The organism is Syntrophotalea carbinolica DSM 2380 (assembly GCF_000012885.1).
In the GTDB taxonomy this organism is placed as follows: Bacteria; Desulfobacterota; Desulfuromonadia; order Desulfuromonadales; family Syntrophotaleaceae; genus Syntrophotalea; species Syntrophotalea carbinolica.
This window is the reverse complement of record NC_007498.2, coordinates 2,933,015-3,047,046: the sequence shown is the minus strand read 5'-3', so window position 1 is coordinate 3,047,046 and position 114,032 is coordinate 2,933,015. Positions and strand designations below refer to the sequence as shown.

106 protein-coding genes, 1 tRNA gene, 1 pseudogene and 1 riboswitch (1 of these 109 cut by a window edge) are annotated in these 114,032 nt (G+C 55.9%); of the genes and pseudogenes, 55 read left to right on the top strand and 53 right to left on the bottom strand.

The features are described 5' to 3' along the window. Positions 1–122: 122 nt before the first annotated feature. The 11 genes from rfbC to PCAR_RS14085 all read right to left on the bottom strand — a co-directional run bounded on the left by rfbC (position 123) and on the right by PCAR_RS14085 (position 10,984). On the bottom strand, positions 123–665 hold the full coding sequence (gene rfbC, locus PCAR_RS14140; RefSeq protein WP_011342372.1) for a dTDP-4-dehydrorhamnose 3,5-epimerase: 543 nt from the start codon (positions 663–665) through the stop codon (positions 123–125). Beyond that, positions 662–1,540, bottom strand: a complete 879-nt coding sequence (rfbA, locus tag PCAR_RS14135) for a glucose-1-phosphate thymidylyltransferase RfbA (RefSeq protein ID WP_011342371.1) — start codon at positions 1,538–1,540, stop codon at positions 662–664. Before rfbA ends, rfbC begins: the two co-directional genes overlap by 4 nt. An 88-nt stretch (positions 1,541–1,628) precedes the next feature. Further along, a complete protein-coding gene (gene rfbD / locus PCAR_RS14130) occupies positions 1,629–2,573 on the bottom strand; it encodes a dTDP-4-dehydrorhamnose reductase (protein WP_011342370.1) in 945 nt (314 codons plus the stop codon). A 36-nt stretch (positions 2,574–2,609) separates the two neighbouring features. Beyond that, positions 2,610–3,698: a dTDP-glucose 4,6-dehydratase gene (rfbB, locus tag PCAR_RS14125; protein WP_011342369.1), complete on the bottom strand. Its 1,089-nt coding sequence runs from the start codon at positions 3,696–3,698 to the stop codon at positions 2,610–2,612. Positions 3,699–3,732: 34 nt separating this feature from the next. Then, entirely contained in the window at positions 3,733–4,659 is a 927-nt protein-coding gene (locus PCAR_RS14120) for a glycosyltransferase (RefSeq protein WP_011342368.1), read from the bottom strand. A 160-nt stretch (positions 4,660–4,819) separates the two neighbouring features. Further along, positions 4,820–5,494, bottom strand: coding sequence for a hypothetical protein (locus tag PCAR_RS14115; protein WP_220431700.1), 675 nt, complete (start codon positions 5,492–5,494; stop codon positions 4,820–4,822). 110 nt (positions 5,495–5,604) lie between these two features. Then, entirely contained in the window at positions 5,605–6,696 is a 1,092-nt protein-coding gene (locus PCAR_RS14110; RefSeq protein WP_148204353.1) for a glycosyltransferase family 4 protein, read from the bottom strand. 357 nt (positions 6,697–7,053) lie between these two features. Continuing rightward, a complete protein-coding gene (locus PCAR_RS14105; RefSeq protein WP_041531395.1) occupies positions 7,054–8,325 on the bottom strand; it encodes an ammonium transporter in 1,272 nt (423 codons plus the stop codon). A 359-nt stretch (positions 8,326–8,684) separates the two neighbouring features. Next, positions 8,685–9,749 (bottom strand): branched-chain amino acid aminotransferase, encoded by a 1,065-nt coding sequence (locus PCAR_RS14095; protein WP_011342364.1) that lies wholly within the window; start codon positions 9,747–9,749, stop codon positions 8,685–8,687. 124 nt (positions 9,750–9,873) lie between these two features. Then, on the bottom strand, positions 9,874–10,224 hold the full coding sequence (locus PCAR_RS14090) for a DUF4870 domain-containing protein (RefSeq protein ID WP_011342363.1): 351 nt from the start codon (positions 10,222–10,224) through the stop codon (positions 9,874–9,876). 37 nt (positions 10,225–10,261) lie between these two features. Further along, a complete protein-coding gene (locus PCAR_RS14085; RefSeq protein ID WP_011342362.1) occupies positions 10,262–10,984 on the bottom strand; it encodes a phosphatase in 723 nt (240 codons plus the stop codon). A gap of 211 nt (positions 10,985–11,195) precedes the next feature. Here PCAR_RS14085 and PCAR_RS14080 point away from each other — a divergent pair, with 211 nt between their 5' ends. The 14 genes from PCAR_RS14080 (at position 11,196) to PCAR_RS14015 (ending at position 26,176) form a co-directional block, all read left to right on the top strand. Then, positions 11,196–13,706: a TIGR03960 family B12-binding radical SAM protein gene (locus PCAR_RS14080; RefSeq protein ID WP_011342361.1), complete on the top strand. Its 2,511-nt coding sequence runs from the start codon at positions 11,196–11,198 to the stop codon at positions 13,704–13,706. Positions 13,707–13,898: 192 nt separating this feature from the next. Next, entirely contained in the window at positions 13,899–15,410 is a 1,512-nt protein-coding gene (locus PCAR_RS14075; protein ID WP_011342360.1) for an Rne/Rng family ribonuclease, read from the top strand. A gap of 202 nt (positions 15,411–15,612) precedes the next feature. Further along, on the top strand, positions 15,613–15,921 hold the full coding sequence (gene rplU / locus PCAR_RS14070) for a 50S ribosomal protein L21 (protein WP_011342359.1): 309 nt from the start codon (positions 15,613–15,615) through the stop codon (positions 15,919–15,921). Between the two features lie 12 nt (positions 15,922–15,933). After that, positions 15,934–16,188 carry a 50S ribosomal protein L27 gene (gene rpmA / locus PCAR_RS14065; RefSeq protein WP_011342358.1) on the top strand — a complete coding sequence of 85 codons (255 nt, stop codon included), beginning with the start codon at positions 15,934–15,936 and terminating at the stop codon, positions 16,186–16,188. 203 nt (positions 16,189–16,391) lie between these two features. Beyond that, positions 16,392–17,462 (top strand): GTPase ObgE, encoded by a 1,071-nt coding sequence (gene obgE, locus PCAR_RS14060; RefSeq protein WP_011342357.1) that lies wholly within the window; start codon positions 16,392–16,394, stop codon positions 17,460–17,462. A gap of 152 nt (positions 17,463–17,614) precedes the next feature. Continuing rightward, the gene (proB, locus tag PCAR_RS14055; protein ID WP_011342356.1) at positions 17,615–18,736 is read left to right on the top strand and encodes a glutamate 5-kinase; all 1,122 of its coding nucleotides are present in this window, start codon (positions 17,615–17,617) and stop codon (positions 18,734–18,736) included. A 46-nt stretch (positions 18,737–18,782) separates the two neighbouring features. Next, positions 18,783–20,039 (top strand): glutamate-5-semialdehyde dehydrogenase, encoded by a 1,257-nt coding sequence (locus PCAR_RS14050; protein WP_011342355.1) that lies wholly within the window; start codon positions 18,783–18,785, stop codon positions 20,037–20,039. A gap of 223 nt (positions 20,040–20,262) precedes the next feature. Beyond that, positions 20,263–20,919: a nicotinate-nucleotide adenylyltransferase gene (gene nadD, locus PCAR_RS14045; protein WP_011342354.1), complete on the top strand. Its 657-nt coding sequence runs from the start codon at positions 20,263–20,265 to the stop codon at positions 20,917–20,919. 3 nt (positions 20,920–20,922) lie between these two features. Continuing rightward, positions 20,923–21,282: a ribosome silencing factor gene (gene rsfS, locus PCAR_RS14040; protein ID WP_011342353.1), complete on the top strand. Its 360-nt coding sequence runs from the start codon at positions 20,923–20,925 to the stop codon at positions 21,280–21,282. Then, on the top strand, positions 21,279–21,749 hold the full coding sequence (gene rlmH, locus PCAR_RS14035; protein ID WP_011342352.1) for a 23S rRNA (pseudouridine(1915)-N(3))-methyltransferase RlmH: 471 nt from the start codon (positions 21,279–21,281) through the stop codon (positions 21,747–21,749). The genes rsfS and rlmH overlap by 4 nt, the downstream gene beginning before the upstream one ends. A 55-nt stretch (positions 21,750–21,804) precedes the next feature. After that, on the top strand, positions 21,805–23,160 hold the full coding sequence (locus PCAR_RS14030) for a lipopolysaccharide assembly protein LapA domain-containing protein (RefSeq protein ID WP_011342351.1): 1,356 nt from the start codon (positions 21,805–21,807) through the stop codon (positions 23,158–23,160). Positions 23,161–23,168: 8 nt separating this feature from the next. Beyond that, positions 23,169–24,701 (top strand): 2,3-bisphosphoglycerate-independent phosphoglycerate mutase, encoded by a 1,533-nt coding sequence (gene gpmI, locus PCAR_RS14025; protein WP_041531929.1) that lies wholly within the window; start codon positions 23,169–23,171, stop codon positions 24,699–24,701. A 36-nt stretch (positions 24,702–24,737) separates the two neighbouring features. Next, the gene (locus PCAR_RS14020) at positions 24,738–25,481 is read left to right on the top strand and encodes a ComF family protein (RefSeq protein ID WP_011342349.1); all 744 of its coding nucleotides are present in this window, start codon (positions 24,738–24,740) and stop codon (positions 25,479–25,481) included. Then, positions 25,478–26,176: an endonuclease III domain-containing protein gene (locus PCAR_RS14015; RefSeq protein ID WP_011342348.1), complete on the top strand. Its 699-nt coding sequence runs from the start codon at positions 25,478–25,480 to the stop codon at positions 26,174–26,176. Before PCAR_RS14020 ends, PCAR_RS14015 begins: the two co-directional genes overlap by 4 nt. On the opposite strand, the gene PCAR_RS14010 is transcribed toward PCAR_RS14015, so the two are convergent. Continuing rightward, positions 26,147–27,247 (bottom strand): hypothetical protein, encoded by a 1,101-nt coding sequence (locus PCAR_RS14010; protein WP_011342347.1) that lies wholly within the window; start codon positions 27,245–27,247, stop codon positions 26,147–26,149. The genes PCAR_RS14015 and PCAR_RS14010 overlap by 30 nt on opposite strands. Next, entirely contained in the window at positions 27,244–28,536 is a 1,293-nt protein-coding gene (locus PCAR_RS14005; protein ID WP_011342346.1) for a cytochrome ubiquinol oxidase subunit I, read from the bottom strand. The genes PCAR_RS14010 and PCAR_RS14005 overlap by 4 nt, the downstream gene beginning before the upstream one ends. 338 nt (positions 28,537–28,874) lie before the next feature. Between PCAR_RS14005 and PCAR_RS14000 the strand changes: the two genes are divergently transcribed. From PCAR_RS14000 to PCAR_RS13970, 7 genes are all read left to right on the top strand, one after another. Beyond that, complete coding sequence (locus PCAR_RS14000; RefSeq protein WP_148204351.1) at positions 28,875–29,894, top strand: ABC transporter substrate-binding protein; 1,020 nt, start codon at positions 28,875–28,877, stop codon at positions 29,892–29,894. Between the two features lie 131 nt (positions 29,895–30,025). Next, the gene (locus PCAR_RS18050) at positions 30,026–30,943 is read left to right on the top strand and encodes an ABC transporter substrate-binding protein (protein ID WP_158447432.1); all 918 of its coding nucleotides are present in this window, start codon (positions 30,026–30,028) and stop codon (positions 30,941–30,943) included. A gap of 18 nt (positions 30,944–30,961) precedes the next feature. Next, entirely contained in the window at positions 30,962–32,542 is a 1,581-nt protein-coding gene (locus tag PCAR_RS18830) for an ATP-binding protein (RefSeq protein ID WP_011342343.1), read from the top strand. Between the two features lie 33 nt (positions 32,543–32,575). Beyond that, the gene (locus tag PCAR_RS13985; protein ID WP_011342342.1) at positions 32,576–33,031 is read left to right on the top strand and encodes a response regulator; all 456 of its coding nucleotides are present in this window, start codon (positions 32,576–32,578) and stop codon (positions 33,029–33,031) included. After that, complete coding sequence (locus PCAR_RS13980) at positions 33,028–35,139, top strand: putative bifunctional diguanylate cyclase/phosphodiesterase (RefSeq protein ID WP_011342341.1); 2,112 nt, start codon at positions 33,028–33,030, stop codon at positions 35,137–35,139. The genes PCAR_RS13985 and PCAR_RS13980 overlap by 4 nt, the downstream gene beginning before the upstream one ends. A 30-nt stretch (positions 35,140–35,169) precedes the next feature. After that, complete coding sequence (locus PCAR_RS13975; protein WP_011342340.1) at positions 35,170–36,321, top strand: alpha/beta hydrolase family protein; 1,152 nt, start codon at positions 35,170–35,172, stop codon at positions 36,319–36,321. A 223-nt stretch (positions 36,322–36,544) separates the two neighbouring features. Further along, the gene (locus PCAR_RS13970) at positions 36,545–37,258 is read left to right on the top strand and encodes a glutamine amidotransferase (RefSeq protein ID WP_011342339.1); all 714 of its coding nucleotides are present in this window, start codon (positions 36,545–36,547) and stop codon (positions 37,256–37,258) included. 31 nt (positions 37,259–37,289) lie between these two features. Here PCAR_RS13970 and PCAR_RS13965 read toward each other — a convergent pair whose 3' ends face one another. Continuing rightward, complete coding sequence (locus PCAR_RS13965) at positions 37,290–37,958, bottom strand: Crp/Fnr family transcriptional regulator (protein WP_011342338.1); 669 nt, start codon at positions 37,956–37,958, stop codon at positions 37,290–37,292. Positions 37,959–38,288: 330 nt separating this feature from the next. On the opposite strand from PCAR_RS13965, the gene PCAR_RS13960 reads away from it, so the two are divergent. Next, entirely contained in the window at positions 38,289–38,768 is a 480-nt protein-coding gene (locus PCAR_RS13960) for a GreA/GreB family elongation factor (RefSeq protein ID WP_011342337.1), read from the top strand. Between the two features lie 405 nt (positions 38,769–39,173). Further along, entirely contained in the window at positions 39,174–39,329 is a 156-nt protein-coding gene (locus PCAR_RS18910) for a hypothetical protein (protein WP_011342336.1), read from the top strand. A gap of 196 nt (positions 39,330–39,525) precedes the next feature. On the opposite strand, the gene PCAR_RS13955 is transcribed toward PCAR_RS18910, so the two are convergent. Then, the gene (locus tag PCAR_RS13955; protein WP_011342335.1) at positions 39,526–41,199 is read right to left on the bottom strand and encodes a Na/Pi cotransporter family protein; all 1,674 of its coding nucleotides are present in this window, start codon (positions 41,197–41,199) and stop codon (positions 39,526–39,528) included. Positions 41,200–41,580: 381 nt separating this feature from the next. On the opposite strand from PCAR_RS13955, the gene PCAR_RS13950 reads away from it, so the two are divergent. Continuing rightward, a complete protein-coding gene (locus PCAR_RS13950) occupies positions 41,581–41,829 on the top strand; it encodes a DUF6868 family protein (RefSeq protein ID WP_011342334.1) in 249 nt (82 codons plus the stop codon). Positions 41,830–41,833: 4 nt separating this feature from the next. On the opposite strand, the gene PCAR_RS18040 is transcribed toward PCAR_RS13950, so the two are convergent. Continuing rightward, complete coding sequence (locus PCAR_RS18040; protein ID WP_011342333.1) at positions 41,834–45,019, bottom strand: EAL domain-containing protein; 3,186 nt, start codon at positions 45,017–45,019, stop codon at positions 41,834–41,836. Between the two features lie 603 nt (positions 45,020–45,622). Between PCAR_RS18040 and mrcB the strand changes: the two genes are divergently transcribed. Next, a complete protein-coding gene (gene mrcB / locus PCAR_RS13940) occupies positions 45,623–47,923 on the top strand; it encodes a penicillin-binding protein 1B (RefSeq protein ID WP_041531392.1) in 2,301 nt (766 codons plus the stop codon). Then, on the top strand, positions 47,920–48,333 hold the full coding sequence (locus PCAR_RS13935; protein ID WP_011342330.1) for a tetratricopeptide repeat protein: 414 nt from the start codon (positions 47,920–47,922) through the stop codon (positions 48,331–48,333). Before mrcB ends, PCAR_RS13935 begins: the two co-directional genes overlap by 4 nt. 70 nt (positions 48,334–48,403) lie before the next feature. Here PCAR_RS13935 and PCAR_RS13930 read toward each other — a convergent pair whose 3' ends face one another. From PCAR_RS13930 to PCAR_RS18030, 9 genes are all read right to left on the bottom strand, one after another. Next, positions 48,404–48,928 carry a ferritin gene (locus PCAR_RS13930; RefSeq protein ID WP_011342329.1) on the bottom strand — a complete coding sequence of 175 codons (525 nt, stop codon included), beginning with the start codon at positions 48,926–48,928 and terminating at the stop codon, positions 48,404–48,406. Between the two features lie 197 nt (positions 48,929–49,125). Further along, a tRNA-Arg gene (locus PCAR_RS13925) sits at positions 49,126–49,202 on the bottom strand. A gap of 64 nt (positions 49,203–49,266) precedes the next feature. Then, entirely contained in the window at positions 49,267–50,307 is a 1,041-nt protein-coding gene (locus PCAR_RS13920; RefSeq protein WP_011342328.1) for a hypothetical protein, read from the bottom strand. Further along, positions 50,304–50,741, bottom strand: a complete 438-nt coding sequence (locus PCAR_RS18035) for a quinol:electron acceptor oxidoreductase subunit ActD (RefSeq protein ID WP_011342327.1) — start codon at positions 50,739–50,741, stop codon at positions 50,304–50,306. The genes PCAR_RS13920 and PCAR_RS18035 overlap by 4 nt, the downstream gene beginning before the upstream one ends. A 1-nt stretch (position 50,742) precedes the next feature. Further along, complete coding sequence (gene nrfD, locus PCAR_RS13910; protein WP_011342326.1) at positions 50,743–52,035, bottom strand: NrfD/PsrC family molybdoenzyme membrane anchor subunit; 1,293 nt, start codon at positions 52,033–52,035, stop codon at positions 50,743–50,745. A 34-nt stretch (positions 52,036–52,069) separates the two neighbouring features. Further along, positions 52,070–54,832, bottom strand: coding sequence for a molybdopterin-dependent oxidoreductase (locus tag PCAR_RS13905; RefSeq protein WP_011342325.1), 2,763 nt, complete (start codon positions 54,830–54,832; stop codon positions 52,070–52,072). A 12-nt stretch (positions 54,833–54,844) separates the two neighbouring features. Then, complete coding sequence (locus tag PCAR_RS13900) at positions 54,845–55,390, bottom strand: cytochrome c3 family protein (RefSeq protein ID WP_011342324.1); 546 nt, start codon at positions 55,388–55,390, stop codon at positions 54,845–54,847. Positions 55,391–55,397: 7 nt separating this feature from the next. Beyond that, positions 55,398–56,657 carry a c-type cytochrome gene (locus tag PCAR_RS13895; protein WP_011342323.1) on the bottom strand — a complete coding sequence of 420 codons (1,260 nt, stop codon included), beginning with the start codon at positions 56,655–56,657 and terminating at the stop codon, positions 55,398–55,400. Positions 56,658–56,945: 288 nt separating this feature from the next. Beyond that, positions 56,946–57,644: a DUF1573 domain-containing protein gene (locus tag PCAR_RS18030; protein WP_011342322.1), complete on the bottom strand. Its 699-nt coding sequence runs from the start codon at positions 57,642–57,644 to the stop codon at positions 56,946–56,948. Positions 57,645–57,925: 281 nt separating this feature from the next. Here PCAR_RS18030 and hpt point away from each other — a divergent pair, with 281 nt between their 5' ends. Both hpt and PCAR_RS13880 read left to right on the top strand, forming a co-directional pair. Next, positions 57,926–58,477, top strand: a complete 552-nt coding sequence (hpt, locus tag PCAR_RS13885) for a hypoxanthine phosphoribosyltransferase (protein ID WP_011342321.1) — start codon at positions 57,926–57,928, stop codon at positions 58,475–58,477. Next, entirely contained in the window at positions 58,474–59,727 is a 1,254-nt protein-coding gene (locus PCAR_RS13880; protein ID WP_011342320.1) for a DUF3426 domain-containing protein, read from the top strand. The genes hpt and PCAR_RS13880 overlap by 4 nt, the downstream gene beginning before the upstream one ends. Before the next feature lie 152 nt (positions 59,728–59,879). Here PCAR_RS13880 and PCAR_RS18475 read toward each other — a convergent pair whose 3' ends face one another. Both PCAR_RS18475 and PCAR_RS13870 read right to left on the bottom strand, forming a co-directional pair. After that, positions 59,880–60,062 (bottom strand): twin-arginine translocase TatA/TatE family subunit, encoded by a 183-nt coding sequence (locus tag PCAR_RS18475; protein WP_011342319.1) that lies wholly within the window; start codon positions 60,060–60,062, stop codon positions 59,880–59,882. Positions 60,063–60,162: 100 nt separating this feature from the next. After that, positions 60,163–60,333, bottom strand: a complete 171-nt coding sequence (locus PCAR_RS13870) for a DUF362 domain-containing protein (protein WP_041531389.1) — start codon at positions 60,331–60,333, stop codon at positions 60,163–60,165. Positions 60,334–60,597: 264 nt separating this feature from the next. On the opposite strand from PCAR_RS13870, the gene PCAR_RS13865 reads away from it, so the two are divergent. After that, complete coding sequence (locus PCAR_RS13865) at positions 60,598–61,863, top strand: acetate kinase (RefSeq protein ID WP_011342317.1); 1,266 nt, start codon at positions 60,598–60,600, stop codon at positions 61,861–61,863. A gap of 136 nt (positions 61,864–61,999) precedes the next feature. Here PCAR_RS13865 and pta read toward each other — a convergent pair whose 3' ends face one another. Further along, the gene (gene pta, locus PCAR_RS13860) at positions 62,000–63,001 is read right to left on the bottom strand and encodes a phosphate acetyltransferase (RefSeq protein ID WP_011342316.1); all 1,002 of its coding nucleotides are present in this window, start codon (positions 62,999–63,001) and stop codon (positions 62,000–62,002) included. A gap of 299 nt (positions 63,002–63,300) precedes the next feature. On the opposite strand from pta, the gene PCAR_RS13855 reads away from it, so the two are divergent. Beyond that, positions 63,301–64,119, top strand: coding sequence for an energy transducer TonB (locus PCAR_RS13855; RefSeq protein WP_011342315.1), 819 nt, complete (start codon positions 63,301–63,303; stop codon positions 64,117–64,119). A gap of 42 nt (positions 64,120–64,161) precedes the next feature. On the opposite strand, the gene PCAR_RS13850 is transcribed toward PCAR_RS13855, so the two are convergent. Together PCAR_RS13850 and PCAR_RS13845 are read right to left on the bottom strand one after the other, a co-directional pair. After that, positions 64,162–64,548 carry a glycine cleavage system protein H gene (locus tag PCAR_RS13850; RefSeq protein WP_041531388.1) on the bottom strand — a complete coding sequence of 129 codons (387 nt, stop codon included), beginning with the start codon at positions 64,546–64,548 and terminating at the stop codon, positions 64,162–64,164. 376 nt (positions 64,549–64,924) lie between these two features. Next, positions 64,925–65,182, bottom strand: coding sequence for an FmdB family zinc ribbon protein (locus PCAR_RS13845; protein ID WP_011342313.1), 258 nt, complete (start codon positions 65,180–65,182; stop codon positions 64,925–64,927). A gap of 406 nt (positions 65,183–65,588) precedes the next feature. Between PCAR_RS13845 and PCAR_RS18025 the strand changes: the two genes are divergently transcribed. Further along, positions 65,589–67,385, top strand: a complete 1,797-nt coding sequence (locus PCAR_RS18025) for a diguanylate cyclase (protein WP_158447431.1) — start codon at positions 65,589–65,591, stop codon at positions 67,383–67,385. 15 nt (positions 67,386–67,400) lie between these two features. Here the strand turns inward: PCAR_RS18025 and PCAR_RS13830 are convergent, their stop codons facing one another. The 5 genes from PCAR_RS13830 to PCAR_RS13810 form a co-directional block, all read right to left on the bottom strand. Continuing rightward, positions 67,401–68,201, bottom strand: coding sequence for a nucleoside phosphorylase (locus PCAR_RS13830; protein ID WP_041531386.1), 801 nt, complete (start codon positions 68,199–68,201; stop codon positions 67,401–67,403). A 52-nt stretch (positions 68,202–68,253) separates the two neighbouring features. Beyond that, entirely contained in the window at positions 68,254–68,664 is a 411-nt protein-coding gene (locus tag PCAR_RS13825; RefSeq protein WP_011342310.1) for a cytidine deaminase, read from the bottom strand. 72 nt (positions 68,665–68,736) lie between these two features. Beyond that, the gene (locus tag PCAR_RS13820; protein WP_011342309.1) at positions 68,737–70,263 is read right to left on the bottom strand and encodes a mercuric reductase; all 1,527 of its coding nucleotides are present in this window, start codon (positions 70,261–70,263) and stop codon (positions 68,737–68,739) included. A 117-nt stretch (positions 70,264–70,380) separates the two neighbouring features. Then, a complete protein-coding gene (def, locus tag PCAR_RS13815) occupies positions 70,381–70,884 on the bottom strand; it encodes a peptide deformylase (RefSeq protein WP_011342308.1) in 504 nt (167 codons plus the stop codon). A 4-nt stretch (positions 70,885–70,888) separates the two neighbouring features. After that, entirely contained in the window at positions 70,889–71,428 is a 540-nt protein-coding gene (locus tag PCAR_RS13810) for a glycine cleavage system protein R (RefSeq protein WP_011342307.1), read from the bottom strand. A gap of 84 nt (positions 71,429–71,512) precedes the next feature. Between PCAR_RS13810 and PCAR_RS13805 the strand changes: the two genes are divergently transcribed. Then, positions 71,513–71,836, top strand: coding sequence for a peptide chain release factor family protein (locus PCAR_RS13805; protein ID WP_011342306.1), 324 nt, complete (start codon positions 71,513–71,515; stop codon positions 71,834–71,836). Between the two features lie 272 nt (positions 71,837–72,108). On the opposite strand, the gene PCAR_RS13800 is transcribed toward PCAR_RS13805, so the two are convergent. Genes PCAR_RS13800 through PCAR_RS13770 form a run of 7 tightly spaced genes read right to left on the bottom strand, consistent with a single transcriptional unit; the run spans position 72,109 to position 78,144 of the window. After that, positions 72,109–72,939, bottom strand: a complete 831-nt coding sequence (locus PCAR_RS13800) for a potassium channel family protein (RefSeq protein ID WP_011342305.1) — start codon at positions 72,937–72,939, stop codon at positions 72,109–72,111. Between the two features lie 28 nt (positions 72,940–72,967). Then, the gene (locus PCAR_RS13795) at positions 72,968–73,798 is read right to left on the bottom strand and encodes a UbiA family prenyltransferase (RefSeq protein ID WP_011342304.1); all 831 of its coding nucleotides are present in this window, start codon (positions 73,796–73,798) and stop codon (positions 72,968–72,970) included. Next, positions 73,795–74,751 carry a cytochrome c oxidase subunit II gene (gene coxB / locus PCAR_RS13790; RefSeq protein ID WP_011342303.1) on the bottom strand — a complete coding sequence of 319 codons (957 nt, stop codon included), beginning with the start codon at positions 74,749–74,751 and terminating at the stop codon, positions 73,795–73,797. Before coxB ends, PCAR_RS13795 begins: the two co-directional genes overlap by 4 nt. A 9-nt stretch (positions 74,752–74,760) precedes the next feature. Then, positions 74,761–75,045 (bottom strand): cytochrome C oxidase subunit IV family protein, encoded by a 285-nt coding sequence (locus tag PCAR_RS13785; protein ID WP_011342302.1) that lies wholly within the window; start codon positions 75,043–75,045, stop codon positions 74,761–74,763. An 11-nt stretch (positions 75,046–75,056) separates the two neighbouring features. Next, positions 75,057–75,662, bottom strand: a complete 606-nt coding sequence (locus PCAR_RS13780; protein WP_011342301.1) for a cytochrome c oxidase subunit 3 — start codon at positions 75,660–75,662, stop codon at positions 75,057–75,059. Beyond that, complete coding sequence (ctaD, locus tag PCAR_RS13775; protein WP_011342300.1) at positions 75,659–77,290, bottom strand: cytochrome c oxidase subunit I; 1,632 nt, start codon at positions 77,288–77,290, stop codon at positions 75,659–75,661. The genes PCAR_RS13780 and ctaD overlap by 4 nt, the downstream gene beginning before the upstream one ends. Positions 77,291–77,298: 8 nt before the next feature. Beyond that, positions 77,299–78,144 (bottom strand): SCO family protein, encoded by an 846-nt coding sequence (locus PCAR_RS13770; RefSeq protein WP_041531911.1) that lies wholly within the window; start codon positions 78,142–78,144, stop codon positions 77,299–77,301. Between the two features lie 165 nt (positions 78,145–78,309). Here PCAR_RS13770 and PCAR_RS18825 point away from each other — a divergent pair, with 165 nt between their 5' ends. The 5 genes from PCAR_RS18825 to PCAR_RS13745 all read left to right on the top strand — a co-directional run bounded on the left by PCAR_RS18825 (position 78,310) and on the right by PCAR_RS13745 (position 82,188). Next, on the top strand, positions 78,310–78,525 hold the full coding sequence (locus PCAR_RS18825; protein ID WP_158447430.1) for a SlyX family protein: 216 nt from the start codon (positions 78,310–78,312) through the stop codon (positions 78,523–78,525). Beyond that, positions 78,518–79,030: a rhodanese-like domain-containing protein gene (locus PCAR_RS13760; protein WP_011342297.1), complete on the top strand. Its 513-nt coding sequence runs from the start codon at positions 78,518–78,520 to the stop codon at positions 79,028–79,030. Before PCAR_RS18825 ends, PCAR_RS13760 begins: the two co-directional genes overlap by 8 nt. Further along, on the top strand, positions 79,027–79,449 hold the full coding sequence (locus PCAR_RS13755; RefSeq protein WP_011342296.1) for a MauE/DoxX family redox-associated membrane protein: 423 nt from the start codon (positions 79,027–79,029) through the stop codon (positions 79,447–79,449). Before PCAR_RS13760 ends, PCAR_RS13755 begins: the two co-directional genes overlap by 4 nt. Positions 79,450–79,452: 3 nt before the next feature. Continuing rightward, a complete protein-coding gene (locus tag PCAR_RS13750; protein WP_011342295.1) occupies positions 79,453–81,048 on the top strand; it encodes a B12-binding domain-containing radical SAM protein in 1,596 nt (531 codons plus the stop codon). A gap of 96 nt (positions 81,049–81,144) precedes the next feature. After that, on the top strand, positions 81,145–82,188 hold the full coding sequence (locus PCAR_RS13745) for a KamA family radical SAM protein (protein ID WP_011342294.1): 1,044 nt from the start codon (positions 81,145–81,147) through the stop codon (positions 82,186–82,188). Between the two features lie 209 nt (positions 82,189–82,397). On the opposite strand, the gene ilvY is transcribed toward PCAR_RS13745, so the two are convergent. After that, complete coding sequence (gene ilvY / locus PCAR_RS13740) at positions 82,398–83,297, bottom strand: HTH-type transcriptional activator IlvY (protein WP_011342293.1); 900 nt, start codon at positions 83,295–83,297, stop codon at positions 82,398–82,400. A 124-nt stretch (positions 83,298–83,421) separates the two neighbouring features. Between ilvY and ilvC the strand changes: the two genes are divergently transcribed. Both ilvC and PCAR_RS13730 read left to right on the top strand, forming a co-directional pair. Continuing rightward, the gene (gene ilvC, locus PCAR_RS13735) at positions 83,422–84,894 is read left to right on the top strand and encodes a ketol-acid reductoisomerase (protein WP_011342292.1); all 1,473 of its coding nucleotides are present in this window, start codon (positions 83,422–83,424) and stop codon (positions 84,892–84,894) included. Between the two features lie 115 nt (positions 84,895–85,009). After that, positions 85,010–85,801, top strand: coding sequence for a DUF362 domain-containing protein (locus tag PCAR_RS13730; protein WP_011342291.1), 792 nt, complete (start codon positions 85,010–85,012; stop codon positions 85,799–85,801). A gap of 38 nt (positions 85,802–85,839) precedes the next feature. Here PCAR_RS13730 and PCAR_RS13725 read toward each other — a convergent pair whose 3' ends face one another. After that, positions 85,840–86,316 carry an acyl-CoA thioesterase gene (locus PCAR_RS13725; RefSeq protein WP_011342290.1) on the bottom strand — a complete coding sequence of 159 codons (477 nt, stop codon included), beginning with the start codon at positions 86,314–86,316 and terminating at the stop codon, positions 85,840–85,842. Between the two features lie 245 nt (positions 86,317–86,561). Here PCAR_RS13725 and PCAR_RS13720 point away from each other — a divergent pair, with 245 nt between their 5' ends. The 4 genes from PCAR_RS13720 to thiF all read left to right on the top strand — a co-directional run bounded on the left by PCAR_RS13720 (position 86,562) and on the right by thiF (position 91,758). Further along, positions 86,562–87,977, top strand: coding sequence for a radical SAM/SPASM family putative metalloenzyme maturase (locus PCAR_RS13720; protein ID WP_011342289.1), 1,416 nt, complete (start codon positions 86,562–86,564; stop codon positions 87,975–87,977). Positions 87,978–88,249: 272 nt separating this feature from the next. Next, positions 88,250–88,369: riboswitch (molybdenum cofactor riboswitch) on the top strand. Between the two features lie 30 nt (positions 88,370–88,399). Next, positions 88,400–90,286: an aldehyde ferredoxin oxidoreductase family protein gene (locus PCAR_RS13710; protein ID WP_011342288.1), complete on the top strand. Its 1,887-nt coding sequence runs from the start codon at positions 88,400–88,402 to the stop codon at positions 90,284–90,286. Positions 90,287–90,408: 122 nt separating this feature from the next. Further along, the gene (locus PCAR_RS13705; RefSeq protein WP_011342287.1) at positions 90,409–90,612 is read left to right on the top strand and encodes a sulfur carrier protein ThiS; all 204 of its coding nucleotides are present in this window, start codon (positions 90,409–90,411) and stop codon (positions 90,610–90,612) included. Between the two features lie 486 nt (positions 90,613–91,098). Continuing rightward, on the top strand, positions 91,099–91,758 hold the full coding sequence (thiF, locus tag PCAR_RS13700) for a sulfur carrier protein ThiS adenylyltransferase ThiF (protein ID WP_011342284.1): 660 nt from the start codon (positions 91,099–91,101) through the stop codon (positions 91,756–91,758). A gap of 470 nt (positions 91,759–92,228) precedes the next feature. Here thiF and PCAR_RS13695 read toward each other — a convergent pair whose 3' ends face one another. After that, positions 92,229–93,470 carry a histidine kinase gene (locus PCAR_RS13695; protein ID WP_011342282.1) on the bottom strand — a complete coding sequence of 414 codons (1,242 nt, stop codon included), beginning with the start codon at positions 93,468–93,470 and terminating at the stop codon, positions 92,229–92,231. A 770-nt stretch (positions 93,471–94,240) separates the two neighbouring features. On the opposite strand from PCAR_RS13695, the gene PCAR_RS13690 reads away from it, so the two are divergent. The 11 genes and pseudogenes from PCAR_RS13690 to PCAR_RS19290 form a co-directional block, all read left to right on the top strand. Continuing rightward, positions 94,241–95,392: an iron-containing alcohol dehydrogenase gene (locus tag PCAR_RS13690; RefSeq protein WP_011342280.1), complete on the top strand. Its 1,152-nt coding sequence runs from the start codon at positions 94,241–94,243 to the stop codon at positions 95,390–95,392. A gap of 248 nt (positions 95,393–95,640) precedes the next feature. Further along, on the top strand, positions 95,641–95,790 hold the full coding sequence (locus PCAR_RS18820; protein ID WP_158447429.1) for a hypothetical protein: 150 nt from the start codon (positions 95,641–95,643) through the stop codon (positions 95,788–95,790). A gap of 157 nt (positions 95,791–95,947) precedes the next feature. After that, on the top strand, positions 95,948–96,937 hold the full coding sequence (locus tag PCAR_RS13680) for a hypothetical protein (RefSeq protein WP_011342278.1): 990 nt from the start codon (positions 95,948–95,950) through the stop codon (positions 96,935–96,937). A gap of 112 nt (positions 96,938–97,049) precedes the next feature. Beyond that, on the top strand, positions 97,050–97,391 hold the full coding sequence (locus tag PCAR_RS13675) for a DUF190 domain-containing protein (protein WP_011342277.1): 342 nt from the start codon (positions 97,050–97,052) through the stop codon (positions 97,389–97,391). 131 nt (positions 97,392–97,522) lie between these two features. Continuing rightward, positions 97,523–97,846, top strand: a complete 324-nt coding sequence (locus PCAR_RS13670; RefSeq protein ID WP_011342276.1) for a carboxymuconolactone decarboxylase family protein — start codon at positions 97,523–97,525, stop codon at positions 97,844–97,846. Positions 97,847–98,192: 346 nt separating this feature from the next. After that, entirely contained in the window at positions 98,193–99,356 is a 1,164-nt protein-coding gene (locus PCAR_RS13665) for an iron-containing alcohol dehydrogenase (protein WP_011342275.1), read from the top strand. Between the two features lie 137 nt (positions 99,357–99,493). Further along, positions 99,494–101,041: a CoA-acylating methylmalonate-semialdehyde dehydrogenase gene (locus PCAR_RS13660; RefSeq protein ID WP_011342274.1), complete on the top strand. Its 1,548-nt coding sequence runs from the start codon at positions 99,494–99,496 to the stop codon at positions 101,039–101,041. Positions 101,042–101,124: 83 nt separating this feature from the next. Beyond that, the gene (locus PCAR_RS13655; RefSeq protein WP_041531383.1) at positions 101,125–101,601 is read left to right on the top strand and encodes a transposase; all 477 of its coding nucleotides are present in this window, start codon (positions 101,125–101,127) and stop codon (positions 101,599–101,601) included. A gap of 180 nt (positions 101,602–101,781) precedes the next feature. Next, positions 101,782–103,773 (top strand): FAD-dependent oxidoreductase, encoded by a 1,992-nt coding sequence (locus PCAR_RS13650; RefSeq protein ID WP_011342273.1) that lies wholly within the window; start codon positions 101,782–101,784, stop codon positions 103,771–103,773. Positions 103,774–103,891: 118 nt separating this feature from the next. Continuing rightward, complete coding sequence (locus PCAR_RS13645; protein ID WP_011342272.1) at positions 103,892–105,688, top strand: 2Fe-2S iron-sulfur cluster binding domain-containing protein; 1,797 nt, start codon at positions 103,892–103,894, stop codon at positions 105,686–105,688. 723 nt (positions 105,689–106,411) lie between these two features. Beyond that, positions 106,412–106,525 (top strand): annotated as a pseudogene (locus PCAR_RS19290) (transposase); the annotation flags it as partial. A 289-nt stretch (positions 106,526–106,814) separates the two neighbouring features. Here PCAR_RS19290 and PCAR_RS13635 read toward each other — a convergent pair. The 8 genes from PCAR_RS13635 to PCAR_RS13600 form a co-directional block, all read right to left on the bottom strand. Further along, complete coding sequence (locus PCAR_RS13635; RefSeq protein ID WP_200858971.1) at positions 106,815–107,519, bottom strand: FadR/GntR family transcriptional regulator; 705 nt, start codon at positions 107,517–107,519, stop codon at positions 106,815–106,817. Positions 107,520–108,010: 491 nt separating this feature from the next. Beyond that, a complete protein-coding gene (locus PCAR_RS18020; protein ID WP_052643446.1) occupies positions 108,011–109,102 on the bottom strand; it encodes a sensor domain-containing diguanylate cyclase in 1,092 nt (363 codons plus the stop codon). Between the two features lie 219 nt (positions 109,103–109,321). After that, positions 109,322–109,645 carry an RNA recognition motif domain-containing protein gene (locus tag PCAR_RS13625; RefSeq protein WP_011342267.1) on the bottom strand — a complete coding sequence of 108 codons (324 nt, stop codon included), beginning with the start codon at positions 109,643–109,645 and terminating at the stop codon, positions 109,322–109,324. A gap of 76 nt (positions 109,646–109,721) precedes the next feature. After that, on the bottom strand, positions 109,722–109,928 hold the full coding sequence (locus PCAR_RS13620; RefSeq protein ID WP_011342266.1) for a YwbE family protein: 207 nt from the start codon (positions 109,926–109,928) through the stop codon (positions 109,722–109,724). A 4-nt stretch (positions 109,929–109,932) separates the two neighbouring features. Then, positions 109,933–110,295, bottom strand: coding sequence for a hypothetical protein (locus PCAR_RS19075; protein ID WP_011342265.1), 363 nt, complete (start codon positions 110,293–110,295; stop codon positions 109,933–109,935). Between the two features lie 153 nt (positions 110,296–110,448). Next, a complete protein-coding gene (rtcA, locus tag PCAR_RS13610; RefSeq protein ID WP_011342264.1) occupies positions 110,449–111,474 on the bottom strand; it encodes an RNA 3'-terminal phosphate cyclase in 1,026 nt (341 codons plus the stop codon). A 379-nt stretch (positions 111,475–111,853) separates the two neighbouring features. Next, positions 111,854–112,303: a hypothetical protein gene (locus tag PCAR_RS13605; protein WP_011342263.1), complete on the bottom strand. Its 450-nt coding sequence runs from the start codon at positions 112,301–112,303 to the stop codon at positions 111,854–111,856. Between the two features lie 830 nt (positions 112,304–113,133). Next, on the bottom strand, positions 113,134–113,457 hold the full coding sequence (locus tag PCAR_RS13600) for a DUF190 domain-containing protein (protein ID WP_011342261.1): 324 nt from the start codon (positions 113,455–113,457) through the stop codon (positions 113,134–113,136). A 332-nt stretch (positions 113,458–113,789) separates the two neighbouring features. On the opposite strand from PCAR_RS13600, the gene PCAR_RS13595 reads away from it, so the two are divergent. Then, positions 113,790–114,032 carry the 5' portion of an IS481-like element ISPca3 family transposase gene (locus PCAR_RS13595; RefSeq protein ID WP_011342260.1) on the top strand. The gene runs 735 nt beyond the window's last position, so the window shows 243 of its 978 coding nt (coding positions 1–243); the start codon lies at positions 113,790–113,792; its stop codon lies beyond the right edge, outside the window.

Here is a 114,032-nt window from a genome sequence, read left to right as displayed (position 1 = left end):
AAACACAACAATGGGGGGGCAGCGGAAAAATCAATGTGTGCCAGTTGCTCCTGTTCGAATTGCGGTGAAGGCCAGCGGGGATATTGTCCCCCCGGTTTCGCGGCGTCTGGGGGTTTTCAGGGCTAAAAAAGCTCGGCCTCGTTTAAAGGTAAAGCCCTTTTGTCTTTCTCCGACAGCGTCGGTTCTTCGTCGGTGGGCCAGTGAATGGCAAGATCCGGATCGTTCCAGATAATGGCTCTTTCATGTTCGGGGGCATAATAATCCGTGGTCTTGTACAGGAACTCCGCCACCTCGGACAGCACGAGAAAACCATGCGCAAAGCCTTCAGGAATCCACAGCTGGCGTTTGTTTTCGGCGGATAGGCGGACTCCGACCCATTTGCCGAACGTTGGGGAGTGTCGCCGGATGTCCACGGCAACATCGAAGACCTCGCCGACGATGACGCGTACCAATTTGGCCTGAACCTGCTCGATCTGGTAATGCAGCCCCCTTAACACGCCCCTGGCGGATCGGGAATGATTGTCCTGGACGAACCGGGTGCTCAGGCCCGTCGTGTTTTGCCACTGTTTCTGGTTGAAGCTTTCGAAGAAGAAACCCCTCTGATCGCCGAAGATTTTCGGTTCGATCATAAAAACCTCAGAAAGTTCCGTTTCAATCTTGTTCATAACTCGTCTCTCAGTACTTGCTCGAGATAATCGCGGTAGCTTGATTGCGGGATGTCGCGAAGGATGGTCGTCATCCGGCTTTTGTCGATAAATCCTTTGCGCAGGGCAATTTCTTCGAGGCAGGCGATTTTGGTCCCTTGTCGAGCTTCAATGGTACCGATGAAATGGCTGGCTTCCAGCAGGCTCATGTGCGTTCCGGTATCGAGCCACGCAATGCCCCGGCCGAGTTTCTCCACCTGGAGTTCCCCCCGTCGAAGATACTCCAGATTGAGATCGGTGATCTCCAGTTCGCCGCGGCCGGAGGGCCGCAGGCTCTTCGCCATGGCGACAACCTTGTTATCGTAAAGGTACAGTCCCGGGATGGCGTACTGGGATTTGGGGTTTGACGGTTTTTCCTCGAGTCCGATGGCTTTGCCCGCGGAGTCGAACTGCACCACTCCGTAGCGTTCCGGGTCGCTGACCGGATAGCCGAAAACCGTTGCGCCTCCGGCAAAGTTGTCAATGATCGTATCCAGTCCCACCTTGCCGTAAAAAAGGTTGTCGCCAAGGATCAGGCAGACGGATTCGCCGGCGATGAATTCTTCCCCGATCAGAAATGCCTGGGCGATGCCTTTGGGCTCGGGCTGGACGGCATAGGACAGTTTGATTCCCCATCGGCTGCCATTTCCCAATAATGCCCGGAAGCGGGGGATGTCCTGCGGTGTTGAAATAATCAGGATATCATGGATACCGGCAAGCATGAGGGTTGCCAGGGGATAATAAATCATCGGCTTGTCGTAGACCGGCTGCAACTGTTTGCTCGCCACCAGGGTCAAGGGGTAGAGTCTGTTGCCGGCGCCACCCGCCAGAACGATGCCTTTTTTAATTGCAGCCATTACGAATACGTTCCTTTCAAAATGCTCTTTCTTGAAGCCCGAGGAGTTATGAGTTGTCAAGCCAGGGATGTTTTCGCTTTGTTCTGTCTTAAGGGCTTCCGCCTTGGGGGTGGCTTTGAGAATTCAGCCGGTTTGCCATATACCGAGCCAGTGCCTGGCGCCAGTTGGGGACGATGGCGCCGGTAGTCTTTCGGTACTTTGCTTTGGATAACACGGAATAGGATGGGCGGGGTGCCGGCAAGGGGTATGCCGTTGTGGGAATAGGGAGAATGAGCTTCGCTTTAATGGTTTCTCCGTTGGTTTTCAGCAGCGATACGATCTCTTCCGCAAACCGGTGCCAACTGCATTGCCCCTCGTTGGCGTAATGGTAAATGCCATAAAGGGGATCTGGGGTGCGCTTTTTCCTGGTGTCCGTTGTTTCCTCGGCAAGGAGGTTTAGCGCAGCCTGCGTCAAGTCGGCTGTGTAGGTGGGCGAACCGAACTGGTCTGCCACGATACGCAATTCTTCGCGTTGTTGCGCCAACCGGATCATGGATTCGACAAAATTTTTCCCGCCGGGACCATACAGCCAGCTGGTGCGGACGATAAAGAATCGCTCCAGGCCGCTGTCCTGTATCAGCTGTTCGCCCTGGAGCTTCGATTTGCCGTAAATCGACCGGGGGTCCGGACAGTCGGTCTCGCGGTAAGGGGCTGTTTTGTCGCCGCCGAAAACATAGTCGGAAGAGAAGTGCACCAGGGTTGCGTTGAGCTCTTTGGCGACCTGTGCCAGATTTCCAGGGCCAACGGCATTTACCGAAAAAGCAAGAGCTTCGTTTGATTCCGCACCATCCACGTCGGTGTAGGCCGCGCAGTTGATGATGACATCAGGCTGAAAGGCACTCAGCCCCATCCTGGCGGAGGCCCGGTCGGTCAAGTCGAATTGGGGGTGGCTAAGGGCGACAATGTCCCACTCGGACGGCGCCGATCGCAGCACCATGCGGGCGAGCATTCCTCTGGCACCGACAATGGCCACCCGGCGTTTTTGATTCGGCATGTTGCTGTTCTCTCCAAAGGTCAGGGGAAAAAGAACTCAGGGGGCGACGGTCTCAAGCTTCACGCCATACATTTTTTGATAATACTCCCGGTAAGAGCCGTCCAGGATGGCGGCGGACCAATCCGGGTTGTCCAGATACCAATCGATGGTTCGGCGAATGCCTTCCTCAAAGGTAACCGCTGGTTGCCAGCCGGGATCGTTGCCGATCTTGGAGGCGTCGATAGCATAGCGCCGATCGTGTCCGGCGCGGTCCTTGACGAAAGAGATCAGTTCCCGCCGGGGTTTACCCGAAGCTAACAACCCTACTTTCTCATCCAGAATATCGCAAATCGTGTGCACGACCTCTATGTTCTGTCTCTCGTTGTTGCCGCCGATATTGTAGGTTTCCCCGATTCTGCCGCGCGCCAGCACCTGGAGGATGGCATGGCAGTGATCTGCGACAAAGAGCCAGTCGCGCACGTTTTTGCCATCTCCATAGACCGGCAACGGTTTGCCGTTCAGCGCATTGTTGATGATCAGCGGGATCAGTTTTTCAGGAAACTGATACGGTCCGTAATTGTTTGAGCAGTTGGTGATGAGGGTGGGCAAGCCGTAGGTGTGAAAATAGGCGCTGACCAGGTGGTCGGAAGAGGCCTTGCTCGCAGAGTAGGGCGAGCGCGGATCGTAGGGCGTGGTTTCGGTGAAAAACCCGGTAGCTCCCAGCGACCCGTAAACCTCATCGGTGCTGACGTGCAGGAAGCGCTTATCGCGGTTCTCGTCTGCGGGTTGCGCCAGCCAGGTTTTGCGAGCTGCTTCGAGTAGATTGAATGTGCCGACAATATTGGTCTGGATGAACTCGGCGGGCCCCTCGATGCTGCGGTCGACGTGGGATTCGGCGGCGAAATGCACCACGGTGTCAATCTTCTCTTCCGTGAAAATCCGGGACACGAGGTCGATGTCGCAGATATCGCCGGCCACAAAACGGTATCCGGATCCCTGTTCCAGTCCGCGGAGGTTGGATGGGTTGCCGGCATAGGTCAGCTTGTCGAGGTTGATGATGGCAATGTCCGGGAGAAATTGCCGGGCCACATGGATAAAATTGGATCCTATGAATCCGCATCCGCCGGTTACTAATATTTTTTTCATGGCCGTCCCTTTGTATTCAATCAAGCTTGTTCGTTTATCTTAAAAACTTTAAACGCAAGATGTTTTTCACGAATTTGTAAAACGGTCTCAGCATGATAAATGTAAAAAAAGAAAAATCGTGATTAATAATTCTTTTCATGTCATAAAAGTTTATCCGACCATTTTTGTATAATTTGAACGCCTTTTCTCCGAATTTTATCAAAATCAATGTCTTTATGAGTCTTCCAAATCGTATATAAGGTTTGTGGCAATAATCATTTAGTAAAAGTGGAACATCACTGAAATAAACTAAGCCGTTTTTGTTTTTTTGTGTCGTTTGTTCTTCATGTATTCGGAAGCCAACCAGTTTATCTTTTATATAGTAAAGATCACCATTTTCAAGTAAGTGAAACCACATTTCCAGGTCAAGGACTTGCCTATAGTTATCTTTGAATCCTCTTTTTAGAGCATCTCTTCTGAAAATGACAGAAGTTGGTTCTCCGATTTTATTTTTAAAATATAAAAGACAATCCTTGATAATTTCTTTTCCAGGAGAATATACACCTTCAGCATAACTGACAGCCTCACCAATCACATTTGATTGGGAGTCGATGAGTTGCCTGCCTGAACTGACGAGCGAAACGTTCGGATGACTTTCTAGAGCATCTACAAAGCGTCCCAGGCAGTCTGGGGTGAGGAAGAGGTCGTCAGCAAGGAGATATTTTATGTACTTTCCTTTACAAAGACTCAAACATTTATTGAAATTGCCGACGATACCTAAGTTTGAATCGTTAGTATAAAATTTGATAGATTTATTTTCTATTGCATAATTGGAAATTATTTCTCTTGTATTGTCAGATGATTTGTCATCGACAATTATAATTTCATAATTCTTGTAGAGTTGGCAGAGAACAGAGTCTATGGTTTGGTTTATATACTTTTCACTATTATATGACGGTATGCAAATGCTAACGTTTTTCATGTTAATCCAAAATTAAAGTTTAATTTATACATTTAAAATGTTTAAAATTGCATTGAACCCAGAAACTTAGAGTGAAAAGCAAGTATTCAAGTTTATTGTCATATCTTTAGCATTGCAGAAGGACCATTGTTCGGCGGCTTTGATAGCCATTCATTTTTGTTCAGGATGCAGGTTGTTTGAATTTTTGTAAAATTCTTTCAATGAAGGAGTCTGTGGACCACTGTCTGTGTCCAATGAATTTATGTTGTTTGTTGTCGAGCTGGCATAAACGGTAGCCAAGGGCGCGGATGCTGCGGGAAAAGCCGATTTCAGCCGCTATCGCCTCCTCGTAATTGCAGGTGTGTTTGTAGCCGTCGATGGAAGAAAGGATGTCGCTGGAGGTGAAATGAACCACCGATGTCAAGTGCGAGGCGGTCTCTCCGGGATCGATTCCCCAGTTGCAGATTTTACCATAATAAAAATCGGCGCGTTGGCGTTTTGCTTCAGAGATGGTTTTTGTGCCTTTCTTCAGGCCTCTAAGCGTGTCCCAGGAATGAATCCATCCTTTGTTCAGATTTTCGCCGATGAGTCCACATTTTTCGGCGGCCTGAAATCGCTGGTAAAAAGCAAGCAGCCAATTTTTTCTTTCTATAAAGCAATCATCCTGCAAAAACAGGAAATAACGGTAATTGGACAGTCGGCGCCATGCATAATCCCATGCGCCAAGGTTGAATCCGCTGTTTTCGCGAATGAAGATCTTTTTGAAGGAGGCCTGCAGATTTGCGGGAAGTTTGTAGGTTTCGCCATTGGCGCAAAGGAATAAGTCGTAATCCATGCCGGCGCTATGGGTATTCATGGAGTCCATTAAGCGAAGCAGGTAGTCGTCCGGGTTGCCGATCCATGTTGATATAACTACGGCTATCCTCCCGTTGGCAGGCAAGCAGTTTGTCGAGGGGCTGAAAAGTTTCACGGTTGTCCGGCTTCCTTTAAGTGGCGGATCATTTGTTTGGCATGGATCGCAAGGGAATAGGTGTCCTCCACCTTTTTTCTACCACGTTTCGCCATGGTATCACGAAGCTCCCTGTCTTCTATGATGGCGGAAAGCTTCTCTGTCCACTCCTTTTGGGAACTCGCCCAGAAACCATCCACCCCGTCCGTGACGATGTCCCGGTTCATCCCTACGGGGGAACAAATGACGGGAACGCCAACAGCCATGCATTGCAGCAGTTTAAAGCCGCATTTTCCCCTGGCCCATGGGTCGTCGGTCAGTGGCATGATGCCGACATCAAAGGAATGCAGATCTTCTATTTCTCTTTCCTCGGACCACGGTTGTTTGATGACCTGCATGCCCTCTACGTCAAAAAAATCATCGGCGACGATTTTTAATTGAATCTCCGGGTGTCTTTTGGCGAGTGCTGACAACGCCGGCGAGATGTCCTTCAGATATTTTAGGGTTACTTTGCTGCCGATCCAACCAATGGTGAAGGGGGTGCCTTGGTTTCGGGTTGGATCTTTCACCATGTAGCGGTGCATGTCGATGGGCGTTGGCAGAATCCGGATGTCGGAGCTATGTTTTGATGTTTTTTCTTGCAGGTATCGGTTGCCGCAAATGATCAGATCGGCATGTCGGGCCATCGAGGCGAAACGTTTGGACTGCCGGCGTTGCGCGAGGCGATTGCCGGGAGCATCTTTGAACATGATCGCATCGTCAAGGTCGAAGATGATCCTATGGGCGATGCGCCGGATGAAGGATATTTCGATAAAAGAGAAGAGTTTTTTCTGTATAAAAACGACATCCGCTTCATGGATGTCCCTGGCCAGGTGAAGCCAGTGACGTTTTTTTTTGGAAAGCTCTTTTATGGAGTATCCGATGCCTTTGGTTTCGAGAAAGGGCAGATACTGGAGAACCCGGTATCTTGTGCTTGCTTTATCTATTCTTGGTACAAGGAAGAGTACATTCATTTTGTGTCGTCGAATTCGGAAACCGGGATCGTTGGTAATTGCCAAGTTTAATCTTGGGCTGTCTGCCTTGAATCGGATCAGATTTATGGGCGTCAATATGTTTAAGGCATTTCAATATTTTATGCAATTAATCCGGTAAATCAATGGATGCGTTGTACAGGCATGGGCATTGTCATGTTTTTTACCACGGTTTTATTAGCAAGGATTGCACCGAAAGGTGAGTGGGGCAGGTATACGTTTGGGCAGGGGGGGGAGGGGCAGGTTGTGTCGCCGCGGGGGCGTGGTGGCGCGGGCAGGGCGTCCGCAAGGTGTTCTTGTCTGTTTGCTGGCGGGGCGGTTGGTTCGCGCACAAGCGGTGACGTTCTGTGCGGCTTGTCGTGCACAAAGGTTTGCCGGAAAAATTGCCTGGCGCCCCCGGGAGCAGGGGCGCCAGGCCATGAACCCGAGGCTGGGTTATAAGTCGTATCCGCTTTCGGAATGCAGGGTCTGATCGAGGCCAATGATCTCCTCGTCGTGGTTGACGCGCAGGCCGATGGTTTTCTTGAGGATCCACAGTAGGGCGATGGTGACAATGACGGCGTAGGCCCCCGCTGCCAGTACGCCAACGATCTGAATCCAGAGCTGGTGCAGGTCGCCGGTAAGCAGGCTGGTGGCGCCCACGGTGGCGAAGATACCTGTGGCGACGGCGCCGAAAGCACCGCCGATGCCGTGTACGCCGAAGGCATCCAGAGAGTCGTCATAGCCGAGTTTGTGTTTGAGCATGACGCCGCCGTAGCAGACGGCGCCCGCCATGAGGCCCATGACCAGAGCCCATCCGGGAGTGACAAAGCCGGCGGCAGGAGTAACCACGACCAGGCCGGCCACGATCCCAGAAGCTGCGCCCAGTGCGCTGGGCTTGCCAGCCAGCCGCCATTCGAGCAGCAGCCAGGAGAGGGCACCGGCCGCAGCTGCGGTCTGGGTGGTGGCGAAAGCGAGACCGGCGTTAGCCCCAGCAGACAGGGCACTGCCGGCATTGAAGCCGAACCAGCCGAACCATAGCAAGCCCGCCCCAAGCAGGGTCATGGGCAGGTTATGGGGAGCCATGCGTTCATGGGGAAAGCCGTGTCGTTTGCCCAGAAATATTGCCAGCAGTAACGCTGAAAGGCCGGATGAAAGATGGACAACAGTACCGCCGGCGAAATCGAGGGCCCCCATTTCAAGCAACCAGCCGCCTGATCCCCAAACCCAGTGCGCCAGCGGATCGTAAACCAGAGTGGACCACAGAAGAATGAAAATGCAGTAACTGGAAAACTTCATGCGGCCGGCCACGGCTCCGGAAATGAGCGCAGCCGTAATGATGGCGAACATGCCCTGGAACATGACAAACACATAGGTGGGGATGGTGCCTTCTAAGCTGCCTGGGGTGATGCCGTTTAAAAACATGTTGCCGAATCCGCCGATCAGAGGACCTTCGCCTCCGAATGCCAGGCTGTAGCCGATGACCACCCATTGCACACCGATAATCGCCAGTGCGGCAAAGGTGTGCATGCTGGTGGAAAGGACATTTTTGGCGCGTACCATGCCGGCGTAAAACAGGGCCAGGCCGGGCATCATAAGAAAAACCAGTGCGGTGGAAATAAGCATCCAGGCGGTATCGCCCGGGTTGGCGCTTTCTGCAGCCTGAGCCATGGCTGGCAGCGCTGTTAGGGAGAGTGCGGTGGCTAGGATAAAGGGAATGCGAAACATCTGTTTTCCTCCATTGCGTCTTTGCGTCGTTACGCCTGTCGGGGCTGACATTGTCCCGGTTGTTGATATGTTCGTCGGGGCTGACATTGTCCCGGCTTTGATGCTGGGTATCGGGGCCGACATTGTCCCGATTATCGATACCAGTATAGCAAGCCTCGAACCAATTTCATTTGTACTGTAAAATCAGTGGTTTGGGCGATGCGCGGGTGCGCATTAGGGAAAAATTGCTTCCAAAATAGGCACGTGTGCCCATAATGGAGGCATTGATCGGGTGGGGGCGTGGGGGACGTCTGACAAAAAGCCCCCGCATGGGCGGGGGCTCGGAGTGTGCTTTCGGAGTGTGTTTGTTGGCCGGCGGATCAGATCTCGACGACCCAGTCGTGGGTGTCGGGCTGCTGACCGTATTGAATGCCGGTCAGGGCTTTGTAAAGCTTCAGGGTGAGTTCGCCCATCTGGCCGTTTCCGATCGTTACGGTGCGGTCTTTGTACGTCAGTTGGCCTACCGGGCTGACCACGGCAGCTGTGCCGGTGCCGAAGGCTTCGGTCAGTCGACCCGATTCGGCGCCTTCGAGAAGCTCGTTGACGCTCATTGCGCGTTCCTCGATATCGTAGCCCATTTCGGTGGCAAGTTGCAGGATGGAACGACGTGTGACGCCGTTGAGAATGGTGCCGTGCAGAGGCGAGGTTACAATTTTGCCGTCGTAGAGAAAGCAGATGTTCATACTGCCGACCTCTTCGACATATTTGCGTTCCACCGCATCGAGCCAAAGTACCTGGTCAAACCCTCGGGCTGCGGCTTCTTTGGCGGCGAGCAGGCTGGCGGCGTAGTTGCCGCCGCACTTGACTTCGCCGGTGCCGCCCGGAGCGCTGCGAATAAATTCATCGGCGATCCAGATCTTTACCGGTTTGAAGCCGCCTTTGTAGTACGCGCCGACCGGCGAAAGGATGATGTAGCACAGGTATTTATTCGAGGGCTTGACGCCCAGTACCGCCTCGGTGGCGATCATGGTGGGGCGGATATAGAGACTGGTGCCTTCGCTGTGGGGCACCCAGTCGGATTCCAGGCGGATCAGTTCCTTGAGTGCCTTGAGGAAGAACTCTTCGTCGACGGGCGGCATGCACAGGCGGCTGGCGCTTTGATTGAAGCGGCGGATGTTGTCTTTGGGGCGAAACAGGGCAATGGATCCATCCTGCCGGCGGAAAGCTTTCAGGCCTTCGAAGATTTCCTGGGCGTAATGCAGCACCAGGGCTGCCGGATCGAGGGTGAAGGGGGCGTAGGGCTGGATGCGCGCCGAATGCCATCCTTTGCCGCTATCGTATTCCATGACGAACATGCGGTCGGTGAATTGGCGACCGAATACCAGCTTGGTTTCATCTTCTATGTGAGCCTTCGGTTGGGTGACAGGCTGAATTTCAATCTCCATGGGGCATGCCTCCGATCCTTGAAAAGTAATGCCAAAACATTCTCGAGGTTTAGCATATCCAAACAGCCGCTGGCAAGGAGTTTCATGTCCTCAAAACTCGGTTGAGGGGGTGCCGGGTATGATGTCAAGTGAGGAAGCGAATCGTCAGCGGATAGTGAACGGGTTCTCCGTTTTTGCAGCGTACCGCCGCCACGATGATCATGATGAAGTCGAATGCGGCCAATAAAAGGAGCAGGGGCAGGCCGATGAGCAGGAATGCCAGCGGAGTGACGGCGAGGCTGTAGATCATCATGCTGATTTGAAAGTTGAGCGCTTCCTTGCCGTGGCGATCGACCTCGGCATCATCGTTGCGCTTGACCAGCCAGATGATCAATGGTCCCAGGATAAAGACCAGGGGGGTGAACAAGAATCCGGCCATGCCTGACAGATGGCAGAGGGTGGCCCAGTTGCGATGGGTGGTCTGCGGTTGCTCCATCCTGTATGTCCTTTGCGGCTCCTGCTGGGCGTTGTCCTCAGGTGTTCATGCCCAGGAAGTCCAGAGTCGTTTCCAGGGTGCGGTTGACGATTTGTTCCGGTGCGATGCCGGCTGCGTTCAGGGCGTCGAGGGCATGGCCGAAGCTGGCTACGCTCTGGGCGATATGCGCATCACTGCCGAGGGATACGGGGCTGTGGAAGCGGGCGCAGAGTTTGGCGATCAGACGGCAATTGTCGGCGCTGCCGACGCGACTTGTGACGAAAGAAGAGTTGTTCAACTCCAGGGCGGTGCCGGTAGCTGCCGCTTGGCGTGCGACCGCTTCGTAGTCGAGGGGGTACTCGGGGTTGCCGGGATGACATATGATGTGAATGCGCGGGTTTTCCATCAGTTCCAGTACGGCACGTGTGTTGGCCTGGAGCTCGCTGGGGCCGTAGCCGCAATGACGGTGGAATCCCGCCAGTACCAGATCCATTTTTTCCAGCAGGCGGTCTTCGAGGTCGACCTGACCCGGTCCGATAATGTTGGTTTCCGCGCCCTTGAAGATACGCACGCCGCACAGGTGGTCGGGGATCATGTACAGGCATTCGAAATGATAGGGGTGAGGAGCGGCGGGCATGTTGGGGCCATGGTCGGTCATGGCGACGCCGCGCAACCCGCGCCGGGCCGCCTCGGCCGCGATCTCGTTGATGGTGCTGTAGGCATGCCCCGAAGCCAGGCTGTGGACGTGCAGGTCGACTTCGGCCTTAAGTGTGGATGTCATAGGTGGTCCTTTCCGGTGAGCCCCCGCGATGAGGCGGGGGGTGTTGCTTTGGACAAGACCGGCATTTTAGCATGGCAGCGTGAAGGACACAATTCCGGGAGTGTCATCCGGAAGTGGCCCTTATGTTGTTTCCGGGAGGACTATCGTGCTATAACAATCCATTCTTTTCCCGACAACAGCTCCTTACATTCCCGACAGGGTTGAATATTATATGAATCTAGACGAATTTTTGCATCAGGTCAGCCGGCCGGCCCGTTACCTGGGCGACGAACTCGGCAGTGTGCGAAAGGATTGGCAGTCGATTGACGTAACCCTCGCGCTGGCTTTTCCGGATGTTTACGAGGTGGGTATGAGTCACATCGGCCTGCCTCTGCTCTATCATGCGGTCAACGACCTCGACTGGGCGTTGGCCGAACGCGTTTATGCCCCCTGGCCCGACCTTGAGGCGGATCTGCGCAAAGGCGGCCTGCCCCTGACCTCGCTGGAGTCGCGTCGCGCCCTGGCCGATTTTCAGATTCTCGGCTTCACCTTGCAGTACGAACTGTCCTACAGCAACGTGCTGAATATGCTTGAAATGGGTGGCATCCCGCTGCGCCGCGATCAGAGGGGCGAAGGGGATCCGTTGATCGTGGCGGGCGGTCCCGGGGCGCTTAATCCCGAGCCGCTGGCGGATTTTATCGATTGTGCGGTGGTCGGCGACGGTGAAGAGGCGATTGTCGAGCTTTGCCAAGCGGTACGCGCCTCACGTCTCGCCGGGGAGGAGCGTGCCGCCCTGCTGCGCCGCCTGGCCGCCATCGAAGGGGTTTATGTCCCCTCTTTGTTTGACGTGACCTACCATGCCGACGGCACCGTGGCTGCTATTCGCCCCCTTGATGCTGCCCGTGATCGGGTACGGCGCAGGGTGATTGCCGACCTTAACCGTACCTGTTCATCAAACCGGCCGCTGGTGCCTTTTATGAATACGGTACACGATCGTGTGGCGGTCGAGATTACGCGCGGTTGTACCCGCGGCTGCCGGTTTTGTCAGGCCGGGTTCGTCACCCGCCCGGTGCGGGAGCGCGATCCCCAGGCGATTGCCGACAATATTGCAGCCGCCTTGGCCTGTTCCGGCTATGAGGAGGTGTCGCTGTTGTCCCTGTCGACGGGGGATTACAGTCAAATCGGGCCTTTGCTCAAAGGGCTGATGGATCGCTATCGGCAGGAGCGGGTTGCGCTATCCTTGCCCAGTCTGCGGGTCGGATCCCTGACCGAAGAGCTGATGGAGGAAGTGCGCAAGGTGCGTAAGACCGGCTTTACCCTGGCGCCGGAAGCCGGCAGCGAGCGGATGCGCCAGGTTATCAATAAGGGCATCACCGAGGAGGACCTGCTGGAAACGGCGCGCGCCGCCTTCGGACTGGGCTGGCGGGTGATCAAGCTCTATTTCATGATGGGGCTGCCGACCGAAACCGAGGAGGATCTCGCGGCCATCGTCGATCTGGCGGCTCGGGTCAAGCGTGCCGGCAAGGGTACGGAGGGCGGTGCCGACGTCAATGTTTCGGTGTCGACGTTTGTGCCGAAACCGCATACGCCTTTTCAGTGGGAGGCCCAGCTGGGGGTGGAGGAAACCCTTTCCCGTCAGGCCTATCTGCGTGACGCCCTGCGGAGTAAAAAGCTGCGTTTGAAATGGCACGAAGCCCAGATGTCTTTTATGGAGGGGGTCTTTGCCCGAGGGGATCGCCGGTTGGGTAAGGTGCTGCAACGGGCCGTGGCTTTGGGCTGCCGGTTTGACGGCTGGCGGGAACATTTTCGCTTCGATCTCTGGCAGCAGGCTTTTGCCGAATGCGGTATCGATCCGCAATGGTATCTGCGGGAGCGCGGCGAGGATGAGGTTTTGCCCTGGTCTCATATCGACTGCGGCTTTGCCGAGGATTTTCTGCTGACTGAGCGGCGGCGGGCGCTGCGTTGCGACTATACGCCGGATTGCCGCTCGGGAGACTGCTCCGGCTGCGGGGTGTGTGACTTTTCGCGTTTGCGGCCACGTCTCGCCGCGCCGGGTATCCACCTCGAGCGGCCGGCGACCGATGGGGCGGAGACGCCCGAGCAGCTTTGCAGGATTCGCCTGCGGGTGCGCAAACAGGGGCGGGTGCGTTTTGTCGGCCACCTCGATTTCATGGCGCTGTTTCATCGTGCCGCGCGGCGCGCCAATCTTCCGGTGCGTTTCTCCGGAGGCTTTCACCCTCAGCCGCAGATATCGTTCCCTGACGCACTGCCCACCGGTGTCGAAAGCGATGCCGAAATTATCGATGTGAAACTTTATCGGTATTGTGAGCCCGAAGCGGTAATGGCGGCTTTTAACGCCCAGCTTCCCAAGGGTGTGGAGGTGCTGGGCGCCCAAAGCGTGCCGTGGAAAGCTCCCGCGCCGGCGGTGGCTATCCGCAACTCCGTTTATCGGGTTGAAGTTCCGGCCGGGCGCCTGGAGGCTTTATCGGAGCGCGTCGAAAGGCTGCACGGGCTGGATGAATTGCTGGTGACCCGCTTGAAAAAGGGGCGGGAGAAGACCTTGGATCTGCGACCGGCGATCGAAGGGGCGCATATTGAAGATGGGGCGTTATGGCTGACGCTGACCAAAGGCAGCCCGATGCCGTTGCTGGGCTGGTTGTTCGAGCTGCCCGTCGAAGAAGCGGCCAGACTGCCGGTGCGCAAGGTCTCGGTGACGGTGGACCGGGAACCTTCATCCGAATAACAGGTATAATGATCGATATGCGCCGGATTAAATGGTCCGCATGCATGTCGATTCGCCATGGAAAGGTTCTGCATCTGATCCGATTGTGATTTCGATAACATCAAATTTCAGCAAATAAGTTCAGAAGCCGGCGGGACGCCGCACCTGGTTCCGACGTTAGCAGGCTGGTTTGGACTACGCATTGGAGGTGCCATGACCAAAGATCTGGTCATCAATACCACATCCCACGAAACGCGCGTGGCTTTGCTCGAAAACGGCCATATCGCCGAGTTGTACATCGAGCGCACCCGCGAACGGGGGATCGTCGGAAACATTTATAAAGGTAAGGTGCTGCGGGTGCTTCCCGGTATGCAGGCCGCGTTTGTCGATATCGGTCTGGAAAAGGCCGCATTCCTGTATGTTGCCGACGTGCTCGATCAAATGCAGGCCCTGGAACGATTTATCGACGAAGGGGAGAATGAAAACGGTTTGCCGGATGAGGAAGGCCGGGACTCGGCTGCCCTGCCGCCTATCGAGGATCTGCTGAAGGAGGGCCAGGAAGTGCTGGTGCAGGTCTCCAAGGAGCCCATCGGCACCAAAGGCGCCCGGATTACCGCCCATATTTCACTGCCTGGACGGCACCTGGTGTATATGCCCACCGTCGACCATGTGGGCATTTCCCGACGTATCGAAAATGAGGAGGAAAAAGAGCGGCTGCGCGAACTTATCGAAGAGATGCGTTCCCCTGGATCCGGTTTTATCGTGCGTACCGCCGCCGAAGGCAAGAGTGCCGAGGATATGCGCTCCGATATGGAGTTTCTGGCCGGGCTGTGGAACGGCATCTGTTCCCTGCGTGACCATAAAGGCGCGCCTTGTCTGATCTATTCGGATCTTGATGTGACCAGCAAGGTGCTGCGGGATATCCTTACCGAAGATGTGCGGCGGATTGTGGTCGACTCTTCGCGCGAGTATGACAAGATTGTTCGTTTCATCGAAACCTTCATGCCCAAGCTCACCTATGTTATCGAGCTGTACGAAGGCGACGAGCCTGTGTTCGACGCCTTCGGGCTGGAAGTGGAGATCGATCGGGCGCTGGGGCGCAAGGTCTGGCTCAAGAGCGGCGGTTATATCATCATCGAGCAGACCGAGGCGCTGACCGCCATCGATATTAATACCGGGCGTTTCGTCGGCAAGCATAATCTCGAGGATACGATCCTCAAGACCAATCTTGAAGCGGTCAAGGAGGTTGCCTATCAGTTGCGTTTGCGCAATATCGGCGGCCTTATCATTATCGATTTTATCGATATGGAAAAAGAGGCGCATCGCGAGAAGGTCTACGTGGCGCTCGAAGAAGCTCTCAAAGGGGATCGGGCCAAGACCAATATCTTGAAAATCTCCGAATTGGGATTGGTCGAGATGACCCGCAAACGCGTGCGCGAAAACCTGACCCGCACCTTGTGCGAACCCTGCCCTTATTGCGAAGGCAAGGGGTACGTCAAGAGTCGCTCGACCATGGTCTACGAGATTTTCCGGGAGCTGCGGCGCGAGATCCGCAATCTTGCGGGGGCGCAGGTGACGCTGTTGGTGCACCCAAGTATCGCATCGGTGATCTGTGATGAGGAACGCTGGGAGATCGACGATCTGGAACAGGCCTACGGCAAGCAGATCGCGATTACGGCCCGGTTTGATTTTCACCAGGAACAGTTTGAGATTCTTTGCAACTAATTCTTCTTGACAGTTCGGAAGATTCGAGGCTATATTGCGTGTTCGGTTCGCCGCATGGGGTTAGTTGCGTCTTCCGTTCCGGGATTTCATCTGCCGCACCCTGAGGGGTTGTTGCTGAATACGAGAGACCGCGGGATGGACGGGCCGGCTGGCGATATGGAGAGTTGAACCGAAATACCCAAAAAAAGTGAGGTGATACGGGATGTATGCGGTGATCAAGACCGGGGGAAAACAGTATAAAGTTTCCGAAGGCGATCTGGTAAAGATCGAGAAAATTGAAGGCGCGGTGGGTGATACCATCGAACTGGACGAGGTCCTCATGGTCGGCGGAGAAGAGGTAAAGATCGGGACACCTCTATTGCCTGGAGCGAAAGTCACAGCCCGCATTGTACAACAGGGCAAAGACAAAAAAGTGCTGGTATTTCACAGCAAGCGGCGCAAAGGCTATCGCAAGACCTACGGACACCGTCAGCCCATCACTCGCCTGCAAATTACAGGCATCGAGGCTTAAGGAGGTTTATCCATGGCTCACAAGAAAGCCGGTGGTAGTTCAAAAAACGGTCGTGATAGTGCCGGTAAGCGCCTTGGAGTCAAGCGCTTCGGCGGTCAGCAAGTGACTGCAGGCTCGATTCTGGTACGGCAGCGTGGCACGACCATTCATCCTGGCGCCAATGTCGGTTGCGGCAAGGACTATACTCTGTATGCCCTTGTCGACGGCGTGGTGTCGTTTGAACGCAAAGGCAAGGATAAGAAGAAGGTCAGCGTCTACGCGCAGTAAAAAGCGAGGACAGACTGTCATTCAAGTCAATGCGACAAAGAACAAGGCCCGTGGTTCCCCAGTTGGAGAGCTTCGGGCTTTTGTTTTTTGAATGCTGTCCTATTCTCATAACCAGGGCAAGGCGACAACCGCTGTCAGCGAAGCGGTGCGGCGATGCAGGGAATGGACGGATTCGGATGCGCTGGTAGCCATAAAAGAGTATTATGAAATTTATCGATAGGGTCAAAATACATGTCAAGGCCGGAGACGGCGGCCGCGGCTGCCTTTCTTTCCGGCGCGAGAAGTTTATCCCGAAGGGCGGGCCGGATGGCGGCGACGGCGGGCGTGGCGGCAATATTGTGCTGCGGGTCGATGAAGGCCTGGGTACGCTGCTCGATCTGCGCTACCAGATCCATTATAAGGCCCAGCGCGGCGCTCACGGCATGGGCAAAAACTGTCACGGTAAAAACGGCGAAGATCTGGAAATCCGTGTGCCGCCCGGCGTGCTGGTTTACGATGCCGAAACCGATGAACTGCTGGCGGACCTCACCGAAGGATGCCATGAGCTGGTGGTGGTGCGCGGTGGCATGGGCGGACGGGGCAACGCACGTTTTGCCACCTCCACCAACCGTGCTCCCCGCCATGTGCAACCGGGGGTCGAAGGCGAGGAACGCTGGTTGCGGCTTGAGTTGAAGCTGCTTGCCGATGTCGGTTTGCTCGGGATGCCCAACGCCGGCAAGTCGACGCTTATTTCCGCGGTTTCGGCGGCTCGTCCCAAAATTGCCGACTACCCTTTTACGACTCTGGTGCCCAATCTCGGGGTAGTGCGTTGCGGCGGTTTCAAGACCTTCGTCATGGCCGATATCCCCGGGCTGATCGAAGGCGCCAGCGAGGGGCATGGCCTTGGCACGCGCTTTTTACGCCATGTGGAGCGCACCGATCTGTTTTTGCATCTGGTCGATCTGTCCGATCTGCAAGAGGGCGATCCCATGGAGCGGTTTGCCCTCATCAACCGGGAACTGGCGCGCCATAATCCCGAGTTGATGGAAAAACCGCAGTTGGTGGTGTTGAGCAAAATCGATGTCTCCGAGGTCCGCGAAAGGCTCGATGCGGTGCGTGCCGCATTTGCGGCCGAAGGCATCCGAACTCTGGCCATATCCGCTGTGACCGGCGAAGGTCTCAAGGAGTTGGTCGCCGAGGTGGCGCGGGAATTGGAAAAGTTACGCGCGTCTCGCCTGCAAGCCGACCAAAAGGCCGCCGAAGAGGACGAGCCCTGGCAGCCGGACCTGTCTTGACAAGAGGCTCGGGGGGTGAGTAAACTTTCCCCCTTTTTATTGTTATTCCCTGCAGTTTGATCTGCAGAGGCCATTTTCGGGGTGGAGAAAATGGCGGATTTTCTAAGCTCGTTTGCACGGTGTGTCTTATCCGTGGTGGAGAGTGGAACGCTATGCGCAAAGACCTTTTGTCCCAGGTTAAACGGATCGTTATCAAGGTCGGTAGCGGAGTGATTTTCGGTCAGGATGGACTCGATCTCGACGTGATCGGTTCCTTGTCCCGGGATATCTGCGCGTTGCTTTCCCAGGGCTACGAGGTGGTGCTGGTCTCTTCCGGCGCTGTGGCTACTGGCAAGGGCGAACTCGGCATTGTCGGTCGGCCGCCCACCATCCCCCTCAAACAGGCGGCCGCCGCCATCGGCCAAAGCCGTCTGATGCGGGCCTGGAAGGATGCCTTCCGCCCGTGCGGTCGTTGCGTGGGGCAGATCCTTCTCACCCGGGACGATCTTGCGAACCGCCGACGGTTTCTCAATGCCCGCAACACCCTCATGACGCTTCTTGAGTACGGCGTGGTTCCGGTTATCAACGAAAACGACACGGTGGTGGTCGAGGAGATCCGTTTCGGGGATAATGATAATCTATCCGCTTTGACCACTTCGCTGGCCGAGGCCGATCTGCTGATCATTCTGTCGGACGTGAACGGCCTCTACGACAGCAATCCCAAAACCAATCCTGCCGCGCGGAAGTTTTCGGTGATCGAACGTATCACGGAAGACATTGAACAAATGGCCGGGGGAGCCGGTTCCGTGGTAGGTACCGGGGGGATGGCAACCAAGGTCGAGGCCGCCAAGCGGGCGACGCTTTACGGCGTCGGAACCATTATTGTCGACGGGCGCCAGGCGGGAGTGTTGCCCAAACTCATGGCCGGCGAGGAACTGGGAACCTTCTTTCTGCCGGTGCCCCAGCACATGACGGCTCGCAAACACTGGATTTCTTTCAGCAAGGCCAGTCGCGGTAAATTGCTGGTCGACGAAGGCGCACGCCGGGCCGTGGCGGAAAAAGGAAAAAGTCTCTTGCCTTCGGGGATTTTCTCTATCGAGGGCAAGTTCGATCGCGGCGATGCGGTGCGTATCTGCGATGCCGAAGGGCGCGTCTTCGCCAAAGGCATCGCCAGTTATTCGCGGCAGGAACTGGAACGTATCATGGGGCGCAACTCGTCGGAAATCGAGGTTGTTCTCGGCTATAAATACGGCGATGAGGTGGTTCATCGCGATAACCTGGTGGTAAAAAAATGACCATGCCCAGGCGTGTAGAGATTCATGCTTATGACAGGAGATACTGATGACGCTGCAGGACGAAATAAAGCAATTGGCAAAAGAAGCAAGAGATGCCTCGCGGACTCTGGCCCAGGTGTCGACGACGGTCAAGAACGATCTGCTCAAAGGCATGGCCGATGCCCTGGTGGCGGCGACCACGGCCTTGATGGCGGAAAATGCCAAGGATCTTGAAGCGGGTCGGGAAAAAGGGCTGTCCGATGCCATGCTCGATCGCTTGCGTCTTGACGAGGCACGTATTCAGGGTATGGCCGACGGCCTGCGCGAGGTGGCCGAACTGCCCGATCCGGTCGGGGAAGTAACCGGCATGTGGCGTCGTCCCAACGGAATTCAGGTCGGACGCATGCGCATCCCTCTGGGGGTGATCGGCATCATTTACGAGTCGCGGCCCAACGTTACCGCCGATGCTGCCGGCCTGTGTCTGAAAAGCGGCAATGCCGTGGTGTTGCGCGGCGGGTCCGAAGCGATCCATTCCAACCGTGCCATCGCCGGGGTGCTCAAAGGCGTACTGGCGGCCCTGGGATTGCCCGCGGGTGCTCTGCAACTGGTCGGCACCACGGACCGGGCGGCGGTCACCGAGTTGCTCAAACAGGAAGATTACATCGATTTGATCATTCCGCGCGGCGGCGAAGGGCTGATCCGTTTTGTCAGTGAAAATTCGCGCATTCCGGTAATCAAGCATTACAAGGGGGTCTGCCATTCCTTCGTCGACGCCGATGCCGATTTCGATATGGCTGAAAAAATCTGCGTCAATGCCAAGGTTCAGCGTCCGGGCGTCTGCAATGCCATGGAAACCTTGCTGATTCACAAGGATGCCGCCGAGGTTTTCGTGCCGCGTATCGCCCGCGTGCTTGGCGAGTTGGGGGTCGAATTGCGCGGTTGCGCCGAGACCTGCCGCCTGGCTCCCGGCACCACGCCTGCCGTTGATTCGGACTGGGGGGCGGAATATCTCGACCTGATTCTGGCGGTCAAGGTGGTGGACGGTCTGGATGCAGCCATCGCGCACATCCAGCAATACAGCTCCCTGCATACGGAAGTCATCGTTACCCGGAATTATCCCAATTCCCAGCGGTTTTTGCGCGAAATCAACTCCAGCGTGGTGATGGTCAATGCTTCATCGCGTTTTTCCGACGGCAATCAGTTCGGTTTGGGGGCGGAGATCGGTATTTCCACCACCAAACTGCACTCCTTCGGACCCATGGGGCTGGAGGATCTGACCACCCGCAAGTTTATCGTGTTCGGGGAAGGCCAGGTCAGGGAGTAAAACAAGATTGTCCCGCACAAGGCCCTGCCTGATTTTGGTTCCTTGTGACATCCAGGGTCAAATTAACCGCAAAGCTCGCAGAGATAAGAGTTCTTTATGATAGATACTGTTTTTCTCTGCGTACTTTGCGGTCTCAGCGGTTAATGCCGGTATGTGCTTTTTTTTCAAGAATATCGGCTAAAATCTAAGTCTCGGAAATTTGCAGGCGAAAACGGATCGCACCATGAAACTCGGCATCCTCGGCGGAACTTTCAACCCCATCCATTCGGCGCATCTGCGTATCGCCGAGGAGGTGCGGGAACGCTGCCGACTCGACCGCATTCTGTTCATACCGGCGGCGACACCGCCGCACAAGGAGTTGGCCGGCGAGATTCCGTTTGCCGACCGCCACGCCATGGTGGCGGCCGCCATTGCCGATAATCCCGACTTCGCGGTGACCGATCTGGAAAACCGGCGCGCGGGCAAAAGCTATTCCGTTCATACCCTGGAGCTGCTGCGACAGGAATACCCGCGGGACGAGTTTTATTTCATTATCGGCATGGATTCCTATCGATCCCTCGGGATCTGGAAGGATTTTCCGCGCCTGTTCGAACTGACCAACCTGGTGGTGGCGGCCCGTCCCGGCAGCCCCTGCGACGATCCGTTACGGTTGCTGCCCGTTGTCATACAGGAACAGTTCTGTTACGATGAAAACGCTCACATGCTGCGCCATCAAAGCGGCCATGTGGTGATTTTCCTGGAAGAAACATTTCTCGATATTTCCTCGACGCATATTCGGCAACTGGTGGCTGCAGGTCGTTCCATTCGTTATCTGCTGCCGTCCGGGGTTGAACATTATATTTATCGGCACGGTCTCTACCGCAGCCAAGAAAGGTCGTAAACTTTGCAAGCTAAACAACAAGCGCTTTTGTGCGCCTCCTATGCTCTGGATAAAAAGGCTTTCGACGTCCGCTTGCTGGATGTTACCGGAAAGTCGTCGTTGACTGATTTCCTGTTGATCGTTTCGGGGGGATCGGATCGTCAGGTGGGGGCCATTGCGGAATCCATCGAACTCGGTATGAAAAAAGAACATGACGTGATGCCCCTGGCCGTCGAAGGCAAGCAGGAAGGACGCTGGGTGCTGCTGGATTACGGTGATGTCATGGTCCATGTCTTTCAGCAGGCGGTCCGCCAGTATTATGATCTGGAGGGACTCTGGACCGAAGCGCCGGAAGTGCCCATCGAGGAAATCGAGGGAGCATGAAGATCTGCCTGCTTTGCGTGGGGCGCCTCTCCATCGGTTACCTGCGCGAAGGCGCGGCCGATTTCGAAGCGCGTCTGCAGCGCTACCTTCCCGTGCGCATTGTGGAGCTGAAGGAAGAAAAGAGCGGCAAAAACGATGCGGAATATATTCGCCGCCAGGAAGGGCGCAGGATTCTTGAAAAAATTCCGGCGGGATCTTTTGTGATCGCGTTGGATGAGCGTGGTCGTTCCGTATCATCGGAAAAGCTGGCCGCTTTACTCGAACGGCATATGATGGAGTCGACTCCCGAGTTGACCCTGATTATCGGTGGAGCCTACGGCCTTTGTGATGAGGTCAAACAGCGCGCTGACATGCTGATGTCTCTGTCGGAGATGACTTTGACCCATCAGATGGCCCGTTTGGTGCTGCTTGAGCAGTTGTATCGCGGTTTTACCATTGTGAGAAACGAGCCGTACCATAACCGTTGACGTTTTGTCTGGCCGTCGGCTCAAGCCTCCCGTCGAGCCGAAGGAGGGGGAAATCATGATTTTGATGGCGTTTGTTTTTCTCGTGCTGATTATTTTCTTTTTGCTTTTTTACATTCTCAATCCTCAGACCGTTGCGGTGTTCTACTGGTTCGGTAACGAGTTCACCTCTTCGCTGGCCGTGGTCGTGGCGGCCTCGGTACTGTCGGGCCTGCTGATCGGTTACCTGCTCTACATTTACGGTGCTACGGGACACCTGGTACGGGATTGGCGTCGCAAACGTACGGAAAAGCGCCACCGCAGTGTCATGGACCTCTATCGACAGGCCATGGGGCGCCTGGTTTCCGGGGACTTGAAAAAGTCCCGGCGTTTATTGCTTAAGGCCCATGGTCAGGATGGCACCCAGCTGGAGGTGCTGCAGGCCATGGCGCGGGTATGCCGTGCCGAAGGTCAGCCGTCCGAAGCCTTGGAATATCTGCTCAAGGCTCGCAAGCAGTCGGCGGAAAATCTGCAGGTGCTGTTTTTGCTTGCCGATACCTACCTTGCAGCCGACCAGGTGGAAGATGCCGTGGCGACTTATCGCTCCATTCTTGCCGTGGAACCGGATAATCTGGAAGCCTTGCGGCGTTTGCGCGATTTGCATATGCGCAGCGAACTCTGGAACGAAGCGTCCGACCTGCAAAAACGATTACTTAAAAAACTCGGGGGCACGCCCGATAACCAGGAGCAGCGGATCCGCTGCGGGTTGCGTCTGGAAACGGCACGCATGGTACTGGAGTCCGGCCGCGCCGATACGGCCGCAGCCGATTTGAAAGCTCTGGTCAAGGATCAACCCGACTTCGTCGCGGCCCGCGTACTGCTGGGCGATGCCTGGGAGGTTGCCGGACAACCCCAGGAAGCTGCAGGCGTCTGGCAGGAAGGTTACCGGCGTTTTGGCGAGGCGGTTTTCCTGGCGCGCCTGGAAGATCTGGCCATGGCCACCGAAAATCCCACCGAACTACTCGACTTTTATCGTACCACCGCTCTAAACCGGCCAGAGGATTTGTTGTTGCGATTGTATTACGGCAAGTTCTGCCTGCGCCTGGAAATGGTTGAGGAAGCCCTCGAGCAGCTGTCGGAAATCGAAAAATCCGGCGCCGATTTCCCCCAACTGCATCTTTTGCTGGCAGAGGCTCACGTCCGCCGCAGTCGCATGGACGAATCGGTCAAGGAATTCCGTAAAGTCCTCGATTTTGACGGGCGCACCAACTTCGGATATGCCTGCGATGCCTGCAACGCTGCGTCCGCGGAATGGTTCGGACGGTGCGAAGAGTGCGGCGCCTGGGGCAGTTGCCGCCTGTCCGGGTATGAAAGAATCAAGAATCCGCCCGTCAGCGATTTGCGGGAGATTCATCATGGAGAACAAAGCGCATGACTGTAGAAATTCGCCGTCCCGTGGCACTGGTGATACTGGATGGCTGGGGCATCAATCCCGTCTGTGAGCATAATGCCGTCTGTCAGGCCGATACCCCGCGTCTGCGGGCGTTGTTGGAATCCTGGCCCCATGCCCGCATCGGTGCCTCCGGTCGGGATGTGGGTCTGCCCGATGGACAAATGGGTAATTCGGAAGTCGGGCATCTGAACATCGGTGCCGGTCGTACCGTCTATCAGGACCTGACGCGCATCAGTCTCAGCATCGAAGAAGATACCTTCTTCGAAAATACCGAACTGCGTAAGGTGATGCAGCAGGTCGTGGAGAGTCAGGGCAAACTGCACCTGATGGGGTTGCTGTCGGATGGGGGAGTCCATTCGCATATGGAACATCTATACGCTCTGGTGGAAATGGCACGACGGGCCGGAGTGGAGCAGGTGTGCATTCATGCCTTCATGGACGGTCGTGATACGCCGCCGCAAAGCGGCGCCGGTTATCTGGCGCAACTCGAGGACAAACTGCAGGACATCGGGCTGGGCCGGGTTGCAACGGTCATTGGACGTTACTGGGCCATGGACCGTGACAATCGCTGGGAGCGGGTCGAAAAGGCCTACCGCGCCATGACCGAAGGCGTGGGCACCTCATTCGAGAGCAGCGCCGCGGCCATTGCCGATGCTTACGCGCAGGGGCAGACCGATGAGTTTGTCGAACCCCGTTTTGTCGGGGGGGAGAAGCCTTGCACGGTGGACGATGGCGACGGTATGATTTTTTTCAACTTCCGCGCCGATCGTGCCCGGGAGATTACCCGTACCTTTACCTCATCGGATTTCAGCGGCTTCAGCCGCGAGAAGACACCGCGCCTGGCCGGCTACGTCTGTCTGACCGAATACGATGCCAGCTTCGGCCTGCCCATGGCTTTTCCACCGGAAACCTACCCCGAACTGCTGGGCGAAGTGGTGTCCCGGGCGGGACGCAAACAGTTGCGCATCGCCGAAACTGAAAAATATGCCCATGTCACCTTCTTTTTCAACGGCGGTAGCGAGGAGCCTTTCGACGGCGAGGACCGGGTGTTGATTCCGTCTCCGAAGGAGGTGGCCACCTATGACCTCAAACCGGAGATGAGTGCGCCGGCGGTGACCGACGCCATGCTGGAGCGCGTGGCTTCCGGGCGCTACGATTTGATCGTGCTTAATTTCGCCAATCCCGATATGGTCGGCCATACCGGCGTGGAGAGCGCGGCCATCGCAGCCATGGAGACCGTCGACGCCTGTGTCGGTCGGGTGGTGGATGCCGTACTTAACGCCGGCGGCAGTCTTCTGATCACTGCCGATCATGGCAATTGCGAGCAGATGGCCGATGCCAAAGGGGCTCCCCACACCGCTCATACCTCCAATCCGGTGCCGGTAATCCTGGTCGATCCGGATCGCACCGGGGTGAAGTTGCGTAACGGTATCCTGGCGGATCTGGCACCGACACTGCTGGAACTGATGGGGATCGACAAGCCTGCGGCCATGACCGGGCGCAGTCTGCTTGAGCCTTCATAACGCCCCATGCATACGCCGGGCTGATTGGAGGGGCCGGTGCTATCTTTTCTCCGCGCCGAACTGCGAGGCTTATTTGAACTGCTGCTGCCGCCGTGCTGCCCGCTGTGCGGCACGCTGCTGAAAAGCGGGGTGGGCGATGCTTTCTGTCCGGCGTGTCTCGATGCCTTCGCTCCCCTCGACAGCGCATGCTGTCCCCGTTGTGCCTTGCCTTATCCCCAGCCGTCCGGCAGCGACCATCTGTGCGAAGCCTGTTTGCGGCATGAACCGCCCTTTGTCTGGACGCGTTGCCTTGGCTTGTATGAGGCGAAATTGCGCGAGGCCGTGCATGCTTTTAAATTTCACGGCAAGGTGCATTTCGATCGCCCATTGGCCCGCCTCCTGGCTGCCCGGCTGGAAACTGTCCGTCAAGACTATCGCCCCGATCTTCTGATTGCCGTACCGCTGCATCGGCAGCGGTTGCGCGCGCGTACCTACAATCAGTCGCTGTTGCTGGCGCGCGAACTCGGCCGTTTCTGGCGGCTCCCGGCGCCTGCGCGATTGCTGCGGAGAGTCCGGCCGACCCATTCCCAGCAGGGGCTTTCGGGGGACGATCGGAGGCGTAACCTCAAGGGGGCTTTTGCGTTGACGCAAAAACTTGCGGGGCAACGCGTTCTGCTTGTGGACGATGTTCTGACCACGGGTGCCACGGCGCGGGAATGTGCCGCGACCCTGCTGGCCGGAGGGGCTTCGAGCGTGGCGGTGGCGGTGTTGGCACGCGCTCGTTTGCAGAAACTTCAATGACGCATTTTCGCCAAAATACGGATAGCCGTCAGCGGCCCGCTGTTTTAAAGGATACGCTGCTCTTTTTATGCAACCGGTTGGCGGAGCATTTCGGTCCGCTGCACTGGTGGCCGGCCGACTCACCCTTTGAGGTGGTGATCGGTGCGTTTCTCACGCAAAATACGGCTTGGCGCAACGTGGAACTCGCCATCGCCGCTCTTAAAAAGACCATCCCTCTGACGCCGCAGGCGCTTTGCGCCTTACAACGGCAAGACCTGGAAGAGTTGATCCGGCCGGCGGGATTTTTCCGGCAGAAGGCGCAGCGGCTGCAGCTGTTCGCCACATGTCTGCTGGAAAAGCATCAGGGCGATCTGGATGCCATGCTCAGCGGCCCCTTGTCGCAGGTCCGGCAAACCTTGCTTACCTTTAAGGGCATCGGGCCCGAAACCGCCGATTCCATTTTGCTGTACGCCGGCCATCGCCCGTCGTTTGTCGTGGATGCCTATACCCGGCGTCTGTTCAAGCGCTATGGTGTGCTGGAGGGCGATGAAACCTATGAGGACATACGTGCCTTGTTCATGGCGCATCTGCCTCGGCAGGTCGATCTGTTCAACGAATACCATGCACTGATCGTCGAGCAGTGCAAAACCTTTTGTCGCAAGCGCCCGCTTTGCGAAAATTGCCCCCTACAGCCGGAATGCCCGGTTTTGCTCTGATTCCCCGCGAACGGCATTTTCAGCCGGCCGGACGGCCTGCCGGACCAGCCAGCCGATGGTCGTCATGCCGACCAGCAATACCAATACAAATAGCATAAGGCCCCCTTCCTGCCAGACCACCGGCATGTCCGCCGGGCGTAACTGCCCTTTCAGGCTGGCATGCCGAATCATTTCCCGCAACCCGCTCATGACGAACACCTGAACCGCCAACAGGGCGGCGCTAAGCGATGTCAATCCCTGTGCCGAGCTGGCCAACAGCGCCAGCGCCAGACTTACGGCCGTCACCAGCAGGCCGGTGGCCGGCAGGCTGCCCCCGAGCATCTGCCAGCGAATGGACTGGGGCAGTTGCCATAGAAACAGCATGCCTACCCCCATTTGCACCAGGGTCATACGCCGCAACAGCTGCAGTCCCAGTTTCTGGGCATACGCCCCGAGCCGCGGTTCGCTGCGGGTCAGGCGCGCTCCGACAAGAGCGGTAAACAGCCCGCCGCCGGCCATGGCCGCCGTGACAAAATGCAGATAGCGGGGGAGCAGCGTCGGGTCGCCGAGATTGAGCAGGGTGCCGCCGTCGGCATGGAAATAGGCCGCCCAGCGTTGCAGATTAAGGATCAGGGTCTGGTTGTTGGTAAAGATGAACGCGACGATCATCAAAAGGACCACCGCCAGACTGGTCAGCAGCGGGGACCGTGCGGCAAGTCGTTCGGTGCCGAGATCAAGAGCGTAAAGGCCGGCGTAGACAGCCATCAGCAGGGGGATGATGGCCAGCCAGAAACGTCCCATAAGAATGGCGCCGGGATAGAAAAATTGCCCGTGCAGGGTTTGGGAAAAAAGCAGAGAAGCCACCCCCAGATTAATGGTCACCGCCATAAGAGTCGGCAGGGTGCCGGTCAGTTGTTTGGCCAGCACCCGGCTTGGCCGGTTGCGTCGTCGCCGAATCAGCAGCACGACCATGGCGGTTCCGAGCAGTCCGTTCATGGCCAGCAGGTGCAGAGGAAACACAATCAGCAGCAACCCCTGAAGCAGGGGCCAGGAGGCTGGCAAGATATCCGCGGACGGAACAAGAGGATTCATGGCTGACTCCCGGGTCGCGCGAGGGGTGTTTGTGTATCGGGGGAGGTCGGTTGCTGGTCGATCAGGTACGCGGCCAGAGCATGCTGTTCCTCGGCGGTGCCGATAAACGGCGGCATAAAGGGCCTGATGGCATGGAGCTGGGAAATATAGGCGGCCAGGGAACTCTGGCTCATGCCCCGGGTGCGTTCGATGATATCGTTGTTGAGGCCGCCCAGTGTATGACAGGCATAGCACTGGAATTTAAAAAGCTCCCGGCCCGGTGAAGACGATCGGCTCCAGGGGGCAGTCGGCAAAAAAGGCTCCGTTGTTGTCCGATCCGCACGCTGGCCGTTGGAGTATATGTCGCCATACAGGACATAGGGGCGTCGCGCCGCTTCGCGGGTCCATTCGAAGCTGCCCATGAGGAGCAGACCCGCCGCAAGTCCCGCCATGGCAGCGGCTTTGCCGATGCGTGCCGGTCGCCATAGTGCCAGCAGCGAACCGGGCAGTAGGACCCAGAGGGCGATGCGTCCCATGGCCAAAGTACGGACAATGGTCGGCGAGGCGCCCTCGGTCAGAGTTCGTACCGGTACGGGCAGGCTTTGCAGATACCACAACCCGGCCGGCAAGGCACCGCACAGGGCTAAAAGAGACCAGCCTGCGGTCATGCGGATCAATCGGCTGGCCAGGTCTCGGTCCGCCAGAAAGGCTGCGAATATCGCGACGAACAAGCCGGATATCAATCCGGCCAGGCAGGTGCGCAGAGCCAGGGAGGGCCAGAAAGACGGATTGAAGAAGGCGCGGGGCAGGCCGCTATGTTGTGAGGCCATGCCGGGCGTGAGCATGAAGGTGATGATGCCGTTGATGGCGAACAGACTCAGCCAGCTGGCGGCACAATAGACACGGCCGACGATCAGGTGCCTTCGGGGGGCAAGGTGTCCGAAACTGTGCAGGTAAACGGTGATCGCCACAACCTCCACCAGAAACAATACCCACTCGGCGGCCCAGATGAAAACAAAACGGTGAATCAGGGCGGAAGTACCCGCCGGTTGAACGAGGGAGATAGCGAACCAGATACCGACCCCCGTCAAGGCTCCGAAGATCAAGGTGGTCAAAACGAAGAGCCGGGCGAAGGATTGGGTAAATCGGTACAGCGGCTGGTCCCGGTGGCGAAGCGCTCGGGTTTCCAGCAGTACCAGCCAGAAACCGCCGCCGACAGCGAAGTGGGAGATAAAGACGTGACTCACGGCGATGGCGGCGATCATTGCGCCGCCGCCCACGGACGGCAGGTACCAGATCGGATAATTCATGCATGCTATCCCTGAAAAGGTAAGAAGATCAGTCTCTTCAGATTATTTAACGTGCCCCGCCAGGGTTGTCAATCAGCGGGGTTTCCAACGGGTCATATAAATGAAGTGATTTCGGTTGATTTTATCGGCGTGAGACTGCAAAATGCTGTTTTACTTAATTGTAACCATTTTTTGCAGATTCGTTTCCTGCTGAGCAGGTAGGAAACGGCTGCTCGGTTTGTTTGATGAGTTTGCAGCTTGGTTGATGCGATGCTGTTGTAAAGGGCCTGTTTTTTCAAGGATTTTTGTTGGAGGCCTGCTGGGGGGATGTTGTGCAATATCGGTGTGGTTGGGGAGGTTTGACCTGGAAAAAAATGCGCTGCGTCTGTGCCGCGATGGTGGGGCTGCTGGTTGTGCTTCTGAATGCCGGTTGGCTCGCAGCCGAGGAGCCCGACAAAAGGCAGCGGTTTGCCGGGAAAAAGGTCCTCTGGGTCGATTCCTACCATGCAGGCGGTTATGAATGGACTGCGGGTATCGAAAGGGGGATTCGTAAAGCGCTGCGTGGCACCGGGGTACAAGTTCGAATTCTGCGGATGAATACCAAATGGGATTTATCCGAAAACTCCAAACAGCATGCCGGTCTTAAGGCCAAACAGGCCATCGATGCCTGGCGACCGGACGTGGTTATCGCTTCCGATGACAATGCCGCTCGTTATCTGGTGGTTCCCTATTTAAAAAACACCTCTCTTCCCGTGGTGTTCTGCGGGATCAACTGGGACGCCAGTCCTTATGGATTTCCCTGCAGCAATGTAACCGGGATGATCGAGGTCGAACCGGTGGAGACTCTGGTCGCGCACCTGCGGCGTTTTGCCAAAGGGGAAAGGCTTGGCTATCTGAGCGCCGATACGGTATCCGAACGCAAAGTCGTCGATGTCTATAACCGGCGCTTTTTTTCGGGGAGCATGAAATCCTACCTGGCCAGGGATTTCGATCATTTTAAAGAGCTTTTCCTGCGGGCGCAAAACGAAGTCGATATGATTTATATCGCCAACTACTCCGATATGCCCGGTTGGGATTCCCGGAAAGTCGAGGATTTCCTTGTTCGCCATGTCCGCAAACCGACCGGATCGCGGCTTGCCTATATGGAGAGGTTTGTTACTTTTACCGTTGCAAAAGTGCCGGAAGAACAGGGCGAATATGCGGCCAAAACAGCCTTGAAGATCCTTGGCGGTATTTCTCCGGACGCCATTCCCGTGGTGGCCAACGAGTTGGCCAGCTTGACGATTAACCTTAAAATGGCCAAGGCTTCCGGTATCGTATTGCCGGTATCCACGTTGCAGGTTGCTTCCAAGGTCATCGGTCAGGAGGCCTATCGATGAATGTCGGGGGTCTCGCCGGTCGATGGGGAAAGGCGGTCACCCTTTGCGCGCTTGCAGCGGCAGTTTTTTGTTGGGCCGTTTCGGGTGCGGTTGCGTGGGGTGACGAGGGCTCCGCTCCCGGGGAGTCTTTTTTGGGGAAAAAAATCCTCTGGGTCGATTCCTACGATGCCGACTACGCCTGGAGCCAGGGGCTGGAGCGCGGCTTGCGACAAGCGCTCGTGGGGAGCGGAGCGGATTTGCGGATCTGGCGAATGGATACCAGACGTAACGGCGATGAAGTTTATGCTCGCAAGGCGGGGCAACAGGCCCTGGCGGCATTGCAGCGCTATACTCCCGACGTCGTTATCGCTTCGGACGATAATGCCCAAAAATATCTGGTCGTTCCGTATTTACGGGGTACCGCGGTGCCGGTGGTTTTTTGCGGGGTAAACCGCAATCCGGCCGCATATGGTTATCCCTGTCGCAACGTCACCGGCATGCGCGAGGTCGATGTTTTCGATAACCAGATGGAGCGAATATTCCGTTTTGCCGCCGGCAAACGCATCGGATTGATTGCCGGCGACACAGAGGTCGAGAGGGCGGTCGCCGCTTCCTGCAAAAAAAAATATGGCGATCGCCTGAAGATTTATCTGGTGCGAACTTTCGCCGAATTCCAGCAAGCCTTTCTACGCGCCCAGCAGGAGACCGATATCCTGGATTTTCGCAATCATGTCGGGATCGAAAATTGGAATGATAGCGCAGCGGAACGTTTTCTCGCCGACCATACCCGCATACCGACCTTTTCGGAACATCCGTGGATGAAAAAATCCGTTGTTTTCTGCCTGGCCAAGCAGCCCGAAGAACATGGCCACTATGCCGCATCCACGGCACTGCGCATTTTGGCAGGCGGACGGCCTGGGGATTTTCCCGTCAAGGACAATGAGCAGGCTCGATTGACCGTCAATCTGAAGATGGCTAAGGCTGCCGGTATCGTGTTGCCCGTATCCCTGCTGCAAACGGCAGATATTATCGGGCGGGAAGCATACCGGAAGGAACCGGTGTCCCGTTAATCTTCCGGAGTTTACGCTATGCGGTTGAAATACAAGGTTAATTTTCTGTCGCTGAGCATTCTCGTCATTGTCGCCAGTGCCATCACCGGCGCCGGCGTGTTGACCATCGAGCGTTTGACCTACAATTTGAATCGAAAACTGATGTCGGCGGAAGTCTCCCATGTTGTCAGTCGTCTGCGAATGGCCGACAAGGTGTTGGAGGAAAGCGGTGTGGGGCATGTGGAAAGTTATGTTCGCAAAGCCCAGAGCGATCTGCTCGATACCCTGCGGGAATACCGCTACGGTCGAACCGGTCACCTGATTGTCGTGGATATGCGTGGGCCCCGACAGCTGTTGCCGGAGGTTGCGGATGGCACGACTTTCGATATGTCCTCACTGGAGGAGATCAAAGGATGTAGCAAAGGGGTCAGTGAATATTCGTCGGCCGGTGTGAAGCGTTACTTTTTTCACGAGTCGTTTCCCCGCTGGCAGTGGACGATCATTCTTTCGGTTGACACCAAGGAGATGTTCGCCGAACGGGATGTTTTTCTTCGAAACGTGGTGATTATTCTTTTGGCCGGCCTGGTGTTTGGCTGTCTGGCATTTCTGTGGTTTACTTCTACCATTGTCGGTCCGATTCAGCAACTTTCCAAGGCCGCTTTGAGTTTTGGACCGTGCGGTTGGCAGGAGCCTTTGCCCGAGGTCCATGCCAGGGATGAAGTGGGTGCCTTGACCAGGGCTTTTCAGGAAATGTCCGAGGGATTGCTCCGCGCGCATAATGATCTGAAAGAGCAAACCCGTCAATTGCAGCAAACCAATGTCAAATTGCATCGCGAAGTCACCGAACATAAAAAGACTGCCGCCCAGCTAAAACAGTTGAACCGGGAACTGGAGAGCAGGGTTCTGCAACGTACCGCCCAACTCGAAGCGACCAATCGCGAGCTGGAAGCTTTCTCCTATTCGGTATCCCATGATTTGCGCGCTCCGCTGCGCAGTATCGACGGTTTCAGCAAAGCGCTGCTCGACGATTACGGAAGCCGCCTGGACGGCGATGGACTCCAGTTCCTGCATCGCGTAAGGCGAGCATCCCAGCGTATGTCCCAGCTCATAGACGATCTGCTTAACCTGTCTCGTATTACCCGCGGCGAGATGGTTCGTAAAACCGTCGATTTAAGCGCCATGGCGACGACCATTGTCGAGGGGCTGCGGCAGACCTCTCCGCAACGTAGCGTCGCTGTAACCGTTAAGGATGGGGTTTTTGCCGAAGGAGACCCCCGGCTGCTGCAAGTGGTCATGGAAAATCTGCTCGACAATGCCTGGAAGTTTACCGCGCGGTGCAATCATGCCGTCATAGCCTTTGGCGTAACCCCGGAAGGCTGTGGCCCGGATGGCGAGCCGCTTGAAAAACCGGTGTTTTTCGTCCGGGACAACGGCGCCGGTTTCGATCCGGCGTATGCCGAAAAGCTGTTTGGAGTATTTCAGCGATTGCACCATGCCGGCGAGTTTCCCGGTACCGGCATCGGTCTGGCCACCGTGCAGCGCATCATCCGACGCCATAGCGGCCGCATCTGGGCCGAGGGCCGGATCGATGGCGGGGCCTGCTTTTATTTTACTCTTTAAGCGGTGCCCCTGGATCGGGTTTTGGAGACAGTTATGAAGCGTAATCGGACCATTTTACTGGTGGAAGACAACCCGGATGATGTCGCCCTTGCGTTGCGGGCTTTTCACAAAAGTTCCGTCAAAACCCGTCTCGTCGTGGCTCGCGACGGTGTCGAGGCCTTGGAGTACCTGCTTGGCGATGCGCGACGGGCAACCGTACCGGAGTTGCCGGCAGTCGTGCTGCTCGATTTAAAGTTGCCCAAAATCAACGGTTTTGAAGTGTTGAAACGTTTGCGTCGCGAAACAAGGACGGCCCGCCTGCCGGTCGTGGTTTTGACCTCCTCGCGGGAGGACCGGGATCTGGATAGGATTTATCGACTCGGGGCCAACAGCTATATCTGTAAGCCGGTCGATTTTGATCGCTTTCAGACAGTCGTGGGGACCTTGGGCAATTATTGGCTCGATGTGAACGAACCGCCCCCTTCCTCCTCGGTAAAGGGTGACCTATGACTAAACCGTTGAACCTGCTGCTTGCCGAAGATTGTGAAGACGATGCGCTGTTGCTGATAAGGGCCCTGCGTCATGGCGGCTATCGTCTGACCGTTGAGCGGGTTGAGACGGCCGAGGCCATGCGCGCGGCCTTGGCCACGGGGAAGTGGGACCTGATCATATCCGATTATTCCATGCCCCGGTTCAGCGCCCTGGCGGCCCTCGAGGTCGCCCGGGAAAATGGCCTGGATTTGCCGTTTATCGTACTGTCCGGCAATATCGGCGAAGAAACCGCCGTTGAAGCCATGCGCGCCGGCGCTCACGATTATGTGATGAAAGGGAACCTGGCGCGACTGTTACCGGCTATCGAGCGGGAATTGCGCGAAGCCGAAGAGCGTCGCCGGCGCCGCCGAGCCGAGTTGGAATTGCGCAACAGCGAAAAACTGTTCCGATCCATTTTCCAGAATGCCGTTACCGGCATGGCGACATGTTCGCCCGACGGACGCTTCCTGAAAGTGAATCCGGCCTTGTGCGAGATGCTTGGCTACAGCGAAAACGAACTTTTCGGCGTTTCGGTACTGGACATCACCCATCCCACCGACATTGAGCTTACCGAACGTCTGTTTGCCGAGGCAATGGGGGGGCAGACGCGCTCCCATGACTACGAAAAACGCTATATCCGTCGAGACGGCGAAACCCTCTGGGCACATGTGTCCACCTCCTGGCATTATAACGAGGACGGCACTCCCTCTTACAGTGTGGCGCTGATCAGCAACATTACTCCTCATCACCAGGCCAAACAGAAAATCCGTCAACTGGCTTATTTCGACGGTTTGACAGGCCTGCCCAATCGGCAGTTGTTTCTGGAACACTGCAACAGCAGTCTGACCCAGGCGCGCCGGAATCGCAGCCCGCTGGGAGTCTGCATCATCGATATCGATCGTTTCAAAGGCGTCAACGATACTTACGGTTATGAGTCGGGTGACGCCTTGCTTAAAACGGTCAGCCAACGTTTGAGCGATTGTATGTCCCGGGAGGATGTGCTTGCCCGTCTGGGCAGTGACGAATTTGCGGCGGTGATTGCCAGTGTCGGATCGCAGGATGAATTTTCCGTGCTGGCGCAGAAAATGCTCCATTGTCTGACCGAGCCGATTCAGATCGGCGAGCAAAAGCTTTACTGCTCGGGTGGCATGGGCATCGCTTTGTTCCCCGTGGATGGCGTGGATGCGGAGGCCCTGCTTAAAAACGCGGCTACGGCCATGCATCAGGCCAAACAGCATGGATCCAACAACTTCCGTTTCTTTTCCAAGGGGATGAACCGGATGGCATGGGAGCGCATCGAGATCGAGACAGGCCTGCGCCGGGCCCTCGATCTCCAGCAGCTGGCCTTGCATTATCAGCCGCAGGTTGACCTGAAAACCGGACATATCATCGGTATGGAAGCTCTGTTGCGCTGGGAATCACCGGAACTTGGCCGGGTCAGCCCCATGCGCTTTATTCCTCTGGCCGAGGAAACCGGGTTGATTCTGCCCATCGGCAACTGGGTACTGGAGAGTGCCTGCAGGCAGGCCAAAGCCTGGCATCGCGCCGGATTTCCTTCGCTGCGCATGGCGGTGAACATTTCCGCCCGTCAGTTCAAACAGGCCGGTTTTATCGATCGCCTGGATGCGATCATCCAACGCAGCGGAATTAACCCCGAGTTGCTGGAAATGGAACTGACCGAAAGTCTGATCATGGAAAAGTCCGATGAAACCCTGATGACGCTTGTCGATATCAAATCCCGGGGCATCAAGCTTGCCATTGACGATTTCGGAACAGGTTACAGCATGCTCAGCTATCTCAAGCATTTTCCCATTGACCGGATCAAGGTCGATCGCAGTTTCGTGCGCGATATCCCTGAGAATACCGATGACGCAGCGATCACCGAAGCCATCATCGCCATGGCTCACAGTCTCAAAATCGAGGTGATCGCCGAAGGGATCGAAACCCGGGAACAATTGGCTTTCTTAAAGGATCGCGCCTGCGAGGAAGGCCAGGGCTATTATTTCGGCCGCCCCGTGCCAGTGGAGACCGCGGCGGAAATTCTGGCACAACAATACCCTCGCGGAGGCTCTTCCTTGTTCGATTAGTTTGGCAGCGGAGGCGACGGAATAGACGCTATGGTAAACAACCGACCGGTTCTTTTGATCGTATTGTCGATTATTCTAGCGGCTGGTTTGCTTATGAGTGTCCGGTGGCGATGTCTCTGGCGGTATGTTGAAGCCGGTTTTTTGCTGACGGATATCGCGGATGGCGCTTCTCCCCGGGAGCTTGGGGAAAGCCGATCCGGCGTCCAAAGGCAACAGGTCGCTTATCAGGTGCAGGGACGCAATCGCAGAGCGGATCTTTACCGGTGGCCTGGTCGGGTTCGGGTTGCGGTGGTGTTGCTGCCGGGGGTGGCGGAAAAGGGCGGTGAGGACCCGCGCCTGGTCGCTTTTGCGCAGGCACTGGCCCGTGCCCGATTTGCGGTGCTGGTGCCGGAGCTGGCCGGTCTGCGACAACTACGGGTTTCAAGCGCCGACGTTGCGGAGGTGACCGATGCCGTTGCGTGGCTGTCCAGCCGGAAAGAGTTGGCACCTTCCGGGCGAGCGGGATTGGCGGCCTTCAGTTATGCCGCAGGACCGGCAGTGCTTGCGGCCTTGAACGAAAGCATTCGGGACCGGGTCGGCTTCGTGTTTGCCGTGGGCGGATATTACGATCTGCATCGCGTTTTGAGCTATTTTACCACGGGCTATTATTCCCACGAAGGCCGGCAGTATTCTCTCCCGCCGGACAATTACGGCAAATGGGCGTTTGTCGTTGGTAATATCGATCGTCTTCATGATGCCGGGGACCGTCGTCTGCTGACAGCCCTGGCGCGGCGTCTGCAGCGCAACCCCGAGGCGGCAACCCAGGATCTTGTTGCGCAACTGGGCGGTGAGGGGGCGGCTCTGTGGCGTTTTGTCGCTAACCGCGATCCGCAGCTGGTGCCGGCGTTGTTGAAGAATCTGCCGGGATCCATCAAAGATGAATTGTCGGCTCTCAATCTTGCCGAGCAGAATCTGGCGGGACTGCGCGCACCGCTTATCCTGATCCATGGCTACGAAGATGCGATGATTCCCTTTCCGGAGAGCATTGCCCTGGCCGGTGCGGTGTCCGGCCGTCGAAGTCGTCTTTATCTGGTTCATGGTTTGATGCATGTCGATGTGGCTCCCGGTCTCCCGGATCGCTGGCGGTTGTTGCGGGCTTTGCGCGATTTGCTCGCAGCCCGAGACGGCGATTTTCCCATGTGACAGTTTTTTCCCGTCTTTGCGCCGATTGATCAAATTCACGGCAGTCTGCCTGTCTTCTCAGCATCTTAGAAACCATTGGCCGCTTTTTGAAGGAGCGCTGTATCCGATTGTTCGGCTGCGGGACGGGGTTTAAGGTATTTAAGGGCGATGGGTTTTGCGGGTTTGTTTCTTGCAGATCGAATGGGCAGATTTCCGTCGAAACCATCCAACCAGGAGTCAGGATATGGGGCATATTGCAATTATTGAAGCAGGGCGGACCTTTCCCCCAATGGCAGCTCAACTCGGGGATTTTTCCGATTGGATGGCTGCCGGCCTGAAGGTGGATTGCGACAGGCTGCAGGTGATTCCGGCATTTACCGATGCGGCCCTTCCTGCGCCGCAGTCGCTGCAGGGGGTCGTCATCAGCGGTTCCCATGCCATGGTCACGGATGCCTGCTCCTGGATGGAACGGCTTGCCGACTGGCTTGTGGAGGTGGTGGAGGCCTCGGTTCCGGTGTTGGGTGTCTGCTTTGGACATCAGTTGCTGGCCCGGGCTCTGGGCGGCGAAGTCGGATATCATCCGCGCGGCAGGGAAATCGGCACGGTGGGGGTGCAACTGCAAACAGGGGCCGGCAACGATCCCTTGTTTGCGGGGGTTGCCAGTACCTTTGGGGCCCAGGTTTTTCATGCCCAGAGCGTTACGCAGTTGCCGCCCGGCGCCAAAGTGCTGGCCGGTAACGATTTTGAGCCGCACCATGCCGTTGCCTATCGCGAATACGCCTGGGGGGTGCAATTTCACCCCGAATTCGATGCCCGCATCATGCGTTCCTACATCGCCCAGGATGCCGGGGCCTTGCTGGATGATGGGTTTGATATCGGGACGCTGCTCGCGGGCGTGCAGGAAACCCCGATCAGTGCAGGCCTGCTGGCCCGCTTTGCCCGGTTGACCGGAGCATAGAACCGGTTCTCGGCTAAACCCGGGAGAGCGCTTAATTACCCGTTTTGCGATGGAACCCTGCCAGCAGTTGAATCGATTTTCCGCTGACCCGGATGACCTCTTCTTCCGAGAGTTTCTTCAGCAAGCGGGAAAAAGTTTCCGGAGTGGTCCCGAGCAGCAGAGCGATTTCGCGCTTGGGAGCCGGAAGTTGCACTACGCCGGTACGGTGTTTTTCATCCAGGGCTCTGAGGTAGCCCATAAAACGTTCCCGAATATCGACGATCGCCAGTTGTTCCACACGCTTGAGCATAAAAATCAGACGTTGGGACAGGGTGCCCACCAGATGCATGGCCAGGTCCGGCGCCTGTTGCAGGCGACCGAACAGTTTGTGGACATCGATGAGCAACAGCGAGCAATCCTCCAGCGTCATGGCGTTAACCGGGTAGCGGTTTTGCAGATCGAGCAGGATTTCCGCAAAAAACTCGCCCGGCTGCACAAACCGGATGACCGCTTCTTTGCCTTCCTCATTGGCACGGTAGAGTTTGACGCGTCCGTGCAGTAAAAAGTGCACGGCATGCCCCTCTTCCCCCTCCAGAAACAACACTTCCTTACGTCGCCGTTTTTGGAATACGCTGATTCCGTCGATGAGTTCATACAGGTCCGGTTCACTGGACCCGAAAAAACGGACCAGAAATTGATTGATGGCTTTTTGTCGTTCCATGGCAGAGCTCCATTCTTCCCGAAAGATCGAAATATAAAGATACCCGAGATTAGATTGTTCTCCAAGAGGCAGTTTTCCATTGACAGGATGCGCAACTGGGTTAGGGTGCATCTGGAAACTCGGCATGCATGTTGGCCAAAAAGTATCAGCCGCTTCTCCGGCATTAAGGGGATCGGCGGATCGTGCGAGATCGGCCGCGCCGTTTCTAGCGGGCTGGTTCATCTCCTGTAAAGATCAGGACTTGTGCGGCGCATGCCTTTACCGGAAGATCGCTGGGGCTGTCCGGTAGCTTCGGTTTATCTGAAAACCTCCCTAACCTATGAGTTGATCATGGACAAAGATGCCCTTCTCACGCGGATTATTTCCCGTTTGGAAGACGACTATGCCGCGCAGTTACAGGCTGCGAAGACTGCGCATGCCACCGCCACTCATGAAGAGAATATCCCCGATAACAAATATGCCACCCTGGGACTGGAAGCCTCCTATCTCGCCCAGGGGTATGCCAACCGCGCCCAGGAAATACGTCACGCTTTGCAGGCATTTCGGCAATTGACCTTGCAGCGGTTTTCCGAAAATTCGCCGATTCGCCAGACGGCCCTGGTGCAGTTGGAGGATGAAGAGGGGCAACGAAGATGGCTTTTTCTCGGCCCGGCGGCGGGTGGTCTGCGTCTGTCGTTCGGCAAGCGGGAGGTCATGGTTATCACGCCTGCGTCCCCCCTCGGAAAAGCATTACTCGGCAAACAGTGCGGCGATCTGGTCGAGATTGCCGGCGATGTCGGTCGGGAATATGAGATTGTCTCCATCGCTTAACGGTTTCGCCATTTTAATGACGCGCCCGTCCGGGAGGGCGCCAAATTTACGGCGGCCTCCTGTGGGCATGCCATGTGAGCCCTTAAATGCTTGAAAAATAAAACACCTTTATAATCATCTGGCCGGTAACGATATAAAGCGGATCTTCGCTTCGCACCATTCGTCGGATTTTACCTTGAATGTGCGTCAATAAAATGGCGTTCTCGAAAAAGGCCCTTTTCCCTCCTTCCTTCTCAAAAAACCTGAGGTGCTGTCTAAGTGTCCGATTTTAAAAGAAAAAATAAATCCGTTCTTTTTCTTGGTCCGCATCGTCTTTTGGCATGTATGGTGAAAGTATCCATGGCAACAAGTGATTAAAAACCATCGCTTTCGATGATTATCATGACAACCATGGAGGACTAAACAATGAAATGTCCCAAGTGTAAAGCCAAGATGTATACGGAAAAGTTTTATGACTATGTTCGCGCTTTTGAGGCCTGGAAATGTATCTGTTGCGGCGAGGTCATCGACTCGACCATCATTTCCAACCGCGCTCGTAGCGCCAACCTCCATTTAGGGTAGTTATCTTTTCTATTTTTATGCATGACATATAATTTTTGAAAATAAAGTTGGGGCGTTAAAAGAAATACGGATAAACAAACGAGCCGCCAAATCTCATGGATTTGGCGGCTCGCATACGTTCTATAGAGTGATTTCGATAAAAGGGAGTGGTTTCTGAGGGGCGGGGTCCCCGTATGGTACCGGAAATGCCGCCGTCTTATTTCTGGCCGGCAATGGCCTGGGCTATATTGAAGCAATAACCACCGATGCGTTCGAGATAGGCCATGATATCGATGTACCATAGTCCCGGTTCGATGGAGCAGTTGCGCTCCTGCAAGCGCTGGATCTTTTCCATGCGCATTTTGTTGAATTGCAGATTGATGCCGGTTTCGTGTCTGGAGGCCGTTTGCATGAAGGTGTCGTCGGGGGCCTGCAGTTGTTCGATGATCAGGTCGAGAAACGCCAGTACGCGTTTGGACATTTCTTCCAGATCCTTAACCGATTCATCGGAAAAAAGCAGTTTGTTTTCGAAGAGTTTTTCCGACAAATGCGCCAGGTGCTCCACGGCATCACCGATTTTTTCGAAATTGTTGGCCATGCGGAAGAAACTGTGGATTTCCTTGGCCGATTCCTCATTGATCTCCAGTTGGTAGATCTTCATCAGGTAGTGGGTGATTTCCTTGCGGGCCTGATCGAGCCACTTCTCCTGGGCTTTCCATCCCGTCATCATGTCGGGGTCGCGGTGTTTGATGGCCGGAATGACATTGTTCAGGGTTTGGCGGGCTTTCTTGGCCATCTTCAGAATTTCGCTGCGTACCTGGGTCAGGGCGGCGATGGGGGATTCGTCGTAGAAATCATTGAACTCGGGAACCGGCTCGGCATCCAGCGATTCCTTTTTTGCCGGTGACAGTCTGATCGCCACCTTGACCAGTGCCGGCAGGAACAGCAAAAAGACCAGAGCGTTGGTAATATTGAACAGCGTATGGCCGTTGGCAAGGTAACGAGGCACATAGACGAATTCGCTGTTGACCAGGGTGTCCGGAGCGGGTACCCCCGACATCATGGTGATCTTTTCTATAAAGGTGACGAAATGGGGGAAAATAAGCACCATGATCGTGACCCCGATGACGTTGAACATGGTGTGGGCGCGCGCCGCCCGATGCGCTTCGATGTTGGTGGTGCCAATGGTGGCCAGCTCGGCGGTAATGGTGGTGCCGATGTTTTCTCCCAGAACCAGCGCAATCGCCGCCGGAAAGGTCAGCAGGCCCTGCGTCGCCATGGTCATGGTAAGGCCTACCGTTGCCGAGGAAGACTGGACGGCCATGGTTAATAACGCGCCGGTCAGAACGCAGAGCAGCAGGCCGCCCATGGTGCTGGGGTCGAAGCGGGTGAAGAAGGACAGAAAAGTCGGGTCGGTACGCAAGGGTTTCAGGCCGTGTTTCATGGTTTCCATGCCTAAGAAGAGCAGACCGAAACCCAGGATGACTTCTCCGGCATATTTATACTTTTTCTGTTTGGCGAAAAACTTCATGCACACGCCAATGGCGATGGCAGGGAGGGATAGACTCGACAGTTTAAAGGCGATCAGCTGCGAGGTCATGGTGGTGCCGATGTTGGCCCCCAGTATCACACCCACCGCCTGATGCAGCGAAAGCAGGCCGGCACTGACAAAGCCGATGAGCATAACCGTGGTTGCCGAAGACGATTGCACCATGGCCGTAACCAGGGCTCCCGTTGCGCAACCGATAACGCGATTGGCCGACAGGGCACAAAGGATTTTTTTGATACGGGGCCCTGCCGCCATCTGCAGCCCCTCGGTCATGGTTTTCATGCCCAGGACAAACAGTCCCAGGCCGCCAATGGTTTCGATAAGGATTTGGACGAATAGCAAAACTCAGTCTCCTTCTGCGGCTGTTTTCACAACGGTACCAAGGCCCGTTTCCGCCAGGCTTTATTCCAGGCTGAGGCGATTCGGCGTATAAGACATACCGATTCGAACAGACAAACCAATCGATATTAACAAAACCGTCTTTGTTTTCAAAGTAAAGTTTGGTGTCCGAGGTTGTATACATTTTTGCCGCAGGTTTGCCCGGGGCGCAGCCTGATTTGCAGAAGGTAATGTGCAGGAAATGGCCATGTCCGGCGGTTTTTCGGACAGGTAAAGGTTCTGCGCGGTGAGGCGTGGGGAAGGATCATGGATAGTCCGACAGCCTTCTAGGCTATACTGAACAGGTAGGGGCACGTATCCGCTTTATCAACGGGGAGGTCGACCATGACAGTATCCATCGTTCGGGAGTTTTTCATGTGGTGTACCATTATTAACGGTATTCTCCTGATCTTCTCGGCTTTGATGTGCGCGTTTGCCGGCGATTGGATTTACCGCTTGCACGGCAGGTTGTTTTCCCTGCCGCGCGAATCCTTCAACGTAGTGCTCTACGCATTTATCGGTGTGTTCAAGATCTTCTTCATCGTGTTCAATCTTGTTCCCTATCTGGCGTTGGAGATTCTGGCCGGAGCGTGAGGCATCAGGGGGCGGTGCGCGTAGACTCCTGGCGCAGCATGGCCGTAAATTCCTCGACGGCGAGGGGGGCGCTGTAAAGATATCCCTGATAGCTGTCGCAGGCGCATTGGCGCAAAAATTCGAGTTGTTCTTCGGTTTCCACACCTTCCGCCACGGCCTGCAGGCCCAGGCTGTGGGCGATGGCGATGATGCTGGTGGCAACGGCCGCTGCACTGGGATCGTCCGCGACATCGCTGATAAAAGAGCGATCGATCTTGAGACAGTCAACGGGAAACCGCCGCAGGTAATTCAGGGATGAATATCCGGTACCGAAATCATCCAGGGCCAGACTGACGCCGAGGGCGTTTAATTCCTGCATGGTTTCCGCCGCGGTCTGAACGTTGCGCATGATCATGCTCTCGGTCAATTCCAGTTCGAGCAGATGCGGAGGAAGGCCGGTGTCCTGCAGAATCCGCTGTATGGTGGCGATCAGCTCATCGTTACGGAACTGGCGCGCCGACAGGTTCGCAGCGATGGGGACGAGGGGGAATCCCTGGGTTTGCCAGCTTTTTATCTGTAAACAGATGTTTTCCAGAACCCACTCTCCGATCGGCAGGATAAGGCCGGTTTCTTCCGCCAGGGGGATGAACATCCCGGGCGCAATCATGCCGCGTACCGGGTGTTGCCATCGCACCAGAGCTTCCGCTCCGGTGATTTTACCGCTATCCAGGTCGATCTTGGGTTGATAATGCAACAGTAACTCGCCACGATCCAGGGCCCGGCGCAGGTCCGTTTCCATCTCCATGGCTTCATGAACAACGATATTCATCTCCGGCGCGTAGAGGCGGAAGGCGTTTCCTTCCTCCTTGGCCTGGTACATGGCGATATCGGCATTGCGGATCAGGGTTTCCTCGTCTTCGCCATCCTGCGGGTAGATGCTGATGCCCAAACTTGCCGTGACAGTGATCTCGCGATCGGCAATCTGAAACGGTGCCGTAATTCTGTCGAGGATTTTTTTTGCCACCTTGCCCACGTCCTCTTCATTGGCCACCTCGGCCAGCAGAATAACGAATTCGTCCCCGCCCAGACGCGCAACGGTATCGGCTCCACGCACGGATTCCCGCAACCGGTCCGCCGCAATCTGCAGCAGCCTGTCGCCAAAACTGTGACCAAGGCTGTCGTTGATGATTTTGAAGCGGTCGAGATCGAGCAGCAGGGCGGCTACCAATCGCCCCGAGCGTTTGGCGAACAGGATCGATTGCTCAAGTCTATCCTGCAGCAAGGCTCTGTTGGCCAGGCCGGTCAGGTTGTCGTGGGTGGCCAGGTGCTGCAGTTGCTCCTCGTAGCGTTTGCGGTCGGTGATGTCTTCTTTGATGGCCAGGAAATGGCTGATGTCGCCCGCGTCGTTGCGCACCGGGGAGATGGAGGCATGCTCCCAGAAAAGAGATCCGTCTTTACGTTTGTTATGAAATTCGCCATGCCACTCCCTGCCCGCTGTGATGGTCGTCCATAGATCGCGGTATTCCTCGGCGGATGTTTCACCGGATTTGAGCAGGCGGGGGTTTTTGCCATGGACCTCCGTCAGGGAATAGCCGGTGATCTGGGTGAATTTGGGGTTGGCATATTCGATGTTCCCCTGCGGGTCGGTCAGTATGACGGCCGTCGGACTTTGCTCCACCACCTGGGAGAGTTTGCGCAAAGTATTTTCCTGGCGCTTGCGTTCCGTGATGTCCTGGGCGATGCCGAGGTAGCCGACAATTCCATGAGCGGGGGAGCGCATGGCGGTAATGACCAGAGACACCGAAATGTGTTCGCCCTGTTTGCTTGTATATGTCCATTCGCGATGTTCGGCGTCAGCGGTGGTGGCGTGGGCCATGTAGTCGGCAAAATCCTTGATAGGCGTGCCGCGGTCGGCGCCGAGTTCCGTATAGCGGGTTTGCAGTTCCGATGCCAGGTGAAATACCGTGGGCGTTTCTCTGCCGACCATTTCTTCGGCTGAGTAGCCCAGCATCTTTTCCGCCCCGCGATTGAAGACGGTAATGATTCCTCGCGGATCGGTGGCAATAATGGATACTTCGGACGCCGCGTTGAGAACCTCTGCCAGTAGACGTGACGTACGCTCGATTTCCGCCGAGGCCAGGGTTTGTTCTTCGAACAGACGTTGCAAAGTCAGGCGAGCCTGCTGGGCTTCTTCGAGCAGGTCGGCTTTTTCCCTTTCCGCTTTGCGGGTCTGTTCCTCGGACTGGCGGCGTTCGGTGATATCGGAAAAGGTTCCGAGCATGCGCAACGGCTGCCCGTGGGTATCCCGCTCGACGATCTTGCCCATGGACAGCACCCATTTCCATTGCCCGCAGCGCGTCCGCTGGCGGAATTCGGCACGGAATTCCTCTGTTTTGCCGGCAAGATAATTGCGGTAAACCGCCAGTACCGCCGACCGGTCCTCGGGGTGCATGCGTGCTATCCAGTCCCCGTTGGTCTCGCGAAAGTTCTGGGGATCGTAGCCGAGGATCAGGGCATATTCGGCATTGACGATCATATTGCCGGATTGCACGTTGAGATCGTAGAGGCCCTGCTTGGACGCCTTGAGGGCCATCCGCAGCCGTTCCTCGCTGGTCTGCAGGGCTTTGGATATCTGGTCTCGGCGTTGACGTTTGAGCATCAGGGAACCGAGCATGGCGGTAGCCAGAGGGTAGATAAGAAGGACAGGCAGGGAGATATGATGCAAAACGCGAAACGCGGTCTGCCAGGGCAGCAGCAACATGAAGGCCAGCATGATGAGATGCACGAGCACGCCGAAACCGTAGAGCTGCCACCAGGTGAGTTGTTCGGCCGATTTTCGGTTTCGGTATTTCCAGTAGATGCCCACGATCCCCGAGGCAAAGATGACGCCCACCCCGATCCAGGCGGCGGCCCCGCCCTGGAAGAGGCGAAAGGCGGCGGCCATGAGCATGGCCACGCTGGTGGCGACAGCCCCGAAAAACAGCCCCGATATCCCCAACAGCACCGAGCGGGTATCGAAAACAATGCCTGGGATGTACTGCCAGGGAGAGAGCATGAGGATGATACTGAGCAGGCCGAGGGATATGCCAACGCAGATCTGTACGATCAGCCGGTGCTTGAGGCGATAGCGGCTGGTCATCATATCGTAGATGAATGCCATGGCGAGCAGCAGGGCGGCGTTTTGAATCAGGGCAAGAAAGACATTGTCCATCAGGTGTTGTCTCCGCAGTGTCCGGCTTGCCGCAAGGCGGCAGGAATGTAACCGGATGTACCGCCGGCGGTACATGAGCAAAGGCTCTTGTCAGGTGAAAAGTTCAAAACGGTGTCACGCCGGCAGCTGTCAAACACGGGACCTCGGCACTGCGGCCACAACCGGAAGATTGCACATGCTGTCACCTTTGATGACGAAAAAAGTTTGTATTTCAGATATTTCTAAGGTTGGTGAGCATAGCAATTTTCTCTGTGGATGTCATCAACGGATCGACATGCACAGTATTCGCTTGCCATGCCGTGCGCCGGAGGTCTGACACAATCACGAAGAATTTTCCGATCTGTATGTTTTATGCAAAAACCGTTCGCAAACCGTATTTAAGACTGTCTGTAATCGTGGATGCGATAATGGGGCATTTCTTGCAATTATCCATGGAGGATGGGGGCGTTGACGCAAACGGGGGATTCTCGAACCGGAATGCATGGACGGAAATACCTTGTATGAGTCGCTAACCTTGTTGAAAAGCTTCATTATGGTTATTATGAGGATCTTACTATTTATCGGACCATGCTGGTTTCACTCTTTTGGAGCTCTGCGCGGATTATGGCCAAACGCAAGACTAAAAAAATCAAAATCAACAAAATCAAGCTTTTTGTGAGCATGGCCCTGGTTGGGGTGTTTGCCGCCATCGTTTATACCGTCTACCTCGACTTCGCCGTGCGGGGACGTTTTGAGGGCAAAAGGTTCGCCTTGCCGGCCAGGGTTTATGCCCGGCCGTTGGAAATTTATCCGGGGCTTGAACTCAACATATCGGAACTTACAGCCGAGCTTGCCCTGCTCGGGTACCGGCAGACCGCCGCGGCACAAGAGCCCGGCACCTATCGCTGGCGCGGACAGGGGCTTGATCTGGTGAGTCGTGCTTTCACTTTTGGCGACGGCCCCCAGGAGTCGACAAGCTGCACCGTACGTTTTGCCGATGGCCAGGTGGTGGGGTTGCAGGATCGCGTCGTTTCAAATGATCTGGATCTGCTGCGCCTGGATCCGGCCCTGATCGGAGGGATTTACCCCGGGGAGAACGAAGACCGGGTCCTGATCAAACTGGACGAGGTCCCGCCATCGGTGGTCGAGGCGCTGATCGCCGTGGAGGATCGCCGCTTTTATCGGCACCATGGCATCGACCCCCGCGGTATTGCCCGGGCCCTGGTCATGACGGTCAGCGGCAAAAGTGTACAAGGCGGCAGTACCCTGACGCAGCAATTGGTGAAGAATTTTTATCTGAGCGCCGAGCGCACGATTCGTCGCAAAGTGACCGAAATGGTTATGGCTGTTCTGCTTGAGATGCATTACAGCAAGGAGGAGATTCTCGAGACTTACCTCAATGAAGTGTATCTGGGGCAGGACGGCAACCGGGCCATTCATGGCTTCGGCCTGGCCAGTTCCTATTTTTTCGATAAGCCGTTGCCCCATCTTGGTCTGAGCGAGGGGGCCCTGCTGGTGGGCATGCTGAAGGGGCCGGCTTATTACAGCCCGCGCCATCACCCCAAACGCGCCCTGGAGCGGCGTAATCTGGTGTTGTCCCAGATGGTTGAAGCCGGTTTCATTACCGAACAGCAATGCGCTGCGGCCAAAGCCGATCCTCTGGGTGTGGTTGACAGACCGCCCCGCGGAACATCTCCGTATCCGGCATTCCTGGGATTGGTGCATCGTCAGTTGCAGCGCGATTACCGGGATGAAGATCTGCGTTCGGAAGGTTTGCAGATTTTTACCACTCTCGATCCCGGGGTGCAGCGCGTGGCGGAAAAGGCTCTGCAGGAACGGTTGACGCGACTGGAGACCGTTCGCCGGATGCCTGCCGGGAGTTTGCAGGGGGCTGTGGTGGTGACCGCCACTCAGAATGCCGAGGTGCAGGCCTGTGTCGGTGGACGCGACCCGCGCTTCGAAGGATTCAACCGGGTTCTCGATGCACGGCGTCCCATCGGTTCGCTGATCAAGCCGGTGGTTTTTCTTACCGCCTTACAGCGCCCGTCGCAATATACCCTGGCAACCCTGCTGGACGACAGTCCCCTGGTTCTTAAACAAGCGGGAACAGAGCCGTGGCGACCGCAGAATTACGACAAGCGTTTTCACGGTAAGGTGCCGCTGCGGGCGGCGCTGATGCATTCCTATAACGTATCGACGGCCAGGCTCGGCCTGACTCTGGGGGTGGACTCGGTCATGGATAATCTGAGACGCTTGGGCGTGGAGCGGGAGATGACCGCTTTTGCCTCCAGTCTGCTCGGGGCCAACGACCTTTCTCCCCTGGAGATTGCCCAGGTTTACCAGTGCATGGCCAGTGGCGGTTTTCGCACCCCGCTGCATGCCATTCGCGAAGTGCTGACGGCGGAGGGCGAGCCCCTGCAGCGCTATCCCCTCAATGTGGAACAGGTTATCGAGCCGGGATCGAACTATTTGCTGACTACGGCCCTGCAGGCGGTGGCGCATGAGGGCACGGCTCAGGGATTGTATAACCGTCTGTCGCCCACGCTGGATGTTGCCGGTAAAACCGGCACCACCGATGATTATCGCGACAGCTGGTTCGCCGGTTTTACCGGGGATCGTCTCGGGGTGGTCTGGGTCGGACGGGACGATAATGAATCGACGGGACTTACCGGCGCCAGCGGGGCCATGGGCATCTGGGCAGACCTTATGCTGGCCTTGAATCCGGAACCCCTGCTGCTATCCCGGCCGGAGAATGTTGAACATGTGTGGATCGATCCGCCATCGGGGCTGCTCAGCGATGGCGGATGCCCCGATGCCGTTGAATTGCCTTTTATTGTGGGGTCGGCGCCCACCGAAAGCGCACCGTGCGGCCCCCGCTCGGTGGAAAATTCCATCAAGAACTGGTTCAAAAGGATCTTTCAATGACCAAGATCGTTTTTCTGTGGGCATGTCTGGCTGTTATGCTGCTGTTCGCGGGCTGTACCGGTCTGCAGCAGGAACCGCCATCCGCTGCGCCGTCTTCCAACACGGCTGTCGCGGCTTTGCTTAACAAGGCCCGGGTTCAGAGTGCGGGGGGGCGGTTGCCCGAGGCCAGCGTCCTTCTGGAGCGCGCCTTGCGCATCGAAGCGCGAAATCCGTTGCTCTGGCAGGAACTGGCCCGCGTGAGGCTGGCCCAGGGACAATACCGCCAGGCGGAAAACCTCGCGGCCAAGTCGAATACCCTCGCGGCCGGTGATGCGGCCCTGCGGGCGCAGAACTGGCGGATTATCGGCGAGGCCCGTACCCGGCTCGGAGATCTGCAGGGTGCGCGGGCTGCCTTCTCCAATGCAGAGTAATTCGGAAATCAAAAGGCCCGTGCAAACCTTCCGCACGGGCCTTTCGCTTACAGCTCAGAGTCTATTGTTATCATACCCCGGTAATATTCATGCCGGCGGGCGGTGCGAAGGTGCGTTGTCCCATCTCCTGATCCAGCATCATAAGCCCGCGACCGTCTCCGGCCAGTCTTTGCAGTTTTTTCAATACCAGTCCGAAGCTGGCTTCTTCTTCGACCTGTTCGGTCACAAACCATTGTAAAAAGATTTCGGTGGCGTGGTTGCCTTCCTGCTTGGCCAGGCTCATGAGCTGGTTGATGCGCTCGCTGACAAATTGCTCGTGTTTGAGGGAGAAGTCAACCACTGCCAGCGGGGAGTCGTAATCGGCCTGCGGCGCATCGATGGCGCGCAATACGGCACGACCGCCGGCCTCGCAGATATAGTTGAAAAATTTTTCCCCATGACACAATTCTTCCAGGGCCTGCAGTTTCATCCAGTGCGCAAAGCCCGGCAGGTCCTCGGCCTCGAAATAGGCTGCCATGGCCTTGTACAGATAAGCCGAATAAAATTCGTTTTTCATCTGTTCGTTCAGGGCATCCAGCAGTTTTTCGCTTAACATGGGCATCTCCTCTATGTTGGCGCTTCTGGGAAAGATGTTTAGAACGGAAAACTTCTATAATTATCCGATATAGGCGGCTGGATGTCCAGATAGGTCCTTTGAAGGGAGTGTCGAGATGGAAAGTAAGATATAAATGAAGCGGAATGCCGGACAATAAAAAAGGGTTACGCCGATGGCGTAACCCTTTGATTTTTTTATGGCGCGCGATGCAGGATTCGAACCTGCGGCCTCTGCCTCCGGAGGGCAGCGCTCTATCCAGCTGAGCTAATCGCGCGCGGACTCAACTGTATAACGCATCCCTGGAAAAATTGCAATGGCAAATTGTAGTCTCATGCGTTTCATTCGGTGTCAGGGGAGATATGGGTGCTGCTGTGCAGCATTACCAGCATGGCGGCGATTACCAGCAGATTGTAGAACAGCAGGGCGCCGCCATGCAGCGGAATGGTCGGTAGAACCAGCCACAGCCGTTCAATATACAAGCCTGCCAGCATGGTCGCGGCGACCGCGGCGACCATGTAGCGGTTTTGTTTGACGGCAGCGGCCAGCAGCAGGATAAAGGGAGCCAGAAACAAACCCAGAGGGAACAACCAGGCTAATTCACGGCCCGGGCTGGCGGCTATGAGGTCGAGGATATAGCCGGCTTCCTCGGGGAGATTACCGTACCATAACAGCAGGAACTGAGCGAAATACAAGCCGCACCACAACACGCTGAAGCCGAACAGCAACAGACTTACATCACGCAGATTTTTTGATGCGCAGAGGTTGTTTTCCCGGTTTTTGCGTTTGTGGTAGAGCAACATCAATATCCCGCTGACGGCCGCTGCGGCATACAGGGATTCGGTAAAAAAATAAAAGCCCAGCAGGGTGCTGATCCATGGCCAGATCAGCGACATGAGCCAGTCAAAGGCGGCCAGTGACTGGCTGACAACAAACAACAGCAGGTAAATGACGGCTGACGCGCCTGCCGGCTGGCGTGCAAGGGAACGGCGAGCCAGATCGCGGCCGGAGAAAAACACGGCCAGTAGCAGCGCCAGATTGCGAGTCATGAAGAAAGGCTTGTTCAGCCACAGTGTGGGATGCTCGGTCCAGGGATAAAGGTCGAGTTGCGGCCAGAAAAATAAAAAAAGCAGCGGCAACAGCAGAAGCAGCGGGTAGAGGGACAACAGTTCCTGACGCAGGGCGGCGATCCAGCGGGCTCGTACCAGTTCGCAGACGGCGACCAGAGCGATGCAGCCCTGGGCAACGCTGGACCAGAACAGCAGGGTCAGCAACAGCGCACCGGGTTCGCCCGACAGTCCAAACTCGGTCAGACCGATGAGCAGGGCCGCAATGATCAGCAGGGCATAGATGCCGGCTTTGTTGAGCACCATGGAAGTCATGTCGCATCCTCATCTTGGATGGAAAGCACAAATCGTGATTCAAACGGCTGCCCGGCCAGCAGAATTTCGGGACTCGGCAGGCGCGCCAGCCATAAAAATCCGGCGAAGCAGGACAGCGATCCGATCAGAATGGTCATCAGGTAGCCGACGAGCAGAAACGGCGGTACCGAGACGATAGGCTTGCCGCCGGTAATGACGGGCCAGTCGATGGAGGTCAGCAACGCCAGCAAAAATCCGCCGCCGAAGCCTGCCAGCCCACCGGTCAGCGCGAAATAGCGCAGCCGACTCGGGCGGCCGATGAGCAGCTCCTCGACTTCATGCAGGTGGTAGGGCAGGTGGACCTGCAGACACCGGCGCGGTACGCCGGACGCCAATTGAGCACGCAGTTCCTGCAGAAAAGCTTCCGGTGTATCGAAGAACAGTTGCCGTGGCATGTCAACGCTCCTTCAGTTCGGTGATGGAAAGCACCGGGAGGGTCTTGACGAAAACCAGAAAAGCCGCAAAAAACAACCCGAAACTGCCCAGGGTAATACCGATCTCCACCGGCGAAGGCAGGTAGTTGCCCCAGTTGTAAGGGTCGAAGTCGCGGGCCAGGGAACACACCACAATGACGAAGCGTTCCAGCCACATGCCGACGTTGACCAGCAGGCTCAGCACAAACAGAAACACGAGGTTGCGGCGCAGGCGACCTACGAACAACAGCAGGGGCAGCAGGGCGTTGCAGATGATCATGATCCAGAACAGCAGGCGGTAATGCCCCAATGCCCGGAACCGGAACTGTTCCATCTCAAACAGATTGGTGCCGTAGAAGGCCATGCCGTGCTCGATCACATAGGAAAATCCGACGATCAGCGAGGTCAGCAGGAGGATCTTGGCGATGGCTTCGATATGGTCGACGGGGATATGTTTTTCCAGGTGAAGCATGCGGCGCATGGGGATGACCAGGGTCAGGACCATGGCGGTGCCGGATAAAATGGCCCCCGCGACAAAATAAGGGGCGAAAATCGTGGTGTGCCAGCCGGGTATGATGCTGACGGCGAAATCCCAGGATACGATGGAATGCACCGAAGCCACCAGCGGCGTGGCGAAGGCAGCCAGGAACATGTACAGACGGGCGTAATGCCGCCATTGTCTCAAACTGCCGGTCCATCCCAGAGACAGGGCACGGTAGGCACGCCCGATCCAGCCGCTACGATGGCGGGCGACGATGGCCAGGTCGGGCATCAGTCCGACATAGAAAAACACCAGGCTCACCAGGAAATAGGTGGAGACCGCAAATACGTCCCAGACCAGCGGCGAACGGAAGTTGATCCAGAGCTGGCGTTGGTTGGGATAGGGAAAGAGGTAGTAGAAAACCCAGACCCGGCCCAGGTGAATGAGGGGGAACAGGCCCGCCACCATCAGGGCGAAAATGGTCATGGCTTCGGCGGCGCGGTTGAAGCTGGTGCGGAAGCGCGCCCGAAAAATGTACAGCACTGCCGAGATCAGGGTGCCGCTGTGGGCGATGCCGACCCAGAATACGAAGTCGGTAATGTAGACGCCCCAGCCGACAGGGTGGGTGATGCCGGCCACGCCCATGCCGTATCTGATCTGGTAAGCCCATAAGGCCAGTCCGCCGGCAAACAGCAGGCCCGCAAGCGCCAGACTGCCGAGCCACGCAAGACGGGGGCGGCGCATGGCGGCAAGTACATCGGTTTCAACCTGTGGCATGGGTACGTTGTTGTTCATAAAGACCGTTTCCCTGTAGCTTTTTGAAGCGCACTTAATCGGGACGCAAATAATAGACCGCGGGCTTGGTGCCGAGCCCCTCGAATACCTGATAGGCGCGGGGGCTTTCGATCATGCGGGCCACGGCGGATCCGGGGTCGAGGCGGTTGCCGAAGGTGATGGCGGCGGTCGGGCAGCTCTGGGCGCAGGCCGGGGTCACCTCGCCGTCGCGGATGCGGCGGTTTTCCTTGCCGGCAATTTCGTGGGCGGCTCGGATGCGCTGGATGCAAAAAGTGCATTTTTCCATCATGCCCCTGGTGCGTGGCGCCAGATCGGGGTTGTGCATTTTTTCCAGGGGCGGAGCCCATATATGCTCCCACCAGTTGAAGCGTCGCACCTTGTAGGGGCAGTTGTTGCTGCAGTAGCGGGTGCCGACGCAGCGATTGTAAACCTGCACGTTGAGTCCTTCGGGGTTGTGATAGGACGCATATACCGGACATACGGGCTCGCAGGGCGCATAGTCGCAGTGCTGGCAGAGCATGGGGATAAAGGAGATCTGTCCCTGGTCGCTGTAAAATGGCTCGACGCGCAACCATGACATCTCCCGCCCTTTGAGATGATCCTTGCGGCCGACCACCGGTACGCTGTTTTCCACATAGCAGGAGGCGACACAGGCTCCGCATCCGATGCATTGTCGCAGATCGATGGCCATCGCCCAGCGGTATTCGCGGTAGGCCGGTTCCGGGTAGAGGGAACGGTGTTCGGCGTGATGACCTTTGTCGTGATGGATCGGCCTGGGGATGATGCCGCGCCCTTGCTGGGAAGGAGATCCGCTTAGAATCGGCAGGGGGATTTTTTTGCCGACCCGCCGAGCCTTTACCGGGCCGATGGTCCGCAGGGCCTCGCCGGTGGCCGGATCAAAATCCGGTAAACCGGCCGGCAGGCAATCGACGGGCAGGCTGAACACGTCGTCCGGCAATCCCTGCTGCAGTCGGGCCGGAAGCGTCAGGTGAAAATCGCCGTGTGTCAGGCGCAGCTGGTCGCCATCGGCAACGCCGTACTTTTGTGCACAGCGGGGCGACAGGGCGACCCATGTGCCGTGGGTGACGGTGGTGAGAGGATCGGGTATTTCGTTAAGCAGGGACAACGCGGCGCTGCGGCCGTCGAAGCTGCGGATGGAGCCCGTGATGACGAGCGCCGGAGTCGGCAGCGTCTCGGGCAAGGTGCTGTTTCGCAGAGCGGCGACGGTGCGCTCGATGCGCAAAGGGGTGGAGGTACGTGAGGTGTCTGTGGTTACGAAGCCCTGTCGCAAAAAACTGCGCAGTTCGGCGGTTGAGAACTGCTCGCGCCAGCGTTGCTGCAAAAAAGACTCGTAGCTGTCGGTGGCGCTTTGACCGGTCAGGCGGCGCTGCAATTGCAACAGGATATCGCCTTCGGTGCGCGTATCGTAGAGGGGCGTCATGCCCGGTTGGATGAGGCTGTACACGCCGTTGCGCGGCTCGGCATCATCCCAGCGTTCAAAACTGTGGGTCAACGGCAGGATCAGATCGACGGCGCGGGTGGTGGCATCGTGCATATCGGCCATCGCCACGCTCAATCTTGCACGACGCAGGTTGTCGGCCAGTTGCCAATCGGGTGGCGCATGGCGCAGGGGATCGGCCCGGCTGATTAACAGCATGCCGACTTCGTCCCGTTGCAGGGCCTGGTTCAAGGTCTGCAGGTCGCGCAGATCGCCGGTTCGGTCTGGTTTATCCGCTCGCGCGAAGTCGATGCCCCGCCAGGGTTCAGCCAGCAACCGTTGCAGCAGGCAACCGAACAGGGCCGTCTGCTGACCAGCCTGGTGGCCGGTGGCGATGCCGCCGACAATAAGCAGGGGCCTGCGGGCTTTTTTCAGCGATTCGGCAAGCCGGGTCAGCCTGGAGGGCGGCAGGCCTGTGGCGTGGCCCGCTTGGCTCAGGGATATTTTTGGCAGGGCCGCGCGGATTGCCGCAGGCATATGCCGGTTGTCGACCAGGGTCTGCAGCAACCACAGCAACAGGGCCGGTTCGCCGGCGGGTTTGATGCTCAGGCGTTGATCGGCGTTGGCCCCTGTGAGGGACAGATGAGGTTCGATGTGGCACCAGTGCAGGTCATGGTCGCGTCGCGCTTCGGATAACTTTTGCGCATAACCCGCCGGGCTGCTGAAGGTTTCCAGCAGGTCCGCGCCGACGCTGAGCAGCAGGTCCGCATCCTCGATGCGAAAATACGGCAGGGTGGAACGCCCATACAATAGTTGATAGGCCTGGCGCAGGGCGGCGTGACTGAAGAGTTCGAATTCCGGCAGGCGCGTGACCTTACAGGCGGCGACAAACTGTTCCTGCAAGGCGGCCAGGCTACCGGTCGTCGCACCGCTCAGCAGCATATGGCTCCGCTGCCGGTCCGACATGGCCTGGACTATGTGCTCCAGGGCGACCTCCCAGCTAACGGCCTGATAATCGTTTCCTTTGCGTAGCAGCGGCGTGCGCAGGCGCTCGGGATGATACAGCCGCCATAAGGCTGCCTGTCCCCGCATGCACAGTGCGCCGCGGTTGATGGGATGATCGGGGAGACCCTCGAGTTTGACGGCACGTTTTTCCCGCAGGCGTATCATGATGCCGCAATGGGCCGGACATTCGCTGCAGGTGGAGACGCGCCAGGCGGAGGTTCCGGGGCGCACGCCATCTTCGGGCGGCACCAGATAGGAAATCAACTCTTTCTGGTTGCGGTCCGAGCCGCAGGATGACAGCAGGGTGGCGCCTGATACCAGGCCCATGATCTGTAGGAATTTCCTTCGATCCATGTTCGATCCATCCTATCTATGGCAGGTTGCGCAGTCGCGTGAAACTCCCCTGGAACGATGGCAGGATACGCACCATCCCATTTTCAACGAGCGCACCCGGCGCACTTCGGACATCTGTTCAACAGCGCCGTGGCAGGTGGTGCAGGGTAGATCGGCCTGAATATGGCGCTGATGTGTGAAGTGAATAAACGGCGGCAGGTTGTGCAACCGCTCCCAGCGAATGGCTTCCTTGCGGCGTTCATAGTCCAGCAGTTTTTTGATTTCGGGGCGCTCGGTTGCGATGGAACGATGGCAGGAAAGGCATAGCGACAGGGCCGGTGCCCCGGCGTTGCTCCCCTGTTTTACTCCGTCGTGGCAGAAATCACAGGCCAGACCAAGCTTGCCGGCGTGAACCGTGTGGGGAAATGCGACAGGTTGCTGTCGGGGGCCGGCAAAAGCTCCCCTCCAAAGCCCCGCTGCTGCGATCAACAGTGCGAACAAGATGAAATAGCATAGCAATGCCAGGCTAAACAGTCTCTTGAGCCATGGCCTGGAATTTTTGGGAACCGTGTCGCTCATCGCAGCCTCATGGAGATGCGTACCGGAACAGATAGTCGGCGAGGGCTTGTGCCTGGGCGGTTGTCAGCCCGAGATTGGGCATGGCCGGATAGTCGGGATTGCGTTTCACGGGTTGCAGCAGAAACGCGGCCAACGCATCGGGCGTTTTGCGGTAATCCGGAATAACGCTATTCAGCGGCGGGCCCACGACACGCTGGTCAAAGCGATGGCAGACGCTGCATTTTTGCTCGAAGAGGCGCTGGCCGGAAATGTCCGTTACCGCCGGGGCCATGGGCTTGACCGGGGTGGCCGGTTGGGGTTGGGTTGTTGCTGCTGAAGGTGCGATGGCCAGCCCTGCGACAGCCACCGGTACGAGGATCCGCTCCCTGGCCGTATGTCCCATGAAGGCCCAGCACCAGAACAAAAGGACGACGATAACGAAAAAAAATCGCGGGGCGTAGAATGAACGGCATCGAATGGTTACCAGCAGCACGGCGGCCAAACCGGCAAGCGCAACCGATAATATGGATAGGCCCGAAAGCAAACGGCTGAGCGCCAGAGAAGGGATGATGGTCATATCGAGGCAAAGGGCCAGTGGCCACAAAAGCAGAGAGCCCAGAATCAGGCCGAACCCGATACGTTTGGCGATGTGGTCCGCAGGGTTGATGGGGTCCGGTGCGGGAGGGGGAGTGGCCCTCGAAAAGAGCAGGGCGTTGCCGGTAATCGCGCCGGTCAGCAGCAGGAACTCAACGAAGCGTACCAATCCATGCCAGGACAAAAACAAATAGGGTAAACGGGGTAAAAAAGGCCAGTATTCGGGGGTTAACAGCAGGCTTTCGGTGCAGGACAGTACCAAACAGCAAGCCGTAACCAGCAGGACGCCTAGCATGCCGGCCGCCAGGACTGTCCGGTTCGGCGGACGGTGGCTGACCAGTTTGTAGCGGCAGGCGACCATCAACCCCAGGCCCATGGTAAGGGCAATGATCAGCCCGGCCCAGGCCGCATTGGAAAAAAGGTGTGGCCGATAGATTATTTTTACCAGGAGCAGGCTGGCGATCACCGTCAGGACAACGAGGGTGTCGTGCTCCGCAGAAGGATTTGCTCGTTTAAGCAGGGCGTTGACCCAGGCCGGCGGCTTTTTGAGGCCGGCTCTTCGATTCAGACCCGCACTGGCGAGGGAGACAGTGGTGCCGCCCAGCATCAGGGCCAGCAGCGGGCACACCAGTGCGATCAGCAGAATCAGGAGCCATTTGAGCTGCAAAAGATGGGTTTGTATTTCTGGCAACATAGTCTACTCGCAAGCGTTGTGAGGCATGCACACAATGTGCACACGGCAACCGGGACTGACGAGTCTGACGGTTCATGAAAATTCAAACATATTCCCCCTGGATTGCAAATGGCCAAGTCGATACCGGGGGGTAAATAATTTCTCCTTACAGGATGTGTGGCGGCAATGCAGTGCAGTACAATGACGGTAATTTTGATTCGGGACCGGGGGCTCTTTGTCTGCCCATCGTCCGTTGGGCAGAGGACTGGCGCCGGTAAATCTACATGTCCAGGTAAGCGGCGCAGACCGTTAGCGGGTCTGGGCGTGCCCAACGCCGAAGACAGGGATGCGTATTTTCGGTGTGCGTGGACTGCTGGTTTTAAGGCTTATATATCCATTCTGGTGGGTTTTGCCGGCCGGGATCTCAAAACTGATTTTGATGTTTGCGGTACCGCCGGGTTCCAGTCTGGTTTCGGATAGACGGGCGGAAAGAACGGCGGGTGTCGTGGTCAGATGCGACAGAAAAATGGGCTGCTCGCTATTGTTGGTCAGGGTGACCAGCGCTTCGTGTTTTTTCCCCGGTTCCATACCGGTAAGGCGCAGACGTCTGGGGGTGAAGTCGATTTCCGGCTGGACGACACCATTGATCTGCAGCCGCACTTTGGGGTTTATGGGGTCGTTGCTGTATACATGGATCCATTTGACGATCGGACCCCGCATGCCGCTGGAGTTGAAAACGGTCTTGATCTCTCCCGACTCTCCAGGCGGGATTTCTTTTTGGGACAGCAGGGTGCCTGTGCAACCGCAGGTGGATCGCACCCGGTTGATGATGAGGGGTTGATCTCCCTGATTGGTGAAGGTGAAAACGTGATGGACTTTATCCCCCTCGGCGATGGTTCCGAAATGAAAGGCCGGTTGAGGTGTAACCAGTTGCGGAGCGGCCAGAGCCGGGCAGAAAAAGCCGAAAAGTAAGAGCAGCGCAGAAGACAGCGCGAACAGGTTTTTCATGAACGACCTCCATGGTGAAAACATTCGAGTCCCGATCGTCGGTACGGTAATCCAATCGGTGTCAGACTTATATAGCATTATTTAACCTTTCAAACCACCCTTTCACAGCGCATGCGAAGCTTTTGGTAAAATCTCCATTCGGCCGTGTCGGCGACCATCCGGTATGAGGGACGATCAGTCCGATATTTATAACAGGCGGGGGCATTAGGATTGACAGTCCAGTGGAGTGTTGTTATACATTGCGGACTTGAAAGCGGTGTTCATTTGATTTGGAACTGGTTATGTTAGACTCTCTTAAAATTCTGTATACGCGCGACCAGATTGCCGAGCAGGTGCGCAGGTTGGGAAGCGAAATCAACCGCGATTACGCTGGTCGGGAAATTTTGCTGGTCTGTGTATTGAAAGGCTCCTTTTTATTTTTTGCCGATCTGGTTCGGACCCTTACCTGCCCGGTGGTGGTGGATTTCGTTCGTTTGGCCAGCTATGGCTGCGAAACAATCTCCTCGGGGGTGGTCGAGATGCGCAAAGATCTCGAATTTTCCGTTACGGATCGGGATGTAGTCATCGTTGAGGATATTGTCGATACCGGATATACATTGCAGACTCTGTATCATAGGCTTCTCGATCGTAAGCCGCGGTCTCTGAAGATTTGCACCTTGCTGGACAAACGGGTGGATCGCCGGGTTGATATCGAGGCCGATTATATAGGTCTGGCACTGGATGATGGTTTTGTTGTCGGTTATGGGCTCGATTATCAGGAGAAGTATCGAGAACTGCCGGATTTGTATGTGCTTGAAGATGCGCCCCCTGTCGATGAGGAGAGGCCGATATGATTGTGCAATGTCCTGACTGTGCCAGTCGGTTTCGCCTGGCGGATGAAAAGTTGAAGCCGGGCGGTACCAAAGTCCGTTGTTCCAAATGCCAGAAGATTTTTACGGTAAAGCCCTCCCCGGCGGAACCATCCTTCGAACCAGCGGCGGAACCTGCTTTGCCAACGGAACCGAACTTTGCCGATGATCATACCGAAACCCGGCAGGATGTTTCCGGGCAGGGCGGGGTTGCGTTTCACGAGTTCGATTTTGCAGCCGAGCCGGATGCCGCCGGCGATGCAAGCGATACGGCCTTTGAGGAAGAGTTCTCCGATGAATTCGATTTCGATGCCTTAGGTGCCGACTTCGGGGAGGAGTCGGACGGCCTTTTCGGGGATGCGGAAGATTCGGATGCAGCGTTCAGCTTCGAAGATGAGCCCTCCTTCGAGGAGGGCGATGACTTTTCCATGGGCGATGAGTTCTCCATGGGAGAGGATGCCCCAAAGGGGGATGAGGCCGCCTCTGCGATTTTTGCGGAGGAAAAAACCAAACAGACCGCCGACTCCATGTCCTTTGCCTTCACCGGTGAAACGACCGACGACGCGTCGGTCTCGAACGATTCGCTGTTGAATGATGACGGTATGATGTCCGGCGATGAGGATTTGTTCGGCGAACAGTCCCTGGATGAAAATGATTTGGGGGAGTTGCCTCCGCCGCAAAAAGTACCCAAGGCGCGCAAGTCGGGTCATAAAGGTTTGGCTCTGTTGTTTTTCCTGATTTTGGGGGGACTTGCCGGTGGGGGCTATTTTGCCTGGCAAAAGGGCGTGCTGGATGTGAACAAAGTGCGATCCTTGTTGCATCTTGACGGCGGTGCGGCTGTGTCGGAAGGTCAGATCCGGACGGAGAAATTGAAGGGTTTTTTCCTGGACAGCAAAAAGGCCGGGCGTTTATTCGTTATTCAGGGCGAAGCGATTAACGAGTACCGGGGGCCACGTTCTGCGGTGGCGGTCAAGGGTTTGCTGTTCGACGGTGCAGGTAGAACCTTGTTGCAGCAGACGGCATTCTGCGGTAACCCCCTGGCAGCCGACGAGTTGCAGGGCATGCCTTTTGAGCGCATTGTCGAACAGATGAATAATCAATTCGGAGATTCTCTGAGCAACCTCAACGTGCCTGCGGGCAAGTCCATTCCCTTTACCGTTGTGTTTCGCAATTTGCCGCCCGGCTTGAGTGAATTTTCGGTCGAGGTTGTCGATTCCAAGCCCGCTTCCCGTTAGGGATTGCCGGGCAAGGCGGCTTGGTGACGAAGCACCGGCTGGGGCCAGAGCAAAAGGTAACTTGAATCGTGGAGCTGCACTTGGGTGCGGCTCTTTTTTTTGCCGCCGATCGGTGGCAGGGTATCGCGCTTGTGCTAAGTGGTTTCCCGGCTTCAGTGTTTATCTTGCGGGGGGTTCGAATCGTCGGGGGAGTCTTTGTCCTTGTTGCCGCGCAGGCTGTGTTGGAAATTCGACAGACCTTTGCCCAGGCTGGCGCCTATTTCCGGCAATCGGCGGGCACCGAACAACAACAGGCAGATGATGAGGAGCAGAACGAGTTCCCAGAAACCGGGCATGCTTGCCTCGCTGTCTTTGGCAGGATGGTGCGGAGGTTTGTAAAAATATAGCGGGAGAATCCGTTACAGGTTTCTCCCGCTATACAATGGTCTTGCTGGATTAGTCCGCTTTGATAGCGTCTACGGGGCAGCTGTCAACACAGGCGCCACAGTCGGTGCAGGCGTCAGCGTCGATAACGCGGGCGTCACCTTTTTCTTCGATAGCGCCGAGAGGGCAGCTGTCGTCACAAGCACCGCAGTTGATGCAATCTTCAGTGATGGTATGGGCCAAGGTATTCACCTCCTTTGCTTTAAAATCACTTTCTTCTTCCCTTGTTAATTCTGCTGCGGATTCTACAACACCTTTTTATAGCTTGTCCACCCCAAAAGATGTAAAAGAACTCACATAGTGGTGTAAACGACATCCAGGACAAAGGCCTTGCATTTATAGAGGGCATCTTATAGTATCTATGCGTTTGACTAGCCTGACAGATGGGCGGAAGGGGGCCGGCCTTTCCGCCCGTAACACATTTAAAGAGGAGGCACGTTAATTTCTATGGATATTCTCGCTTTGAACTGCGGAAGCTCGTCCGTAAAATATCAGCTGTACAGCTGGGAACGCCGTGAAGTAATCGCCAAGGGTGTTGTCGAAAGGGTCGGCATCGGTGACTCCTTCATTTCTCACGAGGTTCCCGGACGGGAAGACTACAAAAGTGAGCACGATTGCCCCGATCACACCGTGGCCATCGAATTGATCATCAAGACCCTGTCCGACGCGAAGGTCGGCGTGGTTAAGTCCATGAGCGAAATCTCGGCCGTTGGTCACCGTGTTGTCCACGGCGGGGAGAAGTTCGCCAGCTCCGTTCTGATCGACGAGGAAGTTCTCCAGGGGATCAAGGACGTTCAGCACCTGGCTCCTCTGCACAATCCGCCCAACATCATGGGCATCGTGGCAGCCCAGAAAGTTCTGCCCGATGTTCCCCATGTGGCTATTTTCGACACCGCTTTCCATCAGACCATGCCCGAGGAAGCGTACATGTATCCGCTGCCTTACGAGTGGTACGAAAAGCACAGCGTGCGTCGTTACGGTTTCCACGGCACTTCGCACCTCTACGTGTCCAAGCGTGCCGCCGTGCTGCTCGGCAAGGATGCCAAAGACTGCAACATCATCACCCTGCACATCGGTAACGGTGCTTCCCATGCGGCCATCCGCGGCGGCGTCTGCGTCGATACCAGCATGGGTCTGACCCCCCTCGAAGGTGCCGTTATGGGTACCCGTTGCGGCGATATCGACCCCGCGATCCCGACCTTCATCATGGAGCGCGAAGGCTACACCGCCAAGGAGATGGACAGCCTGCTGAACAAAAAGTCCGGTCTTCTCGGCATCACCGGCAAGTACACCGACCGCCGCGATATCGGCGAAGGGGTCAAGGCCGGCGACAAGCGTTGCAAGCTGGCCAACGATATCGAAGCCTATCGCATCAAGAAGTACATCGGTGCTTACATGGCTGCTCTCGGCAAGGTCGACGCCATCGTCTTTACCGCCGGTGTTGGTGAAATGGGCGCGGAAATCCGTCAGGATGCTCTGGAAGGGCTCGAGGCGCTGGGTATCAAGATCAACAAGGAACTCAACCTCAAGACCCGCACCAAGAAAGCCGAAGTGGAGATCTCCACTCCCGATTCCCCGGTCAAGGTGTTTGTCATCCCCACCGACGAAGAACTGGTCTTCACCGAAGACGTGGTCGGTATCCTGGAAAACACCTACAGCGACCACATGAGCTTCGATTACAGCTTCAAGTCCAAGGACTACGAGCGCAAGTAAATCGAAAAAAGAAATCGCACGTAAAAAGGCCGGTGGATAAATTCCACCGGCCTTTTTTGGGTCGTGTGTCCCGTCCTGAAATAAGTTTACACCTGGGAGACTTATTTTAGAATGTGACAGTAAATGTTCTGTGCGATTAGCCTTGGGCTTGAACCGCAGTGATAGCGGTAACGCTGATGATGTCATCCACCGAGCAGCCGCGGGACAGGTCGTTGACCGGTTTGGCTAGTCCCTGAATGATAGGTCCGAAAGCTTCGGCTTTGGCCAGACGCTGAACAAGTTTGTAAGCAATGTTGCCGGCATCGAGATCGGGGAAAACCAGAGTGTTGGCTTTGCCGGCGACGTTTGAGCCGGGAGCTTTGCTGTTGCCTACTGCGGGTACCAGGGCGGCGTCGGCCTGCAACTCGCCATCGATCTGCAGCTCAGGGGCTTTTTCCTTAGCGATTGCAAGGGCCGCAATGACCTTGTCCGGGTCTTCATGCTTTGCGCTGCCTTTGGTGGAAAAGGACAGCATCGCTACGCGGGCCTCGGCACCGAGGAAGCTTTTGCAGCTTTGAGCCGATGAAACGGCGATTTCCGCAAGGGCAGCTGCGTCAGGATTGGGGTTGACGCCGCAGTCAGCAAAAATCAGAGCACCGTTTTCGCCGAATTCCGGGGTCTTGGTTACCATGATAAAGCAGGACGATACGGTTTTCATGCCGGGTGCAGGGCCAATGACCTGGAACGCAGCGCGCAGTACGTTGCCAGTGGTGTTGTAGGCGCCGGCAACACATCCGCCGGCATCACCTTGACGTACCATCATGGTGGCGAAAAACAGGTTGTCATCGGCGGTCAGAAGTTTCAATGCGTCATCTTTGGACAGCCCTTTTTTCTTCCGGATTTCGACCAGTTCGTCGGCATAGGTGTCGAGCTGGGGAGCACTTTTAGGGTCGAGCAGGGTGACGCCTTCGAGGGATACACCGAGTTCCGTGGCTTTGGCCTGCAAGGCAGCGGGCTCGCCAAGCAGCACAACGTCCGCGAGGTTGTCTTTAACGATGGGGCCGGCAGCCTGGATCATACGGTCGTCGTAGCCTTCGGGCAATACGACAACTTGGCGGTTTTCGCGGGCTTTGGCTTTGATTTGATCGGCTAAATGCATCAGGAATCCTCCTTCGGATGTAGAATGTATGGGCGCCTCATTTATACTGTATGCCCCCAGGGGGGTCAACCTCTTTTCGGATTATTGTCCAGCTTCCGGATGTCTTGAAGGCTGGGATTCTGATCTGGCCAAAAGCGCTGGGGTTCATGTATAATGGCTTAAAAAAATAATCATTTCACTGAGGGACTGTCGAGCTTCGGTATGGATCGAAAGTACTTGCGGTTAATCGGTCTTCGATTAATTCGAGTGCGCAATGGCGATCAAAGCAGACAGCATCCAAGGTGGAATCAAAGGACACGATGAGTCCCTCTTCCCGTCAAGACATTCTTCTGGCTGCCTTCGCCGTTTTGTCTCTGCTGTTGCATGCGCTGTTGCTGTACCTGTTGCCTGCGGATGATCTGCTGGTGGCACCTTCCGTCAAGAAACCCGTGGTGGTGGAAGTGCGACCGCCACAGCAACGGCCGCGCGAAGTCGATATGCCCGCACAGCCTGTAACGCAACCGCGCCGAAAGCCGGCCAAAAGACTTGCGCCCCGCGACCAGGTGGTGCCGCGGGAAACCGCGCCCAGGGGGGATGCTCCCGAGGACCGTCAACCGCTACCGACGGTAGCGGCTCCGCCTCCTGCGGCAGCACCAGTCGAGCGCAAGCGGCCGGGAGATACGGGGGCTGTTTCGCCCGCCCCTCTCGATCTTGGTTTGCCGCAGACGACGCAGCAACGATTGCGGGAGGGATGGGCTCGTAAATATCGCGAGGATGTGGAAGAAGGCGAGGCGGTATGGCTCGATACGGAAAAGGACCTGTTGTCATCCTTTTTTAAGCGCTTTCGCGATAATATCTATCAGGTCTGGAACTATCCCCGCGCGGCAGCCGAACGCGGCCAGTCCGGTGTCTGTCTGCTTAGGATCGTCATCAATCAGGATGGCAGTGTCGATGCGGTCGAACCGCTGGAAAGCTCCGGGTATCCCACCCTTGATCGGGAAGCGATCGCCGCTGTCTATCGCGGCGCGTCTTACGGAAACCTTCCCTCATCCTATGCCAAGGATCAGCTTACCATTATGGCCTATTTTCAATACAGGCTTTCCGGCAATGGCGTATCCCGCAATATAACCGGAAGGTAAGTTTTTGTTTTTGATTCGCCACCCTGCATGGGAGGGATCTATCTATAGGTCTCCCTGCACGAACTCCGTATAATCATCCGCATCCATCAGGTCGTCTATTTCTTCCGGACGGGTTAATTTCATGCGGATGATCCAGCCATCTTCATAGGGCGAAGACATCAGCCATTCGGGTGAGTCGGAGAGATCCTTGTTGATCTCAACGATTTCCCCCGAAAGAGGGGCGTAGATCTCCAGCATCCCCTGGCGCAGTTCGATCGTCACCAGGGTATCTCCCAGTTCAAGTTCCGTTTCGACGTCCGGCATTTCGATGGATAGGATCTCCTCGACATCATCCTGAAGAGATTCGGTGATGCCGATAGTGACTTGTTCTCCATCTTCTTCGATCCAGACATGGTCCTCGTTGTAGAGCAATTCTTCCGGAAAGAACATGTGCCCCCCTGTAGACGGCATCGTTTCCCTGCGACTGTCGGGAATCGTTGCGTCTTCTGTGTGCTTGGTTTGGCCAGCCGTTGGCGATGACCGGCGTCGGATGAAAGCCGTGTTGCACAACCGACCCGATTTTAGCGAAATATACGGAAAAGATGGTGGCTTGTAAAGGCCGGAGCACTCTTGGATACCTTCTTTATGGCGAGGGCTCGCTTGCCCGGTTGTGGCGAGTTGTCGATGCAGAACGGGCAAGCCCGTGCCGTGATGGAAAACGCAGGGAGAAAAGTGGTGCTGGGGGCAGGATGCCGGGTACCGTAAAAATGTGCCGTGAAGCGCTTAACTGAAAAGCGCCCTCCGGATTGCCGGGGGGCGCTTTTTTTTAACCGTTGCTGGCTGCCTTGGGACAGCCGCCACAGCTTGCTGCCGGGCTACCTGAACTGCAGGCAGCAGGTTTGCTGCTGGACGAGTAACCCTGTTGGTACCAGCCTCCCCCTTTGAGGGTGAACGCTGATTGGGAAATAAGCTTCTGCACCGAGCCGCCACATTTCTGGCACTGGCTCAAAGGCTCATCGGAAAATTTCTGACGGGCTTCAAAAATCAAGCCGCATGCATCGCATTGGTATTCGTAAATGGGCATTGGGAAAACCTCCGTATATCTGATTTCGATCCTAATGTAGACATTCACCACCCCATTGTCAAGGGGAGGAGGGGGGCAATGTTGCTGTAGGTTCACTGTGGCAGGAATCTAATGTTGATAAATTTAAAAAACAGGGTAAAGTTTTCATTTGAAAGGTATCTAATGAACAATGAGTTATGGCTTGTTTCTTACAATCGGCGCCGAGCGGTGCAATCGCATGCGGTTTGCCCGGTGGGGCCGATGGGGGGATTAGGTTTTGAGTTCAGGTTTTGTCGTCTGGGGAAAACGGCTGCCAGTCCGGAAGCTTATGGAATACATGTCGGCAGGTGGCGGTTTCACCAAAACAGCAGGGCGGAGCACGAGTTGCAGACATATGTCGTTTAAGACGAAGGCCTCACAGCAAGGAATGGTATGGATACTGTTGAGCATTTGCATGCTTCTGGGGCATGCCTTGCCCGTCCGCGCCAAGGTTCTGAGCCTGGAAAAGAGCAGGCCCGTGAGGAAGGTCGCTCCTTATATGGGGATTCTCGAAGATCCCGCGGGGGACCGGTCTATAGAGCAACTTGTGAATCCCGTTTCTGCTGCCGCTTTCGCGCCGATACAGGGGGAGATGCTCAATCTGGGGATGACCGACGCTGTGTATTGGCTGCGGTTGGAAGTCAACACCTCAATCGGGCCCCATGGAGGTGCCGAAGGATCACCGTTTGTGTGGGTGTTCGATCTGGGGCGGCCCTTTGTCCGAAATGTGCAGGTCTATGTCGTATCGCAAGGGCCCGGCGCCGCGGCGAAGATCAAAAAGATTTCGTCGCAGTCTTCCCAATGCGGCTTTCCGGGCCGCGTATCGAGACCCGGCTGCCATTCGGCATTTTATTTACCCGAACTTACGGCCACCCCCCAAACCTTGTATATACGCGTGGTTCCATTGTCCAGCCTGGTGCTGTCGCCCGTGATTACGACCATGAAGGCTTACCAGGAGCAGGTGACACGCAAAATGCTGCGTTTCGGCATCATTCTGGGGATTTTCCTGGCCCTGTCCGTTTATAGCCTGATCATGTTCGTTGCATTGCGTGAGCGCAGTTATGCATGGCATTCCCTGGCGGCTTTATCGTTTGGGGGATTTTTTCTTTTTATTCAGCCTTTGAGCTCGGAGTACCTGCTCGCTTTGCCGGCGGCTATGGTGCATCGCCTGGCTCTGTTGGCGCTCGGCGGAGCTTTCTGTTTTTCCGGGTGCTTCGCACGATGTTTTTTGCACGCTGCCGACCGGATTGTTGACCGCTTGTTGCTGTTTTTTATGCTGCAAGGAGGGTGTCTTCTGTTGTTGGCGCTTGGGGGTGCCTCTCTTATGTTCGAGATGGCCTATATCGGGGTAGCGAGCATGGCTGTTGCCGTTATGGCGGGTGCCAGTTTGATAGCCTGGAGCAGAGGCAACCGGCGGGCCCGTTTTATATTCATCGCCAGTGTTGCTGCGGGCGCCATCGGTGTTGTGCATGTTCTTGTTCTAGGTGGCTGTTTATCCTGTCGACCCGGGTTTTCCTACCTGTACGAGGTTGGGGGCATAGCGGGTATAGGATTGTTGGCCTGTGCCTTGGGTGACAGTGTAAAAGCTTTGCAGCACGAGCGCGAAGTTTTGCGGGTGTCGGAACGGCGACACATGGAATTGGCGTTTACCGATGCTTTGACCGGATTGTTCAATATGCGGTATTTTCGCACTCAACTGGATCTTGCGATTCAGTGCGCGGAGCCGTTGAACCAATCTTTTACCCTGATGATGATGGATATAGACAATTTCAAGCTGTTCAACGATCGCTACGGGCATCTCCAGGGAGATCAGGTGTTGCGACAATTGGGGCAAATGATAGGGTCTGTGATCCGTGAAAAGGACGTGGCCTGCCGCTATGGTGGGGAAGAGTTTGCGGTCATTTTGCCGGGCGGTGATTTCCAGACGGCCGTCGACATTTATACGCGCCTCCAGGGCACCTTGCTGCAATGGCAGGAACATGAAAAGGAAAGCTTGATTTCATTGGTGACGTTAAGTGTCGGAGTGGCCGAGTATTTCCCAGGAGAACATGCCGATGATCTTATCGCGCGGGCCGATAGCGCCATGTATGAAGCCAAAGAAGGTGGTCGCGATCAGCTCGTGCTCAGCGAAGCGAGCGATCCTGGTTATGACCAGGCTGCCGGGGAATGTGCTACGATTTTCTAGACGGGGTGGAAAGCCTCATGCCGGCATGTGGTTTTCCAGATGGCGAACGGCTTCCAGAGCGACCCGTATGGCATTGCTCTGGGCCTGGTCCTTAAGCTTCCCATCGATCGCTTCGCTGGCGGTACGTCCGGCCAGTACTCCGCAGACGCATCCTGCAGAAAATCCGTAGACACCTGCCATTTTAAACAGAGTGCCGGCTTCCATTTCATAATTGAGAATATTCAAGCGGCGATATTCTTCGGTGATACCCTGCAGCTGGCGCATCAGATAGCGGTTGGCGGATGTGTCGACGCGTTCCTGGCCCTCATAAAAGGAGTCGACGGAAGCGGTCAGCCCCAGGTGGTGGTCGATATGCAGCCGGGCGGCTGCGTTGCCCAGGGCCACGCTGATATAGGGATCAGCTGCCGCGGGATATTCGACAGGCGCGATATCGTTGGCGGCTCCCTGGCGACACAGAGCGGCATAAGAGATGACCACGCTGCCGACCTTGACATGTTCCTGGATGGAGCCGCAGGTCCCGACCCGGATTATGCGGCGGATCCCGACGCTGTACAGTTCGTTGACCACAATGCTCAAGGAGGGGGCCCCCATGCCGCTGGTGGCCGCCAGCAGGGGTTGGCCGGTGTCGAGGGTCAGCAGGTAACTGTTCAGTCCACGGTTTTCGGATAGTGTTTTCTGGCAGGACACACCCTCGCTGGCCATGGCGATTTGCCTGGCGCGCTCCGGTGCGCCGCACAGCAGGGCGGTGGTCGGTGGCGTGGGGCCGAGGTCCTCGGCACAAAAACCAATATGGTAAAGGGGGGGATTGTCCGTCACGCGGTGTCTCCTGGATAGAGTTGTGATTGTTCCAAATATTGTTATGACAGGCTTAGGGGCAAGGCGGCTTTCCGAATGCATGGGGCAGGAAATCCTGAAGTGGCCCTTCAAGGGTCAAATGGGTATCGCATACCGCCGTGATGTGCAATGTCGGGGCAAATTCCGCAAGCATCTGCAGGCAGGCGCCGCAAGGCGGGGTCGGATGTGCTGTCGCCGTAAACAGGAGCAGGGCGATAAAATGCCGCTGCCCGTCGGCCACGGCTCGGGCCATGGCTACCCGCTCGGCACACAGGGTCAGGCCGTAGGAGGCGTTCTCGATGTTGCAGCCGGTAGCGATGCTGCCGTCAGCGGCCAGCAAGGCGGCGCCTACGGCAAACCGACTGTAGGGGCTGTAGCTTTTCTCGGCCGCCTGGCGGGCTGCCTGTTCAAGCTGTCGGCGTTGTGGCTCAGAGAGAGGGGACATGTCCGTTCCTCGACATCAAAAGGGTGCAGGTGTGGATAACTTGTTAAAAACCGCCTTTGCCTGGGGATAAGTTCAGCGACACTGCCAGCGAAACCAGATGTTAAGGAGTTTCTTGATCCTTGGCGTCAAGCGGTTGCGCTGGTAGGCATCGGCCAGTTTGCGCATCATTTCCGCCTGGGTCGGGTAGGGGTGGATGGTCCTGCCGATGGCCCCCAGGCCCAGTCCGCCGGAAATGGCCAGCGCCATTTCGCCAATCATTTCGCCGGCGTGTTCGGCGACGATGGTCGCACCGAGGATCTTGTCACTGTTCTTTTTGAGGTGAACCCGTGCAAAACCGGCTGTTTCGCCATCGATAAGGCCCCGGTCGGTATCCGCAAGGGGGACGGTCAGGGTGGTGACGGCAAGGCCCTTTTGCCGGGCTTGTTCTTCATAGAGCCCCACGTGAGCCACTTCCGGAGAGGTATAGGTTACCCAGGGGATAACCATGGAGGAAGTTGACTGCCGACCGGGAAACAGGGCGTTGGCCAGCAGCATACGGGCCATGGCATCGGCCGTATGGGTGAATTTGTAGGGCGAGCAGACATCCCCGGCGGCAAAGATGCGGCGGTTGCTGGTGCGCAGACGCCTGTCGACCTTGATCCCGGTTTTGGGATCGAAGGCGACTCCGGCTTTTTCAAGACCCAGGCCCGTCACGTTGGGGGTGCGGCCTGCGGCTACCAGGATGTCGTCCACCGCAATATGCCGCGGGCCGTCGGGAAGATCCATGTCAATGTTTCTGGTGTTGCCCTGCCGGCTGATCTGCTTGGTGCGGCAGTCGAAGTAAAGCGTGATCCCTTCACGGATCATGGCCTGCTCGATCAGGGCGGCAGCGTCACGGTCTTCCCGAGGCAGTGCGCCACTGCCGTACTCCAAAACAGTGACCTGGCTGCCGAGGCGGGCAAACGCCTGGGCCAACTCGCAACCGATGGGACCGGCACCGATGATGGCCAGTCGTGAAGGTCGTTTGTTCAGGGAAAAGACCGTTTCGTTGGTCAGGTAGCCGGTTTCTTCCAGTCCGGGGATGGGAGGCGCAGAGGCTCTGGCACCGGTGCAGATGGCGGCTTTGCGGAATCTCAACGGTTTTCCGTCGACCGTCAGGGTGTCATGGGAAACAAACGTGCCCGTCCCCAGAAAAACATCCACACCCAGTTCCTGTTGGAAGCGTCGGGCCGAATCATGCTGACTGATGGCGGAACGGACTTCCTGCATATAGGCCATGGCCGAGGTGAAGTCGGCTTTGACCTTGTCGGTACCTGTGGCCCCGAAGCGGTGGGCGTTGCGGGCCGCGGAAACGGCACGCCCGCATCGGATCAAGCCCTTGGAGGGGACGCACCCGAAATTAAGGCAGTCACCGCCCATGTTGAGTTTTTCGATCAGGGCCACCCGTGCACCGAGGCCGGCGGCACCCGCAGCCGTAACCAGACCGGCGGAACCGGCGCCGACCACCACCAGATTATATCGGGGGGCTGGTTCGGGATTCGTCCAGTCGGATGGACGCACATTCTCTATCCAGATTCGCTCGGCATCGGTGCTTGCCGGACGGTTGTGACCACTGAACATGCTGCCCCCTTGGATAAAAATGAAGGTTGCTGCTGGAAAGCTTGCTCAAAGTATACTGAATGGGTCTCGGTATTCAATGAAGGGGCGTTCGGGATATTTACCGTGAAGACCGGACGGTCAGCGTTTTTTTCGTCTGAAAAGATCAGTTTTAAGGCTGGAGACTCGGTCCAGAAACAGCAACCCGTCGAGGTGATCGATTTCGTGTTGCAGGGCTATCGCCTCGAACCCCGTGGCGCGGATCACCTGCTTGTTGCCGCTGCGGTCGAGATATTGCACCACCACGCTTTCGGCCCGCGTGACATTGCCGGTGTAATCGGGTACGCTCATGCAGCCTTCCCGGGAAGCGGTGCGCCCCTCCTGTTCGAGGATTTCGGGATTGATCATGACGATCAGGCCATGGTTTTCCTTACGTCCGAGTTTGCTGTGGGATACATCGACCACCACCACGCGGCGTGTAATGCCGATCTGGGGGGCGGCGACGCCTACGGAGTGGCCGGCGGCCACCATGGTATCGATGAGATCCTGGATCAAAGAATCGACGTTCTCGTCGCATTGCGTTACCGGCGTGCAAATTTCCTTGAGTGCAGGATGCGGATAAAGCAGAATGTCCTTGACGGCCATGATCTTAGAGTTCCACGGGGGTTATGCTGCGTACGGAAATATCGATCTGCAGGTCCTGCTTTAAGCGATTCAGCACCGTGGACAGTTGCTCGACCTCGAGACCCACAGGAAGTACGGCCTCGATCATCATCACATATACCGGATTTTGTTTGGAGCCGACCAGCTTGGTATTGAGGTCGGTGATGTTGATCTGACGATCTCCCAGTTCCTTGACGACGGGATAGACGATACCGGGTTTGTCGGAACCATAGACGGAGATCATGCAAAGTTCGCCATCGAGTTGCGGTGCGGTTTCTCCGCCGGGTTGCAGTTTTCGAAGAAAGACGGACAGCCCGTCTTTTTCGAGGGCGGCAAAGGCGTTGTCGAATTCGGCCTGTTCCTGCAGATCGGGGTGGGAAATAATCAGGATCATGGCGAATTGCCCACCCAGAATGGTGCAACTCGAATCTGCGATGTTGCAACCGAGGTGGTAGAGAACTTCCGTAACCTTGGCGACGATGCCGGGGTGGTCCCGGCCGATGATGGTCAGGGCAAAATGACTCATATGTCGGTCCTCCGAAGTATCGATAAAAGAAAAATTTCTACCATGGCCGGATTGAAAAGGCCAGCCCCTTCACGGAACGGTGTCATGACAATCAATAAGCAGGATCTGGACATCACCTTTTTTAAAGCCGGCGGACCGGGCGGACAGCATCGGAACAAGACCGAAACGGCCGTCCGCATTCACCATCGTCCCAGCGGCATCACGGTGACCGCTTCCGAACGGCGTTCCCGTCAGGCCAACATCGAGCATGCGCTTGAGCGTTTGGCCCAACGTTTGGAAGCCATGCGGCGTAAACCGCGCCGGCGCATAGCCACCAAACCCGGCAAGGCAGCCCGCGAGCGACGACTTACCGGCAAGCGGATGCGCTCCCAGCGTAAGCAGCAGCGCCGACGGGTGGATGTCGATTGACCCAGCGGTTTTCCTTTGCCTCAGCTTGTTTTCATCCGGAAACGGTCCTTTTCCCCAATCTCTGCGTCAATCTTCCCACTTGCTTGTGACTTGGGCCATCCCTGGCCCTCGCCCTACGGGCAGCCGGAGGCTGTCCATTGCGCATCCTGCTCCATGATGTGGCGTAAAAACTACACCTCCGCGCAAGTGCTCGATTTTCTTGACCTTGGGAAAAATCACTCATTTCTCTTATGAAAACTGCGCAGTGTGCATCCTGAGTTTCCGGATGCACACTAGCTTGCTTGAACCAGCGGGCAGGCTTCGGAAACAAAGGGGTTGGTGCGTACCGCCAGCGAATACAGGAACGGGTAGTGGTTCAGCAGGTGCTGGGTGTAATTGAGCCACTGGCCTGTCGCAAGTTGGTAAACGCGGCGTATGTCCCCGGCAAGGTGCTCGAGATCGCTGTCCGGCAACTGGGAAAACCCCTGCCGATGCTGGAGCTCTTCCCTGAGGTGCAGCGTCGCGAGAAGAAGATCAGTAAAGGTCTCATGCTCCAGCAGGTAGGGACTTTCAAGCAGCCGCACCAGCATGGGGCCCTGATTATTGAGAAGAACCCGCAGAGAGTCCAGGTCGAATCGCCCCTGCTGAATTTCGAAAGCATGGGCGGCCAGGGCCTGCTGTGCACGGGTAAAGTCTTTGGGCAACCAGCTGCCGTCGATGGCCAACCTCTGTTCCAGAAAGCCTCTCTGGTAGTCGGCGCGAGCACAGTGGGCCAGGAGTTCACAGCCCGCCTCGCTGAAATACAATCCCACAATCATTTGCAGTTTCTGTTGCCGGGTCTGGTATTCCCGACGATTGAGAAACACTTCCGTTGCGGCGGCCAGGGTGCTGACAAAAGTACCCACCCCGGTCACGATGAGAACAACAGCCAGTGCTTTGCCGCCGGCCGTTGCCGGCGAGATGTCTCCATAGCCCACCGTGGCGATAGTCACAATAGTAAAGTAGATAGCGTCGATAACCGAAAGGTGTTCGGCAAACATGAAGCCGACAGTACCCAGAATCATTACCGAACAGAATATGGCAAGATAGATGCGAAGGCGCATTCGCTCCTTGGCAGCATGCATGTGGTTCCTCTCCTTGTCGATAGCAATATCAATGGAACAGAAGCAGGGCCATAACCGTTCCCAGAAAAACCACGCCGGTGCTGTGTTGCCAGCCAGCAATCGGTTCCCGGTTTTTTCCGGTAGCGAACGGCCGCAAGGCCACAAGGGGCCAGGTGGCCAGCCCCGTGCATAGCCAACGGACCGTGGTGGAGTCGGGCATGGTAAGGGCCGGAAGCGACAGGGTAGCGGTTGACAGCGCCAAAATCCAGACAAAAATCAGTTGCCGCAGGCGCTTGACAGGCAGGAGGTGAAGCTCCGGGAAAAGGCCGGCACGACGCAGGTCGGGGCGGTGTTGCAGCAGGATGTACCAGCTGTGAGGGATTTGCCATAGTAGCAGTATGGCGGTCATGCAGGTCAGCCGGGGGTCCTGCCCGCGACCGCCGCCCGCCAGCCAGCCGATGGCCAGCGGCAGTGCGCCGCACAGGGTGCCGGGCAGCAGAGCCAGTACGGTATGGCGTTTCAAGGGGGTGTAGACGAGGTGGTAGAGCAGGAAAATACTCAGGCTCAGCAAGCCGCTTCGTCGGTCCAGAGCGGTCAGCAACAGGGCTCCAGATATCGCCAGGCCGAGGCCGATGCTCAAACCGGTGGCCGGCTTCAGGCGTCCGCTGGCCAGGGGGCGGCAGCGGGTTCTCTCCATGCGGGCATCGGTGTGGCGCTCCTGCCATTGATTGAGCACCGAGGCGCCCGCCGCCGCCGACAGGACACCCAGGCCAAGCCAGGCTGCTCGTGCGCCGTACGCTCCGCCGGCCGCCAGGTACCCGGCCAGGGATGCGCCTGCCACTGCGCTGCATAGCGGCAGGCGCAACAGAGTGCGAATCATGGCTGCGTCTCCGTAGCCGTGGGTTGTTCGCCTGCGGAGCTGTCGGCCGTCTGAAGCAGAAAGTCGATCAGTATCTGCAGGTCCTGCTCACCGATTTTTTCGCCATATGCCGGCATGACCGCGGCATAGCCCTGCACCACCTGGCTTGCCGGATCGAGAATGCTGCGTTGAACATAATTACGGTCAACTTTTTGGGATGTGTCCGGAGGCTGTGCGAAAGCCCGCTTTTGCCCTTCGACAAGCTGCGCGAAACTCGGTCCGACCCGGGGACTGTCGTCTAGAGAGTGGCAGGCCAGACAGCCGTACTGTTCCAGCAGTTGTCGGCCTTTGGCCAGGCCTGCTTCAGGTTGCGGTTTCTGCAGCCAGTCTGCGAAGGCGTCGGGGGACAGCACCTCGACGCTGGTGATCATGCTGGCATGGGCGAGTCCGCAGTATTCCGTGCAGAAAAGGTCGAACGTGCCGGTTTCCGGTGCCCGGAACCAGACATGGGTGGTCATCCCCGGCACCGCGTCCTTCTTGATGCGGAAGGCCGGGATATAAAGGCTGTGCAGCACATCCTCGGAGACGATGGCGATCCGTACGGGCCGGCCGGCCGGAACCACCAGTTCGGGACTGGTACGGCCGCCTGGGTAGACGAAGCTCCAGGACCACTGGCGGGCGACCGCTTTGACCGGCAGGGCGTCGGGCGGTACGTTGGTCAGGGACAGGTAGCCCTGCCATCCGTACCAGAACATGCTCAATACGATGAGGGTGGGGATCAGGGTCCAGGTGATTTCCAGCCACAGACAGGAGCTTGGGATTTCTTTCGGTTGGGGTTGTCGGCTGCGATGAAAGCGGATGGCAAACGCCACCATGACACCGGTGATAAGGACCAGCAGTATCAGGCTGATGCCGAAGATATACAGGAAAACCTTGTCCACCGCCTCGGCGGTATCGAGCCACGTTGGGGTCACGTAAGCCTCTCAGCGATAAAGAACATCGAAAAAAGTCAGGCCGATAAAGGTTGCCAGGGTTGCAAGGGCGACCAGCAGCGAGATTTTGATCACCCGTCCTTCTTCTTTCAAATGCATGAAAAAGAAGATGACCAGAGCGGCTTTGCCGGTGGCGATGCCGAGGGCCGCCCAGATGTTGCCCGCCCCCAGGTCAATACGCGAAATGCCGACGGTGGCGGCCGTCAGGCACAGCAGCAGCCCCCAGGTCGCGATTAACTGACGCATGGCGCCGGTATGTCGGGTGTCGTCAGGCACGGTGAACTCTCCTACAGCAGCAGGTAGTACAGAGGAAAAATGAATATCCAGATCACATCCACCAGGTGCCAGTAAAGGGCGCTGTTCTCCAGGATGGTCGGGGATGTTCCGGTTATGCGGCCCTGGCGCACCAGGCACAGTACCCATGCCAGGATGACGCCGCCGATGATCACGTGCAGCCCGTGCAGGCCGGTGGTCAGGTAGTACAGACCGAAAAAGGTGTCATGGCCGGGCGGTGCCTGGCGCAATGTCACCGAGCCGGGGTAGAGATCGTGCTCGAATTTGGCGTGCCATTCCAGCCCCTTGTTGACCAGGAACCACAGCGCAGCGCCGATGGTACTGCCCAGCAGCCACTGGCAGAGACGGTAGCGGTTGCGGCGCAGGGCTTCGAGGGCCAGCGCCACGGTCAGGCTGCTGGTCAGCAGCAGAGCGGTATTGCCGGCGCCGAAAGCCAGACTCAACTGCTTGCCCCCGGCGATAAACTGGTCCGGATAGCGCTGCAGGTAAACGGCAAAAAGCACGAAGAGTCCGCCGAACAGCAGCAGCTCGGAGAGCAGGAACAGCCACATGCCCAGTCGTGCGCCTTCCGCATCGTGATGCTGTGCCGATGTGTTCATGGCTTCCCCGCCTTTTTAAAGTCGTACGGGCCATGGCTAACCTGTGGCAGTTGCGCGAAATTTTCGGTCGGCGGCGGCGATGCTACGGTCCACTCAAGGGTTGCCGCCTCCCAGGGATTGGCGCCGACGCATTGGCCGCGCCGCAGGGCAATCAACAGGTTGGCGGCCATGAGCATCAGGCCCACTGCCAGAATCCACGAGCCGTAGGTCGCCAGACGATTGAGTTGGGAAAATTGAAGCAGGTAGTCGTAGTAGCGACGCGGCATGCCTCGCAGGCCGGCCAGCATCATGGAGAAGTACAGCAGGTTGAAACCGATGATCATGATGCCCCAGCCCCATGTGGCCCGGCGGTTATTGTACATGCACCCGAAAATTTTCGGGAACCAGTAGTGCAGGGCGCCGAAAAAGGCGAAGCCGGTGCCACCGAACATCACGTAATGAAAATGCGCCACCACAAAATGCGTATCGTGGACATGCACATCGGTGGCCGCGGCGCCCAGCACCAGCCCCGACAGGCCTCCGATGGAAAACAGCAGCACGAAGGACAGGGCGAAAAGCATCGGCGCGTCGAGGCGGATCGACCCGCCGTAGAGGGTCGCCACCCAATTGAACACCTTGACCGCCGAGGGGATCGCCACGATGAAGGTCAGCAGGGAAAAGACCAGGATGGCGGTGTCGCTCATGCCGCTGACGAACATGTGATGTCCCCACACCAGGGAGCCCGCTGCGGCGATACCGATACTCGAGGCGACGATGGCCTTGTAACCGAAAATCGGTCGGCGCGCAAAGACCGGGATGATTTCCGATACCACTCCCATGGCCGGCAGCACCATGATGTAGACCGCAGGATGGGAGTAAATCCAGAACAGGTGCTGGTACATCAGCGGGTCGCCGCCGCGGGCGGCGTCGAACAGCCCCAGGCCCAGAATCCGCTCGGCCAGAATCAGCAGCAGGGTGATGCCGAGTATCGGTGTGGCCAGTACCTGCACCCAGGCGGTGGCGTACAGCGACCAGATAAACAGCGGCAGGCGTGTCCAGGTCATGCCGGGGGCCCGCATCCGATGTATTGTGGTGATAAAGTTGAGGCCGGTCAGAATGGAGGAAAAGCCGAGAATAAAGACGGCAAATACCGCCAGCGACACGTTGGTGGCGGTCTCGCCGGCAAAAGGCAGATAAAAGGTCCAGCCGGTGTCCGGCGGGCCGCCGCCTCCCAGCAGGGAGGACAGGGCCATGCTGGCGCCGATGATGTAGAGCCACCAGGAAAACAGATTCAGCCGCGGAAAAGCCACATCCCGTGCGCCGATCTGCAACGGCAGCAGGATGTTGCCGAAGGCGGCGGGTATTCCAGGGATGATGAACAGAAAGATCATCACCACCCCGTGCAGAGTGAACAGCGCATTGTAGGTGTCGGGCCCGACAATGGTGCTACCCGGAGCGATCAGTTCCAGGCGAATCAGCAGACCTAAAGTCACGCCGACGGCAAAAAAGGTACTGATGGAGTAGAGATAGAGCAGGCCGATACGTTTGTGGTCGGTGGAAAATATCCAATCGAACAAGGAGGGTTGGTCGCCTGAAGGTTCGAGGAAACCGCGTCTGAAGTATTCTCCCATGCGGATGATTTTTCCCATGCTGTTCCTTATTCTCCCGGTTTTTTACGGCTGGATAAAATCAGGTAGAAAGCAAATCCTCCAGCCATCAGAATAACGGCCACGGCGCTGACTCGCAACAGGTTGAAAACGTAGCGGCGTCCGCCCGGATCGTAACTGAAACAGAACTGCACCACCTTGCGGATAGTGGCGCCAAGACGTCCCTGGGCCGCTTCGGTAAGGGCCAGCGTGACGTCGAGGGGCAGCATGCGCGTGCCGTGCAGATAACGCACGATACGCCCATCCGGATTTACCACGAAGACCGCCACCGGGTGCAGAAAGTCCTCTCCCCGGCGGGTGAAACGGTAACCTGCGGCATCCAGCAGATGCCGGATGCTGGCCTCGTCGCCGGTCAGAAACCGCCAGGCATCCTCGGGGTAAGGGGCGTTCATGGCCGTGCGGTATGTCTGCCGGGCTTTGCGGGCGTCGGTCGGGCTTTCCAGTTCGTCAAAGCTGATCGACAGCACACGATAGTCTTTATCCGGCGTCAGGCGAACGTCGGGCAGAACCTGTGCCAGGCTGCCCTGCAGAAAACTGCACACGTTGGGGCAGCTGAAATAGACCGGCGCGATCAGGGTCGGCACGGTGATCAGTTCGGATAATTCGACCGGTCGCCCCTGCTCATCCAGAAACGTCGTCTCCAGGGGGATGACGGCTCCAATGCGCTCTTCCAGGCCGACTTCAGGAATGGACCTCATCGGCTGACGATGAGTATGGTGTTTGTGCCCTGTGTCGGAGTGGCCCGGCGACGGCGCAAGCGTGGAACAAAAAGCCGCTAGAAGACAGCTTACCAGAAGAATGCGGCCATGGGGGCGCGGTAGGGATAGTTTTCTCATGAAAAGGCCTTCGTGCCGATCGGTATCGGCGGTTTGGTGTCCGAACACCATGCGGTGCCCTGGTTATTATTGGTTCCTTTACATTATATGGATCCCACCGTTATATGCAATGCCCTGTTTTCAGACTTATTGCGTCGGTGGTGGGGTTCTGCTAGCATGCTTCTTATGAATGAGACCGAACAAAACCGCCTGGCGGAACTGGAAGAGCGCATTGTCGAACTGGAGATACGTTTTACGCACCAGGCTCGACAGCTCGAAGAATTGAACGAGGTGCTGACCGAAAGCGCCGATATTATCACTGCGCTGCGGCAGGAGAATATGGCCTTTCGCCAGATGCTCAAAGGCCTTTCGCCTGAAATGCTGGAGTCTCCCGATGAGTGACAGGCTGATAGGCGCGGACTTACCCAAGTTGCTGCGCGATGCCGTAGTGATTGTTCTGCTGGCGACATTGGCTGGAGCGGCCATCAACGGTCGCCTGTTGTGGCAGATCTGGTCGGGGCAGGCCCCTGGGGCGGTTGTCCCTTCGGAGACTTTGACCGAAAGCGATTTGCTGCCGATGCCTATGTCCCTGTCGGAATTGCGGGAGCTGACTGCCGGCGAGATCATATTGCTGGATGCCCGCAGTGGCGATCTTTACCTGCAGGGCCATCTGCCGGGGGCGCGCAGTTTGCCGTGGGGCGAGGTGGAATCCCTGCTGGCGGTTTTCCGCGCCGAGGTGCCGGTCGATGTTTCTGTGGTTACCTATTGCAGTGGTTACAGTTGCGAGGATTCTTTTCTGCTGGCCCAGCGTCTGATGGCTAGCGGTTTTAAGGATGTCCGTGTTTTCGAAGGCGGCATGCCGGAGTGGCAGGATGCCGGAATGCCGGTGGAGGAGGGGCAGCCATGAAGCGTTTCGAGCCTATCCTGTACCATGTCAGCCGTTTGCTGCTGGGAGGGCTGTTCCTGTACGCGGGGGTGGTCAAGGCTTTCGATCCCGCGGGTTTTGCCGGGGAGATCGCCAACTACCAGATCATGCCGTATCGGCTCAATTTTCTGGTGGCGGCCACCCTGCCTTTTGTCGAGATGCTGGCCGGATTGTTGTTAGTTATCAATCGCAAGGTGCGTCCTGCCAGCCTGGTTATCGGTGGCCTGAACCTGGTATTCATTGTGGCGCTGTCATCGTTGCTGGTGCGCGGTCTCGATATCGATTGCGGCTGTTTTCGCCCCGGCGCCCATTCGTCCGTTACCGCCGCTCTGTGGCGTGATATCGGACTCATGGTACTGGTGGTTGTGACGTTTGTCGGCAGCGTTCGGCGCCGCGCCTGAGCCATGTCGGTACTGCTGATCCATCCACCGGCGGCCAAAGCCGGTGAGCCGCCTTTGGGCCTGGCCGTGTTGCAGGCCCATCTCAAAGCGCGCGGCTTAAACGTATGCGTTGTCGATGCCAATCGCGACGCTTATCGTTATCTGTTGCGGCCTGAGACGCTGGCTGTCAAGGCCGGCCCTGCGCCATCCACCCGTTTGCGGCGCGCCCTGCGCCACGTCGACTCCTCTCTGGCATTTCTCTGCTCGCCGGCTGCTGCTGTTCATGCGGCGCGTTATGCCACGGCCGTGCGTTACCTGAACGATGCTCTGAGTCTGTATGATGGCGTTTCCGGCAGCGAACGACTCACCCTCGGGGACTATCGTCACGGCGCGTTGTCCGAATATTCCGAAGCCGATATGGATCGCCTGGCTGCCGGCGAGGAGCAGACCCTGTTCCATTCCTATTTTTGCGGCGAGCTGTTACCGGCCATAAAGCGGCAAACTCCGAGGATGCTGGCTCTGTCCATCAATTATCGCCACCAGGTCTTGCCGGCTTTTGAACTGGCAGGGTTGTTACGTCGCCATTTTCCCGGGATACCTCTGGTAGCGGGGGGCGGCATGATCACTTCCTGGCAATCCGCGCTGCGGGAAACGGGCATGCGTCTGCCGGTCTTCGATCATCTGGTATCCGGTCCCGGTGAACAGCCACTGTACGATCTGCTGGAAGCGGAATCCCGGGCGGATTACCTGCTGGAAGACCGCTCAACCCTGGCTCTGGAGCCTGATTTTACCGACCTCGACACCGCCGGCTACTTGTCCCCCCATCCGGTGTTGCCGGTGACGGCCTCCCGCGGTTGCTACTGGGCGCGCTGCCTGTTTTGTCCGGAGGCGAGCAGCCCGACGCATCCCTACAAGGCTTTTCCCGGTCATGAACTGCCGCAGTTGCTGCGTAGCCTGGCTCAACGATGGAAGGTGCGTCATTTCCACCTGACCGATAACGCCATACCGCCGTCCGCCCTGCAGGCTCTGGCGGCGCAGGCCGATCGGCTTTGCGACTTGTCGTGGTACGGGTTTGTACGTTTTGAAGCGGCATTGCTGCAAGGCGATCTGATCGAACGCCTGGCCCGTGGCGGTTGCCGGCTGTTGCAGCTGGGATTGGAAAGCGGCAGTCAGGCGGTGCTCGATCGTCTGGCCAAAGGTACCCGGCTGGCCATCGCTGCCGAAGTGCTGCGGCGGCTCAGGCAGGCGGGTATCGCGACCTACGTGTACGTGCTTCTCGGCACGCCCGGCGAGAGTCCGGACGAGGCCCGCCGGACCAAAGCCTTTCTCGAAGACCATGCCGACTGTATCGATTATCTCAACCTGGCCATCATGAACATGCCGCGGCATTCGGCGCTGGCCGCAACGGATGCCGCTGGTGGGGCCTCGCCTCTGGATCTCTACCTGCCCGTTGATGAACATGCCACGGAGCGACGAGCCGCGCGCCGTTTTTTACAACAGGAGCTTCTCGCTACGCCGGCTATCAAGGCTATCGTCAATCGTACGCCGCCGCTGTTTACCTCCAACCATGCGTTTTTTTTCAGCCCCAAACTTCAGGTTGAAACCAGCCGTAAGCTGTAAGCCGCAAGTGAACGTCAAAACATTCATGGTTTACCGGAACCATGGACTTGACGTATGCCCTGTGGTAAACCTGCGCGCTGGAGGATTTTACTTTTTATGAGCAGTTGGCAACGACAATTGATCGATAGCGTGACCGCTCCCGCCGGTCTGGCGGAGCGATTCGGTACGGATATGAGCGAGCTGGATGCGGTGGTGCAACGCTATCCCATGCGGATTACCCCCTACTATCTCGATCTCATTGAAAAACCGGGGGATGCCATCTGGCGGCAGTGTGTACCCGACAGGCGCGAATTGCTCCCCTGTCAGGAAGATGCCGATCCCCTTGCCGAGGAACGTCTGTCGCCGGTGCCGCTGCTGGTGCACCGTTATCCCGATCGGGTGTTGCTGCTGGCCAGCGGCCAGTGTGCGGTCTACTGCCGTTTCTGCACCCGCAAACGCAAGGTCGGTTGCGCCGCCATGGGGGTTAGCGATCGGCATCTCGATGAGGCTATCGACTATGTCGCGCGCACGGAGCAGGTCCGCGACGTGATCCTGTCCGGCGGCGATCCGCTGCTGCTGGAAGATGACCGGCTCGAACATCTGCTCATGCGCTTGCGCGCCATTCCCCACGTGGAGATCATCCGTATCGGCAGCCGAGTGCCCGTTACCCTGCCGCAGCGCATCACCGAAGAACTATGCGCCATGCTGCGGCGCTACCATCCTCTGTATCTCAATACCCATTTCAACCATCCGCGCGAGCTGACCCCGCAAGCTTTTGAGGCCTGCCGACGACTGGCCGATGCCGGCCTGCCCCTGGGTAATCAGACCGTGCTGCTGCGCGGCGTCAACGACACGCCTGCCGTGATGCGGCAATTGGTCAAAGGCCTGCTGAAAATGCGCGTGCGCCCCTATTATCTGCACCATATGGATCTGGCGGCCGGTACGGGGCATTTCCGTACCCGCATCGAAACCGGCCTGGATATCGTCGCCGCCTTGCGCGGGCCGATCTCCGGCCTGGCCGTTCCCCACTACGTCATCGATTCCCCCGGCGGCAAAGGCAAAATTCCCCTGCTGCCGGAGTATCTGGTGAAGCTTGGCGATACCGCCCTGCTGCGTACGCCGTCCGGTGAAATGATCGAATTTCCCAATGGCGAGATGTGAATGGTCTTTGCCAGTTATTGATTTTATCTCACCACGAAGGACACGAAGATCACGAAGAAGGACTTAAAAGACAAACCAGGATCTTTTGTTTAAACCTGAAAAATCTTGGTTTTAGCTTTTCCTTCGTGTCCTTCGTGCTCTTCGTGGTGATAAGTATTGCCAAATAGACCTTGCACGCGTGACTTAACGGCACACTTTGGCGTTTAGCTCTAAAAATCAACCTTCACGCCGGAGCGCTCCTCGGCCAGTTGCCAGAAAGCCCGTACCACCGGACGCTGCAGATTGCGCCGGGTGGAACACAGTCCGACCACGTAGGGGGCCAGTTGCGGCGCCGCTTCAATAACGCGCACTTCGTCGCGAAACGGGCTGCGCGCCAATACCAGTTCCGGAACGATGCCGATGCCGCAGCCGAGGCGCACCATGGCGATGATGGCTTCGTTACCGGAGACTTCCGAGGAAATATTGGGGGTGATGCGTCGGGTTTTGAGCCATTGATCGAGGCGCCGGCGTGACAGGCCTTTTTGTGGCAACACCAGTGGGGTTCGTTGCAGATCGATTTCGCCGTCGCGTACCGGCAGGGGCGCGGGGTCGCCCTGTTTGGGGGCAATGAACAACAGCGGGGTGTTGATGATGGGCAAAAACTCGAGCTGTGATTGCTGTCGGTCGGGCAATGCCGCCACGGCCAGGTCGATTTCGCCGCTTTGCACCTGGGCCACGGCCCGCTCGGCGGCGCCGGTGCTCAATTCCAGTTGCACCTCGCGATGGGCACTGCGAAACGCTTCGAGCAGGCGTGGCAGCAGGCTGTAGACGGCCGTGATGGACGCGTAGATGGACAGGGTGCCGCTGATGGTTTCCTTGCCTTTGACGGTGCCGCGAAACGCCTGCCAGTCCTGCAATGCGCGACGTGCGTAAGTGCGGAACTGCTCGCCGGCCGGTGACAAGGCGACCCGGCGGTTGTCCCGTATGAACAGAGGCCGTTCCACTTCTTCTTCGAGGCGTTGAATGGTGCGGGTCAAGGCCGAAGGGCTGAGGTTGCAGGCCTGGCTGGCCCGGCCGAAGTGCAGCAGTTCGGCCACGGTCAGAAAAATTTCCAGTTCACGTATGTCCATGTCGGCTCCACGTTGCGTAATGTGCAATACAATATTCTAAATAAATCAATTTACGCAATAGGCAAAATCGGGTATGGTCCCCTATACTCTTACTTTTCCAACAACGCACATAAGGGAGATACCGATGGGTCAGAACTATTTCAACTCGCTGCCGTTTCGTCGTCAGCTGCAGGAACTCGGCACCTGCCGTTTTATGGACGCTTCCGAATTCGCCAACGGTTGCGAATACGCCAAAGGCAAAAAGATCGTCATCGTCGGTTGCGGCGCCCAGGGCCTCAACCAGGGTCTCAACATGCGCGATAGCGGTCTCGACGTCTCCTACACCCTGCGCAAAGGGGCTATCGAAGAAAAACGTCAGTCCTATCTCAACGCGACGGAAAACGGCTTTGCCGTCGGCACCTACGAAGAAATGCTGCCCACCGCCGATATCGTCATGAACCTCGCTCCCGACAAGCAGCACACCGACGTGGTCAACACCGTGGTGCCGTTGATGAAGCAGGGCGCGGTCTTTTCCTATGCCCACGGTTTCAATATCGTTGAAGAAGGTACCCAGATTCGCAAGGATCTGACCGTTATCATGGTTGCTCCCAAGTGCCCCGGTTCCGAGGTGCGCGAAGAGTATAAGCGCGGTTTCGGCGTGCCGACCCTGATCGCCGTGCACGGTGAAAACGATCCCAACGGCGACGGCCTGGAAATCGCCAAGGCGCTGTGCTCCGCCCAGGGCGGCGATCGTGCCGGGGTTCTCGAGTCGTCTTTCGTCGCCGAGGTCAAATCCGACCTGATGGGCGAGCAGACCATCCTCTGCGGCATGCTGCAGGCCGGCGCGCTGCTGTGCTTCGACAAAATGACCCAGAACGGCATCGACGCACCTTATGCCGTCAAGCTTATCCAGTACGGTTGGGAAACCATTACCGAGGCTCTCAAGCACGGCGGCATCACCAATATGATGGACCGTCTCTCCAATCCCGCCAAGCTGGTGGCTTTCGGGGTGGCAGAGGAACTCAAGGAGATCATGCGTCCCCTGTTCGAAAAGCACATGGACGACATCCTGTCCGGCGAATTCTCCAGCACCATGATGGAAGACTGGGCTAACGATGATGTCAAGCTGCTGACCTGGCGCGAAGAAACCGGCAAAACCGCTTTCGAGCAAACCGAAGGTGCCGGTGACATCAGCGAGCAGGAATACTTCGACAAGGCGATCCTGATGGTGGCCATGGTCAAGGCCGGCGTTGAATTGGCTTTTGAAGTCATGGTTTCCGCCGGTATCGAGCCCGAGTCCGCCTACTACGAGTCGCTGCACGAAACGCCTCTCATTGCCAATACCATCGCCCGCAAGAAGCTGTATGAGATGAACCGGGTTATTTCGGATACCGCCGAGTATGGCTGCTACCTGTTCTCCCATGCCTGCGTGCCTCTGCTGCAGGATTTCATGGAAAAGGTGGGCACCGATCTTATCGGCAAGGGGCTGGACGCCAAGGACAACAGCGTCGATAACAGCACCCTGGTGTCTGTCAATGCCGAGATCCGCAGCCATCTGATCGAAGAAGTCGGCGAAGAACTGCGTGCCGCCATGCAGGGTATGAAAGCCATCGTTTAAGCTTTTTCGTTCGAATGTGACACAATGGGCGGGCTGCATCTGCAGCCCGCCCATTTTTCATCCAGCCCGATCAGAGGTGTTTGCATCGCCGCGTGGTTCCGGATAAAATGACGCCATGCAAAAACCTTGTATCGCTACCCCTTTCAGCAGCTACCAGGAGACGGTTCCCTCCTTGTTGCAAGCCGTCGGTGCGCCCGGTCTCCTGTCCCGTCAGTCCTGCATCCTCATCAAGCCCAACCTGGTGAACGCCTCGCCGCCGCCGGTGACTCTGCCGGTGGCTGCCTGCGAAGCGCTGGTGGCCGCCTGCCGCCGCTGGAGCAAGGCACGCATCGTCATCGCCGAAGGCAGCGGGGACCGTGATCTGAGTACCGGTGAGATCTTTCAACGTCTCGGTTACGAGCGTCTGGCTCGCCGATATGACGTTGATTTGGTCGATCTCAACAACGCCGAACTGGTCGAGCTTCAGAATCCGCTCTGCGAGGTTTTCCCCACCTTCATGATGCCACGAATGGTGATGGACAGTTTTGTCATCTCCGCGGCGGTCCTCAAGGCTCATTCCCTGGCCGAAGTCACTCTCAGTATGAAAAATATGATCGGCGTCGCGCCGCCGGCTTATTACCAGCAGGGCGGACACTGGAAAAAATCGGCTTTCCATGCGCAGATGCATAGATCGATTTTTGAACTGAACCGCTATCGCAAGCCGGATCTGGCGTTTATCGACGCCAGTGTCGGACTGGCCGAGTATCACCTGGGCGGACCGACCTGCGAGCCCCCCGTCGACAAGCTGCTGGCCGGATTCGACCCGGTGGCGGTGGATGCCGCCGGCTCAGAGTTGCTTGGTATCCCCTGGCAGCAGGTCGAGCACATCCGGCTGGCCGATGGGCTTCTGGGAAGGGCCGGCAAGTAGCTCCTTGCACCGGGCAACGTATCGAATGATTATTTTCTTCACCGCCTGCAGTTTGTGCATCTTCTACGCTCGTAGCGTTCCACGGCCTCGGCCAGGCGACGCTTGTCTTCCAGTGTTTCGCTGATCAATTCAGGTACATTTGTAGGATATCCATCGGCATCCAGGGCAACGAAGGTCAGGTAGGCAGATGCCGTGTGCCGAATCTCTCCCGTCATGACATTTTCGGCCTCAACTCTGACGCCGACCTCCATGGAGGTCTTGCCGACTCGGTTGAGGCAGGCTTTTAGGATAATCAGGTTGCCGACGAAGACAGGGTAATGAAAGTCAAGCCTGTCGATGGAGGCGGTCACGACGTTGCGGCGGGTATGGCGCATGGCGACGACGCCGGCGGCATTGTCGATGAGTTTCATGATCGTGCCACCGTGGACGTTGCCGGCCGGATTCGCGTCTCCGGGCATGGCGACCTGTGCCAGTACGACCCTCGTTTGCGAAACCGTTTTGACCTGATTGGGCATGAAAACCTCCTGTTATGGTGGAAGTATAAAAGCAGTATATCGTATCCGGCAATAAATCGTTCCCTGCGAGATAATGCCCTCGCCAAGATCCTTGATAACTGAATTCAGTGAAAACGGCCGGTTGTAAAAATAGCCAAATATTTTAAAAATAACTTGTAAAATGTTTCGGCCTGGTATACATATTTATTCAGGACGATTCTTCTTTTTATGTGTCTTTGGCAATTTTCCAAATGGGAAATACGCATATGTTTAACGCCGTGAGCACAGAAGGAACAGAGACTGAGCCGGCTTTGCGGGATTATCCGAGCAAGTTGTTCGTCGAGACCACTACCCACTGCAATCTGCGCTGCCCCATGTGTGTCAAGCAGTCGCAGGACAGCCAGGTGACCGACGGAGACCTCCGCCCGGAGTTATTCGACGCCCTCGAACCCGCTTTCCCTCGGCTCGAATCCCTGGTCCTCAACGGCATCGGCGAACCGCTTATGCACCCGCATCTGCTTGATTGGGTTGCTAGAGCCCGCCAGGCAATGCCTGATGACGCCTGGATCGGATTTCAGTCCAACGGCCTGCTGCTCGACAAGTCCATTGCCCGCAAGCTGGTGGCCGCAGGGCTCGACCGCATCTGCCTGTCGGTGGACGGAGTGAAGCCGGAAACTTTCAGCAAGGTTCGGGAAGGCGAGAATCTCAGCGATATGGCGCGAGCCTTTGCGGTATTGTCCGAAGCCCGCCGAACCCAACCGGGCAGCCGGCTGAAGGTTGGGGCCGAGTTCGTCACCATGCGTGAAAACTTTCGCCAGCTGCCTGATGTGGTGCGCTGGGTGGCGCAGCGCGGCGCCGATTTCTGCATCGTTTCACAGACCTTGCCCTACACCCCGGCTTCGGTGCAACAGGCCACCTACCACAGCTCCAGCGAGGCAGCAGTGGCTATTTTTAACGAGTGGAAGCAGCGCTTGGCGGAGTTGGGCCTGGATATCCATCTTTACGATCAAACCCCTTGGAAGCGGAAAACACAGGGGGGGCTGGAAGTGGCGTCTTATAGATTCCATAATACCTCCAAAATTCCTTGGAGACGGCAAGGATCGGGAGGCCTGGAGGGCGATCCACGCATTGACCAGGTCAATCAGCTGATCGACAAGATGCGGCTCGAGGCGCGTCGGCGGGAGACTTTCGTGGACGTCAGGCAAATACTCACCCGGGATATGACACTGCAAGACGAAGTGGAAGAAGTTTACGCAGAGGCGCAGAGGGTGGCCGATGAAATGGGTATCGAACTCAAACTGCCGGCTATCACCCCCTTGGCGGATCGCAGGTGTGATTTCGTCACTGGTGGCTCGGCTTTCATCTCCTGGTACGGTGGGGTGCATCCCTGTTATTACCTTTGGCACCAGTATCGATGCTATGTCGGCGACTGGGACCGGCTGGTCAAGGTTAAGGAGTTCGGTAATCTCAACGAACGGCCGCTATTGGAGATCTGGAACGATACCGAGTTTCAGGTTTTTCGCCGTAATGTTTTAGAGTTTGACTATCCCTACTGCAGCAACTGCTGGGGAGCACCCTGCAATCTGGTGCAGGAGGAAGACTTTCAGGAAAATTGCTATTCCGGCAATGAACCGTGTGGCGCCTGTCAGTGGGCCATGGGATTGTTGCAGTGTCTGCAGTAGCAGCAGTGTTGTCTCAAGTCAGTCGCTTCGAGATAGTCTCGTTCGCTATCCGGTGACAAGTCGATCTGTTTGTCATTTTGAGCATTTTGCTGCTCGGCAAGGCAGAAATCTGATCGCTGTTCGTGGGCGAGTTTTTTAAATAAAAAATAAATAGCCAAATAATATAAAATTTCACTTGAAAAAATGTAGCATCTATTATATTAATCCAAATGTATTCCCCTGGATCCCTGTTATGCCCCTGAACGTACAAATGGACTCTCCTCTGCGGAGGGTACAGAACACGTCTCCGAGTCTTAAGCCTAAAAGGATGGACCTCATGGCTGACGGGCCGGCAGGGTTTCGCTGGAAACGGCGGAGCCTCCCTTTCGGAAAGGAGATATTTGCATTTTGAGCAACCTCGTCTGAGGAAGGGAGAACAGCACATGTTAGGTGGTTATTGGCAAAAGATCGCGGTCATTGATTTGACCAACGAAACAGTGGAATACATCGAGCCCAGTGAAGATGACCTGAAAAAATATATTGGCGGCAGCGGTCTGGGTGCTAAGTTGCTGTATGAAAACACCGCGCCCGGTATCGACCCGTTGGGGCCGGAAAACGTCCTGATCTGCATGACCGGTCCTTATGTCGGTACCAAGGTGGCTCAGTCGGGTCGTTGGGAGCTGATCACTAAAGGTCCTCTGACCGGGATTTATCTCGAATCCGACTGCGGCGGCAAGTGGGGCGCGACCCTCAAGTCCTGCGGCCTCGACGGCTTGATGGTCAAGGGCAAGGCAAAGCAGCCTGTATATGTCACCATCGTGGACGACGATATTCAGATCAAAAAGGCCGATAAGCTGTGGGGCAAGGGCACTTTTGATACCGATAAGATTCTCAAGGAAGAACTGGGCAGAGGTTCCCAGGCTATTTCCATCGGCCAAGCCGGAGAAAAATTGGTCAAGTTTGCCGCTATTATGACCGATGGCCGGGAAGGTCGCGCTGCCGGTCGTGGCGGCGGCGGCGCCGTCATGGGTTCCAAGAACCTTAAGGCCATCGCCTGTAAAGGGTCAAAAAAGGTCGCTATCGCCAGACCCGAGCCCTATGAAGAGCTGGTCAAGGAAATTCGCGCCAAAACCAAAGAAGTCTACGACGGACCGCTCGGCACTTACGGCACCTCCTGCGCCGTTGAAATTTTCAACGACTGCGGTGACCTGCCGATCAAGAACTGGCTATGGGGAACCTGGGACAAGGCTGCCAAAGTTTCAGGCCAGGAGCTGGCCAAGACAGTTCTCAAGAAGCGCTACCACTGCGGCGGTTGCCTGATCGGTTGCGGTCGTACCGTAGAGATTCCCGCGGGTGCTTTCAAGATGAAAGAGGGGGGCGGTCCCGAGTACGAAACCCTCGGCCTGCTCGGCTCCAACTGTCTGGTTGACGATGTGGAAGCCATCTGTAAGGGTAATGAAATTTGTAACGATTACGGTGTCGATACCATCGAAGCCGCCGGGATTATCTCTTTCCTTATGGAGGCCTGGGAACATGGCATGATCGACGAGGGCGATACCGACGGTCTGGAGATGACCTGGGGTAACGGCCTGGCCATGTGCGAGATGCTCGAGAAGGTCTGTTTGCGCAAAGGTATCGGTGACCCTTGTTCCCAGGGCATTTTTGAAGCCGTTAAACGCGTCGGCCCTGCCAGCGAAGAGTTTGCCATTCATACCAAGGGGATGATGTTCCCCGCCCATGATCCGCGCGGTCGCGGCGGCCTCGGCGTTGCCTACGCCACCTCCAACCGCGGTGCCTGTCATATGCAGGCCTACAACCAGGACTTCGAGGGCGAAGGCTGCTTCAATATCGCGGATCTGGGCTACGATGCGCCTTTGCCTCCTTACACCAACGAAGGCAAAGGCAAGTTCGTTGCCGATCAGCAGCATTTCATGAGCATGATGGATTCGCTGAAGCTCTGCAAATTCTCCATCTTCGGCGGTATGACCGTTGGCCCCATGACCCAATTCCTCAATCATATCGTCGGCTGGGACTTCACCAACGAACAGTGGCTGGAATGCGGTGAGCGGATCTTCAACCTCAAGCGTCTGTTCAATACCCGTGAAGGCGTCAGCCGTAAGGACGATACCCTGCCGCCTCGTATACTTGCCAGCCCCCGTCAGGGCGGCTCCGGGGATTACGTGCCCGATCTGGGCTATATGTTGCGCGATTACTATCGCGCCCGCGGCTGGGACGAGTGGGGCATACCTACACCGGAAACCCTCAAACGGCTTAGCCTGGATAAATATGAATACCGCAAGGGAGAGCGCACCACGGAAAACCAGCGGTAGATTTAACTGCCGGGAGAATCCTGGCTGAGAAGTAAAGGGCCGGTTTGTTCTGCCCTGATAAGGGATGGACAAACCGGCCTCCGGCAGAGGGCGGGATTTCAAAGTGTCGAAGGGAGGCATCAATGTCGATGGTGGTTTTGAAAACCGACAGGATTCCTGATGGAAAGACTATCGCACTCCTCGAATTGCTGCGTTTACACGATATCAGCCCTGCGACTGTCATGGTTCGGGTGAACGGTAAGGTCATCCAGAAACAGCAGTTTTGTGAACTCCATATTCGGAGAGGAGCCATCGTTAAAGCGTATCCGTTCGTTGGCGGTGGATAAGGTCCATGGCTCGCAAAAAGTTGACAACGGACCGGGATATACCGGTACCTATGCATGGTTTGAGGGCAAGGGGCTGGACTTTGCGAGATTTCATGTTCCCCTGCCTCCTTGGCGAAGGTACGACCCAATGCGTACCTTCGCTATTTTTATAAGGCATGGCCAGCCGGACAGGTATTGTTTCGCAGATAATTTTTGCGTGTTGCCTGCAACCGTGCGAGGCTCTCGTATAAAAGGTGGAAACCGAAAGTATCCCATAGGTTGACGACATTCAGGTTAAATAGCCATATATATGAAATATTTGTTGACTTTGGTTTTTCTCCGAATTATGCTGTTAGCAACAACGGGAACGTCCGCTTCCTCATTTGATGACTCCACCATGGGTCGGGCATGGCCCATGGCGGAGGTTTTTTGGCCATGTATTGCGGGCATCATTAGCGACAGCAGGTTTTCTTTTGTCCGTGTCGGTTCTGGCGTTTCGTTTCAATAATGTGTGGCGAGATCAGAGAGGAAAAGGCTGTATATATGGATTCTCTGGAAGAGGAGTTTTTCTCAAGGCATCCGTTAGCGATTGTCCCCATTTTGAAAAAAGCCAAAGTGGGGATTGCCGGCGCCGGTGGGCTGGGTTCAAATATTGCGGTAGCACTAGCGCGTTCAGGGGTCGGCAAGCTCGTTATCGCTGATTTCGACCGCGTAGAACCCCATAATTTGAATCGGCAGCAGTATTTCCTTGACCAGATCGGCCAATTTAAGATCACCGCATTAAAGGAAAATCTCGAACGTATCAATCCTTTTTCGGAATTTGAAGTCCATGAGGTTTTTCTCGATGCCGATAACATACCTCTCATATATGACGATGTCGATATCATGGTTGAGGCCTTCGACAGCGTGGAGTCCAAACTGGAATTTCTGGAGACCTGTGTCGAGAAATTTCCGGGGAGGCCGGTGGTGATGGGTAGTGGTATGGGGGGGTATGGAAAAAATAATCAGATTTGTGCCAAAAGACTTTTCGACCATGTTTATGTCTGTGGTGACGGAAAAACCGATGTGGCAATAAACCCGCCCATGGCACCCAGGGTGGCTATGGTGGCCGCCATGCAAGCCAATCTCGTGTTGGAATTGCTGCTCAAGGGTGAGGTCGTTCTTTAGGCTGGGGGAAAGAGAAAATTTGATGCTTTTGGGAGAGGTGCATGCTTGTGGCTTTATATGCCTCCTCTCAGGCGGTGCCACTTTCCGGGTAAGTGGCACCGCCACAATTCCCCCTCCCCCGCCCGGACGGAACAGAGTCTTCCGTTACGATGAGCCGCATCGATCCGAGTGATTCGTCAGGCCAAATACACTTGATGGGGGCCAACCACTCCCATTGCACCCCCCGTTACTGTACCTCCTAGGCAGTGCGGGGGGTGTTTTTTATCCGGATGTTTTGAACGAGGATAACGAAACTGGTTGCTGGCTTGACATTTCGGCGGGATTGTTCTGTCTAAGGAACCGCAAGTATGGAAGGCTCTCGCCAGTTGCTGAGATGGTCTGAGCGAAAACAGAGGGCAGAAGATAGCCACGTGAAAAGCCCCTCTATTTTCGAGGGGCTTTCATTACCATGGCTGGGCAAGGGTGAAAGGTTACCAGACGAAAAAGGTGCCGATACTGAAGAGTTCGGTATTCTGATCTTCACCGTCAAACCAGGAGTTTTCGGTCAACATGATTTCCGTCATAACCTTGAGGTTCGGATTGATATCATGATAAATGCCGAAAACCCACAGTGTCTGCTCTTCGATCTGCACCTCGGTTCCGAGCAGGCGATCTGCTTTATCTCTCGATGTTTCATCCATGTAATTGCCGCCGTAACTGACGCCGAATTTGCTTGTGCCAAAGCGATTGTCAAAACCGTACATCAACTGGGCGATGAAGCCCTGACTGTCCCTTTCCTTGCCGGCTGCATCCAAGGCATCGGTATCAAGCATGAGTACGGAGCCGATGGCCGTGTTGTCGAATCCGGACAAGACGAGATCAAAGCCTTTGTAAAGGACCTGTATGCCGCCGGCGATACCGCTGGCTTCGACGGTGCCATCGAAACTGCTGTCAGATGTGAAGTCGGCTTCTTGCCAGACTCCCGACAGCCAGGTTTTGAAGGATCCGCCTTCAAAGGTGCCGGCATAGGATAACTCGCCTTCAAAACGCGGTAATTTGGTTTCTTCCGCTTTGGCTGCAGGTCCGGCAATACCACTGGGGTCATAGAGGCCCACCGAAATCTTGAAACCGTAGAGATCCGGTGAGGTATAGCGCACCTGGGCATTGAATTGCGGATAGACATAACCATAGCCGATACGCCCCAGTGGCGTGCCGCCGCCGTCGAGTGCGCCCTGGGCACCGTAGCCCCAGATGGTCATATCCGTCAGGAGGTTCTGGCCTTGGAACTGACTGAGCGTTTTACCGATCAACATCTGACCGAAGTTACCATCGACGGTGAAAAAGATTTCGCGAAGATCGATTTGGTTGCCAAAGGAGTTTTTGGATTTTCCGACATCTTTGGCATCGTATGTAGGATAAAATCCGACACGGGCAGCCATGTCGAGCCCCCCCATTGTCGGAGCTTTGATATTAAAAGCAAGGACCCCCGGCACCAGGCCAATGCGTTCCCGGTAACCTTCCTGGTTATCAACGATGGTTCCGCCCCGTCTGATGCCCGAACCGAAGTCGGGTTTGGCGTCCCCGGTTTCATAGGCAGCGAACATATTGATCAGGCCGTCGGTGCTGAATGCCCATCCGCTGTCCGTACCGATAACAACGGCAGCCTGACTGCTGGCAGTAAAAAGCAACACGCTGAAGCATAAACCGCAAAGCAGGTATATCGATCTTTTCATCTCCAACCTCCACATAAGTTCAACTGTAATGTTCTGAAAATTTGCCGTTCCCTTAGAAACCGCATGCATGCGGGATGAATTGCCGGGGCTGTTTTAGGCGGGGCCGGTCCAATCTGAGCCGGTATTCACCCGGTTCCGGACAATCCTCTCCATTGGGTTCTCGTCTGAGACCTCCTTTGATTTTTATGGGATTTTGGGGGGAGGGCAGGCCTGATTAGAACGGTGTTACATGGGGAAGGGGGCGTGAATAAAAGATATCGGCATCATTTTTCTTAGTCAAGTAATAAATTATATATTTGGTTATTTGTCCAAAGTCGAAAATTCTTGTTTTTCAGCGGTCTGACAATTCTTTCAGTGTCATCATTGAGGTGGGTGGCCGAAAGCGTTCCGACCCTCACAGAGGATGGTTTAGTTATAAACCCTGTTTCATTTCCAAAAAAAGTTGACCCGGAAAACTCTATGAAATCAATGGTTTTTAAAAAAATAGCCAAAACATTCAAAAATTTGGTTGAAAAGGTGTTTGCCTTGTTGTATGTATTGTATACGAAGGATTGATGATGCACAGCTTGCAGGGAAAATTTTTTTTAAAATAAACAAATAGCCAAATATTTTAAAGATTGCATGTGCTCCACGGGAGGCTTTTTCTGAGTGGCAGTGAAGGGGTCGCGACGGTTCGGGGGAACAAGAGGAAGAAGCGCCTGGAGTGAATGTGAGGAGGAGCCACCACTTGTGCTGGTGGCCGGATATCTACAACAACGAAGGAGGAAGAAATGGCTGACTTTTTGTGTCCCGCGGTAAACTTCATTGGTGCCGGTACTGTAGCTGAAACAGGTCCCAGGGCTGCGATGTTTGGTACCAAGGCGCTCATTGTCTGTGACGGTTTTCTTGCCAAGCTCGAGGGCGGTCCCGTTTCCAAAGTAAAAGATACTCTGACCTCATCGGGGGTTGAATTCGCGGTTTACGATGGTGTCGAGCCTAATCCCAAGGATACCAATGTCGCTGCCGGTCTGAAAATCTACAAATCCGAAAACTGCGATCTGATCGTTACCGTTGGCGGTGGCAGCTCTCATGACTGCGGCAAGGGTATTGGCATTGCTGCAACGCATGAGGGCGATCTTTATGAAGACTATGCCGGAATTGAGACGCTGACCAATGAGTTGCCGCCCATTATCGCGGTGAACACGACCGCAGGTACTGCCAGTGAAGTTACTCGCCACTGTGTCATCACCAATACCGCCAAGAAGGTCAAGTTTGTTATCGTGAGCTGGCGCAATCTGCCCAAAGTATCTATCAATGATCCCGAGTTGATGGTAGCCAAGCCAGCCGGGCTTACCGCAGCCACCGGCATGGATGCTCTTACCCACGCTGTTGAGTGTTACGTGACCAAAGATGCCAATCCGGCTACCGACGCCGTGGCTATTCACGCCATAAAGCTGATCGGCAAATACCTGCGTCGGGCTGTGGCCAACGGCGAAGATCTCGAAGCCCGCGAAGGCATGGCTTACGGTTCCCTGCTCGCCGGGATGGCCTTCAACAACGCTGGCCTCGGCTACGTTCACGCCATGGCTCATCAGTTGGGCGGCCTGCTTGACATGCCTCACGGCATCGCCAACGCCGTTCTGCTGCCGCACATCGAACGCTACAATCTGATGGTCAACCCCGAGAAATTCGCCGATATTGCTGAAGCTATGGGCGAAAATATCGACGGCCTCGGCAAGATGGAAGCTGCTGAAAAAGCCATCGATGCCATCGTGCGCTTGTCCATCGACGTTGGCATCCCTCAGCATCTTGCTGATCTGGGCGTCAAGGAGTCCGACCTCGAGCCGATGGCCAAGCTGGCCATGCAGGATGGCAACGCAGGTACCAACCCGCGTGTCGGTAAGGTCGAAGACATTATCCAACTGTTCAAGAACGCCATGTAATTAGTATCAAATGGTGGCACCTCCGCTACAGTGCGAAGGTGCCACTTCTATTTTGAGGGCGCTTGCAAAGAACCTTGGACTGAGGAGCACAACGGGTATGCGTATGAAGGAACATGCAGAGCTCCTGAAGGTTTATGCCTGGAACGATGGGTTGATGGGGGGGCGGGCCTTTTTACGAGTTGATAGTCGGCCGGGTCAAAGAGCTCGACGGCTATGGTTTGACAGCGGTGTGGGTTTATTCCCGTCCGATGGGTAATCGTAATTCGGGAGGCCAGCCGACGGTTGTCAAGGTTCTTGGCGGGTCGGATGCGATCGCCCTGGTGCAGCGCTTTGTTCGTCAGTTAGGCAGTTCCGGCTGGATGGTCAGGGAAAAGGTCGAAGCCCTTTGCGGTTTGTAGCAAGCATAATCGAGCCGGGGATTGTGGAAGAGCTTGCATCCTGTGCCTGAGTGGGAACGGTGGTTGGCACAGTCGATGACAGGCTGTTTTTTTAGCAAGGACCCTTTTTTGTATGGAGCTCTTGCTATAAACGGATGTCATAAAATGGAGGATAGTTATGGATGCCTGGAGTTTGAACGCCATTTTGTTGGCCTTCGGGGGCGGCATGTTCGGTGCCAGTCTCGGCGCACTGTGGTCTTTCTGTCTGTGTGGTCTGCTGACCATGTTGGGCTGCCTGGTAGTACTGGGCGGCGGTCCTGATTTTCTGCTGCTGCAGGTCGGTCTGGGGCCGATCTTCGGACCCCATACCGGAGGCTTTGTTGCCGGGGTTGTTGCTTCGACCTACGCCGCCGGTTTCAAGAAGAATCACCCCTCTGGGGCGGCCAAGGATATCCTGTCGCCTCTGGTCGATACTTCATGGGACGTGCTGGTGGTTGGCGGTGTATCGGCCGTTTTCGGCCTGGTAATCGTGCCGCTGTTGGGCAAGGTTCCCCTGGTCAAGGAGTTTGACATGCTGGCCCTGTCGATCTGTATCAATATATGGTTGGCCCGCGGCCTGTTCCAGAAAGAGGCGCCCTGGGGCAACATGGAGTCGATCAGGGAGCACGGCTGGTTGAAAACCAATGGCTACGCCATTTCCTGGGTCGGTTGGATGTCGCCGCCGTCCCGTCTGTTGGCCCTCGGCGCCGGCATGGGCCTGTTGTCGGGCGGTGTGGCCATGGGTTTTCGCGAATACCTGGAGCCGTTGGCCGCACAGGGCATGGTGAGTGACGCTGCTGCCTTCGTAGCGCCGTTGATCTTCTGCTGGGGGCTTTCCGCTATCATGTTGACCATGCTCAACTTCGGTCAGGGCACCACCCAGAAATCTCCGGTAACCCACTGTATGGCTATCATGGGGGCTTGGGGGTATCTGCAGACCGGTTCCCTGGTGATGGCCATGATCTTTGGTATTGGCGGCGCATTCGTCGAAGAGTTGACGGCGCGCATGTTCTACAACCACGGTAGCAACCATCTTGATCCGCCTGCTGCGGGGATTGCCCTTTCAACCTTCATAATGAATATATTGTTCAAGCCCGAGTTTTTGAACCTCGGCAAGTTTTTCAATTAACAGCTTAAGCTCCAGCTTGGAAGCGTATGGGTTGAGAAATTTTTCTGAATGCCGAGTTCGTCGTGAAATTTAGGTTGTTTAAACAAATATTCAAGAGCTTAGGGAGTTCGATATGAGCAATGAAGGAAAAGGCAAGTTGTTGAGAATTTACCTCAATGAAACCAAGCAGTTGGGAGGTAAGCCTCTCTATGAAGTCATAGTGGAAAAGGCCTTCGAGCACGGTCTGGCTGGTTCCATGGTCTTCCGGGGGATCGAAGGATCCGGATTTTGCTGCGAGATCTGCAGGACTTCTGTTCCGAGTCTGACTATTTCCAAATGTCAGCCCATGGTCATCGAGTTCATCGATACCGAAGAAAAGATAGGTAAATTGGTACCCATTCTCAAGAAAATGGTCACTGCCGGTGCCATGGTAACTATGGATGCCGAGGTTGTGCATAACGTTTGCGAATTTTAGTTTCTGGGCCCGGTGTTTAGTCTGAGGGCTTTACAAGTTTTCGGCTGCCGCAGCACCGGGGTTATTTTTCAGGTGAAATTCGCGCAGTCTATTGGCGGGCAGGCTTGAGTATTTCGCCATAAGGAGTAAGTATGCGTTTGTTGGCTAAGTTTTTCCCCGAATTTGTAGAATTACTGGATAAGACCGATGAGTTGTATCGGCAAAAGCGTTTTATTGACGAAAAAACCTATCAGTACATCTGTTTCGCCGTGTCCATCAAGGCCCGCTCGAAACCTTGCGTACTGAAACATTTCAAGGGTGCGCTGGATGCCGGTGCTACGGTTCAGGAGTTGGCCTATATCCTGGCCCTAGTGATGCGCGAAGCGTCTGGTGCCGATGACTGCTGGACCCATGATGTGCTGGAGGGTTGGGCAGAGATCGTTGCCGGCGATGTTGCCTGTGGATGCCTTACATAAAGTGTAGCTGAGGTCCTATTTGACAAGACGGAGTTATGAACAGGGGGGTGCAGGTGTCCTCCCTGTTCGCATTTGCAAGGGGTAAAAATGCTGGGCCGTGTCTCCGAAATGCACTATAGGCTTCTAACGGCGGTAAATTTAATAGATAAAAAACTCTGTAATTTTAAGCGATTCTAGTGCAATAAAAATAAATAGCCATATATTTGTAATTTTGCTTGACCCGCCACGGTTGTTGTTGTAAGAATATACTCAAGAGAAAGACCTATTCGGGTCTCAGGCTTTTATAGTGTTGCACAGCTGGCCGTTCCGGGAGGGCCAGGTAGACACAGATTAAGGAGGCACAACCATGATTCCATCCCGTCCGTTTCGTACACCTTCCACCGTTCATTTCGGCGAAGAGGCCGCTGACAATACTGGGCCGGAGGCCAAGCGCCTTGGGGCGCGTAAGGCCCTGTTGATGACCGACAAGGTGCTAGCAGAAGTCGGCGCTATCGATCCGGTGGTCAAATCTCTGCACGATAGTGGTGTCGAGGTTGTCGTATTTGACGGCGTGAATTCCGAGCCTGATCTGTCGCATGTCAAAACCGGTTTGCAGATGCTCAAAGAAGAGCAGTGTGATTGCATTGTAGCTTGCGGTGGCGGCAGCCCCATCGATGCGGCCAAGGCCGTCAGTATCATGGCAACCAACCCCGGCAAGATCGAAGATTACATGGGGTTGGACAAGTTCACCGTGCCTGGGGTGCCACTGATGGCCGTACCGACTACTGCCGGTACAGGCAGCGAAGCCACCATGTTCACCATTATCACCGATACGAGTCGGGACGTTAAGATGCTGATTGGCAGCCCGTTTCTCATGCCGCGGATCGCCATCGTCGATCCTCTGTTGACCTTGAATCTGCCGCGGAAATTGACCGCCGCTACCGGGCTAGATGCTCTGACTCATGCTATCGAAGCCTACGTCTCGGTCAAGGCTCAACCGATGACCGATGTGCTGGCTCTTTCTGCCATCAAGCTGATCAGCGGGAACCTGCTCCTGGCTTGGGGCGATCCACGGAATCGCGAGGCTCGGGCGAACACCATGTTGGGCTCGTTGCAGGCCGGGATTGCTTTCTCCAATGCCTCCGTAGCCCTGGTGCATGGCATGTCTCGGCCGATTGGCGCCAATTTTCATGTACCCCATGGTGTTTCCAACGCCTGTCTGTTGGGTGTTGTCATGGACTATTCGCTTGAGGGTAATCCTCAGCGTTATGCTGATATTGCCAGGGCCATGGGGGTCGAAAACGGTAGTCAGGACACCATGGGGGTCGCCAAAGTCGGCGCCGAAAGGGTTAAGAATTTGATCAGAATGCTGGAAGTGCCGACCCTTAGCGAGCTGGGCGTTACCAGCGAGAAGCTGGAGCCAGTGGTAGAGAAGATGGCCGAGGATGCCATCGCCAGCGGCAGCCCGGGCAACAATCCGCGCAAGCCTTCTAAGGGGGAGATTATCGAGCTTTATCGGGCAGCACTCTAGGAGTGTTTTTTATCGGTTGAAAAAAATAGCCAAACAATTGAATGTATGGATGTCGGCAATGGATGTCGGCGACATAAACCTGAAAGCCTCTCGTGACTACGAGACGGTAATATTCAAAAACTGAAGGGAGAACCGCAATGGGTGAAGCTAGAGAACTGGCTCCTGAAATCAAAAGACTGCAGTATTGCATCGACAACGAGTGGAGAGACTCGAAAACCGAAAAGTACATGGCCATCATGAACCCGAGTCTCGGGGTTCAGATTGCCGAAACCCCCTGCTGCACCACCGAGGAAGTTGAAGCTGCCGTACAGTCTGCCAAGGCGGCCTTCCCCGGATGGTCGAGCAAGCCGGCCGCGATTCGCACCCAGATACTGTTCAAATTCCGCGACCTGGTCAACGACCATTTCGATGAGCTGGCCACCATCCTTGCCACCGAGATGGGCAAGAACCTCAATGAAGCCCGCGGCGATGTGCACAAGGTCGTCGAGGCCTGCGAAGTAGCTGTCGCCGCACCGCTGGAGATGCAGGGTCACTCCACTATGGAGGTTACTCGCGGGCACGACTCGGTGCTCTATCGTGAGCCGGTCGGTGTTTTTCTCGGCATCGCCCCCTACAACTTCCCGGCGATGATTCCCTTTGGCTGGTTCATCCCCCTGGCCATTGCTTGCGGCAACACCGTGGTTCTGAAGTCTGCCAGCCTGGTTCCGATGACCAGCATGCGTCTGCTCGAGCTGCTGATCGAAGCCGGCCTGCCCAAAGGCGTCGTCAATCTGATTACTTGCAGCCGTAACGAATTGACTGACCTGCTGTCCCACCCGGACATCCGCGGCATCTCCTTTGTTGGCTCCACTCCCGTCGGCCTGAAGATCTATCAGGCCGGCGCCGCAAGCGGTAAGCGGGTGCAAGCCCTGACCCAGGCCAAGAACCATGCTCTGGTACTGCGCGACGCTCCTTTGGACTGGTCTGCGCGTCGGATTATCAACTCGGCTTTCGGTTGTGCCGGTCAGCGCTGCATGGCTCTGCCGACCGTAGTTGTCGAGGACTGCATCGCCGACGAATTCGTCGCCCTGCTGAAAAAGTATGCCCAGGAATTGACCATGGGTCCGGCTTACGAAGAAACCACCCAGCTTGGTCCCCTGGTAAGCGCCGGCCAGAAGAAGTTCGTTGTCGACATGATCAATAAGGGTGTTGAAGAAGGTGCCGAACTGGTGCTCGACGGTCGCGAAGTCGTCGTCGAAGGCTGCGAAGAGGGCTACTTCGTCGGTCCCACCATCTTCGATAACGTCAAGCCGGATATGGTTGTTGGCGATGAGGAGATCTTCGGCCCGGTAGTCAGCATCAAGCGGGTTAAAGACTTCGAAGAAGGCATCACCATCATGAATAACAACGAGTTCGCCAACGGTTCGTCGATCTTTACGCGCGACGGCCATAAATCCAGGGAATTCGCCCGTCGGACTGACGGTGGCATGGTCGGCATCAACGTCGGTATTCCGGTGCCCTTGGCGTTCTTCCCCTTCTCTGGCCATAAGCGCTCCTTCTTCGGCGATCTCCACTGCCTGGGGCGCGACGGGGTCAAGTTCTATACCCAGACCAAGACCGTTACCACGAAGTGGGTATCTCCAGAGGAACTCAGTGATCAGGACAGGGTTTCCACCTGGGAAGGCACTATCAACAGAGAACTATAATAGGTCTCTTAAGTAATGAAGAGTCTGGCGGCTCGGCATCACAAGGCCGGGCCGCCCGCAGCTGTTTTGCCAGAGCCTGGGGGATGACGATGCATGTTGTTAAAGACATAGATGCCCAAACTAAGGCGATTATCGTGCTGGAAAGCCTGGCCGGTCGTACTGTGGCAGAGATATGCCGGGAGTATGACGTTGAAAAGACACAGCTCTGGGAGTGGCGCAAAGCTTTTCTATTGAATGCGCATAAGGTTTTTGATCTGACTCACAAGTTTGAGATTTTGGAAAACGAGATTCTGGCGCCGGATGTCCACCGTATGGTTATTCGCGCCCCGTGGATTGCCAAGGTTCGTCAGCCGGGGCAGTTTGTCATCATCGGTGCCGAAGAGGACGGCGACGGTGTCCCCCTTACCATTGATGACGCCGATCCTACAGAAGGCACCATTAGTTTGATTGTTCATGCGGTCAGTGCAGCTTCGCTGAAACTTGTCGGTACTCCCGTGGGAGGTGGGGTCCCAGATATTAGAGGGCCTCTGTGGTGCAGGCATTCGGTAAGTAAACCGTGAACAAAGAGGTTTTAAATGTTTGAGATTCTGCTAAACGCAGCAGATTTCTGAACTGTTCCAGCAACGGCAAGATCACTCATCGGTAACTTGGCGCAGAAAGAGTTCGGCACTATGTAGAGTCTTATACGGGAAGATCTAAGTATAGAAGTTCCCGGTAAAAGTCAAATAGAGGAGATAAGCATGGCAAGGATACTCTACGGAGTATGGAATGAAGAGATCGCCGACAACCGGGACAAGCGGTTTTTCGAGATAGAAGAGCTGAAAGAGTTCGATCAGATGGATGAATTCGATCCCGGAAATCCGGTGAAAGCGTTCCTGGGTGCCAACGGTTTTTTTGTCTTCGACAAGGAGACCAGCATTCTTGACGCCGCACATCAGTATGTCGCCACTGCAGCCAGGGAGTCCTGCGGCAAGTGTACGCCCTGCCGTGTGGGCACCGAGGTGCTCACCTCAAAGCTGGAAGCGCTCAGCAAGGGCGAGCTTGGAGCTGATGCCGTGGATGAGATTCTGACTCTGGCCGAACATATCAAGTCCACTTCCATGTGCGGCCTGGGGCAGACCGCCACCGATCCCCTTATCGCCATGCTCCGGCATTTTCGGGATGAATTCGAGGTCAATATCGGCCGGTACGATGAGACCGGAAGGCAGGCCTACACCGAATATGTGACCGCCCCATGCATCGAGCAGTGCCCCTCCCGGGTAGATATCCCTCGCTACATCGAGTATGTGAAAGACAGTAAATTCGACCGTTCAATCGGCGTGATTCTGAAGAAATACCCCATGGCCGCCACCTGCGGCCGCGTGTGTGTGCGCTTCTGCGAGGCCGCCTGCCGCCGCAGTCGCGTGGACGAGCCCGTGGGTATCAAGGTGCTCAAGCGCTTCGTGGCCGACAAGGAGCGCTACATCAAGGATCAGTGGTTCAACGAGGACCTCATCCATGAAAAAAAGGGCGACGATCTGAAAGTGGCCGTCATCGGCGCGGGCCCGGCCGGCATCTCTGCGGCCTACCATCTGCTGCTCAAGGGCTATCCCGTGGACGTGTACGAGTCCCTCACAGAACCCGGCGGCATGGCGGGTGTGGGCATTCCCAAGTACCGCTTGCCCAAGGAGGAGATTCTCAACAAAGAGGTCAGCATCATCGAGTCGCTTGGCGGACATATCCATTATGGCAAGAAGATGGGTAAGGATTTTTCCCTCGACGATCTGATCAAGCAGGGGTACAAGTCGGTCTTCATCGGCGTGGGCGCCCACAAGGGCAAGAAGTTGAAAGTGGCCGGTGAAGACGATTCTCTGGAAGGCTATATCAGCGGCGTCAAGTTCTTACTCTATATCAATCAGTTTGTCCTCAATGAAGAGCAGACCGAATTCCCGCTGAAGCTGGGCAAGAAGCTGCTGGTGATGGGCGGTGGCAATGTGGCCATGGACTGCGCTCGCTCCGCCCTGCGCATGGGCGTGGAAGAGGTGCATGTGGCCTACCGTCGCGCCGAAGAGCAGATGCCCGCCGATGTGGAAGAGATCCACGCGGCCAAGGAAGAGGGTATTCGCTTCCATTTCCTCAGTCAGCCGGTTCGGGTGATTTCTGAAAAGGGACAGGTCACCGGCATTGAATTCGTTGAGATGGAGCTGGGCGAGGTGGACTCCAGCGGACGCCGGGGTGTGACTCCCAAGCCGGGATCGGAATTCATCATCGATACCGACAACGCGGTGGTCGCCATCGGCCAGGAAGTGGATACCTCCTTCCTCGGCGAGGATGACGGGATGGAGCTCGATCGTTGGGAATGCCTGAAGACCGACGACCATCTGGCCACCACCCGCAAGGGTGTGTTCGCGGGCGGTGATTGCGTGCTGGGGCCAGCCACCCTGATCCAGGCCATGGCCCAGGGCGAGATGGCGGCCCGATCCATAGACGAGTACTTGACTTACGGCCGCCCCCAGTTCGATTCGGATAGCCGCATGAGCCAGTTCGTTAAATGTGTCCGTAAGCATGCCGACGACGACGTGATTCAGCCCGTGAAGCATCAGTACCGGGTGCGCATTGAGGAACTGGAGCCCGAGAAGCGGAAAGAGATCTTCGAGGAGGTTGAGAAGGTCATCACCGAGGACGAGGCGTTTCGCGAGGCGGATCGGTGTCTGCGATGTTATCGGATTTATTCTGTGATAACGGATCATTAATGGCTTTGGCAACATAAAAGACGACAGCGATACCGTTATACCCATTAGAAAACAATGAGTGTTTTCAGTTAAGATTGCATGCGCTATTCAGCGTTGACAAATCTTTTAGGAGATTGCAATGCAAGGAACCATCAACGGAAAACTCGTGGAATTTGGGGCAGACGAGACCATTCTCCAGACCGCGAGACGTTACGATATGTTTATTCCCACCCTTTGCGAGCTGGAGAATCTCGACCACACGCCCGGCACCTGCCGCGTCTGTCTGGTGGAGATCAAGCGCAAGGGGGATGACTTCACCCAGATCGTGACCTCGTGCAATACGCCTATGGAGGAGGGTATTGAGGTGCAGACTCGTAGTCGCAAGGTGCGCGAGCAGCAGCGTCTTCAGGTGAATCTGCTGCTCACCGATCATGAAGAGGACTGTGCCACATGCGTGCGCCACGGCGACTGTGAACTGCAGGACGTGGCCCAGTTTGTGGGCCTGAAAGAGGCGCGCTTCAAGTACGACTTTTCAGGGGGCCGTACCAAGGATATCAGCTCGCCGTCGGTGATCCGCGACATGACCAAGTGCATCCGCTGTGGACGATGTGTGACTATCTGCCGCGAAGTACAGGGCACGGACGTGCTGTTCTATGCGAACAAGGGCGTCGACTCCGAGATAGGCGTGCGCGACAGCGATCTTTTGAACACGTCGGATTGCGTGAGCTGCGGCCAGTGCACCCTGGTCTGTCCTGTGGGAGCCCTGGCCGAAAGGGATGATACCGAAGAGGTGATTGACTACCTCAACGATCCCGAGATGTTCACCGTGGTTCAGTTCGCTCCAGCCACCCGCGTGGCACTGGGCGAGGAGTTCAACATGAAACCCGGCAGCAATGTGGAGGGCCAGATGATCACCGCCTTCCGCAAGATGGGGGCCGATGTGGTGCTGGACACAAACTTCACGGCCGACGTGGTTATCATGGAAGAGGGCAGCGAACTGCTTCACCGCGTGAAAGAGGGCGGCACCCTGCCCCTACTCACATCATGCTCCCCCGGCTGGATCAACTACGTGGAGAAATTCTATCCCGATATGATCTGCAATCTCTCCACCACCAAGTCGCCTCAGCAGTGTCTGGGCGCCATCGCCAAGACCTATCTGGCCGAGAAGATGGCAATTGATCCGGCCAAGATGCGCGTCATCTCCATCATGCCCTGCACGGCCAAGAAGGAAGAGGCTAAGCGTCCTGAATTCACTATCGGAGACCGTCCTGAGGTGGATGTGGTGCTCACCACCCGCGAGCTTGGCTCGCTGCTGAAACGGGAAGGCATCTGGTTGCCCGATCTGGAGGAGGGGAATTTCGACAATCCCTGGATGGGCGTGGCCACGGGCGCGGCCGAGATCTTCGGCTCCACCGGTGGTGTGATGGAGGCGGCCGTGCGCACCGTGCACTACATCGTCACGGGCGAGGAAATCCCCGGCGTGGACCTGAAAGCTGTGCGCGGCCTGGAGGGCATCCGTGAAGCCAGCGTGGATCTGGGCGAGCTGGGTACTGTGAACGTGGCCATTGCCAACAGTCTGAAGTCCGCAAGGGAGTTGTTGGAACGCGTGCGCAGCGGCGAGAAGGAGTACCATTTCATCGAGGTCATGGCCTGCCCCGGCGGCTGTATGGGAGGCGGAGGTCAGCCCAAGCACAAGCGCAACTACCGAGAATTCCTCACGGCGCGTCAGAAGGCCATCTACGACATCGACGCTGGCAGCGAACTGCGCCAGTCCCACCGCAATCCTTTGGTGAAAGAGATGTACGACAGCTATTTCGGCGAACCCTACTCGTCCGAGCGGTCGCATAAATATCTTCACACCACCTATACGGACAAGAAGCGGGTGGTGAAACACACCATTAAGGAAATCTGGGACGAGCTTTCGGAAGGCCGGTAGGAACGGTGCAAGCTGCATCTTTACAACCGGAGTAACAGTAAGTCGCAGCCTCATGCGGCGAAACACCATCAGAAACCACTAGGACTAAAAGATCGGGGTTTCCGTGATTATCATTTGCAGTTGGTGCAAGAGACGGTTGGGGTGGGTTAATGCCTCTAAAGGTGAAAGCCACGGAATTTGTCTGAAATGCTTGCAGGAGTTTTTCCCGGAAGAGGGAAAAACTATTGTTGGACGGGGGGACTACAGGGCTTTGGTGACACATTCCGCCAAACCGGTCGCCCCCTGTGTCAGCATAACTGTCGCCTCTAACTGAACTCCAAAAGATCGAAGGCAGTCAGGAGGCGCATGTATTCCAAGTCATTCAGAGCCCTGATGATCAGGAAGCTGGCAGACCCCGATAGCCTTGGCCCCATGTCGATTGCCAAGGAAAACGGGGTATCGCGCAGTACACTCTATCGATGGATGAGCGAAACTGATACGGTGGATGTTGCTGAGCAACCGGATCCACCCTCCTTCTCCAAGTCGATGCAGAGGATATCGGTCATGAAGCGTCCGCAAGATTGGACTCCCGAAGAAAAGTTGGCAGCCGTTCTAGAAGCTGCCTCGCTTTATGAAGAAGACCTTGGCCCTTTCTTGCTCAGCCGAGGTCTGCATGAAGCCCATTTGCAGCAATGGCTCGATCAGATGCTGGTCGGGCTTGAGCCATCGCCAGCCAAGCGCAACGAGCGAAAACGAATCCATGAACTAGAGAAGGAGATTCGGCGCAAAGACAGGGTCCTGGCTGAGGCTGCAGCCTTGCTGGTTCTCAAAAAAAAAGCCCACGACATCTGGGGGGACGAGGACGACAACACGACCCCATAGCCAGAAAAAAGGTACTGGTTCTGATCGAGGAAGCCATGCCAGTCCTTCTGGTGTTGTTGTGGCAGCTTTTCGGACTGTTCACAATCTCGGGGGAAGGTTATACCCATGTTTCTCTGAGGGGAGAATAATGACGGACATGCTGTCTCTTATATGACGGGGCCATATCCGACCTGAGGAAGGCAAGAAGTACGATATAGAGACATAAAAAGGGCGGAGCCAAGGCTCCGCCCTTTTTATGAGGGTGATTTTCACATCGTCAGACTGCTTATTTGGGATTGGGTTGTTTCTCTTCTTTGTCCCGCATAGCCTCCAGCTCATTTTCGACATCGCAGATATGGCCCAACATGGCTTTTTCTGCCGCATCGGCATCTCCGGCCTTGATCGCATTGAAGATTTTTTCATGGGAGTCAAGGACATGCTGCGAAAATTCCTGGCCCGGTTTGATATGGGTTTTCAGATCCGTCAGCATGCTGTTGACAAAATCGAGAATCATGACCATTACCGGATTGCGGCTGGCCTGGGCCAGAAAAACATGGAAGTCGACCTCTTCTTTGGCACCAACCACATTCTTTTTCTTTTCAAAAATCTTCCGGCATTTGCGGTCGATGTCTTCCAGTTTCTCGATTTCCTGGGCGCTGAAACGTTCTGCCGCAAGCCTTGCCAGGTAGGGTTCGATAATCTTGCGGATTTCAGAGAGATCCTTCACAGAGACATTCTGAAAATGAAGGAAATTGGCGATGGAGTCGCGGGTCGTTTCCATATCGACCTCGCTGACCACCGGTCCGCCGCCGGCGCCTCGTTTGATTTCAATGAAACCCATGGCCTCCAGGCTGCGGAGCGCTTCGCGCAGGGTGTGCTTGCTTACCCCGAATTGTGTAATCAGGTCCTTTTCAGGCGGCAGGCATTGCCCGGGTTGCAACTGGCCCTTTAGTATCGCTTCTCTCACCTGACGGATAATGTGGGTTGACATTTTGTCATGACTTGCTGAACGGAACATAGTGACCTCGATCTATTTTCTTCAAATAGCCAAATATTTAAAAGGTTCTTTTATTTTTTTCAGAATACTAAAGTTGAAAAAGATAAGCAACCAAAATTGTGTACAATCCCAACCCCACCTTCCTTACCGGGAATGGTAGCACTTGTAGTTTAGTGACATGCTTTTTGGGGAACCGAAGTCGTATCGGATGATTTTATTTACATGAACAACGCCTGCATGGTGTTTCAAGGGAGCTTCAGGCAACGCTGGTGAAGTCGTTTCTTTGCAGAGAAGAGCGGCAACGGATCCTGCCCGATAAAGCGTATGCCCATGACAGTGAGGTACTTCGGGAGAAATGCTTGTTCCCTGTATTTGAGTTGTTCGGTGGAATATCTTTATGGTGATGGAGGAATAACCCGGCTGATTCCCCGCGACATCCAGAGCATATTTGCGTTGGGTTTTTTGGTGATGGCCATGAGCTCTGGTCAGAGGTTAAGGCTGGTTGGGGAGCTGCATACCGCGGGCACTACCCGATTGCGGTCGGCGTTTTTGGCTTGGTAGAGAGCCTTGTCGGCGGATTCGATAAGGGTCGTTGGGGCTATATGCAGCGAGGGGATGACTGAGGCGACTCCCAGACTGAGGGTAAGGATCGGTTTTACGCTGGAGGTGGGGTGTTGCAAGGCCAGATCCTCTACGGCCTGGCGTGCTTTTTCAGCAACGCTCAAAGCGCCTTCCAGGGGGGTCTGGGGAAGCAGCAGGGCAAACTCTTCGCCGCCGTAGCGGGATGCAAGATCGGCGGGGCGCCGGGCGCAATCCGCCAGTGCCTCGGCAACCCGACGAAGAACTTTGTCGCCAGCCTGGTGGCCGTAGTGATCGTTATATTTTTTAAAACAGTCGATGTCACACAGAACCAGCGACAACGGACCTTCTTCGCGGGCCAAACGCCCCCATTCCGCCTGCAGTGCCTCATCGAATGCCCGTCGATTGGGGATCTGGGTCAGGGCGTCGACACGCGCCAGATGGGAGAGGGCGGTATTGGCTTGCTCCAAGGCCGCTTCCGCGCGCTTGCGTATGGTGATGTCCCGAAAATGTCCGACGATGCCGGGCGAGCCATCGAGGGTTACCAGGGACGCAGTGGAGACCATATAGAAATCGGATTCGCCCTTGGCGTTGGGGCACTCGATATCCCATTCATGAAACGATTGGGGAAGATGGGCCTGGGTCAGAGGGCAGCGGGCACTGTCCCTGGAGCAGAAATCGAATACATCATGGCAGGCATGTCCTACCACGGCATCGTGAGTCCTGTTGAGAAGTCGGAGCATGGCGCTGTTGGCACGCACGATGGTTCCGTCCTGGCGTACGACCCAGATCGGGTCGGAAGAGGACGAAAAAATCTGCTCCAGTTCCATGCTTTGCATTTCCATGGCCAGTTGTTTTTTTGTCGAAGCCGCGACGAGTTCTTCGAGTTTCTTCTGGCTGGTTGCAAGGTTGTGACAGGTTTCAGCGAGGGATTTGTTTTCGATTTCGAGTTCTCGAATGCGTTCTTCAAGGCTAAGCAGAGTTTCGGGATTGGTCAAAGTGGCCTCCACCCGTGCCCAAGGCCCTGGTCAACGGAACACTGGAGACTTGGAACAACATTGAAGAATAAGGGCAGCTGATTTTGCAGGATTTGCGGGTATTTTCTAATCCCATGGCATTTATGTCAATATTTAAAATGCCTGCCCCCTATGCCACGGCGCGGTACGGCCTCGCCTGTAAGATGAGCTTTGTTCGGTGGTGCCTGGTTGCGTGTCGACCTATTTACGGCGTTTCTGCCGTTGTTTTGCCGGGCCTTGTGTGTTGGGGGCGGGGTTGCGGCGGGCGCCGCCAGGTTGCTGCGGTTTGGCAATGCTGACGGAAATGTAACGATCGTTGATGCGTGCGCCGTCGAGACACACCACGGCTTCCTTGGCCTCGGCTTCGCTGGCCATTTTGACGTACCCGTATCCGCGGAATTGGCCGGATTTGGTGTCTTTCCCCATGTGGATATAGGATACTTTTCCCGCTACGGAAAAGAGTTTTCGCAGTTCCTCTTCGGTGATTTCGGGAGGAAGGTTTTTGACGTACAGATCTTTACTCATGGTTGTCTTTCCGTGGAGATGGGTGTTTAAAACGCTTGCGCCTGGTTGCACCAGGGCGGTTCTGAAATCAGGTTGCTCAATCCGTCTGCTGCGGTCCGATATGTCGAACCCGGCCAATCCTGCCATCGGTCAGGCTCACTTTGATACCCCTGGAGTGGAAGGGCGCTTTGGTAAGTAGCGTGTCAACGATACCGTAGCTCAGTACGCCGGTACGCTGATCCTTTTTCAGTACGATGGCCACCTGCAGGCCGGGATGGATGTCCTTACGGTATTCGCCTGCCATATCTTTATGCTTCCTCGGGAGAGCTGGATTGGGTCTTGGTGGCGTTGCGGCAGGCGCGGCAACGGAAAATGTTGCTCTTGTAACATTGCAGCAGCCCATCCCCTTCGATCCGGCCGTTGCCCATACAGGTTTCCGGCCCGGCGATGCCGTGGCAAGCGACATCGAACAGCAGCGGCTTGAGAAATTTTGTGAACGTGACTTGCTGCTTGGCCGTCAACAGATCCACCTGCCCCTCGTTGTCGAGCAGAAACGTGCCGACCCCCAGGACAGTACGGGGCAGGTAAGTGGTGTCGGCAACGGCGGCTTTTATGTAGTCGGTATCGGTGTAAACCAGATACTCGAGAAGATCCAGGTCGATGTCTTGCATGGTGCTGCTCTCCGCAATGTATATTGGGCCTGTGTCAATGTCTCCGGCGCATCATGAGCTTAAACGCAGGGAAATGCCAGTCTTTTTTTTGATATGAGCGATCTGTCCTGGTCCGCGGGGAGCGCATTTAGGCTCATTACTCCATGGCCATTGTTATCTCCTTTTTTCAAGGCGGATTTCCCAACCGTTGCATTCTGCCTCATTTATCTTGACGTCGACCGGAAGGAAAATTTTTATCACCTCGATATTGGTCAGGGTATGAGGGGTGGGGTGTAGGGTCCGGAAAGCTCCGCCGCCGGCCAGAGCCAGAGGAAGCAGGAGTTGGTCGGCAAGGTGAAAGGCGACCGGAACCGGCGCAGCCAGGTATTGTCGGGCCTCACCGCATGCCTGCCGTGCTACCTGTTCGGCGGGAACGCCTCTCGCACCGAATGCGGAAAAGACTTCGGTGACATGTTCGCCGGTGATTTCGAGCAGCAGAACATTGCCGTGCCCCCGGGCGTCGGTGATCTCCTCGACAAGGAGTTGCTCCGGGTTCCAACCGAGTTTTTGGCCGACGGTCTGCAATTCCCGTTCGGCGATATGGCGTGGCAGATTTGCCACCAGGGCGCGGGCGCGGCAGTCGAGGATTCTGCCCCTTCGGCATAGTTCGATGGGGTTGAAATCGGCCACCGGTGAAATGCGAAAGGTCATTTTGCCCCCGCCGGCAGGGTAAAATCCGGGGCGTTTGAGGTGCGCCTCGACCCCCGGCCCCATGCGCGTCAATAACGGCAAAAAGGCACGGGCTAAAAAATCGAAGGGGGGCGCGAAGGGGTTATGGGTGCCGCCTTCGAGTTCCAGGGAGGAAGGCCCTTCAGCCAGACACAGGGCGGGGAGGACCGTCTGCAAAACCAGGGTGCAACTGCCGGCGCTGCCCACGTCGAAATGGAATCTTCCCGACCGGATGGTCCGCGGGATAAAGGTTAATTGTCGGGAGTGGAGATCGGCCCCCTCGACTTCCGCCGCACCGACCTCGGCCGCGGCATGTACTGCCGCGAGATGCTGACGCATAAGCCCCGGTCTTTTGCGGCCGCGGCGGATGTTGATGATGCGAAAGGGGGTTCCGGTAACGAGGGACAGGGCCAGGGCGCTACGTAGGATCTGGCCGCCCCCTTCGCCCCGGGATCCGTCGATGCATAGCATGACAATACTCCAGAGAGACGGTGTCGGTGGCATCCGGCCCATTTACCGTCGTTCGTATGGTGTTCTGCCGTTTGTTTCAGCATACAGTGTACGTGCCCATTTGGCCATCGTGGTTTGCTATTTTCCGCAGAGGTTTATGTTTGCAGGGAGGCGGCCCGGCCGGTTTTTGCCTTATGTCCGATAGTTCCCTGATAATCTGATAATCAATTTGGGACAAGATACGAGAAGGCCCAACCTGTGGGAAACAGGTCAGGCCATGGGTTGTTTGTTTCTTGTGATTTGTCGGAAATGCGGAAACTGCTCCATATTTTTTAAAGAACATATATCAAACACAATCCGCATATATTATATTTCTAACTTTCACTAATCTGGTAAAACACTATTTTGTATCCGTCCACCAATAAATATAATTTTTATAAATTTTTGATGGCCTTATAAGTAAACAACCATTTTCATTTACTAGTTTAATAGATATATATTTTTTCCATCCATACGTATTGCTATACAACTTTACATTTATAAACCCAGGATCAATACTTACTATTCTATATCCTTCAGGCATATAATAATTTATCTTAAGCATATATTTATCAATGCCAGCGTCTCTAAAGTATTTTTCTGAAAACTGGCCAATTATTGCAGTTTTATATTTATCCCTATTATATCTATCACTGGTTTCAAGACTTAAATAAGCCATTAAATTATCCATAACTTTTTCAACAACCTCAACTCCCTCAGTTTTTGTTTGAGAAAGGCTTGGACTATTTAATGTACCCGCAAAACTATTTATCGAAAAAGAAAGAATTAAAAAGATAATAATTTTCTTCATGCCATCCATCCCATACTTATCTTATAAAAAATTAAAAAGTTTAAGATTTATTTAAAGATAAACACGATCAATCATCTCCTCTTGAAACATGATCACGAATTCACCGATAAAGCCGACTGAGGCTGTTCCGTCAAATAAAAAGTCTAATCTTTGGTCAATGGTTAAAACATGTCTCGGAAGTTGTTCTTGAGAGATTGAAACTATCATTTAGAAACACCCTGAAGAGGGCTATCTATGTAGTGTTTTTAATAAAAATTGCGGCCTGACACACAAAAACAGAAGTGAGTATGGTTATAAGCAAGGAAGGATAGAGGCTGAAGACTCTAGTTTCTTTCGTATGTCGCTTAAGCTCACAAGGGGAGGAAAAACTCTGTTACGCATGTCAGACCGCCAAGAAAACTGGATTTAGTTCAAATTAAAATATCCTTTTCAAGAATTTACACATATATAAAAGAAGAAACGAGGCATTCTGCTGTGTTGTTGCAGAAGTAGTATCGTAAGCTTCCCCGTCAAGTAGACAGCTACATATCTATACTAGTATTCAATTGAATAGTCAAGCATTAAACTTGGATCCGGGGCCCCTCCAAATCCAAGACATAAGCACCATGGGAAAACGACCGGCCAGGTGTGCTGGCAAGGCTGTCTTGCTTATTGTCTCAGAATGATTCCAGGCTGATCTCTGGTAACTTTTCTGCGTTTCCCCAAACCCTGCACTCTGAGACACCTTGTTCTTAGATGATCACTACCTGAGATTTTTCCGGATAAAAAAATCCCCCCAACCCACTTAAGACTGGAGGGATTTTAACCAAACAAATGAAAACATCAACCTGTTACTTATAGATCAGAATGTCAATATCTTCTTGGTAAACCAGCCCCTTGTCCACCATTTTTTCCAATAGAGGTATAAACTTAGCGATTCTTTCTGGCTTGTCCGCTATTTCAACCATAACAGGCAAATGAGTGGAACGCAGAGCTCTGACTTTTCGAATGCGTGAAGACGCCCCAAAACCTTCGTCCCCTTTGGCAACCGTGGCACCAGCGAGGCCCTCCTCCAGAGCCTTTTCGATAATGACTTCATAAAGAGGACGGGACTCCCAGATAGCGTTTTCCCCAACGAAAATTCGCAACACCTTACCTTTACCCACAATTTCCATCTTGAACCTCCATATCTCTTTGGTGAACAGATCCGAAAATTCGCCCCCGGCAATTAGCGGATCGGTCACATCTTTGAAAGTAGGTCTGATAAAAGATGGTTGCTACTAAAAACAAGTTAACAAGCTTTACCGTAAACGCAACCCGATATATCTTCTCGCTGAAAAGAACAATGGTCAATTTCTCACGGGTTGATGGTTCCAATCCTCCCTAAATTCCAAGATGCTAGCTGTTGGGTCCCGGATGATTCCATTAGCAGAAAAAGCTTCCCGTTATTCTTAGCTCGGGATATGCTTTTTGATATTCTCTGCGGTGAAATCTAAAGGAGTCTGACATGACGATACGGTTACACGCTAATGCCACAACGACCCCGAAAATCCGACGATATATCCAAGAGTCGGAAAAATCGCACAAGGCTTTAGCTAAAGAACTGGGCATATCCATTGACACGGTACGTCGCTGGCGCAAACGTGACGATGTTCACGATCGGTCTCATACGGCACACCGACTGAATACAACGATGACCGAAGCCCAGGAAGCTGTTGTCATCGAGTTGCGTCGCTCTTTGTTGTTGTCT

Excerpts from the sequence above, each read along its gene's own strand:
- PCAR_RS13930 (WP_011342329.1), bottom strand. The coding sequence starts at position 48,928 with ATGTTAAGCGAAAAACTGCTGGATGCCCTGAACGAACAGATGAAAAAC.
- PCAR_RS13675 (WP_011342277.1), top strand. The coding sequence starts at position 97,050 with ATGAGCAATGAAGGAAAAGGCAAGTTGTTGAGAATTTACCTCAATGAA.
- PCAR_RS18040 (WP_011342333.1), bottom strand. The coding sequence starts at position 45,019 with ATGGACAATGTCTTTCTTGCCCTGATTCAAAACGCCGCCCTGCTGCTC.
- def (WP_011342308.1), bottom strand. The coding sequence starts at position 70,884 with ATGGCCGTCAAGGACATTCTGCTTTATCCGCATCCTGCACTCAAGGAA.
- ilvC (WP_011342292.1), top strand. The coding sequence starts at position 83,422 with ATGGGTCAGAACTATTTCAACTCGCTGCCGTTTCGTCGTCAGCTGCAG.
- PCAR_RS14095 (WP_011342364.1), bottom strand. The coding sequence starts at position 9,749 with ATGGAGATTGAAATTCAGCCTGTCACCCAACCGAAGGCTCACATAGAA.
- PCAR_RS14090 (WP_011342363.1), bottom strand. The coding sequence starts at position 10,224 with ATGGAGCAACCGCAGACCACCCATCGCAACTGGGCCACCCTCTGCCAT.
- PCAR_RS14120 (WP_011342368.1), bottom strand. The coding sequence starts at position 4,659 with ATGAAAAACGTTAGCATTTGCATACCGTCATATAATAGTGAAAAGTAT.
- PCAR_RS14050 (WP_011342355.1), top strand. The coding sequence starts at position 18,783 with ATGACGCTGCAGGACGAAATAAAGCAATTGGCAAAAGAAGCAAGAGAT.
- PCAR_RS13810 (WP_011342307.1), bottom strand. The coding sequence starts at position 71,428 with ATGAGTCATTTTGCCCTGACCATCATCGGCCGGGACCACCCCGGCATC.
- rfbB (WP_011342369.1), bottom strand. The coding sequence starts at position 3,698 with ATGAAAAAAATATTAGTAACCGGCGGATGCGGATTCATAGGATCCAAT.
- obgE (WP_011342357.1), top strand. The coding sequence starts at position 16,392 with ATGAAATTTATCGATAGGGTCAAAATACATGTCAAGGCCGGAGACGGC.
- PCAR_RS18035 (WP_011342327.1), bottom strand. The coding sequence starts at position 50,741 with ATGCCACGGCAACTGTTCTTCGATACACCGGAAGCTTTTCTGCAGGAA.
- thiF (WP_011342284.1), top strand. The coding sequence starts at position 91,099 with ATGTGTGGCGAGATCAGAGAGGAAAAGGCTGTATATATGGATTCTCTG.
- PCAR_RS13965 (WP_011342338.1), bottom strand. The coding sequence starts at position 37,958 with ATGGAACGACAAAAAGCCATCAATCAATTTCTGGTCCGTTTTTTCGGG.
- PCAR_RS18820 (WP_158447429.1), top strand. The coding sequence starts at position 95,641 with ATGGGTAATCGTAATTCGGGAGGCCAGCCGACGGTTGTCAAGGTTCTT.
- PCAR_RS13665 (WP_011342275.1), top strand. The coding sequence starts at position 98,193 with ATGATTCCATCCCGTCCGTTTCGTACACCTTCCACCGTTCATTTCGGC.
- PCAR_RS13760 (WP_011342297.1), top strand. The coding sequence starts at position 78,518 with ATGAGTGACAGGCTGATAGGCGCGGACTTACCCAAGTTGCTGCGCGAT.
- PCAR_RS13850 (WP_041531388.1), bottom strand. The coding sequence starts at position 64,548 with ATGTTCTTTCCGGAAGAATTGCTCTACAACGAGGACCATGTCTGGATC.
- PCAR_RS13805 (WP_011342306.1), top strand. The coding sequence starts at position 71,513 with ATGACAATCAATAAGCAGGATCTGGACATCACCTTTTTTAAAGCCGGC.
- PCAR_RS13645 (WP_011342272.1), top strand. The coding sequence starts at position 103,892 with ATGCAAGGAACCATCAACGGAAAACTCGTGGAATTTGGGGCAGACGAG.
- PCAR_RS13905 (WP_011342325.1), bottom strand. The coding sequence starts at position 54,832 with ATGGATCGAAGGAAATTCCTACAGATCATGGGCCTGGTATCAGGCGCC.
- PCAR_RS13855 (WP_011342315.1), top strand. The coding sequence starts at position 63,301 with ATGAGTCCCTCTTCCCGTCAAGACATTCTTCTGGCTGCCTTCGCCGTT.
- PCAR_RS13725 (WP_011342290.1), bottom strand. The coding sequence starts at position 86,316 with ATGCCCAATCAGGTCAAAACGGTTTCGCAAACGAGGGTCGTACTGGCA.
- PCAR_RS14085 (WP_011342362.1), bottom strand. The coding sequence starts at position 10,984 with ATGACATCCACACTTAAGGCCGAAGTCGACCTGCACGTCCACAGCCTG.
- PCAR_RS13845 (WP_011342313.1), bottom strand. The coding sequence starts at position 65,182 with ATGCCCATTTACGAATACCAATGCGATGCATGCGGCTTGATTTTTGAA.
- rlmH (WP_011342352.1), top strand. The coding sequence starts at position 21,279 with ATGAAGATCTGCCTGCTTTGCGTGGGGCGCCTCTCCATCGGTTACCTG.
- PCAR_RS13770 (WP_041531911.1), bottom strand. The coding sequence starts at position 78,144 with ATGAGAAAACTATCCCTACCGCGCCCCCATGGCCGCATTCTTCTGGTA.
- PCAR_RS14080 (WP_011342361.1), top strand. The coding sequence starts at position 11,196 with ATGAATCTAGACGAATTTTTGCATCAGGTCAGCCGGCCGGCCCGTTAC.
- proB (WP_011342356.1), top strand. The coding sequence starts at position 17,615 with ATGCGCAAAGACCTTTTGTCCCAGGTTAAACGGATCGTTATCAAGGTC.
- PCAR_RS13820 (WP_011342309.1), bottom strand. The coding sequence starts at position 70,263 with ATGTTCAGTGGTCACAACCGTCCGGCAAGCACCGATGCCGAGCGAATC.
- PCAR_RS14005 (WP_011342346.1), bottom strand. The coding sequence starts at position 28,536 with ATGAATTATCCGATCTGGTACCTGCCGTCCGTGGGCGGCGGCGCAATG.
- PCAR_RS13670 (WP_011342276.1), top strand. The coding sequence starts at position 97,523 with ATGCGTTTGTTGGCTAAGTTTTTCCCCGAATTTGTAGAATTACTGGAT.
- PCAR_RS13800 (WP_011342305.1), bottom strand. The coding sequence starts at position 72,939 with ATGCATGCTGCCAAGGAGCGAATGCGCCTTCGCATCTATCTTGCCATA.
- PCAR_RS18910 (WP_011342336.1), top strand. The coding sequence starts at position 39,174 with ATGAAATGTCCCAAGTGTAAAGCCAAGATGTATACGGAAAAGTTTTAT.
- PCAR_RS13825 (WP_011342310.1), bottom strand. The coding sequence starts at position 68,664 with ATGTCCCCTCTCTCTGAGCCACAACGCCGACAGCTTGAACAGGCAGCC.
- PCAR_RS14015 (WP_011342348.1), top strand. The coding sequence starts at position 25,478 with ATGACGCATTTTCGCCAAAATACGGATAGCCGTCAGCGGCCCGCTGTT.
- PCAR_RS13705 (WP_011342287.1), top strand. The coding sequence starts at position 90,409 with ATGTCGATGGTGGTTTTGAAAACCGACAGGATTCCTGATGGAAAGACT.
- PCAR_RS13920 (WP_011342328.1), bottom strand. The coding sequence starts at position 50,307 with ATGACTTCCATGGTGCTCAACAAAGCCGGCATCTATGCCCTGCTGATC.
- PCAR_RS14115 (WP_220431700.1), bottom strand. The coding sequence starts at position 5,494 with ATGAATACCCATAGCGCCGGCATGGATTACGACTTATTCCTTTGCGCC.
- PCAR_RS13750 (WP_011342295.1), top strand. The coding sequence starts at position 79,453 with ATGTCGGTACTGCTGATCCATCCACCGGCGGCCAAAGCCGGTGAGCCG.
- PCAR_RS13620 (WP_011342266.1), bottom strand. The coding sequence starts at position 109,928 with ATGGCAGGCGAATACCGTAAGGACATCCATCCCGGCCTGCAGGTGGCC.
- rtcA (WP_011342264.1), bottom strand. The coding sequence starts at position 111,474 with ATGCTATGCATCGACGGATCCCGGGGCGAAGGGGGCGGCCAGATCCTA.
- PCAR_RS13600 (WP_011342261.1), bottom strand. The coding sequence starts at position 113,457 with ATGGAAATTGTGGGTAAAGGTAAGGTGTTGCGAATTTTCGTTGGGGAA.
- PCAR_RS13865 (WP_011342317.1), top strand. The coding sequence starts at position 60,598 with ATGGATATTCTCGCTTTGAACTGCGGAAGCTCGTCCGTAAAATATCAG.
- PCAR_RS14075 (WP_011342360.1), top strand. The coding sequence starts at position 13,899 with ATGACCAAAGATCTGGTCATCAATACCACATCCCACGAAACGCGCGTG.
- PCAR_RS13635 (WP_200858971.1), bottom strand. The coding sequence starts at position 107,519 with ATGTCAACCCACATTATCCGTCAGGTGAGAGAAGCGATACTAAAGGGC.
- PCAR_RS13745 (WP_011342294.1), top strand. The coding sequence starts at position 81,145 with ATGAGCAGTTGGCAACGACAATTGATCGATAGCGTGACCGCTCCCGCC.
- pta (WP_011342316.1), bottom strand. The coding sequence starts at position 63,001 with ATGCATTTAGCCGATCAAATCAAAGCCAAAGCCCGCGAAAACCGCCAA.
- rfbA (WP_011342371.1), bottom strand. The coding sequence starts at position 1,540 with ATGGCTGCAATTAAAAAAGGCATCGTTCTGGCGGGTGGCGCCGGCAAC.
- PCAR_RS13605 (WP_011342263.1), bottom strand. The coding sequence starts at position 112,303 with ATGAAGAAAATTATTATCTTTTTAATTCTTTCTTTTTCGATAAATAGT.
- PCAR_RS13730 (WP_011342291.1), top strand. The coding sequence starts at position 85,010 with ATGCAAAAACCTTGTATCGCTACCCCTTTCAGCAGCTACCAGGAGACG.
- PCAR_RS14010 (WP_011342347.1), bottom strand. The coding sequence starts at position 27,247 with ATGAATCCTCTTGTTCCGTCCGCGGATATCTTGCCAGCCTCCTGGCCC.
- PCAR_RS13625 (WP_011342267.1), bottom strand. The coding sequence starts at position 109,645 with ATGAGTAAAGATCTGTACGTCAAAAACCTTCCTCCCGAAATCACCGAA.
- PCAR_RS14030 (WP_011342351.1), top strand. The coding sequence starts at position 21,805 with ATGATTTTGATGGCGTTTGTTTTTCTCGTGCTGATTATTTTCTTTTTG.
- PCAR_RS13900 (WP_011342324.1), bottom strand. The coding sequence starts at position 55,390 with ATGAGCGACACGGTTCCCAAAAATTCCAGGCCATGGCTCAAGAGACTG.
- PCAR_RS13950 (WP_011342334.1), top strand. The coding sequence starts at position 41,581 with ATGACAGTATCCATCGTTCGGGAGTTTTTCATGTGGTGTACCATTATT.
- nrfD (WP_011342326.1), bottom strand. The coding sequence starts at position 52,035 with ATGAACAACAACGTACCCATGCCACAGGTTGAAACCGATGTACTTGCC.
- PCAR_RS18025 (WP_158447431.1), top strand. The coding sequence starts at position 65,589 with ATGGTATGGATACTGTTGAGCATTTGCATGCTTCTGGGGCATGCCTTG.
- PCAR_RS14105 (WP_041531395.1), bottom strand. The coding sequence starts at position 8,325 with ATGTTTCGCATTCCCTTTATCCTAGCCACCGCACTCTCCCTAACAGCG.
- ilvY (WP_011342293.1), bottom strand. The coding sequence starts at position 83,297 with ATGGACATACGTGAACTGGAAATTTTTCTGACCGTGGCCGAACTGCTG.
- PCAR_RS13880 (WP_011342320.1), top strand. The coding sequence starts at position 58,474 with ATGATTGTGCAATGTCCTGACTGTGCCAGTCGGTTTCGCCTGGCGGAT.
- PCAR_RS18825 (WP_158447430.1), top strand. The coding sequence starts at position 78,310 with ATGAATGAGACCGAACAAAACCGCCTGGCGGAACTGGAAGAGCGCATT.
- PCAR_RS13980 (WP_011342341.1), top strand. The coding sequence starts at position 33,028 with ATGACTAAACCGTTGAACCTGCTGCTTGCCGAAGATTGTGAAGACGAT.
- PCAR_RS13720 (WP_011342289.1), top strand. The coding sequence starts at position 86,562 with ATGTTTAACGCCGTGAGCACAGAAGGAACAGAGACTGAGCCGGCTTTG.
- hpt (WP_011342321.1), top strand. The coding sequence starts at position 57,926 with ATGTTAGACTCTCTTAAAATTCTGTATACGCGCGACCAGATTGCCGAG.
- PCAR_RS13755 (WP_011342296.1), top strand. The coding sequence starts at position 79,027 with ATGAAGCGTTTCGAGCCTATCCTGTACCATGTCAGCCGTTTGCTGCTG.
- nadD (WP_011342354.1), top strand. The coding sequence starts at position 20,263 with ATGAAACTCGGCATCCTCGGCGGAACTTTCAACCCCATCCATTCGGCG.
- rfbD (WP_011342370.1), bottom strand. The coding sequence starts at position 2,573 with ATGCCGAATCAAAAACGCCGGGTGGCCATTGTCGGTGCCAGAGGAATG.
- PCAR_RS13780 (WP_011342301.1), bottom strand. The coding sequence starts at position 75,662 with ATGAACACATCGGCACAGCATCACGATGCGGAAGGCGCACGACTGGGC.
- rpmA (WP_011342358.1), top strand. The coding sequence starts at position 15,934 with ATGGCTCACAAGAAAGCCGGTGGTAGTTCAAAAAACGGTCGTGATAGT.
- PCAR_RS13710 (WP_011342288.1), top strand. The coding sequence starts at position 88,400 with ATGTTAGGTGGTTATTGGCAAAAGATCGCGGTCATTGATTTGACCAAC.
- PCAR_RS13985 (WP_011342342.1), top strand. The coding sequence starts at position 32,576 with ATGAAGCGTAATCGGACCATTTTACTGGTGGAAGACAACCCGGATGAT.
- PCAR_RS13970 (WP_011342339.1), top strand. The coding sequence starts at position 36,545 with ATGGGGCATATTGCAATTATTGAAGCAGGGCGGACCTTTCCCCCAATG.
- PCAR_RS13660 (WP_011342274.1), top strand. The coding sequence starts at position 99,494 with ATGGGTGAAGCTAGAGAACTGGCTCCTGAAATCAAAAGACTGCAGTAT.
- PCAR_RS13650 (WP_011342273.1), top strand. The coding sequence starts at position 101,782 with ATGGCAAGGATACTCTACGGAGTATGGAATGAAGAGATCGCCGACAAC.
- PCAR_RS13690 (WP_011342280.1), top strand. The coding sequence starts at position 94,241 with ATGGCTGACTTTTTGTGTCCCGCGGTAAACTTCATTGGTGCCGGTACT.
- mrcB (WP_041531392.1), top strand. The coding sequence starts at position 45,623 with ATGGCCAAACGCAAGACTAAAAAAATCAAAATCAACAAAATCAAGCTT.
- PCAR_RS13960 (WP_011342337.1), top strand. The coding sequence starts at position 38,289 with ATGGACAAAGATGCCCTTCTCACGCGGATTATTTCCCGTTTGGAAGAC.
- PCAR_RS19075 (WP_011342265.1), bottom strand. The coding sequence starts at position 110,295 with ATGCAAGACATCGACCTGGATCTTCTCGAGTATCTGGTTTACACCGAT.
- PCAR_RS13975 (WP_011342340.1), top strand. The coding sequence starts at position 35,170 with ATGGTAAACAACCGACCGGTTCTTTTGATCGTATTGTCGATTATTCTA.
- PCAR_RS13695 (WP_011342282.1), bottom strand. The coding sequence starts at position 93,470 with ATGAAAAGATCGATATACCTGCTTTGCGGTTTATGCTTCAGCGTGTTG.
- PCAR_RS13655 (WP_041531383.1), top strand. The coding sequence starts at position 101,125 with ATGACGATGCATGTTGTTAAAGACATAGATGCCCAAACTAAGGCGATT.
- PCAR_RS18475 (WP_011342319.1), bottom strand. The coding sequence starts at position 60,062 with ATGCCCGGTTTCTGGGAACTCGTTCTGCTCCTCATCATCTGCCTGTTG.
- PCAR_RS13895 (WP_011342323.1), bottom strand. The coding sequence starts at position 56,657 with ATGTTGCCAGAAATACAAACCCATCTTTTGCAGCTCAAATGGCTCCTG.
- ctaD (WP_011342300.1), bottom strand. The coding sequence starts at position 77,290 with ATGGGAAAAATCATCCGCATGGGAGAATACTTCAGACGCGGTTTCCTC.
- PCAR_RS13680 (WP_011342278.1), top strand. The coding sequence starts at position 95,948 with ATGGATGCCTGGAGTTTGAACGCCATTTTGTTGGCCTTCGGGGGCGGC.
- PCAR_RS13935 (WP_011342330.1), top strand. The coding sequence starts at position 47,920 with ATGACCAAGATCGTTTTTCTGTGGGCATGTCTGGCTGTTATGCTGCTG.
- rfbC (WP_011342372.1), bottom strand. The coding sequence starts at position 665 with ATGAACAAGATTGAAACGGAACTTTCTGAGGTTTTTATGATCGAACCG.
- rplU (WP_011342359.1), top strand. The coding sequence starts at position 15,613 with ATGTATGCGGTGATCAAGACCGGGGGAAAACAGTATAAAGTTTCCGAA.
- PCAR_RS13795 (WP_011342304.1), bottom strand. The coding sequence starts at position 73,798 with ATGATTCGCACTCTGTTGCGCCTGCCGCTATGCAGCGCAGTGGCAGGC.
- PCAR_RS18030 (WP_011342322.1), bottom strand. The coding sequence starts at position 57,644 with ATGAAAAACCTGTTCGCGCTGTCTTCTGCGCTGCTCTTACTTTTCGGC.
- PCAR_RS18830 (WP_011342343.1), top strand. The coding sequence starts at position 30,962 with ATGCGGTTGAAATACAAGGTTAATTTTCTGTCGCTGAGCATTCTCGTC.